The 115343-nt window shown below is 40.7% G+C and carries 108 protein-coding genes, 3 tRNA genes and 1 riboswitch (1 of these 112 running past the window's edge); of the genes, 42 read left to right on the top strand and 69 right to left on the bottom strand.

What is annotated here, in order from left to right; translation table 11 throughout:
- On the bottom strand, positions 1-581 hold the 5' portion of the coding sequence (locus ACFI34_RS13095; RefSeq protein WP_462673816.1) for a trypsin-like serine protease. The gene continues 229 nt to the left of window position 1, outside the view; the window shows 581 of its 810 coding nt (coding positions 1-581); its start codon is at positions 579-581; its stop codon lies off the left edge, out of view.
- Between the two features lie 370 nt (positions 582-951).
- Here ACFI34_RS13095 and ACFI34_RS13090 point away from each other — a divergent pair, with 370 nt between their 5' ends.
- Together ACFI34_RS13090 and ACFI34_RS13085 are read left to right on the top strand one after the other, a co-directional pair.
- Positions 952-2235 carry an aromatic amino acid transport family protein gene (locus tag ACFI34_RS13090; protein WP_462673815.1) on the top strand — a complete coding sequence of 428 codons (1284 nt, stop codon included), beginning with the start codon at positions 952-954 and terminating at the stop codon, positions 2233-2235.
- 127 nt (positions 2236-2362) lie between these two features.
- Positions 2363-3706 (top strand): M24 family metallopeptidase, encoded by a 1344-nt coding sequence (locus tag ACFI34_RS13085; RefSeq protein ID WP_462673814.1) that lies wholly within the window; start codon positions 2363-2365, stop codon positions 3704-3706.
- 95 nt (positions 3707-3801) lie between these two features.
- On the opposite strand, the gene speD is transcribed toward ACFI34_RS13085, so the two are convergent.
- From speD to ACFI34_RS13045, 8 genes are all read right to left on the bottom strand, one after another.
- Positions 3802-4614 carry an adenosylmethionine decarboxylase gene (speD, locus tag ACFI34_RS13080; RefSeq protein WP_006791283.1) on the bottom strand — a complete coding sequence of 271 codons (813 nt, stop codon included), beginning with the start codon at positions 4612-4614 and terminating at the stop codon, positions 3802-3804.
- An 88-nt stretch (positions 4615-4702) separates the two neighbouring features.
- Complete coding sequence (locus tag ACFI34_RS13075; RefSeq protein ID WP_462673813.1) at positions 4703-5116, bottom strand: OsmC family protein; 414 nt, start codon at positions 5114-5116, stop codon at positions 4703-4705.
- A gap of 89 nt (positions 5117-5205) precedes the next feature.
- The gene (locus tag ACFI34_RS13070) at positions 5206-5553 is read right to left on the bottom strand and encodes a DUF3802 family protein (RefSeq protein WP_006791285.1); all 348 of its coding nucleotides are present in this window, start codon (positions 5551-5553) and stop codon (positions 5206-5208) included.
- 125 nt (positions 5554-5678) lie between these two features.
- Positions 5679-7148, bottom strand: coding sequence for a succinylglutamate-semialdehyde dehydrogenase (gene astD / locus ACFI34_RS13065; RefSeq protein ID WP_462673812.1), 1470 nt, complete (start codon positions 7146-7148; stop codon positions 5679-5681).
- Positions 7149-7163: 15 nt separating this feature from the next.
- On the bottom strand, positions 7164-8180 hold the full coding sequence (astA, locus tag ACFI34_RS13060; protein WP_058405972.1) for an arginine N-succinyltransferase: 1017 nt from the start codon (positions 8178-8180) through the stop codon (positions 7164-7166).
- 85 nt (positions 8181-8265) lie between these two features.
- Positions 8266-9471 (bottom strand): aspartate aminotransferase family protein, encoded by a 1206-nt coding sequence (locus ACFI34_RS13055; RefSeq protein ID WP_462673811.1) that lies wholly within the window; start codon positions 9469-9471, stop codon positions 8266-8268.
- Positions 9472-9848: 377 nt separating this feature from the next.
- Positions 9849-11012 (bottom strand): HDOD domain-containing protein, encoded by a 1164-nt coding sequence (locus ACFI34_RS13050; RefSeq protein ID WP_462673810.1) that lies wholly within the window; start codon positions 11010-11012, stop codon positions 9849-9851.
- A gap of 46 nt (positions 11013-11058) precedes the next feature.
- Positions 11059-11640 carry an anthranilate synthase component II gene (locus ACFI34_RS13045; protein ID WP_010557686.1) on the bottom strand — a complete coding sequence of 194 codons (582 nt, stop codon included), beginning with the start codon at positions 11638-11640 and terminating at the stop codon, positions 11059-11061.
- A gap of 243 nt (positions 11641-11883) precedes the next feature.
- On the opposite strand from ACFI34_RS13045, the gene ACFI34_RS13040 reads away from it, so the two are divergent.
- The gene (locus ACFI34_RS13040) at positions 11884-12126 is read left to right on the top strand and encodes a YdcH family protein (RefSeq protein ID WP_462673809.1); all 243 of its coding nucleotides are present in this window, start codon (positions 11884-11886) and stop codon (positions 12124-12126) included.
- Between the two features lie 130 nt (positions 12127-12256).
- Here the strand turns inward: ACFI34_RS13040 and ACFI34_RS13035 are convergent, their stop codons facing one another.
- Positions 12257-13066, bottom strand: a complete 810-nt coding sequence (locus tag ACFI34_RS13035; protein WP_462673808.1) for an SDR family NAD(P)-dependent oxidoreductase — start codon at positions 13064-13066, stop codon at positions 12257-12259.
- Between the two features lie 250 nt (positions 13067-13316).
- On the opposite strand from ACFI34_RS13035, the gene galE reads away from it, so the two are divergent.
- The 7 genes from galE to glpD all read left to right on the top strand — a co-directional run bounded on the left by galE (position 13317) and on the right by glpD (position 22304).
- Positions 13317-14330 (top strand): UDP-glucose 4-epimerase GalE, encoded by a 1014-nt coding sequence (gene galE / locus ACFI34_RS13030; RefSeq protein WP_462673807.1) that lies wholly within the window; start codon positions 13317-13319, stop codon positions 14328-14330.
- 1 nt (position 14331) lies between these two features.
- Entirely contained in the window at positions 14332-15396 is a 1065-nt protein-coding gene (locus ACFI34_RS13025) for a UDP-glucose--hexose-1-phosphate uridylyltransferase (protein WP_462673806.1), read from the top strand.
- Entirely contained in the window at positions 15386-16534 is a 1149-nt protein-coding gene (gene galK, locus ACFI34_RS13020; protein ID WP_462673805.1) for a galactokinase, read from the top strand. Before ACFI34_RS13025 ends, galK begins: the two co-directional genes overlap by 11 nt.
- A 15-nt stretch (positions 16535-16549) precedes the next feature.
- A complete protein-coding gene (locus ACFI34_RS13015) occupies positions 16550-17554 on the top strand; it encodes a Gfo/Idh/MocA family protein (RefSeq protein ID WP_462673804.1) in 1005 nt (334 codons plus the stop codon).
- Positions 17555-17578: 24 nt separating this feature from the next.
- Positions 17579-18907 (top strand): alpha/beta hydrolase family protein, encoded by a 1329-nt coding sequence (locus tag ACFI34_RS13010; protein WP_462673803.1) that lies wholly within the window; start codon positions 17579-17581, stop codon positions 18905-18907.
- 203 nt (positions 18908-19110) lie between these two features.
- On the top strand, positions 19111-20613 hold the full coding sequence (glpK, locus tag ACFI34_RS13005; RefSeq protein ID WP_462673802.1) for a glycerol kinase GlpK: 1503 nt from the start codon (positions 19111-19113) through the stop codon (positions 20611-20613).
- Between the two features lie 203 nt (positions 20614-20816).
- Positions 20817-22304 carry a glycerol-3-phosphate dehydrogenase gene (glpD, locus tag ACFI34_RS13000; protein ID WP_462673801.1) on the top strand — a complete coding sequence of 496 codons (1488 nt, stop codon included), beginning with the start codon at positions 20817-20819 and terminating at the stop codon, positions 22302-22304.
- Between the two features lie 82 nt (positions 22305-22386).
- Here glpD and ACFI34_RS12995 read toward each other — a convergent pair whose 3' ends face one another.
- Positions 22387-23328, bottom strand: a complete 942-nt coding sequence (locus tag ACFI34_RS12995; protein ID WP_462673800.1) for a 2-dehydro-3-deoxygalactonokinase — start codon at positions 23326-23328, stop codon at positions 22387-22389.
- Between the two features lie 3 nt (positions 23329-23331).
- Entirely contained in the window at positions 23332-24090 is a 759-nt protein-coding gene (locus ACFI34_RS12990) for an SDR family NAD(P)-dependent oxidoreductase (protein WP_462673799.1), read from the bottom strand.
- A 196-nt stretch (positions 24091-24286) separates the two neighbouring features.
- Between ACFI34_RS12990 and ACFI34_RS12985 the strand changes: the two genes are divergently transcribed.
- Positions 24287-24988 (top strand): FadR/GntR family transcriptional regulator, encoded by a 702-nt coding sequence (locus ACFI34_RS12985; protein ID WP_462673798.1) that lies wholly within the window; start codon positions 24287-24289, stop codon positions 24986-24988.
- A gap of 60 nt (positions 24989-25048) precedes the next feature.
- Here ACFI34_RS12985 and ACFI34_RS12980 read toward each other — a convergent pair whose 3' ends face one another.
- The 7 genes from ACFI34_RS12980 to ACFI34_RS12950 all read right to left on the bottom strand — a co-directional run bounded on the left by ACFI34_RS12980 (position 25049) and on the right by ACFI34_RS12950 (position 35928).
- On the bottom strand, positions 25049-27181 hold the full coding sequence (locus ACFI34_RS12980) for an alpha-galactosidase (protein WP_462673797.1): 2133 nt from the start codon (positions 27179-27181) through the stop codon (positions 25049-25051).
- 290 nt (positions 27182-27471) lie between these two features.
- A complete protein-coding gene (locus ACFI34_RS12975) occupies positions 27472-28935 on the bottom strand; it encodes an SLC5 family protein (protein ID WP_462673796.1) in 1464 nt (487 codons plus the stop codon).
- A 2-nt stretch (positions 28936-28937) separates the two neighbouring features.
- Entirely contained in the window at positions 28938-29687 is a 750-nt protein-coding gene (locus ACFI34_RS12970; RefSeq protein WP_462673795.1) for a SapC family protein, read from the bottom strand.
- A gap of 22 nt (positions 29688-29709) precedes the next feature.
- Positions 29710-31251 carry a tryptophan halogenase family protein gene (locus ACFI34_RS12965; protein WP_462673794.1) on the bottom strand — a complete coding sequence of 514 codons (1542 nt, stop codon included), beginning with the start codon at positions 31249-31251 and terminating at the stop codon, positions 29710-29712.
- An 81-nt stretch (positions 31252-31332) separates the two neighbouring features.
- Positions 31333-34113 carry a TonB-dependent receptor gene (locus tag ACFI34_RS12960; RefSeq protein ID WP_462673793.1) on the bottom strand — a complete coding sequence of 927 codons (2781 nt, stop codon included), beginning with the start codon at positions 34111-34113 and terminating at the stop codon, positions 31333-31335.
- Positions 34114-34326: 213 nt separating this feature from the next.
- Positions 34327-35292, bottom strand: a complete 966-nt coding sequence (locus ACFI34_RS12955) for an aldose epimerase family protein (protein ID WP_462673835.1) — start codon at positions 35290-35292, stop codon at positions 34327-34329.
- Between the two features lie 246 nt (positions 35293-35538).
- The gene (locus ACFI34_RS12950) at positions 35539-35928 is read right to left on the bottom strand and encodes an acyl-CoA thioesterase (RefSeq protein ID WP_462673792.1); all 390 of its coding nucleotides are present in this window, start codon (positions 35926-35928) and stop codon (positions 35539-35541) included.
- A gap of 33 nt (positions 35929-35961) precedes the next feature.
- Between ACFI34_RS12950 and ACFI34_RS12945 the strand changes: the two genes are divergently transcribed.
- Positions 35962-36666 (top strand): 2OG-Fe(II) oxygenase, encoded by a 705-nt coding sequence (locus tag ACFI34_RS12945; protein ID WP_462673791.1) that lies wholly within the window; start codon positions 35962-35964, stop codon positions 36664-36666.
- A 61-nt stretch (positions 36667-36727) separates the two neighbouring features.
- On the opposite strand, the gene ACFI34_RS12940 is transcribed toward ACFI34_RS12945, so the two are convergent.
- From ACFI34_RS12940 to ACFI34_RS12915, 6 genes are all read right to left on the bottom strand, one after another.
- Positions 36728-37963 (bottom strand): cysteine desulfurase-like protein, encoded by a 1236-nt coding sequence (locus ACFI34_RS12940; protein ID WP_462673790.1) that lies wholly within the window; start codon positions 37961-37963, stop codon positions 36728-36730.
- 9 nt (positions 37964-37972) lie between these two features.
- Complete coding sequence (locus tag ACFI34_RS12935; RefSeq protein WP_462673789.1) at positions 37973-38605, bottom strand: 2OG-Fe dioxygenase family protein; 633 nt, start codon at positions 38603-38605, stop codon at positions 37973-37975.
- A 201-nt stretch (positions 38606-38806) separates the two neighbouring features.
- A complete protein-coding gene (acnB, locus tag ACFI34_RS12930) occupies positions 38807-41404 on the bottom strand; it encodes a bifunctional aconitate hydratase 2/2-methylisocitrate dehydratase (protein WP_462673834.1) in 2598 nt (865 codons plus the stop codon).
- Between the two features lie 292 nt (positions 41405-41696).
- Positions 41697-42752 (bottom strand): OmpA family protein, encoded by a 1056-nt coding sequence (locus tag ACFI34_RS12925; RefSeq protein WP_462673788.1) that lies wholly within the window; start codon positions 42750-42752, stop codon positions 41697-41699.
- A 390-nt stretch (positions 42753-43142) separates the two neighbouring features.
- Positions 43143-44552, bottom strand: coding sequence for a protein adenylyltransferase SelO (locus ACFI34_RS12920; RefSeq protein WP_462673833.1), 1410 nt, complete (start codon positions 44550-44552; stop codon positions 43143-43145).
- Positions 44553-44554: 2 nt separating this feature from the next.
- Positions 44555-45259, bottom strand: a complete 705-nt coding sequence (locus ACFI34_RS12915) for a DNA-3-methyladenine glycosylase I (protein ID WP_462673787.1) — start codon at positions 45257-45259, stop codon at positions 44555-44557.
- A 194-nt stretch (positions 45260-45453) separates the two neighbouring features.
- Positions 45454-45650: riboswitch (Lysine riboswitch) on the top strand.
- Positions 45651-45778: 128 nt separating this feature from the next.
- Here ACFI34_RS12915 and dapA point away from each other — a divergent pair.
- From dapA to ACFI34_RS12890, 5 genes are all read left to right on the top strand, one after another.
- Positions 45779-46663 (top strand): 4-hydroxy-tetrahydrodipicolinate synthase, encoded by an 885-nt coding sequence (gene dapA / locus ACFI34_RS12910; RefSeq protein ID WP_462673786.1) that lies wholly within the window; start codon positions 45779-45781, stop codon positions 46661-46663.
- A 15-nt stretch (positions 46664-46678) separates the two neighbouring features.
- Positions 46679-47419, top strand: a complete 741-nt coding sequence (locus ACFI34_RS12905; RefSeq protein ID WP_006791320.1) for a 2,3,4,5-tetrahydropyridine-2,6-dicarboxylate N-succinyltransferase — start codon at positions 46679-46681, stop codon at positions 47417-47419.
- Entirely contained in the window at positions 47419-48624 is a 1206-nt protein-coding gene (locus ACFI34_RS12900; protein ID WP_462673785.1) for a PLP-dependent decarboxylase, read from the top strand. The genes ACFI34_RS12905 and ACFI34_RS12900 overlap by 1 nt, the downstream gene beginning before the upstream one ends.
- A gap of 5 nt (positions 48625-48629) precedes the next feature.
- A complete protein-coding gene (locus tag ACFI34_RS12895) occupies positions 48630-49751 on the top strand; it encodes a succinylglutamate desuccinylase/aspartoacylase family protein (RefSeq protein ID WP_462673784.1) in 1122 nt (373 codons plus the stop codon).
- A gap of 203 nt (positions 49752-49954) precedes the next feature.
- Positions 49955-50989, top strand: coding sequence for a phospholipase A (locus ACFI34_RS12890; protein WP_462673783.1), 1035 nt, complete (start codon positions 49955-49957; stop codon positions 50987-50989).
- 67 nt (positions 50990-51056) lie between these two features.
- Here ACFI34_RS12890 and ACFI34_RS12885 read toward each other — a convergent pair whose 3' ends face one another.
- On the bottom strand, positions 51057-51950 hold the full coding sequence (locus ACFI34_RS12885) for a bifunctional GNAT family N-acetyltransferase/hotdog fold thioesterase (RefSeq protein WP_462673782.1): 894 nt from the start codon (positions 51948-51950) through the stop codon (positions 51057-51059).
- A gap of 172 nt (positions 51951-52122) precedes the next feature.
- On the opposite strand from ACFI34_RS12885, the gene ACFI34_RS12880 reads away from it, so the two are divergent.
- The gene (locus tag ACFI34_RS12880; protein ID WP_462673781.1) at positions 52123-52836 is read left to right on the top strand and encodes a spermidine synthase; all 714 of its coding nucleotides are present in this window, start codon (positions 52123-52125) and stop codon (positions 52834-52836) included.
- Here ACFI34_RS12880 and dtd read toward each other — a convergent pair.
- Entirely contained in the window at positions 52833-53270 is a 438-nt protein-coding gene (gene dtd / locus ACFI34_RS12875) for a D-aminoacyl-tRNA deacylase (protein ID WP_462673780.1), read from the bottom strand. The two genes, ACFI34_RS12880 and dtd, sit on opposite strands and share 4 nt — an antisense overlap.
- Positions 53271-54173, bottom strand: coding sequence for a virulence factor BrkB family protein (locus ACFI34_RS12870; protein ID WP_462673779.1), 903 nt, complete (start codon positions 54171-54173; stop codon positions 53271-53273).
- Between the two features lie 85 nt (positions 54174-54258).
- Here ACFI34_RS12870 and ACFI34_RS12865 point away from each other — a divergent pair, with 85 nt between their 5' ends.
- The 4 genes from ACFI34_RS12865 to ACFI34_RS12850 all read left to right on the top strand — a co-directional run bounded on the left by ACFI34_RS12865 (position 54259) and on the right by ACFI34_RS12850 (position 57458).
- The gene (locus tag ACFI34_RS12865; RefSeq protein ID WP_006791329.1) at positions 54259-54912 is read left to right on the top strand and encodes a DUF2959 domain-containing protein; all 654 of its coding nucleotides are present in this window, start codon (positions 54259-54261) and stop codon (positions 54910-54912) included.
- 142 nt (positions 54913-55054) lie between these two features.
- The gene (locus tag ACFI34_RS12860) at positions 55055-56143 is read left to right on the top strand and encodes an MBL fold metallo-hydrolase (protein ID WP_462673778.1); all 1089 of its coding nucleotides are present in this window, start codon (positions 55055-55057) and stop codon (positions 56141-56143) included.
- An 88-nt stretch (positions 56144-56231) separates the two neighbouring features.
- Positions 56232-56657, top strand: coding sequence for a BLUF domain-containing protein (locus ACFI34_RS12855; protein ID WP_462673777.1), 426 nt, complete (start codon positions 56232-56234; stop codon positions 56655-56657).
- Positions 56658-56729: 72 nt separating this feature from the next.
- Positions 56730-57458, top strand: a complete 729-nt coding sequence (locus tag ACFI34_RS12850; RefSeq protein ID WP_462673776.1) for a CBM9 family sugar-binding protein — start codon at positions 56730-56732, stop codon at positions 57456-57458.
- Positions 57459-57747: 289 nt separating this feature from the next.
- Here ACFI34_RS12850 and typA read toward each other — a convergent pair whose 3' ends face one another.
- Positions 57748-59571, bottom strand: coding sequence for a translational GTPase TypA (gene typA, locus ACFI34_RS12845; RefSeq protein ID WP_462673775.1), 1824 nt, complete (start codon positions 59569-59571; stop codon positions 57748-57750).
- A 506-nt stretch (positions 59572-60077) separates the two neighbouring features.
- Here typA and glnA point away from each other — a divergent pair.
- The 5 genes from glnA (at position 60078) to ACFI34_RS12820 (ending at position 65159) form a co-directional block, all read left to right on the top strand.
- Positions 60078-61484: a glutamate--ammonia ligase gene (gene glnA / locus ACFI34_RS12840; protein WP_462673774.1), complete on the top strand. Its 1407-nt coding sequence runs from the start codon at positions 60078-60080 to the stop codon at positions 61482-61484.
- Between the two features lie 114 nt (positions 61485-61598).
- Positions 61599-62120 (top strand): DUF4124 domain-containing protein, encoded by a 522-nt coding sequence (locus ACFI34_RS12835; RefSeq protein ID WP_462673773.1) that lies wholly within the window; start codon positions 61599-61601, stop codon positions 62118-62120.
- Positions 62121-62203: 83 nt separating this feature from the next.
- A complete protein-coding gene (glnL, locus tag ACFI34_RS12830; RefSeq protein ID WP_462673772.1) occupies positions 62204-63274 on the top strand; it encodes a nitrogen regulation protein NR(II) in 1071 nt (356 codons plus the stop codon).
- 14 nt (positions 63275-63288) lie between these two features.
- Positions 63289-64674: a nitrogen regulation protein NR(I) gene (gene ntrC / locus ACFI34_RS12825; protein ID WP_033018844.1), complete on the top strand. Its 1386-nt coding sequence runs from the start codon at positions 63289-63291 to the stop codon at positions 64672-64674.
- Between the two features lie 26 nt (positions 64675-64700).
- Positions 64701-65159 (top strand): cyclic nucleotide-binding domain-containing protein, encoded by a 459-nt coding sequence (locus ACFI34_RS12820; protein ID WP_006791339.1) that lies wholly within the window; start codon positions 64701-64703, stop codon positions 65157-65159.
- Between the two features lies 1 nt (position 65160).
- On the opposite strand, the gene ACFI34_RS12815 is transcribed toward ACFI34_RS12820, so the two are convergent.
- On the bottom strand, positions 65161-65826 hold the full coding sequence (locus ACFI34_RS12815) for a hypothetical protein (protein WP_462673771.1): 666 nt from the start codon (positions 65824-65826) through the stop codon (positions 65161-65163).
- Positions 65827-65881: 55 nt separating this feature from the next.
- Positions 65882-66169, bottom strand: coding sequence for a hypothetical protein (locus ACFI34_RS12810; RefSeq protein ID WP_462673770.1), 288 nt, complete (start codon positions 66167-66169; stop codon positions 65882-65884).
- Positions 66170-66396: 227 nt separating this feature from the next.
- On the opposite strand from ACFI34_RS12810, the gene ACFI34_RS12805 reads away from it, so the two are divergent.
- The 4 genes from ACFI34_RS12805 to ACFI34_RS12790 all read left to right on the top strand — a co-directional run bounded on the left by ACFI34_RS12805 (position 66397) and on the right by ACFI34_RS12790 (position 70627).
- Entirely contained in the window at positions 66397-66780 is a 384-nt protein-coding gene (locus tag ACFI34_RS12805) for an RNA-binding S4 domain-containing protein (RefSeq protein ID WP_039038297.1), read from the top strand.
- Positions 66781-66874: 94 nt separating this feature from the next.
- Positions 66875-67303, top strand: coding sequence for a hypothetical protein (locus ACFI34_RS12800; protein ID WP_276754200.1), 429 nt, complete (start codon positions 66875-66877; stop codon positions 67301-67303).
- Between the two features lie 199 nt (positions 67304-67502).
- Positions 67503-70247, top strand: a complete 2745-nt coding sequence (gene acnA / locus ACFI34_RS12795; RefSeq protein ID WP_462673769.1) for an aconitate hydratase AcnA — start codon at positions 67503-67505, stop codon at positions 70245-70247.
- A 134-nt stretch (positions 70248-70381) separates the two neighbouring features.
- Positions 70382-70627, top strand: a complete 246-nt coding sequence (locus ACFI34_RS12790; RefSeq protein WP_462673768.1) for a hypothetical protein — start codon at positions 70382-70384, stop codon at positions 70625-70627.
- A 3-nt stretch (positions 70628-70630) separates the two neighbouring features.
- On the opposite strand, the gene ACFI34_RS12785 is transcribed toward ACFI34_RS12790, so the two are convergent.
- The 4 genes from ACFI34_RS12785 to ACFI34_RS12770 all read right to left on the bottom strand — a co-directional run bounded on the left by ACFI34_RS12785 (position 70631) and on the right by ACFI34_RS12770 (position 75667).
- Positions 70631-71173 (bottom strand): DUF4124 domain-containing protein, encoded by a 543-nt coding sequence (locus ACFI34_RS12785; RefSeq protein WP_462673767.1) that lies wholly within the window; start codon positions 71171-71173, stop codon positions 70631-70633.
- A gap of 138 nt (positions 71174-71311) precedes the next feature.
- Positions 71312-72052: a phosphoadenylyl-sulfate reductase gene (locus ACFI34_RS12780; RefSeq protein ID WP_006791348.1), complete on the bottom strand. Its 741-nt coding sequence runs from the start codon at positions 72050-72052 to the stop codon at positions 71312-71314.
- Positions 72053-72094: 42 nt separating this feature from the next.
- On the bottom strand, positions 72095-73792 hold the full coding sequence (cysI, locus tag ACFI34_RS12775) for an assimilatory sulfite reductase (NADPH) hemoprotein subunit (RefSeq protein ID WP_462673766.1): 1698 nt from the start codon (positions 73790-73792) through the stop codon (positions 72095-72097).
- A 60-nt stretch (positions 73793-73852) separates the two neighbouring features.
- Positions 73853-75667, bottom strand: a complete 1815-nt coding sequence (locus tag ACFI34_RS12770; protein ID WP_305400226.1) for an assimilatory sulfite reductase (NADPH) flavoprotein subunit — start codon at positions 75665-75667, stop codon at positions 73853-73855.
- Positions 75668-75970: 303 nt separating this feature from the next.
- On the opposite strand from ACFI34_RS12770, the gene ACFI34_RS12765 reads away from it, so the two are divergent.
- Positions 75971-77587 (top strand): endonuclease, encoded by a 1617-nt coding sequence (locus ACFI34_RS12765; protein WP_462673765.1) that lies wholly within the window; start codon positions 75971-75973, stop codon positions 77585-77587.
- Between the two features lie 27 nt (positions 77588-77614).
- Here ACFI34_RS12765 and ACFI34_RS12760 read toward each other — a convergent pair whose 3' ends face one another.
- The gene (locus ACFI34_RS12760; protein ID WP_462673764.1) at positions 77615-78079 is read right to left on the bottom strand and encodes a hypothetical protein; all 465 of its coding nucleotides are present in this window, start codon (positions 78077-78079) and stop codon (positions 77615-77617) included.
- A 185-nt stretch (positions 78080-78264) separates the two neighbouring features.
- On the opposite strand from ACFI34_RS12760, the gene ACFI34_RS12755 reads away from it, so the two are divergent.
- Positions 78265-78810: a helix-turn-helix domain-containing protein gene (locus ACFI34_RS12755; RefSeq protein WP_462673763.1), complete on the top strand. Its 546-nt coding sequence runs from the start codon at positions 78265-78267 to the stop codon at positions 78808-78810.
- 5 nt (positions 78811-78815) lie between these two features.
- Here ACFI34_RS12755 and ACFI34_RS12750 read toward each other — a convergent pair whose 3' ends face one another.
- From ACFI34_RS12750 to rpsJ, 12 genes are all read right to left on the bottom strand, one after another.
- On the bottom strand, positions 78816-79577 hold the full coding sequence (locus ACFI34_RS12750; RefSeq protein ID WP_462673762.1) for a hypothetical protein: 762 nt from the start codon (positions 79575-79577) through the stop codon (positions 78816-78818).
- A gap of 172 nt (positions 79578-79749) precedes the next feature.
- Positions 79750-80007, bottom strand: a complete 258-nt coding sequence (gene rpsQ, locus ACFI34_RS12745; protein ID WP_006791355.1) for a 30S ribosomal protein S17 — start codon at positions 80005-80007, stop codon at positions 79750-79752.
- Positions 80007-80198, bottom strand: coding sequence for a 50S ribosomal protein L29 (gene rpmC, locus ACFI34_RS12740; RefSeq protein WP_004588692.1), 192 nt, complete (start codon positions 80196-80198; stop codon positions 80007-80009). The genes rpsQ and rpmC overlap by 1 nt, the downstream gene beginning before the upstream one ends.
- Entirely contained in the window at positions 80198-80611 is a 414-nt protein-coding gene (rplP, locus tag ACFI34_RS12735; protein ID WP_002957890.1) for a 50S ribosomal protein L16, read from the bottom strand. The genes rpmC and rplP overlap by 1 nt, the downstream gene beginning before the upstream one ends.
- 12 nt (positions 80612-80623) lie before the next feature.
- On the bottom strand, positions 80624-81325 hold the full coding sequence (gene rpsC / locus ACFI34_RS12730; protein ID WP_006791356.1) for a 30S ribosomal protein S3: 702 nt from the start codon (positions 81323-81325) through the stop codon (positions 80624-80626).
- A gap of 11 nt (positions 81326-81336) precedes the next feature.
- Positions 81337-81669 carry a 50S ribosomal protein L22 gene (gene rplV / locus ACFI34_RS12725; RefSeq protein ID WP_006791357.1) on the bottom strand — a complete coding sequence of 111 codons (333 nt, stop codon included), beginning with the start codon at positions 81667-81669 and terminating at the stop codon, positions 81337-81339.
- A gap of 13 nt (positions 81670-81682) precedes the next feature.
- Complete coding sequence (rpsS, locus tag ACFI34_RS12720; protein WP_004588689.1) at positions 81683-81961, bottom strand: 30S ribosomal protein S19; 279 nt, start codon at positions 81959-81961, stop codon at positions 81683-81685.
- 15 nt (positions 81962-81976) lie between these two features.
- Complete coding sequence (gene rplB / locus ACFI34_RS12715) at positions 81977-82801, bottom strand: 50S ribosomal protein L2 (RefSeq protein ID WP_006791358.1); 825 nt, start codon at positions 82799-82801, stop codon at positions 81977-81979.
- A 15-nt stretch (positions 82802-82816) separates the two neighbouring features.
- Positions 82817-83119 (bottom strand): 50S ribosomal protein L23, encoded by a 303-nt coding sequence (gene rplW / locus ACFI34_RS12710; RefSeq protein WP_006791359.1) that lies wholly within the window; start codon positions 83117-83119, stop codon positions 82817-82819.
- Positions 83116-83721 (bottom strand): 50S ribosomal protein L4, encoded by a 606-nt coding sequence (gene rplD / locus ACFI34_RS12705; RefSeq protein WP_006791360.1) that lies wholly within the window; start codon positions 83719-83721, stop codon positions 83116-83118. Before rplD ends, rplW begins: the two co-directional genes overlap by 4 nt.
- A gap of 17 nt (positions 83722-83738) precedes the next feature.
- The gene (rplC, locus tag ACFI34_RS12700) at positions 83739-84374 is read right to left on the bottom strand and encodes a 50S ribosomal protein L3 (RefSeq protein WP_006791361.1); all 636 of its coding nucleotides are present in this window, start codon (positions 84372-84374) and stop codon (positions 83739-83741) included.
- Between the two features lie 27 nt (positions 84375-84401).
- Positions 84402-84713, bottom strand: coding sequence for a 30S ribosomal protein S10 (gene rpsJ, locus ACFI34_RS12695; protein WP_002957900.1), 312 nt, complete (start codon positions 84711-84713; stop codon positions 84402-84404).
- Between the two features lie 419 nt (positions 84714-85132).
- Here rpsJ and plsB point away from each other — a divergent pair, with 419 nt between their 5' ends.
- Complete coding sequence (gene plsB, locus ACFI34_RS12690) at positions 85133-87571, top strand: glycerol-3-phosphate 1-O-acyltransferase PlsB (protein ID WP_462673761.1); 2439 nt, start codon at positions 85133-85135, stop codon at positions 87569-87571.
- A gap of 19 nt (positions 87572-87590) precedes the next feature.
- On the opposite strand, the gene tesB is transcribed toward plsB, so the two are convergent.
- The gene (gene tesB, locus ACFI34_RS12685; RefSeq protein ID WP_006791363.1) at positions 87591-88448 is read right to left on the bottom strand and encodes an acyl-CoA thioesterase II; all 858 of its coding nucleotides are present in this window, start codon (positions 88446-88448) and stop codon (positions 87591-87593) included.
- A 77-nt stretch (positions 88449-88525) separates the two neighbouring features.
- Between tesB and ACFI34_RS12680 the strand changes: the two genes are divergently transcribed.
- A complete protein-coding gene (locus ACFI34_RS12680) occupies positions 88526-88987 on the top strand; it encodes an EVE domain-containing protein (RefSeq protein WP_462673760.1) in 462 nt (153 codons plus the stop codon).
- Between the two features lie 16 nt (positions 88988-89003).
- On the opposite strand, the gene ACFI34_RS12675 is transcribed toward ACFI34_RS12680, so the two are convergent.
- On the bottom strand, positions 89004-89207 hold the full coding sequence (locus tag ACFI34_RS12675; RefSeq protein ID WP_006791365.1) for a PLDc N-terminal domain-containing protein: 204 nt from the start codon (positions 89205-89207) through the stop codon (positions 89004-89006).
- Positions 89207-90274: a potassium channel family protein gene (locus ACFI34_RS12670; protein WP_462673759.1), complete on the bottom strand. Its 1068-nt coding sequence runs from the start codon at positions 90272-90274 to the stop codon at positions 89207-89209. Before ACFI34_RS12670 ends, ACFI34_RS12675 begins: the two co-directional genes overlap by 1 nt.
- Before the next feature lie 178 nt (positions 90275-90452).
- Between ACFI34_RS12670 and ACFI34_RS12665 the strand changes: the two genes are divergently transcribed.
- Positions 90453-91763, top strand: coding sequence for a short-chain fatty acid transporter (locus ACFI34_RS12665; protein ID WP_462673758.1), 1311 nt, complete (start codon positions 90453-90455; stop codon positions 91761-91763).
- A gap of 48 nt (positions 91764-91811) precedes the next feature.
- Here the strand turns inward: ACFI34_RS12665 and ACFI34_RS12660 are convergent, their stop codons facing one another.
- The 7 genes from ACFI34_RS12660 to ACFI34_RS12630 form a co-directional block, all read right to left on the bottom strand.
- Positions 91812-93617, bottom strand: coding sequence for a peptidase domain-containing ABC transporter (locus ACFI34_RS12660; RefSeq protein ID WP_462673757.1), 1806 nt, complete (start codon positions 93615-93617; stop codon positions 91812-91814).
- Complete coding sequence (locus ACFI34_RS12655) at positions 93589-93954, bottom strand: cysteine peptidase family C39 domain-containing protein (RefSeq protein ID WP_462673756.1); 366 nt, start codon at positions 93952-93954, stop codon at positions 93589-93591. The genes ACFI34_RS12660 and ACFI34_RS12655 overlap by 29 nt, the downstream gene beginning before the upstream one ends.
- 148 nt (positions 93955-94102) lie before the next feature.
- Entirely contained in the window at positions 94103-94366 is a 264-nt protein-coding gene (locus ACFI34_RS12650; RefSeq protein ID WP_462673755.1) for a hypothetical protein, read from the bottom strand.
- Positions 94367-94436: 70 nt separating this feature from the next.
- Positions 94437-94625 (bottom strand): hypothetical protein, encoded by a 189-nt coding sequence (locus tag ACFI34_RS12645; RefSeq protein WP_462673754.1) that lies wholly within the window; start codon positions 94623-94625, stop codon positions 94437-94439.
- Positions 94626-94828: 203 nt separating this feature from the next.
- The gene (locus ACFI34_RS12640) at positions 94829-96007 is read right to left on the bottom strand and encodes an HlyD family efflux transporter periplasmic adaptor subunit (protein WP_462673753.1); all 1179 of its coding nucleotides are present in this window, start codon (positions 96005-96007) and stop codon (positions 94829-94831) included.
- A 153-nt stretch (positions 96008-96160) separates the two neighbouring features.
- Positions 96161-97177 carry a metalloprotease gene (locus ACFI34_RS12635; RefSeq protein WP_462673752.1) on the bottom strand — a complete coding sequence of 339 codons (1017 nt, stop codon included), beginning with the start codon at positions 97175-97177 and terminating at the stop codon, positions 96161-96163.
- Positions 97178-97293: 116 nt separating this feature from the next.
- The gene (locus tag ACFI34_RS12630) at positions 97294-98370 is read right to left on the bottom strand and encodes a hemolysin family protein (RefSeq protein WP_462673751.1); all 1077 of its coding nucleotides are present in this window, start codon (positions 98368-98370) and stop codon (positions 97294-97296) included.
- Between the two features lie 84 nt (positions 98371-98454).
- Between ACFI34_RS12630 and ACFI34_RS12625 the strand changes: the two genes are divergently transcribed.
- Together ACFI34_RS12625 and ACFI34_RS12620 are read left to right on the top strand one after the other, a co-directional pair.
- On the top strand, positions 98455-100950 hold the full coding sequence (locus ACFI34_RS12625) for an alpha/beta hydrolase family protein (RefSeq protein WP_462673750.1): 2496 nt from the start codon (positions 98455-98457) through the stop codon (positions 100948-100950).
- Positions 100951-101135: 185 nt separating this feature from the next.
- The gene (locus ACFI34_RS12620; protein WP_006791373.1) at positions 101136-101840 is read left to right on the top strand and encodes a response regulator transcription factor; all 705 of its coding nucleotides are present in this window, start codon (positions 101136-101138) and stop codon (positions 101838-101840) included.
- 33 nt (positions 101841-101873) lie between these two features.
- On the opposite strand, the gene ACFI34_RS12615 is transcribed toward ACFI34_RS12620, so the two are convergent.
- From ACFI34_RS12615 to nudE, 7 genes are all read right to left on the bottom strand, one after another.
- Positions 101874-103382, bottom strand: coding sequence for a YifB family Mg chelatase-like AAA ATPase (locus ACFI34_RS12615; RefSeq protein WP_006791374.1), 1509 nt, complete (start codon positions 103380-103382; stop codon positions 101874-101876).
- 34 nt (positions 103383-103416) lie between these two features.
- A complete protein-coding gene (locus ACFI34_RS12610; RefSeq protein ID WP_006791375.1) occupies positions 103417-104031 on the bottom strand; it encodes a trimeric intracellular cation channel family protein in 615 nt (204 codons plus the stop codon).
- Between the two features lie 336 nt (positions 104032-104367).
- A tRNA-Met gene (locus ACFI34_RS12605) sits at positions 104368-104444 on the bottom strand.
- Between the two features lie 63 nt (positions 104445-104507).
- Positions 104508-104584 (bottom strand) — tRNA-Met (locus tag ACFI34_RS12600).
- Between the two features lie 79 nt (positions 104585-104663).
- Positions 104664-104740, bottom strand: a tRNA-Met gene (locus ACFI34_RS12595).
- A gap of 136 nt (positions 104741-104876) precedes the next feature.
- The gene (gene cysQ / locus ACFI34_RS12590) at positions 104877-105680 is read right to left on the bottom strand and encodes a 3'(2'),5'-bisphosphate nucleotidase CysQ (protein ID WP_462673749.1); all 804 of its coding nucleotides are present in this window, start codon (positions 105678-105680) and stop codon (positions 104877-104879) included.
- Complete coding sequence (gene nudE, locus ACFI34_RS12585; RefSeq protein ID WP_462673832.1) at positions 105673-106245, bottom strand: ADP compounds hydrolase NudE; 573 nt, start codon at positions 106243-106245, stop codon at positions 105673-105675. Before nudE ends, cysQ begins: the two co-directional genes overlap by 8 nt.
- Before the next feature lie 62 nt (positions 106246-106307).
- Between nudE and yrfG the strand changes: the two genes are divergently transcribed.
- Positions 106308-106955, top strand: a complete 648-nt coding sequence (yrfG, locus tag ACFI34_RS12580; RefSeq protein WP_462673748.1) for a GMP/IMP nucleotidase — start codon at positions 106308-106310, stop codon at positions 106953-106955.
- On the opposite strand, the gene ACFI34_RS12575 is transcribed toward yrfG, so the two are convergent.
- The 3 genes from ACFI34_RS12575 to ACFI34_RS12565 form a co-directional block, all read right to left on the bottom strand.
- Entirely contained in the window at positions 106952-107575 is a 624-nt protein-coding gene (locus tag ACFI34_RS12575) for a dUTP diphosphatase (RefSeq protein ID WP_462673747.1), read from the bottom strand. The two genes, yrfG and ACFI34_RS12575, sit on opposite strands and share 4 nt — an antisense overlap.
- An 81-nt stretch (positions 107576-107656) precedes the next feature.
- The gene (locus ACFI34_RS12570) at positions 107657-108025 is read right to left on the bottom strand and encodes a YacL family protein (RefSeq protein ID WP_462673831.1); all 369 of its coding nucleotides are present in this window, start codon (positions 108023-108025) and stop codon (positions 107657-107659) included.
- Positions 108026-108141: 116 nt separating this feature from the next.
- Positions 108142-108366, bottom strand: coding sequence for a hypothetical protein (locus ACFI34_RS12565; RefSeq protein ID WP_006791382.1), 225 nt, complete (start codon positions 108364-108366; stop codon positions 108142-108144).
- Between the two features lie 314 nt (positions 108367-108680).
- Between ACFI34_RS12565 and uvrD the strand changes: the two genes are divergently transcribed.
- From uvrD to ACFI34_RS12550, 3 genes are all read left to right on the top strand, one after another.
- Positions 108681-110846, top strand: a complete 2166-nt coding sequence (gene uvrD, locus ACFI34_RS12560; RefSeq protein ID WP_462673746.1) for a DNA helicase II — start codon at positions 108681-108683, stop codon at positions 110844-110846.
- Positions 110824-112896, top strand: a complete 2073-nt coding sequence (locus ACFI34_RS12555; RefSeq protein ID WP_462673745.1) for a tRNA(Met) cytidine acetyltransferase TmcA domain-containing protein — start codon at positions 110824-110826, stop codon at positions 112894-112896. Before uvrD ends, ACFI34_RS12555 begins: the two co-directional genes overlap by 23 nt.
- 100 nt (positions 112897-112996) lie before the next feature.
- Complete coding sequence (locus tag ACFI34_RS12550; protein WP_462673744.1) at positions 112997-113842, top strand: chemotaxis protein; 846 nt, start codon at positions 112997-112999, stop codon at positions 113840-113842.
- Between the two features lie 48 nt (positions 113843-113890).
- Here ACFI34_RS12550 and ACFI34_RS12545 read toward each other — a convergent pair whose 3' ends face one another.
- Entirely contained in the window at positions 113891-114547 is a 657-nt protein-coding gene (locus tag ACFI34_RS12545; RefSeq protein ID WP_462673743.1) for a nitroreductase family protein, read from the bottom strand.
- Between the last annotated feature and the right edge of the window lie 796 nt (positions 114548-115343).

Here is a 115343-nt window from a genome sequence, read left to right as displayed (position 1 = left end):
AGCGCGTTGTGCGGTGAGTCAAATTTGAATGTCAGCCATTTGCCATTTGCGCTTTCTACAACATTTTGAAATTTATTTGGCTGATATAAATATTTAGTATCTAAATTTTCACCTGATAATCCATTTCCCATAGCACCTTTACCGAATACAGTTATGACTTTGCCTTTTTCGTCAGATTTTGAATAAATTGAAATTGGCTTAATGTCTAAAACAGGGCTGGATAGTTTTATTAAAGCAATATCACTGCTTGATTCCAAAACTTGCATAAGCGGCGCTAAGTCGCCACTAAGTATATTGTTGCTAGGTTTTACATATTCCGGATGGATATATACTTTTTCAATTTCATATTGTTTCGAACCGACGTTTAGCTTAGACCCTGCATAGTCGTGAAAGATAGTATGCGCTACTGTGACTACCCATTTTTCAGCAATAAGGACTCCATGGCCTTCCTGTGGCATATCGACAATATATTCTGGTATTTTATCAACACGATAACTGTCTATTGGAACATCATGTCTCATGACCACTGCATAGGAACCGATGCAGTAAAAGGCTAATGCTATAAAAATGAAAAGTTTCATATTACTCCACAGTATAAATTGAGTAGATAACATTTTAACAAAAGAACACTTTCACCACTTTTGTATGAAACATCCTTATTTTATTAGCACCTATTAATAACAAACCGTGTAAGTGTTTGCCAATTATAAATATTATATTTTAGCGAGTTACTTTACCGTGTAGAGAATAGTAAAACGTGTCATTACTACATTTTTAAACACCTTGTGCTGGCTTTGTTTACTTTTACACCGCTGTTTCGTATTCATGACACTTGGGGGCTATTTTAACGCAGTTAATTGCGGCTCTAGGGCGCTAAAAACATGAAAAAGTGGGCCAAAAACTATATCCTTCGGCGCGGTTATTATTATAAATAATGGACGGCACACACACATGACAACACCTTTAGATGCAACGCATTCAAATGCATCAACACACACGCATTCAAGTGAAAATTCAAACACAAAATCTAAATGGAACCTGCACGATACGCAGTGGACCTTAAGCCTTTTTGGTACCGCCGTTGGTGCGGGTATTTTATTTTTACCTATTAACATTGGTATTGGCGGTTTTTGGCCGCTGATTATTATGGCGTGTTTAGCGTTTCCGATGACCTTTTTAGCCCACCGTGGTTTAGCACGCTTTGTATTATCGTCTAAAAATAAGCATGCCGATTTTACCGATGTAGTTGAAGAACACTTTGGCGTTAATGCAGGGCGATTAATCTCATTGTTATACTTTTTATCTATATTCCCTATTTTGCTTATTTACGGTGTGGGCTTAACCAACACGGTAGACAGCTTTATGGTAAACCAGCTGGGCATGGAGTCGCCGCCTCGCGTAGTGCTTTCGGGTGTTTTGGTAGCCGGTATGATAAGCCTAATGATGGGTGGCGAGCGCCTAATGCTGCGCGCGTTTTCTATTTTGGTGTATCCGCTTGTGGGTATTTTGTTTTTTTTATCCTTGTATTTAATCCCTAGCTGGCAAATGCCCGACATGAGCCTACCTGAAGTGGGCAGCTTTGGTAAAACGCTGTGGTTATCTATTCCTATTATTGTGTTTTCGTTTAGCCATGCAGCGGCTATTTCAAGCTTTGTGCATGTACAACGCGAACACTATGACGACCTTGCTACACGCAAATCAGAAGCCATTTTAAAGCGCACAAGCTTACTGTTAATTGTGTTTGTATTGCTGTTTGTATTTTCGTGCGTGTTGTCGCTAACAGGTGAGCAGATGGCACAAGCAAAAGCCGATAACGTCTCGGTTTTATCGTACCTTGCTAACATTACCCATAACTCGTTTATTGCGACGCTTGGGCCTTTAGTTGCTTTTATTGCCATTACGTCGTCGTTTTTAGGTCACTTTTTAGGAGCCCGCGAAAGCTTTACAGGTTTGGTGACTAAGCAAACACAGCTTGGTGCTAAAACGGTAGATAAAATTGGCGTAGTTATTATGTTTTTTGCCATTTGGTTTTGTGCAGTTAAAAACCCAAGCATACTCGATATGATGGATCAGCTGTCGGGCCCTATTATTGCCATGATTTTATTCATTATGCCTATGATTGCAGTTTATAAAGTACCGGCTCTGCATAAGTATCGTAACCGCTTAAGTACTTTGTTTGTGTTAGCGGTAGGTGCGCTTGCGGTATTTGCACTTATTTACAGCATGATTAAATAACCCCCCTATTCATGCTAAAGCCCAGCTAGTTAGCTGGGCTTTTTTGTGTGCTGTTTATCTCAAAATGTTTTTTTATGGCTGCTATTAAGGCATGTTATAAATTAACTAGCCTAAAAATAAAACAATTATGCACCTTACAAAACAACTCCTACTTTGCGTAAGCTTACTTACCACGCTTATTTTAAGCACCTTAGCTAAAGCCGATGGCGTGCCTGCTATTTTATCGATGAAAGAACGCGCAGCGTTTATAGATAATATAACCGAGCTTAGAGTAAACACATTAATGCCCAGCCTAATGAAGCAACACAACATTGATATGTGGCTGCTTATTAGCCGCGAATACAACGAAGATCCCATATTAAAAACAATGCTGCCAGCAACCTGGTTATCGGCAAGGCGTACCACCATTTTGCTATTTGCCTTAAATGAACAAGGCAATGTGGATGCTTACGCTATTGCGCCCTATAAAATAGGTAACGTATTTACAAAAGGCTGGGACAAAAAGGCGCAGCCAAACCAGTGGCAAGCACTGAACGATATTATTGAACGCTACAACCCAGATAACATTGCACTCAATACGTCTACCGATTGGGGTCATGCCGACGGTTTAGTGCTGGGCGATTACAATACCTTAATGGCCAACTTACCTAGCGCTTATAAAAATAAAATAATATCGGCTGAGCCGCTGGCAGTTGCCTGGTTAGAGCAGCGTATTCCCCAAGAAATAGACATGTATAAACACATTGTTGCTATTGCGCACGCTATTATTGCCGAAGGTTTTTCAAGCAAAGTAATAACTGTGGGCAAAACAACCAGCGACGATTTAGTGTGGTGGTTTAGAGAGCGCGTAAAAGAGCTAAAACTGCAAACATGGTTTCACCCAAGTATTGCTATACAACGCGCCGACAGCCAATCGTTCGATCACGAAGACAGCTTTACTAATGGTTACGCCGATAACGTTATTCAAGCAGGTGACTTACTGCATGTCGATTTTGGTATTACGTATTTACGCTTAAATACCGACACCCAACAACATGCCTATGTTTTAAAGCCTGGCGAAACCAATGCGCCCGCTTACCTTGTTGATGCACTTAAAAAAGGCAATAAACTACAAGACATTTTTACCGCTGAATTTAGCGAAGGTAAAACGGGTAATCAGGTATTAAAAGCCGCTCGCGAAAAAGCCATTGCCCAAGGTTTAAAACCCACTATTTATACGCACCCGCTTGGCTATCATGGTCATGCTGCGGGTACCACACTGGGTATGTGGGATTCACAACAGGGTGTACCCGGCGATGGCGACTACCCTCTGCATTTAAATACCGCTTACTCTATTGAGCTTAACAATGCCGTGTTTATAAAACCATGGAATAAAGAAATACGCATAATGCTAGAAGAAGACGCTATTTTTGATAAAACCGGCGTGTTGTACTTAAACGGCCGACAAACCGAGTTGTTACTTGTTAAATAACCTAAACTCTGATGTAAGTGATTTATAGGTATATTTATTAACGCATACAAAAACGGCGCTCAATGAGCGCCGTTTTTATTTAACTAACGTGACTGTTATTCTGTTTCTGGCAGGTTACGACCGTAGAATATTTCTTGCATTTCACGGTTTAGCTTAGAGCGAATTTCTTCTTCTTCATCATCCGATAAATCAGTTGTAGAAAGACCAAACAAGTATGTGTTCAGGTCGGTTTCTTTTAACATCATTTTGGTATGGAACAGGTTTTCTTGATACACGTTTACGTCCATCATTTGGTACGCTTCTTTAGTATCGTCTGTCATGAAGTTTTGAATTGAGTTAATAGCGTGGTCAATGTAGTGCTTAACGCCGTTTACGTCGCGAGTAAAACCACGAACACGGTAGTCAATTGTTACCACATCAGACTCTAAACTATGAATTAAAAAGTTTAATGCTTTAAGCGGCGAAATAATACCACACGTAGATACTTCAATATCAGCACGGAATGTACAAATACCATCATCAGGGTGAGCTTCTGGGTATGTGTGTACACAAATGTGACTTTTATCTAGGTGCGCAACCACTGAATCAGGGAGTGGCCCTGGTGCTTCGTCAGCATCGTAATTTTGCTGCTCTTCTACTGGCTCTTCCGAAACCAAAATTGTCACACTGGCGCCTTGTGGTTCATAATCTTGGCGTGCAACATTTAAAATATTGGCACCAATAATATCAACAACTTCACCTAAAATGTCGGTTAGTCTATCTGCACTGTACTGCTCATCGATATATTCAATATATTCTTTACGTTGTTGCTCGGTTTTTGCGTAGCAAATATCGTAAATACTAAAGCTTAAACTTTTAGTTAAATTGTTAAAGCCATGAAGTTTAAGTTTATCGAAGGGTTTGTTCATAATAAACCAACCTATAAATTAGTGAAATCTGCACCTGCAGAATGAAAAGTTCGCGGATTTTATACGAATTTTCCTTATGGAAAAAGCGTTATTTTACCTGTTCTTGCACAACTTCATGGCTGTGAGTAATTTCTACTGTTTTATCAAGCATTAATGCTACCGAGCAATACTTTTCAGCAGACAAAGAAACAGCGCGTGCAAGGTGCTTTTCTGACACATTTTTGCCTGTAACAACAAAATGTAAATTGATTTTAGTAAATACGCGAGGAGCCGTTTCAGCGCGTTCAGCACTCAATTGTACTTGGACGTCTGAAAAGTCTTGTTTAGCTTTTTTTAAAATACCCACAACGTCAACAGATGAACAACAGCCAACCGACATCAATACCATCTCCATTGGGCTAGGTGCAGCACTGTCGCTACCGGTATCAAATACAACGTTGTGATTAGAATGAGAACGACCTACGAATGTGTCGCCATCAACCCATTTTACATTTGCTTGCATGTTTTTATCTCAAAAATATTTTTGTTGATTGTAAGCAAGTTGGCCGCAGTTGCAAATGAAATGCGATACGCGGCGCTATAAATTGGGGATTAATACTGCTGCGAAACAGCACTGTCGAAGAGGTTTTTAATTAAGCTTGCAAATTCGTCAATAAACTCATGTTGTTCAACCGTAACAGGCTGTGACGTAATACTGCTAAGCACTTCTTGTAAGTCGTAAACAATGCCATCAACCTCACGCACAATTAAGCTGCGTTGCTCTGTGTTAAGGTTTGTGTGCTGTTCACAAATTAGCATGACGTTTTCGGCAATAACATCTTCTATGAGTTCCATTACCGTTGGAGCGCCTGGTTTTATCACACCTGGCTTCTCAAACAATGCTAAATTTTGAGTTAGATACATGATTAAATCATCGTACCCTTGCCTATCTAAAACCATGATATTTACCACCTAATAATATTACTTACGCTGATTTAAGCAGAAAGCGCGGTTGATTGCTAGCTTTGTGATTTAAGCATACAAAAAAAGCAGCCGAAGCTGCTTTTATACCAATTAAGGTGTGCTTAATCTATTTTTAAGCCTGGGCTTAATGTTGCTGGCATGGCTACTTTTTCAAGCTCTACTGAAGCTACAGGGTATGCACAGTAGTCGGCTGCGTAATACGCGCTTGCTCTGTGATTGCCTGATGCGCCAATACCACCAAATGGTGCAGCGCTAGACGCACCCGTAATTGGGCGATTCCAGTTAACAATACCAGCACGAATACGACGTAAAAAGTGGTCGTAATCAGCTTGGCTGTCACTGAGTAAGCCTGCTGATAAACCAAAGCTTGTGTCGTTTGCTTTATCAATTGCGCTGTCAAAGTCGTCAAATCGGAATACTTTTAAAAGTGGGCCAAAATGCTCTTCGTCTGGGAAGTCGCCAATTGCTGAACACTCAATAATACCTGGCGTTACAAAACCAGTATTTGCTGTGTGCTCTAGTTCTACAAGTACCTTACCGCCAAGTTCTACCAGCTCGCTTTGTGCTTTAACCATGCCTGCTGCTGCCGCTGATGAGATCATAGAGCCCATAAATGGCTGATCTTCATCGTCGTAGTTGCCTACTTTAATGGCTTTAGTTGCAGTGATTAGGCGCTCTAATATTGCATCGCCTTTGCTACCCGTTGGTAAAAATAACTTACGAGCACAGGTACAACGCTGACCGCTTGAAATAAACGCTGATTGAACAATGTCATGTACAACGGCTTTAGTGTCTTCAACGTCAGTAATAATAAGCGGGTTATTACCACCCATTTCTAGGGCTAAAATTTTACCCGGTTGGCCTGCAAACTGTTCATGTAAAATATGACCTGTGCGCGAAGAACCGGTAAAGAATAAACCATCAATGCCTTTATGAGCAGCCAGTGCTTTACCTGTTTCAACTTCACCTTGTACAAGGTTAATAACGCCGGCAGGTAAACCCGCTTTTTCCCATAGTCTAAGGGTAAGCTCAGCCACTTTTGGTGTTAGCTCAGACGGTTTAAATACCACGGTGTTACCCGCTAATAACGCTGGCACAATATGGCCGTTTGGTAAGTGACCCGGAAAATTATATGGGCCAAATACTGCTACAACACCGTGCGGCTTATGACGAATCATCGCGCGGCCCAATGGCATTGCATTTTCTACGTCGCCCGTGCGCTCTAAAAATGCTTTTTCAGAAATGGCAATTTTACCAACCATCGCACCCGCTTCAGTGCGCGTTTCCCATAGTGGCTTACCTGTTTCTTGTGCAATGGTGATTGCAAGCTCTTCACTGTTTTCTTTTAATTGTGCTGCGAATGCTTTTACTATTTCTAGGCGCTCAGTAAAGCTTTTGTCTGCCCATGCGTAAAACGCTTCACGCGCAGCGCTAACCGCGGCATCAACTTGCTCTGCAGTGGCTGATGATGCTTGCCAAATAACATCGTTATTTGCTGGGTTTACTGAGTTAAATTCTGTGCCTTGGCCTTGTGACCATTGACCATTAATAAATTGTGCAGGATGAGTCATATACTTTCTCCTAAATTAAACTGGGGTTGCGCTAACAGTATCGCCTGTTTGTAGCTGTAGGGCGTCGGCTACTTGCTGCGATAACACAACGGTTTTAGCGCGTTCGTCGAAACTCATTGGTGTAACGGTCGCTCTAAAATTTTCGAGCTTGTCGTTTGCTAACAACACCATGGTGTCGCCGGTTTGCTCACCAATTTCAACAATAAAGTCGTGTGAGTTACGTACTGTAGCAATATTATCTACTTTTGCTTCAACTGTTGGGCCTGCGTCAAAAATATCAACGTAGCCGTTAAACGTGAAGCCTTCGCTTTTTAATAATTCAATAGCTGGGCGTGTATTGTTGTGAACTTGGCCGATTACCGCTTGTGCATCTTTACTCAATAAATTGACGTAAATTGGGTATTTAGGCATCAGTTCAGCAATAAATACTTTTTGGCCTATACCGGTTAAGTAGTCAGCTGTTGGAAAGTCCATTGAGAAAAAGTGTTCTTCTAACCACTTCCAAAACGGGCTATTGCCGTTTTCATCAGACACACCGCGCATTTCTGCAATAACGGTTTCTGCAAAACGCGCTTGGTGTTGTTTAATAAACATAAAGCGTGCTTTAGACAGTAGTTTGCCATTACAGTTTTTGCGATAGCCGTCTTTCAAAAATAAGGTGCACAGCTCTGTTGCGCCAGTGTAGTCGTTACATAGCGTTAAAATATCAACCGCTTTGTACACGTCTAGTGTGCGCGAAGAGTGAATCACTTTACTTAAATGGTAATGATAAAACGCATCATCTAGGCCTACAGCAGCTTCTATTGCCGAGGTACCTACTACTTCACCTGTTTCGCTATCTTCAAGAACAAACAAGTAGCCTTCGTCACCGGGTTGTGACGTTTGTTTAGCAAATGAGCTTACTGAATGGTCAATCTTCTTTTGTAATAGCTCTTCGTTTAAAGGCAAAGATGTAAAGCCATGGCCCGATTCGTGGGCGATTGTCAGTAATGCTGAATAATCATTTTGCTGGATTGGGCGAAGGATCATCATGAGTCCGCTTGCTCCCTTATAAAAAACGGTAAATAAAATTCGTAGGGCAAACAATGCTTGCCCTCGGTAGATTGGCTAAAACAGCTTATGCGTTTACTACGCTTGCTACTGCTTTTTCAAAACGTGCCATACCTTCACGAATATCCGCTTCTGGAATAACAAGAGACGGTGTAAAACGAACAACGTCAGCACCTGCCACTAATGACATTAGACCTTGTTCAGTACCGGCTACTAAAAACTCTTTAGCGCGGCCTTTATATTGCTCATTCACAACAGCACCAATTAACAAACCTTTACCGCGAATTTCGCTAAATACGTTGTATTTTTCGTTTACCGCTGCAAGTAGTTCGTTAAATAAAGCTGCTTTTTCTTTTACACCAGCAAGTACGTCGGGTGTGTTAACAGTATCAAATGCGGCTTCGGCAACAGCACATGCAAGCGGGTTACCGCCGTAAGTAGAACCATGAGTACCTACTTTTAAATGCTGTGCGATATCTGTTGTAGTCAACATTGCGCCAATTGGGAAACCGCCGCCTAATGCTTTTGCTGAAGTTAAAATATCAGGTACTACATTTAAACCCTGGTATGCGTACAAGTCACCAGTACGGCCAACACCTGTTTGCACTTCATCAAAAATAAGTAGCGCGTTGTGTTTAGTACATAAATCACGAACTTGCTGAGCAAACTCGTCAGTTGGTGAAACAATACCGCCCTCACCTTGCAGTGGTTCCATCATTACGGCACATGTTTGGTCGCTAATTAGCGCTTCAAATGCTGCTATATCATTGTAATCACAATGTACGATGTCACCCGGCTTAGGGCCAAAACCATCTGAGTATGCCGCTTGGCCGCCAACAGTTACGGTAAAGAATGTACGACCATGGAAACCTTTGTTGAATGCGATGATTTGTGATTTTTCTGGGCCAAACTTATCAAGTGCAAAACGACGCGCTAATTTAAGTGCGGCTTCGTTTGCTTCTGCGCCAGAGTTAGCAAAGTAAACCTTTTCACCAAAAGTGGCATCAACCATTTTTTTAGCTAGGCGAAGCGCCGGCTCATTAGTCATAACATTTGATAAATGCCAAATTTTTTCGCCCTGTTCTTTTAATGCACTTACTAAAGCAGGGTGACAGTGGCCAAGACAGTTAACAGCAATACCACCAGCAAAGTCGATAAACTCTTTGCCTTGTTGATCCCATACGCGAGAGCCTTCGCCTCGAACAGGAATTACGCTTGAAGGTGCGTAGTTAGGAACCATTACGTGATCAAATAATTCGCGATTGACTGTCATTTTATTTCCTCTTAATTGTGATCTACACAAAGCATAAATAAGTGTTTGATTAAAAATATTAACCAAGCTTTTAAGTACGTTCAGGTGTCTGTTGGGTACAAAAAATTGCTTTGTGGTTCAATTTTCAGGCGCCCATTATTTCAGAATTAGTGGTAGCTGTCTCGTTAAAAACTTTCATGTAACCCTTGAAAATAAAGGGCTTAAGATATTATTTCATAGATAGTGAATAACTATTTGCATAGCTAAACACACTTATTTTTTATCAACTAACCGCATCAGTAGTGACCTGCAAAGGCTTTTACCACTAAATAACTTTACGGATGAATTTGTGGGAATGAATGAATAGTCGTAAAAAAATTAACAAAAAATTTAATTTTTTAGTCAATTTGAATAGCAAGATTGGTAAAATTGCTTGTTTGAAGGGTTTTTAGTTCCGTTTTAGTGAACTGAAAATACGAAAACCACGCTGCGCTTTCGTCGGGCTCAATTAGTTGGTGCTCTTTTAAAATTAAGTACTGAGAGTAACAACGCGCTTTTAACATGACCTGCGTTAACGGTAAGGCACTTTCACCTTTATTTACGCCATTTTGTAACTGTTCCATCACACCTTTAAATGGCAAATATTTAAAGGCCATTTTGTCGATGACTCGCGCACTAACCTGAATTGACTTATTGCACAGCAGTGTAGTTAAAAATAAAGGGTCGGGCTTTAGCTCTAATAATGCTGTGTGAAGGTCTTTTTGGTTTTCTTGGCGTGCTATTTGTACTTTTCGTTGCCAAACCTGTTCAAAGGTTTTTAAGTACAAACGTACCAGCGTAATACGCCCTACATCTAATAACATACCCAAGGTAAATGCATGTATCTCGTTTACGTCGTTTAGTTCTGCAATTTTTTGCGCGGCAATGGCGTTGGCCATTGCGCTGTCTCTGAGCCTACGTTTTAGTAACGAAAAAGGCTCGGTACTGTGTGGCATCCAATGGCGAACTGCAAATGTGGGAATTACTAACTGTAAGTTATCAAGCCCAATGTAACGAAGAGCAAGTGCAGGGCTGTCTACTTTTACCGCGGTATTTTTTTTACTACGCTGGTTTCGATAATACGGGAGATTAACCAACGTGACCAATTCGCGCCCTAGCCAGCTTAAATCGTTTACTAACGGCTCCAAGCGGCCAACTGAGGCAGACTTTACCGCTAATATATCTAAAATAGTGGCGACACTGTCTTCAATCCCTATTGTGGTTTGAATCACTGCGTCCATATCTTCGAGCTGTTTAAATATAGCTGTTTCAATTACTTTATGAAGCTGTTCGCTGGCTTGTGCACGGTACTTATGATGAGCGGTACTTGTTTGCTTACGCTTTTGTTGCGCTGACACTTCAACCTGCAACAAGGTGCGCTGCTTCATAGGCTCGCCGTAGTCAATATCTAAGGTATGAATAAACCCAATTTGCTGATGCGCAAAACTATGACCCAACAGCAAATCGTGTGCCCGTTGATCAAGTATTTTTGCTGTACGCTGTTGTTGTGCAAGTTCAGTCATAGTGCTCGTTAAATAGTAAGTATTGAATACGTTTAGTATTATTAGACTAGAAGCGAGTTAAAAAGTTATCAAGCAGCGTTAATCCCTGCTCGGTTAAAATAGCTTCCGGGTGAAACTGCACCCCTTCAATTGCTAACTCTTTGTGTTGCATGCCCATTATTTCGTCAAACTCACCTTGCGGTGTTTGTGTCCACGCTGTTATTTCAAGTTCGTTGGGCAACGACTGCGCTTTAACCACCAGCGAGTGGTAACGACAAACCGTTAACGGATTAGCTAATCCTTTAAAAACACCTTTATTGGTGTGTGTTATGGGAGATGTTTTACCATGCATTACTTTTTTAGCGCGCACTACATCCCCGCCTAACGCTTGGGCAATCGTTTGATGTCCCAAGCAAATCCCTAATATAGGAAATTGGCCTTTTAGGTGTTCAACTACACTTAACGATATACCAGCTTCATTCGGTGAGCAAGGACCCGGAGAGATAACTATATGCTCCGGATTAAGTTGTTTAATTTGCGCAATGCTCAACTCGTCATTACGTTTTACTAATACGTCTTGATCCAATCGCTGAAAGTACTGCACTAAGTTATAGGTAAACGAATCGTAGTTATCGATCATTAAAAGCATGTAATTAAGTACTCAATAAAGATAGTTATCGGGAGTATTTAGGCGTGTTGCATTCTAACCCAAGCTGTTATGAGTGTCAGTGATTTGCAACTAGATAAATAGTAATTCCCTCTTTAGCATGACGTAACACTTACTTACCCTATTAAATTTTTGGTGCGAGTGGTTGAATTCACCTTATTTAAACCCAAGCTCATTAAGTGACAGCTTACTTTGTGTAAGCTTATTTTTTACTAAGGAGCGACTATGTTAGGCGAAGAGCATTCATTAACAAACGACTTTCCTGAGCACATAAACACGATAAATACGTTGAACAAAAGTGATGCTGACTTTGCAGAAAAAGCCAAGCAGTACAATAAACTAGATAAAGAAATAAGAATATTAGAATTGGACGGTGCGCCTATTAGCGATGAGCAAATGCACCAACTAAAACACGACCGTTCTGAATTAAAAGATTGGTTGTATCAGCGTTTAATAAGCGCACAATAAATATAAAATTCCAAAAACAAAAAAGAGTTCGCCATTTTAAAGTGGTGAACTCTTTGCTTGTCTTCAATGAAACTTTATACGGTGTATAACTAGGTAATACACTCTATAACCAGCGCTCAAATTGCGTTAGCTATATTGCTAGCTTTAATAACTTTAAATCGAGTGCATCTATTAGCTGTTGATTTTTAGCGTCATTCAATGCATCTGCATGAGGGGCTGAAAAGCACTCAGCGTCATTATCAAAGTAAAGTCCTGTTGAATTACTAAACTCATCGCTTAGTGCAGCGCGGCAAAATATATCGGCACCTAACTTTAAATCGCCGCCATTAAGGCCGTATGCGTCTTTAACCATTTTGCTGCCTAGTAGTGACTTAGGGTTAACCGATACCACCAATGGACCATTACCCTTAAGTTTTAAACCCATATGACGCGACCACATTGTAATTGCCAATTTGCTTTGTGCGTATGCTGCGTTGTCAGACAAAGCGCTTTGCCCAATCAGCGCATCTAAGTTGACTGTTGCTTGCGCCGCTGACGACACATTCACTATTCGCCCTTGTGTATTAAAAAGCGGCAATAATAAAGTTGTTAATAAATAAGGAGCAAATGTGTTTACTGCAAATCGTGCATCAAGACCGTCTACAGTTTCTGGGTTCTCGATTTTAAACACACCTGCATTATTAATAAGTACATCTAGGTGTTTATGATCAGCTGTAATTTGTTTAGCCAAGTTTTGTACCTGCGCCATTTCGCTTAAATCAGCTACGTAGGTTTGTGTAAGCGCGTGCGGGTAGTCGTTATCAAGCAAGGTTTGTACGTTTTTAAGCTTTTGCGCGTTACGCCCATGAAGAAGCACAGTATGGCCTTGCGCTAACAGCATTTTAGCTGTTTCAAACCCAATGCCATCTGTTGCACCTGTTACTAAAATTGTTTTATTCATACCTGTCTCCATGTTGTGTAGAACATAGCCTACACATTCAACGCTTAATGATGGGGTTATAATAGCATTGCCACTTGTGAGTGATAATTAGGCAGTCATTGAATCTGTATATAGAAAATATTAATAAAGCGATTCAAAACGAATGTGTGTTTTTTAGCCATTTATTTGAATTTTGAACAATTCATAACTATTGTTTTTAAACTTCCTTAATAGTAGTATTTATCATATAAATATATTTTCGAGAAAACACATGAAAGTTTTAGTGACTGGCGGCATGGGTTACATAGGTAGCCATACATGTATTGCATTACATGAAGCGGGTATTACACCTATTATTTACGATAATTTGTCTAATGCGAGCCCTCGTGTGCTTGATCAACTCGAAAAAATTACAGGTACACGTTTTGAATTTATTTTAGGTGACATTCAAGACGAGCAGCAGTTTAAACTTGCGCTTAAACACACCCAAGCTGAGGCTGTATTTCACTTTGCAGCATTAAAAGCAGTAGGTGAATCGACCGAGCAACCGCTGCGTTATTATCAAAATAATGTATCGGGGACGCTTAGCATGCTTGAAAATATGCAAGATGAAGGTGTTAATCATATAATTTTCAGCTCATCGGCCACTGTGTATGGTGAACCCGACTACTTACCAATAGACGAAAAACACCCAATTCGCGCGACCAACCCTTATGGTTGGACTAAAGTCATGGTTGAACAAGCCATGCAAGACGTATGTAATGCCAACAGCAACTTTATGGGCATAGCACTGCGTTACTTTAACCCAGTAGGCGCACACCCAAGTGGTTTATTGGGCGAAAGCCCAAATGGCATTCCAAATAATTTAATGCCATTTATTGCTCAAACTGCGGTAGGTAAACGCGAGGTCGTTAATATTTTTGGTGACGACTACGACACCGAAGATGGTACTGGCGTGCGCGATTACATTCACGTTTTAGATTTAGCTAAAGGCCATGTAGCGGCATTTATGCAGCATAAATCAGATACCGCCTTTCATGCATACAACTTAGGCACAGGCCAAGGTTATTCAGTGCTTGATATGATCAACGCATTTAGCGCATCAGCAGGTAAAGCTATTCCGTATAAAAGTGCACCGCGCCGAGCAGGCGATATTGCCTGTAATTACGCCGATGCCACAAAAGCGCAAAACACCCTTAACTGGCACGCAAAACTAACACTGAGCGACATGACCAACGATACATGGCGCTGGCAAACTAATTACCCAAGTGGGTTGGAGAGTTAATATGGCTTTATTAGAAAGTACTCACAGACGTAAAAACCCGCTAACGGGGCGTTGGGTATTAGTATCACCGCATCGGAATAACCGCCCATGGTTAGGCGCAACCGAAGCCGTTAACGAAACGGTTTTGCCAAAGCACGACGAAAGCTGCCCACTTTGCCCAAGCAATACGCGTGCAAATGGCGATAGCAACCCAGATTACAAATACACACATGTTTTTAAAAATGACTTTGGTGCGCTGACGCCTAATGCCAGCGAGCAACCTCAAAGCGTAGAGTCAGACAGCGATTTATTTATTGCTGACGAAGCAAGCGGCGAATGCCGTGTCATTTGTTTTTCGCCAGAACATAACAAAACATTACCAGAGCTTGAGCACGATGCCCTGCATGCCGTAGTAAAAACCTGGAAAGACAACTATACCGAGCTTGCACAGCAATACGAGTGTGTCCAGGTATTTGAAAATAAAGGTGAGATCATGGGGTGCTCGCAGCCCCATCCGCATGGCCAAGTGTGGGCGCATTCGCACCTATCTACCGAAATAGACGCCGAAGATACACAACAACGCGCTTATTTTGATAAACACGGCACTGCTATGCTTGCCGACTATGTAAAAAAAGAACAAGTCGATAAAACCCGTGTCGTATTTGAGAATGAACACTGGCTTGTTGTGGTGCCTTTTTGGGCCGCGTGGCCATTTGAAACCTTACTAGTAACTAAAGACAACATTCAAAACTTTAGTCAGCTTAGTGATGTACAAACCGATTCACTCGCTCAGGCATTAAAAGTATTAACCACTAAATACGACAACGTATTTAACTGCAGCTTCCCTTACTCTATGGGGTGGCATAATGCACCAGCAAATCGTGGCTCTGATGAGCAACACTGGCGCTTACATGCACACTTTTATCCGCCACTACTTCGCTCTGCCACCGTTAAAAAACATATGGTTGGCTACGAAATGTTAGGCGAAAGTCAGCGCGATTTAAGCGCAGAAACAGCCGCGTCTATTTTAAAAGCAGCAAGCACTACACACTATAAAAATACAGCAGGACACACAGATGAAGCTTAATGAATTTCAACACCACTTTTTATCACTGTACGGTGCCCCTGCTCAGGGTATTGCAGCTGCACCAGGACGTGTAAATCTAATCGGTGAGTTTACTGACTACAACGACGGCTTTGTATTTCCGTGCTCATTAGAGTTTCGTACCCAAGTGATGTTTAAAGAGCGCGACGATAATACGATTACCGTGCAGTCACTCAATTACCCAGGCGAGCAAGACCGTTTTAACGTTGACGAACCGATTAGCGAAGGTCAATCGCAATGGGGAAATTACATTCGCGCCGTTGCATTCGTATTAAAACGCGCAGGCCACACCTTACGCGGTGCTGATTTACTTATTGATAGTAACTTACCGCAAGGTAGTGGTTTATCATCATCGGCAGCATTAGAAGTGGCTGTGGGTGGTATGTTTAACCATATTGCACAGCTTGGTTTAAGCGAAGAAAAAATTGCACTACTAGGCCAAGAAGCTGAAAACGACTTTATGCATTGCCAGTGTGGCATTATGGATCAGCTCATTTCGGCAAAAGGCGAAAACGGCCACGCATTACTAATAGATTGCGAAAATTTGGCAACTAAGTCTGTGAAAGTGCCTGATGACTTAAACATTGTTATTGTAAACTCTAACTACCCACGTAAATTAGTAGACAGCGAATACAATCAACGCCGTATTGATTGCGAACAAGCTGCTGAAAAAATGGGAGTTAAAACACTTCGCCAAGCAACTATGGCTAAGCTAGATGCTGTTAAAGCACAACTTAGCAATAACGAATACAAACGTGCGCACCATGTAATTAGCGAAAACGACCGTGTTATCGCCGCAACTACAGCATTGCAAGCCAATGATATGGAGCAACTTCGTGAGTTGATGGCTGCATCGCACCAATCACTTAAACACGACTTTGAAGTAACGGTACCCGCAACAGATGGCTTAGTAGAAATATGTAAAGAAGCGATGGGTGAGCGTGGCGCAGTGCGCATGACCGGTGGTGGTTTTGGGGGAGCAATAGTGTGTTTATGCCGCGATGCAGAAGTACCGCTAATTAAAGCCGCCGTTGAAAAACATTACTTTGAACGCTTTAACTTATACGCAGATATTTATGTGTGCTCAGCGGGTTCAGGGTTACAAATAACGTCTTTTTAAAAAATAGGTATCAATATGGCAAAGGTTAACTGGGGTATTATTGGGTGTGGCAATATTGCTCACACCTTTGCTAAAAGCATTGCGCATTGCGCTGATGCTCAGCTTATTGGCGCAGCCTCAACTAGCAAGCAGCGCGCAAGCGAGTTTGCTACACATTATTCAATTAAAGGCTATGAGAGCTACCAAGCCCTTATGCAATGCCCAAACATTGATGCTATTTACATTGCAAACACTCACGACCAACACTTTCAAAGCATCGCCCAATGCTTGATGCATAATAAGCACGTACTAAGCGAAAAACCCATTACCGTTAATGCACAGCAACTCATTAAATTAAAAGAGCTAGCGCAGCAGCAAAATCGCTTTTTAATGGAAGGAGTGTGGATGCGCTTTTTACCCGCCATTGTAAAATTAGAAGAATTATTGAACGAAGCGGTTATTGGCAAAGTACACAGTGTTAATGCCAACTTTAGCTTAGCGGGTGAATTTGATTCATCACATCGCTTAATGAACCCAAATACAGCCGGTGGTGCATTACTTGATTTAGGGATTTACCCTTTATCTATTGCTGATGTGGTTTTTAATAAAGCCCCAGAAAAAATCAGCTCATTTGTGCATAAAACAGATACAGGCGTGGATGCTCGAAATATTGCCATGCTTGATTATGGTAATGGGCAGTTTGCACAACTTAGTAGTGCACTTGAGCAAAACGGTCCAACCGAAGCCTATATTACAGGTGATCATGGCTTTATACGCATACCTTGGTTTGTAGGTGCGAAAAGTCTTGAGATTCATATTCATGGGCAAGCAACCCAACATTTTGACTACTCATTTAATGATGATGAAAACTTTAAATTTGAAATTGATCATGTCACCGAGTGCATACTAAATAAACAAATACAAAGCTCTATATTACCACTAAGCACTAGCTTACGGGTTATGACGATGATGGATAACCTGAGAGCCCAATGGCAGCTTGAATATAGTGCGACAGTCGAATCTCATAACATAAATTTATAAAAATACACGCAACAAGGATACAAAATGACAACAACACACCGTTTAAAAACGCTTTCAAAAGCAATGTTATTAGCCACGGCCAGTTTAACTACCGGTGCGGTAATTGCCGAATCAAATAAGCCTGAGCAACTTTATCCGCCAATAACCAGCGAAGTGCTCCCTGAATTAGCAGCTAAAGGCACCTATAAAGTAGGTGTAAAAACCCTAGACTTAGTTAATCCAGCGCAGTTTGATCCCACAACGCAAAGCCAAAAAGATCGCCCTTTAAAAGTTGAAGTGTGGTATCCAGCAGATAGTAAAGCAAACAAACCACTAACCAGCTACACAGATATAACACGCTCAGGCAAACAATTTACCTTACAGGCTGATGCACAGCGTGATGTTGATATAAGTAACGCAGATAACTACCCAGTTGTAGTACTTTCGCACGGTTATACCGGCTACCGCACAATTATGTACTACCTTGGCGAGCACTTAGCCTCGCATGGCTACATAGTTGTTGCGCTTGATCATACAGACTCCACAAACGCCCATGTAGATTTTAAAAACGCGCCCTTTGCGGGCTTTTTTAGCACCTTGATTAATCGCTCACGCGATCAGCAATTTGTGATTAATTACTTTAACGAGCAAAGCAACTTTGCAAGCGAGCAAGTGGATCAAACTAGCGCAGGTGTTATTGGCTACTCTATGGGTGGATTTGGTGCGGTTAATACAATTGGTGGTTGTTATGCCTTTAACGAGCAAACTACAGCTATGTTTACGGGAATGACTGACCCTGCTCAAATTAAACAAGTACAGCAACTACTTAATAGCTGTGCAGGCGGGCAATATCAAAACCCGCAAGTAGACCCTCGTATAAAAACAATGGTGGCTATCGCACCTTGGGGTGGACAACATAACTTATTTGACGCTAAAGCAATGAAAAACATTAAAGTGCCTTCACTTTATATTGCAGGTGACTTAGATGATATTTCTGGTTTTGAAGGTATTAAAAACCTTTACAACCAAACTGGCAGCGCCGACAAGTACATGCTTACTTATAAAAATGCCCGCCACAATACTGCACCACACCCAGCCCCTGCTATTGCCCAAAGCAGCAGTGAATTAGACTTAGGTCATTACTACGAGCCATCGTGGTCGTTGCGCACCATTAACGAAATAAATAAGCACTTTGTACTTGCGATGATGGATTGCCACGTAAAAGGCGTAAGCAGCCAGTGTAAATACCTAGATTTACCTCAAAATGGCGATCAAGCCATTGTTGATGGTAAACCGTTACCGCAGTGGTACGGCTTTGATAACCGCTTCTCTTCAGGTATGGATTGGCAACAAAGTAAACCTCACAGTAAGTAATACTTAATTTAAGCGGCTATAAAACTTGATAGCCGCCTTCGCCTTAAAATATTGCCAAATAAAATAGCTTTTATATAAATGAGTTAACTACAAAACGAGAATTTTTGTTTTTTAATCGGTTATTTTAAGAAAAAACCATTGCCATTAACCTTCGTTAAAGGCAATCTAGTCATATATAAGATAAGATAAATAACATAAATATCATGTCAAAATACATACTCTCAATTGATCAAGGAACCACAAGTTCTCGGGCCATCTTGTTTACAAAAGATGCAGACGTTTTTGGGTCAGCACAACAAGAATTTTCACAGCATTTTCCAAAAAATGGTTGGGTAGAACATGACCCTAACGATATTTGGCAAACAGTGCTCAGCACTAGCCGTGAAGTGCTGGCTAAAAAAGATGTAAAGCCTGAAGAAATTATTGCTATTGGTATCACCAACCAACGTGAAACCACGCTGGTATGGAACAAAAAAACCGGTAAACCAATTTATAACGCTATTGTTTGGCAAGACCGCCGCACCAGTGATTATTGCGAAAGTCTAAGTACTGACGAGCTTTGCCAAACTATTAGCGATAAAACAGGCCTACTACTCGACCCATACTTTTCAGCCACTAAAGTACGCTGGATTTTAGACAACGTAGAGGGCGCACGTGCACAAGCCGATGCTGGCGAACTGGCTTTTGGCACCGTTGATACTTATTTATTATGGCACCTAACAGGTGGACAAGAGCACCGTACCGATGCCACTAATGCCTCGCGCACCATGTTATTTAATATTCATACACAGCAATGGGATCAAGAGTTACTCGACTTATTCGACATTCCTAAATCTATGCTGCCACAAGTCATGGATTCAGCAGACGAGTTTGGCTCAACCAGCGACGATATTTTTGGTGCACCAATACGAGTATGTGGTATTGCAGGCGATCAGCAAGCTGCCCTTGTTGGCCATGCGTGTTTTGAACAAGGTATGGCTAAAAGCACCTATGGTACGGGCTGTTTTTTAATGCTGAATACGGGCGAAAAAGCCCTTACATCTGAGAACCGCTTACTGACTACCGTTGCTTATAGATTAAATGGCAAACCCACTTACGCCATTGAGGGCAGTATTTTTATGGCAGGCGCCACTATGCAGTGGATTGTTGAAGGCTTAAAACTGCTGAGTCATGCAGGCGAGAGCGAGTCATTAGTAAAAGATGTACCGCTTGATCATGGTGTATTTTTAGTGCCTTCGTTTACAGGTTTAGGCGCACCATACTGGGACCCGAACGCACGTGGTGCAATTTTAGGCTTAACCCGCGACTCTGGCATTAGCACTATTGTTGCCGCAGCTTTGCAATCGGTAGGTTATCAAACCAAAGATTTACAAAAAGCAATGGAACGTGATGGACTTCGCCCAAGTGTACTACGCGTAGATGGCGGTATGGTTAAAAATAACTGGGTACTGACCTTTTTATCTAACATTTTAGGTGCAACCGTAGAGCGCCCAACAATCACCGAAACCACCTCGTTAGGCGTTGCTTATTTAGCCGGCTTGCAAGCAGGTATTTACGAGTCAACTGAGCAACTCGCTAAAATGTGGACCTGTGACCGTCGTTTTGAGCCAACAATGAGTGCTGATGAACGTAATGATTTATACGCAAAATGGCAGCACTGTGTAGCGCAAGTTCGGCTATCTAGCGACGATTGCCAACAACAGTAATGTATGCAGCCGCTAATGAAATTTAGCGGCTTTTAAAGCAGGCCTAACGCTATTTAAAGGCGCGTTTTACGCAGTTTGATTTTAAAAAGATCAGGCTAAAAAATTTAAAATCAAAAAGCACGGTTAGCTATTGTCAAACACTGACGGTCGCTTTATGATGATATATATCTTATTTATATTACAAATAAAAAGGTTAGCTCACAGTGGAATTAGCAGATAACGAATACGACCTACTCGTCGTCGGTGGTGGTGTAAACGGCACAGGAATAGCAGCTGATGCAGCTGGCAGAGGTTTAAAGGTACTTTTGTGTGAACAATCGGACCTTGCTTGTGCGACATCGTCAAATAGTTCTAAGTTAATCCACGGTGGTTTACGTTACCTTGAGCATTATGAATTTAGATTAGTAAAAGAAGCTTTAGCTGAACGAGAAGTGCTGCTTAAAAACGCCCCTCATATTATGTGGCCACTTACTTTTAGATTACCTCATCAGTCGCATTTACGCCCTGCATGGATGATCCGCATTGGCTTGTTTATGTACGACAACCTAGCCAAGCGCGAAACACTGGCCGGTTCTCGAGGCATTAAATTTGGCGAAAATAGCGTGCTAGAGCCGTCTATTGTAAAAGGTTTTGAATACTCAGATGGATGGGTTGATGACTCTCGTTTAGTTATTTTAAATGCCCTTTCTGCACAAGAAAAAGGCGCTACCATTGCTACACAAACTAAATGCGTAAACGCTAAACGTGAGCAAAATAAATGGCAGATAACGCTTGAACAACAAAACACTAAAAGTAAATACACTGTATCGGCTAAAGGCATTGTTAACGCAGCAGGTCCTTGGGTTGCAAAATTATTTGACGAAGCGCTAATTGAAAAATCACCACAAAATATTCGCCTTGTAAAAGGCAGCCATATTGTAGTGCCTCGCATTCACGACGAGAAAGAAGCCTATATTTTACAAAATAAAGACCAACGAATTGTATTTGTTATTCCATTTGAAGATGACTATTCGTTAGTTGGTACCACCGATGTAGAGCATAACGGCGCAGCACAAGATGTTAAAATCAGTGATGAAGAAATCGATTACTTAATCGATATTACTAACAGCTACTTTAAAAATCACATTAAACGTGAAGACATAGTTCATACTTTTTCGGGTGTACGCCCGCTACTAGATGACGAATCTATTAATGCGCAAGCCGTAACACGTGACTACAAGCTAGAGCTTTCAAGTGAGGGTAAACACACTCCATTATTAAGCGTATTTGGTGGAAAAATTACCACTTACCGTAAACTGGCAGAAGCCGCTGTTGATAAGTTAGAAGACTTTTATCCGCAAATGGGTAAAGCATGGACTAAACACAGTGCATTACCTGGTGGCGACTTTGATAATGTTAAAGCACTAACTCAAGAGCTTAAATCTTTATACAACTGGCTACCAGAAGTGACGTTGAAGCGTTTTGTGCGTACGTATGGTACACGTACAAAAATTATTTTAGGTAACGCCACACAACTCAGTGATTTAGGACATGACTTTGGCCATGGCTTATTTGCTGCTGAAGTTGATTACTTACTAAAACAAGAGTGGGCTGGTAATGCTTACAACATTTTATGGCGCCGCAGTAAACTGGGGTTACGTTTTAACGATGAGCAGATTACAGCTTTAAATAATTATATTGAAACACTTTGATTAATAAGCTGTTTCATTATCACTATTTCCCGTTTTCCCCTTTATGGTTAACAAGCTATAAAGGGGTTTTTATTATTAACTATTAAGCCGACTGGTATAAATAGTTAAATCCACTAAGCGTTGCTGATTTAATATCAAACTCACTGCACTTTACTCCTATTTTTGTAAGCGCCTTGGTAAAACACGTGTTAAGTTGCTTAGTACCAATAACGACAACCTGCGTGTTGCTGAGTAGTTGCCATTCACTTGCATAGCGTGCTGCACGTACATCACTGCCTATTAGTACACCCGATAGGTATGCTTTAGCTTGAACTGGGGTTAGTTCTTTGGACAATTGGCGTGTTCTTACACTAAAAATGCCATGCGCTAAGTTACCGCTATCACTGCCCAATGTTAAATCGCAGCCTTGTTCAAAGGCTTGCCAATCAAATTCACCTTCAGCGCAATCGTCAGGAATTAATACACTTTGATGGCACAGTAAGTCGTATAACTCGCCGGTCATAGCGGTTTTAAAACATATTATTTTACCATTGTTAATTAGCACCCACTTGGTATGTGTGCCCGGCAAACACAGTAAAATTTTACCTGTTTGATACTGCTCATTTTGTTTTAAAAAACCCAGTATTTGTAGTTCTTCACCACGCATTACGTCTATTAGCGCATTTTGCAACGTACATTTTGTACCAGGTAGGGCGTTAATCGTGTGACCTTCGCAATCAAAACTGACAGCAGCATCAAGCAAGCCCTCAGGGTTAATTGGACACTCTAGATAAGGGGTTTCATGCCAACCAATCGTTGATGTAATTTGGCCTGCAATATAAATAGGTAATACACCATGTTGCACTGTCCAAGGTGTAATGGCGTGAATGAGTGTTTGTTGAAAGTCTTGGTTAACTTTTACAACACCAGGGCCATCACATTGATCAATTAAAGTTAATTCATCGCCCTCACCTACTTTACATAAGTAAGCGCGTAAATGGCTTGTGCCCCAGTCAACGGCTATAAACAAAGATGAAGTAGTCAAACTTTAAAGTCTCCCACCGTCAATTTTTATGCCTTGCCCGGTGATCATACTGCTTTCATCGGCGGCTAAAAATAACGCTAAATTAGCCACGTCGTCTGGCGTTACTAATTTTTTTAGCGCCATGGCTTCCATCCATTTGACTTGCTCTTCCTCAGTAAACCAGCTTGCTAATTGACGTTCAGTTGCAACCCAGCCCGGTAGTATGGCATTAACACGAATACCAAACTCGCCATAGTCGCGAGCAAGTGCTTTGGTCATACCTATTAAACCCGCTTTAGCGGTTACATAGCCTGCCATTTGCGGCTGACCCATAATGGCATTAATAGAACTAAAATTAATAATACTGCCAGCACCTTCTTGTTGCATAAACGACATAGCCACTTGAGAAGCAAAAAAAGCAGGATTTAAATTAATTTGTAAACACTGGTCCCAATCTTTAACCGTCACGTCTTCACTGGCTTGACGACGGTCATTTGCCACATTATTTACAAGTACATTTACGCTACCAAGGGCAGCACACGCATCGACCAGTGACTTTTGCAAAGCGTTCGAATCAGTGACATCAACTTGCCTGTACCATAAATTAGCATCGGGTAAATCGTTAATGAGCGCTTGTGCCGCTTCATCATCTATATCAATAAATGCCACTTTGGCCTGCTGTTTAACAAACGACTCAACCATGGCTCTGCCAATGCCTGACGCACCACCAGTGATAAAAATAACCTTGTCAGAAAGGCTGTGATATTGAGCTTGAGTGTTCAAATTAAATTTCCTTGCAGCATGTTTTCAGTTCAACTTAACCCCTTTAAAAACGATTACTTAGAGAAAAAGAGCCAAACCAAGTTGTTATTGCTGTGTTAAAATAATTAACGATTTAAAAGTTTATACCATATCCTTACGTACATTAATATGATATATGATATATAATTAAGCAATAATGAACTCGGAAATTCGTACGATGAAAACTCAACCTCGCCAAAATTTAACTCACCAACTAACCCATGATTTAGGGTTTGCAATAGTGCGGGGCGTGTATCCTGTAAGCGAAGGATTACCATCGGAAGCTGATTTATGCATTAAGTACAATGTAAGCCGCAGTGCAACGCGCGAAGCAGTTAAAATGCTCTCTGCTAAAGGGCTTATCTCATCGCGCCCAAAGCAAGGAATTCGTGTATTACCTGAAAGCAGTTGGAATATGTTTGATACCGACGTGCTTCGTTGGATTTTAAGCAGCAAACCGTCACTATCATTATTAAAAGAATTTACCCAAGTACGTGTTGCACTTGAACCACAAGCAGCCGCGTTAGCCGCAATAAGCGCTACGCCAGAGCAGCTTGCAGAAATTGATAACGCACTTGCGCGCATGGCTGATGCCGATGAAGGGTTAGACGATCCGTTAGAAGCCGACATCGCCTTCCACACCAGTATTTTAGTAGCCAGTAACAACCGCTTTTTTGTACAGCTGACTGAATTTATTAGCACCGCTCTTAGAGTAAGTATTCGTTACACTAATCATATTAAAGGTGTACCGGGTGCAGACGTAAATAAACACGCTGATATTTTAGACACAATTAAATCGGGTAACCCCGAGCGCGCTAAAAAAGCGGTCGAAACAATTTTAGAAGAAGCGCTAGAGCTCATTGAATCTAAACTCGATTGATGATTTAAAAACACCATTAAAAAAGGGAGCTACTTAGCTCCCTTTTTACTTCTTAATATTTTAAGCTTTAGTAAGCTCAAAAATAAGTGATGTTTGCGGGAATGAAATTGGCATTTGTAGGCCAAATTCCATTAACGCTTCACCCGTAAAGGTTTGCCCGTTGACGGCTGCAATAGACGAAGGGCGGTATTCTTCAAACTTAACAGGCCACACTAAATTAAGTGTGTACTGTGCATCTGCATCCAAACCAACAAAACGAAGCTTATTAGGCGCAGTACGCGGTGTTTCGCGTACACTGTTATACGCAAACAACGCTTTTGATTTTTGCTCGTCGATTAAGCCAAAGTTAATAGATAAATCGTCGCTATCTAGGCGGTATAAATCGGCAGCATGGATAAAGTCACGGTGCTCTTTATGCAGCGCAATAGCCGCTTTAAGCGCATTGTATTCGTGATCGGTGAGTTCACGTGGATCCATTTCGATTCCCATGTGGCCAAACATGGATACCGCAGCACGCATTTCAATGCTCACATTACGACCAGTGATATGACAATCACGCGGGCCTACGTGTGCGCCCATAACCGACGATGGGAAGAAGAACGAACAACCACGTTGAATTTCAAGACGGTCAAGCGCATCGTTAGAATCTGACGTCCATACACGGTCTGTGTGTGCAAGCACACCATAATCGACACGTGCACCACCTGAAGAACAGCTTTCTATTTCAAGGCCTGGGTGAGCTGCTTTGATACGATCAATTAAGCGATACAGTGCCAGTGTTTGCTGATGTACCGCAGGCTTACCATCAAAGTTACCCGCATGGTTTATATCGCGGTTCATATCCCATTTAATATACTTAATTGTTGGGTACTCTACCAAAATATCGTTAATGGCTTTGTATAAATATTCAACCACCTCAGTGCGCGTTAAATCAAGCACTAGCTGGTTTCTAAAGCTCAGCTGCTCGTTATTTTCTGAGCCTAAGACCCAATCAGGGTGAGCGCGGTATAAATCGCTATCTGGGTTAACCATTTCTGGTTCAAACCAAATACCAAATTCCATACCTAAGCTGTTTACATGATCAATGACTGGCGATAAACCATCTGGGTAAATTTCGTAATCTACTGTCCAATCACCTAAGCCCGCATAATCACCACGGCGGCCTTTAAACCAACCGTCATCAAGTACAAAGCGCTCAATACCTAAAGGAGCTACTTTGTCGGCTAGCTGTTTAAGTGTGTCTACATCGTGATCAAAGTAAATGCCTTCCCACGTGTTGTAGTGTACTGGGCGTGTTTTTTCGCGCTGTGCTTGGCTAAGTAAATTAGCCTTAACAAACTGATGAAAATTGCGTGAAAGCGCACTAAAACCGTCGCTCGAAAACGAGCCATAAATACGTGGACTTTGATACGTTTGGCCTTTAGCAAGGGTTAGCTCGCCCGGTAATAATAACTCACCCATTTGCACATAACGGCGCCCTTCTGGTAGTAGCTCAGCGCGTAACTTGTTGTTACCACTCCAGCCTAAATGAAAGCCATAACACTCGCCTTGTTGCTCGCCTGCGCCTTCGCTATGAACTAATAAACCAGGGAATACGTCGTGCGATGTTTTACCTTTACGGTTTTCACGTACAAAGCTTCCTAATACTAAATCGACAGATTGACGTTGAAACTCGTTTGACCAACGCCCTTCAAAACTTATAATTTTGTTCACGCTATCCGGTAGCTGAAATGTGGGTGCTGCACAAAAATTAACGCTGAGTGGTGAATCACTTAAATTAGTTAATACCGTATGCGCGCTTAACACATTGGTATTGTTATCAAGTGTAATACTGTGAACGACTTCAATTCCACGTAATGTATCTTCACTTACAAACTCAAGCGTTGATGATGATGGCTGACGAACCTCTTTTAACTTTGGCCCTACAGACCAAGCAATAGAGTCGTTTACAAGCTCAAGGCCAGGTGCACCAGTAAAGCCCTCACCTAAAAGTGGAGAAAGAGAAATAGGCGCTTCTTCAACTGAGGCACATTTTACCTCTTGACGGGTAGCAAGCTGAGCAAGCATCAACTCAGTTGTTTGCTCTGATAGGCGTTTACCAAAATACAGTAAGGCAGGTGTTTTACTTTGGCAGTTGAAAATAACGGTGCTGTTTACACTGTCTAATCGATAAAATGATTTAGTGTTGGCCATGATTTTCCTATCCTCTTATTCATTGTGTGAGTGATTAATATACCGAGATGATGTTAGCGATAGGCGTTAACGCGATCTCTAAAGTGTTCAGGCACAATCTGCTAGATGGCGAACATTAATAATAGTATATATCATATAAATTGAGTTTTAATAGTTTTTCTATCGCAAATACTGAGATAAAACCACTGGATATACCACTTAGGTTTCATTTGATGGTTAACTATAGTGGTAATCACATTGTTTAAAATAAAAAATCGGCCAAAGCTATACTTTGGTCGATTAGTTAACGTTTATTGCTTTACTGTCTCGTCAATTGCTGAAGATTTACCCGCCCATTGCGCGTTCAATCCAAACACAAATTTATTCACAATTAATGCAAATGCTACACACACAAACAACGTTACCGGCATTAAGTGAATGTAGTGAATAGTAGTGTGAAGCGGTGAGCTTTCAAATGTCAGCATGCCATACATAACAACACCTAAAATAACCGCAGCGATACCTGCGCGCGCATCCACATTTTTAAATAATAAGCCCACTACAAAAATTGAGAATATAGGCATACTCAACAAGCCGTTTAACTGTTGTAGTAAGTTAATAATGCTGTCGGCTTGCTGATAAATTGGCACAAGCACCAGCGTCAAACTAGTTAATAATAATGTGACATAACCACTTAGCTTTACAACACTTGGTTCTTTATTAAAATATGCTTCGTGAATATCACACACATATAATGCCGTAGATGAGTTTAGTAAACTGTTATAAGTTGAAAGCACTGCTGCGGCCATTGCTGCGGCAAACACACCTGTTAACCATGCAGGCATTACATCACCAACAATTCGTCCGTATGCGGCATCACCAATATCGCCATACAACTTGTAAGAAATAATACCAGGTAGCACTACAATTGCCGGAACAATCAAAAGGCGAATACCTGCTGCCGCAAATATCCCTTTTTGCGCTTCTTTGACATTGGGTGCTGCCATAGCGCGCTGTGTAATCGTTTGATTAGTTCCCCAGTAAAACATCTGAATAAATATCATACCAGTCAGCAGCGTGGGCCATGGGATAGGCGAATCAGGCCCGCCAATTAAAGTTAAGCGCTCTTGTGGGATACCGCTAAAGTCGTAATCAATGGCGTTAAGCGCTAAGAACACTACAAGTATTGCCATACCTAGCACTAGTAGCCCGTTGTATGTATCTGACACTGCAACTGCACGTAGCCCACCAAAAAAGGCATAAATAGCGCCTACAATGGCAAAAGCGGTTGCTATGTACATTAATGGTATATCAACTTTAAACATAGTTTGCATAAATAGCGCACCGGAATAAATGACCGCAGGCATGTAAATGAGTGCATTTCCTGTAAAAAACAAACTGCCAATAACGGCGCGGATATGCTTGTTGTTATAGCGCTTTTCTAATAATTCAGTCGTTGTTGTACAGTTATATTTGTAATAAACAGGAATAAACACTTTAGCCAATAATATTAGACCTATAATCGCCGCAAGCTCCCACCAAACTAACAAAGCCATTTGGTTCCCATTCATGCCAACTAATTGGTCTGTACTTAAATTAGTAAGCGTAATTGAGCCGGCAACAAATATCCAAGTTAAACCGCCTCCTGCTAAAAAATATTCTTTATTTTGAGTTTGCTCACTACGTCCCTGATCGCGACATTTTAAGTATGTAAATAAACCAATTAGGCTCGTTACAACAGCAAAAACTAACACTTGGATAATACCATCAGACATTTTTACTCTCCTGCATTAGCGCGCATTTGCACACCTAATATCGTATTTTCTGAGCAATGGTTATGTTGTTTAATTAAGCGGTTAACTTGAACTAGCGACGATAACATTGCATGGATAGGTAATAAGTAATTTTGTTTATTAAGCTCAACAATATCAGTGTCTGGCAATTTTCTTAGCGCTTCTTCGTCGATTGTGTAAATACCTTTAACTCGTGTTTTCTTACCATCACTAAAATTAATCACCAACTCTATTTCTTTAAGCAAGTTCAAAGAGAGTAACTTTTGGGTAAACTCATGTGAAACCTGTTCCTGCTGATAGTACTCACTCATTTTATCTTGAACTTGATGCAAAAATTGGCTCGGTTCGCCATTTTGAAATAAAGCTTCGCCCTGTGAATTATTCACATAGTCACTTTGTTCATTTATGTAAATAGTGAGTGTTTTATCTTTTTCTGGATCTGGCCCTAACTCGAACGGGGCTCGTAAAAACGCTGAAGGAACATGAACTGCTAGCCAGTCTTGTTCTGTAAAGAACACATTTTGGCCAGCAACTAAACCAAGTAATCCGACGGCGCGAAATTGCCCTTGAGTAGGCTCTTTCATGTAAACAACGGGAAAACTACTCGCAGCTGCGCCAAACTCATGAACAACTAATGATGCATGGTGCTGATTCTTTGAAAAAGCAAAATTGCTATGTGGTTTTATTTTTATATCCTGATGTTTTGCAGGATCAAGTAGTACATAGTTAGACATGTTTATCTCTCATCAAAGGGCATTACAGTTTTGCAAAACCCAATGAATTTACTTTATTAATAAGATCTCTGTGAGTGGGCAAATTGTATTTCAGCTGATCTATACGCATTTTTGTCATCTGTAGCTGTTTTTTTGCTAACTCACCTTGATTATAAATATGTTCCATTTGACTAAAGTCAGACTTAAACCCAACACCATATAAGATGTACTGATAGCTAGCAGCACTGAACGCTTCTACATTATCAGTAAAGTCATACTCGCTTGGGGAGCTATAACGCCAAATAGACAATAACTCTTGTAAAGAATTAGGAATACTCTGTGTATCGCGATGCTCAAGCCAAAACGGTTCAGTACGCTCACTCAAAGCATAATGCAACTTAAGAAAATCAATTACACCGCGCCACTTTTTCAACATGATCGCATTAAAACGTTTTGCAGTAATAGGCATCAATTCTTTATTTGGAGGCAGTTGATCCGCGATATAATTTGCAGACGCTTCAATTAGCATGAGCGCTGATGCCTCTAGTGGTTCTAAAAAACCTGCAGCTAAGCCAACAGCAACACAATTATTCTTCCAGAAAATTTTTCGATGCCCTGGTTTGAAATTAATTTTTTTCGCTGTTTTTACCTCTTCCAAGCCAATGTAATTCGCAAGTGTTTTGCGAGCTTGTTCTTCTGTACAATGTTTACTCGAATACACATAACCAACACCACGGCGTTCTTGTAAGCCAATATCCCATATCCAACCCGCCTCTTGAGCTGTTGAAATAGTATGACAAGCAATAGGATCATCTTTATTGATATAAGGAACTTGAGTGGCTATGGCCGTATCAGCTAAAAAAACATCATCGCAAGGAACAAATGGAACTTTTAGAGTTTCACCAAGCAACAAACTTCGCATACCTGAGCAGTCTACAAATAGGTCAGCTAGTTGTGCGCCATGTTCTTTGGTCTGCAAACAACTGATATCACCACATGGAGCTTGCTCAATACGCTCAACGGTATCGCTAATGTGCTCAACACCAAGTTCATTAATACAGTGCTTTCGTAATAAAGCGATAAACTTTGCCGCATCTAAATGGTAGCCATAATTAGCTATCACTTCGTACTCTTTATTCGCAATAGTTTTCGGGGCTAAACCCTGTTCACATAAATATTGCTGAAAGCTAACTGCTTCAGAAAATGAGCAAGTAGGTTCAACTACAGACTGCCAGTAAGGTGCTAGATCAACTTTATTAAACCCTTGCGGTTCTGTAAACGGGTGATAATAGACATCATCTTTTGCATTTACCCAGTTAACAAACTTACTAGCTTGTTTGAAAGTAGCTCCGCATTCACGCATAAACTGCGTTTCTGAGATTCCCAACTGAGATAATGTTTTACGCATCGTTGGCCATGTCCCCTCACCAACGCCAACTACTGAAATTTCAGGCGATTCAATTAGGGTAACTTTAATACCTTGGTTGGAGAGATTGCTAGCGTGTTTCTTTGCAAGAATGCCTGCAGTTATCCACCCTGCTGTTCCACCACCCAGGACAATAATTCGATTAATAACACCAGACAAAGCGTTTACCTTTACATTACATGTTAAACTTTAAGAAAAAAGGGGGAAAATCCCCCCTTTTAAACTTACATCATAACCTGACTAGAATGAGCCTCGAATACCTAGTGCATAGCGAGAACCTGAACGAACTTGTTCAGTAAAGTGACTTGCTAAGCTACCGTGTTTAGACGTGTACTCATCAGTAATATTGATACCTTCAAGAATAACTGTAAGGTTGTCATTTATGTCATAGCTGGCGCTAATATCCCACTGTCCATAAGTATCTACATACTCAGGCTCACCAGTATCACCGTTACGAAGAGTTTGTAAAAACGATTCACGGTTATTGTAAGCAATACGTGCTTGGAAACCGTCTTTTTCATAGAAACCAATTAAGTTTTGTGAATCACCTAATCCTTCTAACTGAAAGCCATCTTCACTATCACTATTAACAATAGTTGCATTTGCTTGGAAACCAAAACCATTTTCAAACGTATGAGTCCAAGCCATTTCTAGACCTTCAACTTGTGCAGTAGCACCATTACGTGGACGACTTACTTCAAAATCATAGCTGCCACTTGCTAAAGAGAAAGACTCTGTAGCCGGTGTTACTGTGATAAAGCCTTCAACATCTTTGCTGAAAATACCAAAAGATACGGCGCTTGCATCATCGTAGTACCACTCGTATGACATATCCCAGTTTGTTGATAGGAATGGAGTCAAGTTAGGGTTACCACCGCTCGCTAGTAAAATATCTGGACGGGTTGTGCCTATATTTGTAACTGGACGCATAGCTTCTAATGTCGGACGAGTAATCGTCTCTGAATAAGCAAAACGTAACAACATGTCATCTTCAACTTCAAACTTAGCGTTTAAGCTAGGAAGTAAGTTGGTGTAAGAGTTTTTAAGCGTAATTGGAACAGAAGCTCGTTGGCCGTTTGCATCTTCAATGTAAACTTGGTCAAGGATTGTACCGTCTAATGGATTTTGAGCAATATCAACTAATGTAGCCTGATTGCCCGATGCGGTAGTTGTAGTTTCACTGTAGCGAACACCAACATTTACAGTCCATGGTATATCACCTAAATCACCTTGGAATACAAAGTCAGCATAAGCAGAAAATATTTCTTCTTCTATTTCAAAACTTGTACCTAACTCAACCGGCGTATAGCCATTTAATGCTGCAAACGCTGCAATATTTGCATCTGCATCTTCACCGCGGTTGGCTGACTGACCAGAAATAGCTGCATCAGATTCTAGGTATGATAAATAATCATCTACATTATAACCAAAGAATGAAGATGGAATACCATTAAACCATCCATTTGGTGTAACTAGATATGCTAAGTCATCTGGAACATCTAGACCGTAACCACAGTAGAAACAATTTGGTAAGCTTGGCGATTGGAATACTTTCGCTTCTTTCGTTCTATCTTGTGTATACACACCGTAGCGTAACTGAGTAAACGTTTCGCTATTTGGTGTATAGGTGAAATCTGCACGCATTTCTGTGATTTCATCAGTACGCTCATCACCTCCACGCTCTACGTAGTGTGCGCGAAGTTTACTTGAGTCTGCTTGAGTGAATGGGCCGTTAATTCCATCAGAAGATAAACCCGGTAAATCACCACCACCAGTGAAGTCATATGTATAACCGTTTGCATAACCCATTACGGTGAAAACGCGGCTTTGATCGCCACTTAAATCTTCAGCTTTAGACGTAGAAATATCGATATCTACTTTTAATTGATCTGTTAATTTCCAATCAGCATTAAAGCCAAAAGATTGAATTTTAACATTGCGGTCTAAACCTTGTTGAACAAAGTCAGTTGCACCTGAGCCACCACCATTTGGATCGTCAAACGCATTGTGTGACCAATAAGTTACTGTTTCTGTTGATGGATCTACCTGAAAATCACGGAAGTTACCTGGAGTAAACCAGTTTGCATAGTTACTTACTTGAGACTCAACTTCAAATTTTGAATAAATACCGTCAAACGTTAAAGTTAGATCATCGCTAGCAGCGTATTGAAATACCAGTGTACCACTTGTGCGTGTACGGTCTTCAACGTTTGATGTTAAATCTAAATTACGTGGTACCCATACATTAAATGCTTCTTTACCTGTACCTGCAGCAGCATCAAAGTCATTTGTTTGGATACGATCGACACGGTAAAAACCACGTGTATCAGCTTGGTTAATTTGTGCATCACGCTTTTGTACTGATAAAGAGGCTAAAACACCTAATTTATCTTCCATAAAGGTGTCACTTATGAGACCTGAAAATGCAGGGGTTGTGCTTTCAGATAAGCTGTCGTAAGTTGCTTTTACATTACCCACAGCTTTAAAACCATCCAAATCAAAAGGCTTAGCTGTATTTAAGTTAATGTATGAACCAATACCACCTTCTTGATTGGCAGCATTTGATGTTTTGTAGATATCTGCACCAGAAATGAGCTCTGAAGCAAGCGTGTCGAAGCTAAACTCACGGCCAGCTCTTTCCGACGCCATTTGACGGCCATTGACAGTAACCAAGTTAAACTGAGGGCCAAAACCACGCACTGATATAAGCTGACCTTCACCACCGCTACGGTCAATAGCAACACCCGTAATACGTTGTAGTGACTCTGCTACGTTTTGATCAGGAAATTTACCAAGATCTTCCGCCGAAATACCATCAGAAACGATGAGCGCTTCTTTTTTATCAGAAAAAGAACGCTTAAGGCTACTTATTAAGCCGCGAACTTCAATGACTTCGATATCTTTTTCTGCTGTAGCCCCCTCTGCCTCTTGAGCTGCAACATGGCCGCTTGCCAGTACGCCAGCGATGGCTAAACTGAGTGCGGTTTTCTTGTTGAACGATAACTTATTGTTAATTATCATTTTTTAAAAACTCCTGATTGTGTGTAGTTATTTTGTCGTTGTGTTGGTTGAATAGCTTTAAAATCGCTTCAAATACTATTTATATTATAAATACTTTAAACTGAATAAAAGTGCAACCTTTTCCTTAATTATAGGCATCATTTTATTACTGTTGATTTTCTTTTTATTTTCTTTTTTTTAACATTAAACCCGGTATTTAGGTGTTGAGTTTAATTACGAAAATGCGTAAATAATAACCTGATTGTATTCTTCATCAGGCAATAAGTTAGCTTTAGGATAATTTTCGCGATTGGGCGCATCAGGCCAATTCTGTGCTTCAAGACACAGTGCTTGGCGTGGCTTGAAAGGGTCACTAACAAAATTAGCTGTATATAATTGCATACCCGGCTGAGTGCTTTTGAGTGTTAAATTAATGCCGGTTTGCTGCGACGTTAATGTAGCCATGGTATGAAGGCTGTCGTCGTTTTCAAATACATAACAGTGATCTAAACCATTAGCTGCATCTAATTGGGTGTGACTTTGCGACAATGCATCTTTTACTAATTTTGGCTTAATGAAATCAAAGCAACTATTTGCAACGGGGGCAGGCTCGCCCAATGGGATGCTGTGCTCGTTAATGGGTAAGTAGTGGGTCGCATTTACATGCAGTAAATGATTGGCAATGGTGTCGCTGCCCTCAAGATTAAAATAACAATGGTTGGTAAAGTTAACGAGGGTTTCTTTGTTACAAGTTGCTTTAAACTTAAGTGAGAGTTGCCCATTTTCTGCAGTGATGGTTTGCCATACTTTTAATCGGCCCGGAAACCCCTGCTCGCCATCCTCTGAGCAATAATAAAGTTCAACTTCACTATCAGTTTGCTGAATCACTTGCCACTGCACTTTATTAAAGCCCTTCACACCACCATGCAGACTATTTGGACCATTATTTTTATCGAGTTGGTAATCTGTTCCGGCTAAAGTAAAACGCCCTTCAGCAATGCGGTTTGCATACCGGCCCACTGTTGCACCTAAATAAAACGGGTTTTGAAGATAATAGTGCGGATCGTCGACGCTGAGCGTCATTTCTTGGTTTTTAAATTTAATGCTTTTGATTATTGCGCCAAATGGCAATATTTCGGCAGTTAGGTTCTTAGAGTCACTAAGCCGTATAACCTGCATTGGCTCATCAATGGTTGTCATCGTCACGCACATTCCTCAAAAGTTACCTAGAAAACTATATTAGTAAGATAAGGCAGTCATATATATTATAAATAGTATATAACTCATATTGGTAACTCAATTAAAAAACGTTAAATTTTTTAATAAAATTTACAATTGCGTTATTTATTTAACGTTAATACTGACTACCTTTTTAATTATTGGCACTCAGTTATTTATAATGAGCTAAGTTGAAATGTGCGTAACACCGCAGTATCGGTTTGTAAATTAAGCCATATGCTGCTCAAGTGCTGCTTTTTCTTCAGTGCTCAAAGCTTGCTTAACTTTTTCAGCAAAGTTATACCTGACCATAACAACCTTTCCAATTGCGCAGCATTTATCATGCTGAAATGCCTCTTGCTTAAGTACAAAAGAGCTATTGCCAATGTGTTCTACAGAGGTTTTAATCGTGATCTCGTGGCCATAAAATAACTCTCCCACAAACGACACTTCTATTTTGGCAATAATTAGTTTCCAGTCATGTGGGTTTAAGTCTGGCGTAAAAAATTTAAAAATAGGTACGCGTGCGGCTTCAAACCACACGGGGAGTACGGTATTGTTGATGTGTCCGAGTGCATCTGTTTCGCTAAAGCGCGGAATCACTTTTTCAGTAAACATATTAATCCAAAAATAATTATACAAAGGTAAACCATGACGGACTTTATTCGCGTTTATGAAAACGCATTGAGCGATGATTTTTGCGATAACTTTATTAATACGTTCACGCAAAGCCCGCATGTAAAACAAGGGGTTACTTCAGGCGGTGTTGATTTAAAGAAAAAAGACAGCCACGACCTGCACCTAAATAGTCACCCCGAATATACAGAGCAATTAAAACACATACAACAAACGACTGCACAGCATGTTTTTAACTATATTGAAGAACATATTTTTATGATGATTGGCGCATTTGGCTTAAAGGTTTATCATCCAAAAACGGGGGAAGTAGTAGATTTAACTCAAGAAAATTTTGATGAAGTGGGTAAACCACAGCTCCCTGTCCTTGTGCAGCAAATATTTAGATTAGGTAATATCCAAGCGCAGAAATACGAGGTAAATAAAGGGGGTTATCCTTACTGGCACAGCGAAGTGTATCCTCAGTTACAACACAATGAAGCCCTGCATCGTGTACTTTTATTTATGTTTTACTTAAACGATGTCGAGAAAGGTGGAGAAACGGAGTTTTATTATCAAAACCGTAAAATAGCCCCTAAAAAAGGCACCATGGTGATAGCGCCTGGCTACTTTACGCATACACATAGGGGTAATAAGCCAGTATCAAACGATAAGTATATTTTAACCTCGTGGGTGCTATTTAACCGTGCAGAGCAAATATATGGTGCACCTAAAAGCTAAACCAATAAATAAGCCATAAGTAACACTTATGGCTTATTTATATATTTAGTAGACGACTTCTTTATCCAAGTAGCTCGTCAAACATATCAAACAGCTTATCAAGCTCCTCGACTGTGTTGTAATGCATACAACCAATACGTACTACACCGCCTGTATCAAGCACGTTTAATTGCTTACACAAACCTTGCGCGTAAAAATGTCCATCCCACACACATATATGCTGTTTGCCTAAAAACTCTGAAACGGCGCGTGGCTCTATACCTTCAAACGCTAAAGCAAACGTAGGGGTACGTTCGTTTAATCGATCAAAGTCATCAATACCGTACAACTTTATACGAGGGTAATTAACTAAGCGCGTTAAGAAGTGTTCACTGAGCGCCATCTCGTGCTGTTTAGTTTTAGCAAACGCAGCTGTTAGCTTTTCACGGCGTGTATGGCCATCATCAAGCTCGCTTATTGCAGCAATGTAATCAACAGCAGCAACAAAGCCTGCCATTGCTTCAAAGCTTTGGGTACCTGTTTCCCAGCGTCCCGGCGCTACATCTTTAGCGGGCTCTACTTTATAAGGGATAAATCCCTCTAAGTGCTCTTTTTTACCGTACACCATGCCTAAATGTGGGCCAAAAAACTTATACGCTGAGCAGGCTAAAAAGTCGCAATCAAGGGCTTGCACATCAATAAGCTCGTGCGGCGCATAATGTACCGCATCAACATACACAAGAGCGCCCACAGCATGAGCTAGCTCTATAATACGTTTAATATCGTTAATTGAGCCTGTAGTATTTGAGGCATAGGTAACAGCCACCAACTTAGTCTTGCTGTTTAATAAGCTTTCAAACTGCGTCATATCTAGGCTGCAATCGGCCTCATTAATCAAGGCAGTATTAACCTTAACGCCTTTATCTTCTGCTGCTTGCTGCCATGATGACACGTTTGAAAAGTGATCGGCGTTAGTCACAATGATCTCATCACCGGCTTGCCAATCGCGCGAAATAGCTCGGCTAAAACTAAAGGTAAGGCTTGTCATGTTAGGCCCAAACACAATATTTTGAGCACTTGGCGCATTAAGTAAATCTGCTGCAGCTTGGCGTGCATTTGCCATTAGCTCAACAGTTTTATCGCTTGAAAAAAACGCACCACCTAGGTTTGAATTGTAGTGTCCTAAATAAGCAGACATTGCATTAAGCACTGACTGCGGCACTTGAGAGCCACCAGGGCCGTCTAAAAATATCGGCGATTTACCATCAACGCTTTGCATTAATGCCGGAAACTGCTCACGTAATTGCGCTATATTCATGCTTATCCCTTAAGACGTAAGTACAAAACAATCCAGATAACCTGGTTTGCTGACATCAACTTTGTTCATTGGTGTGGCGTTATGCCACACTTGACGGTCGTTTATAAGCGCAAACATGCCGTCTTTAATTTCCATTTTAAAACATGGCTCAGCTTGTTTGTTTTCGTATACAAGTAACTCGCCACCTTCTAAGTTTTCGTGCGAAACACCGCATATACATACATGATCAAAACCGTCTTGATGCACGCCTTCTGGCGCTGCTGGCGTATCGCTATCAATGGCTAACATTCTAAATTGATGTATTTCAATATCGCGATCTTCATCAATACCGGTAATCTGGCAAAACTCACTGACAATACTTTTCATGCCATCTGATTCAAGTAGGCTTTGCTCTAAATTTTCGTAAGTACGTTCAACGTTACCTTGAAACGTATTAATCGAATCGTCTTGAACAAATGCTTTGGCAGCTTGCAATTTTAGCTCACCATTTTGAAATTTAATTACTGAATAACGACGCTTACGAAATTCGCCATCTGCATAGGGATTTGCAGGTAGGTTATCAAAAGAAGGCTTAACCAAATCAATATTTGCTTGGTTAATAAAACAAAGTTGCAGTAAATTCTGGTTGTTTAATGCAGTCATGAAATCTCGCCTAAAATAATGAGAATGTTAAAAGAGATTTTAATGCATGTAGCGAGGAATTATTGCTTTATTATCCAACTTAAATGTGAAAAATACTTAATTTTAATTCAGTATAAGGCTATTAAAGCATGAATAATCTAAATTATATTTAAACAATAAAAAACCCGCCGAAGCGGGTTTTTTTTATTCAAACTCTATAAATTAAACAGCTTGCTGAATAATTACGTTGTCTGCTTTTTTAGTGTACTGAGGCATACGATGGAAGTTCAAGTAACGGTAAGTATCTGCTGCCGTTGCATTGATTTTCGCTGCATATTCTTGGTACTCAGCCGGAGTAGGTAATTTACCTAAAATTGCCGCCACTGCAGCAAGCTCTGCTGATGCTAAGAATACGTTTGCGCCCGTACCTAAACGGTTAGGGAAGTTACGTGTTGAGGTAGAAACAACCGTTGCTTTATCTGCAACGCGTGCTTGGTTACCCATACACAGTGAACACCCTGGCGTTTCAATACGTGCACCAACACGACCAAAGATACCGTAGTAACCTTCATCTGTAAGTTGGTCTTTATCCATCTTCGTTGGTGGAGCAACCCAAAGCTGTGTTGGAATACGACCAGTGAAGCCATCTAGTAATTTACCTGCGGCACGGAAGTGACCAATATTAGTCATACAAGAACCGATAAATACTTCATCGATTTTCTCGCCTGTAACGTCAGATAGTAAACGCGCATCATCTGGGTCATTCGGAGCACAAAGTACCGGCTCTTTAATATCAGCTAGGTCTATTTCAAGTACGTGCTTGTATTCTGCATCCGCGTCAGCTTCCATAAGCTCTGGGTTAGCCAACCAATCTTGCATTGCAGTGATACGACGTTCGATTGTACGAACATCGCCGTAACCCTCAGAAATCATCCACTTAAGCATAACAATGTTAGACTCAAGGTATTCGCTGATAGACTCTTTAGAAAGCTTAACAGTACAACCTGCAGCTGAACGTTCTGCTGATGCATCTGATAGTTCAAATGCTTGCTCAACAGTTAAGTGCTCAACGCCTTCAATTTCTAGTACGCGACCAGAGAATTCGTTGATTTTACCTTTTTTCTCAACCGTTAATAGCCCTTCTTTGATACCGTAGTAAGGAATTGCATGTACAAGGTCACGTAACGTGATACCTGGCTGCATTTCACCTTTAAAGCGAACCAAAATAGACTCAGGCATATCAAGTGGCATAACACCGGTTGCTGCTGCGAATGCTACTGCACCTGAACCCGCTGGGAACGAAATACCTAGTGGGAAACGCGTATGTGAATCACCACCAGTACCTACTGTATCTGGTAATAACATACGGTTTAACCATGAGTGAATTACACCATCACCAGGACGAAGTGAAACGCCGCCACGGTTCATGATGAAATCAGGAAGCGTGTGGTGCGTGTTTACATCAATTGGTTTAGGGTAAGCAGAGGTATGACAGAATGACTGCATTGTTAAATCTGCAGAGAAGCCTAAACATGCTAAGTCTTTAAGCTCATCACGTGTCATAGGACCAGTAGTATCTTGCGAACCTACAGTAGTCATTTTAGGCTCACAGTATTGGCCTGGGCGAATACCGGCTACGTTACATGCTTTACCAACCATTTTTTGCGCTAGTGTAAAGCCTTTGTCTGACTCTTCAGTCACTGCTGGTACTTTAAATACATCAGTAGCACCTAAACCTAAAGATGTACGTGCTTTATCTGTTAAACCACGACCAATGATAAGTGGAATACGACCACCAGTACGAACTTCATCAAGGATTACGTCTGATTTAAGTTCAAAAGTAGAGATAACGTCATCAGTACCGTGGCGCTTAACAACACCTTCGTATGGGTAGATGTCGATTTGGTCACCCATGTTGAACTCGTCAACATTTAACTCGATTGGTAATGCGCCAGAATCTTCCATTGTGTTAAAGAAGATAGGTGCAATTTTGTTACCTAAACATACACCACCAACACGTTTGTTTGGTACAAATGGGATATCATCACCCATAAACCAAAGCACAGAGTTAGTAGCAGACTTACGAGAAGAACCAGTACCTACAACGTCACCTACGTAAGCAAGTGGTAAACCTTTCGTTTTTAATTCTTCAAGCTGAACGATAGGACCTACTTCACCTGCTTTATCTGGGTTTATGCCATCACGCTCATTTTTAAGCATTGCTAAAGCATGAAGTGGGATATCAGGGCGTGACCATGCATCTGGTGCTGGTGATAAGTCATCGGTGTTTGTTTCACCCGTTACTTTAAACACAGTAACAGAGATTTTTTCAGCGACTGCTGGCTTATTTGTAAACCATTCAGCCGCAGCCCAAGATTCGATAATTTGCTTAGCAAACGCATTACCCGCTTTAGCTTTTTCTTCTACGTCGTAGAAAGCATCAAACATAAGTAATGTGTTTGAAAGGCCTTTTACTACGATTGGCGCTAATGATTCGTCATCAAGTAGGTCAATCATTGGCGCGATGTTGTATCCGCCTAGCATTGTTCCTAATAATTCAGCTGCTTTTTCTTTAGAAATAAGAGAAGTAGTCACTTCACCTTTAGCAACAGCGGCTAGGAAGCCTGCTTTGATGTAAGCAGCATCATCAACACCTGGTGGTACACGATTGATTAACAGATCTAAAATAAATTCTTCTTCACCTGCCGGTGGGTTTTTTATTAATTCAATAAGATCAGCAGTTTGCTGAGCATCTAATGGCGCTGGTACGATACCTAACGCGGCACGTTCTTCTACGTGTTTACGATATTCTTGTAGCACAATATTGCCCTCTTGGTGACGTGAAAGTATTCGGTAGCGCTTCATGCGCACTTGTTACCCAATACTTATAGTATTCTAACGCGTAATTATAAAGCTTTTATAGATAGATGAAAATCCATCCAGTTACACAACTGATTATACCGACTATAAACACGATGAATAGTAGTTGCGGGAAATTCTATTTTCATGAATACTTGTTAAGTAATAATCATTACTATTTAGGTAGGCAATCATAAATAGCAGCCATAAAAAAACCCAGCATAAGCTGGGTTTCTATCATCAAAGAAATCTATTAACGTAAAACTTTTACCGTTTTGATTGTTTTGATGTGTGCCTCAACACGGCGGTTTTCTGCGTGTGCAGCGGCTGTGTTAGCTTCATTTTTAAGGCGCTCTTCACCTAAACCTACCGTAGTAATACGGTCAGATGCAATACCGTCAGCTATCAATTGCTTAGCTACCGAATCAGCACGCTTTTTAGATAGCATTTTGTTGTAAGTCGCTTTACCTACTGATGAAGTGTGACCTTCTAAAAGCACTGTTGTATCTGGGTAATCTTTTAAGAAAGATGCAACTTGATCGATGTCGTCTAAGTAACGCTGTGATACAGCAGCTTTGTCGTTAGGGAACGTTACTAATAAGCTTACAGTTACTTCTTTATCTTCATATAAAGTACAACCAGTACCATCAACAGCATCTGTCATTGGTGTATTAGGACACTTGTCATCAGCATCTAAAATATTATCATTGTCGCTGTCTACTGGCTCAACCATAACTTCAACAACCTCTGGCGCAGGCTGCACTGGCTCAGCAGGCATAGTGTTTTGTCCAAAGAAGTAGTTTATACCTAATTTAGCACCAACATCTGTGTAACCTTTATCAATACCTTGGTATACAGCAGTTTCAACGTTAGCGAATAAGTTGTCAGTAATGAAATGTCTGTAACCAACACCTGCATTTAAGAACGTGTTGTCATCAACAACGTCCATTGATTTAATACCAACTAAACCGTAAAAAGGACCGCCATCTAGATGGTAAAGCGCATCAATACCAAAACGGCTACCGTCAATATTGTTACGGTTACCAGCAGCTTTGTCGAATGCATTGAAATCAAGATCTGCATACTCTAAGCGAGCACTCCAAAAATCACTGAAACGGTAACCCGCTTCAAGACCAAAACCAGTCGACTCATTTACGTCTAGACCAGCCTGTGCGCTCATGTTTTCCCAAGACGCATCGTAGTAGTCGCCAAATGCGCCAATATAGAAACCTTCTTGCTTGTCAGCAGCAAATGAAGATACGCTAGTTGCAGCTAACGCAATTGCAATAGTTAGTGATTTTAATTTCATTGTTTTCTTCCCATTTTAACAACTAATAAATTGTGGCTAATTAAGTACTAGCTCACTAAGTTTTATACAGACTAACTCAACTTTTGTTAATCAATACTTAACGAAAAATAAAGTTTATAATTTTTTTCAATGCGATATAACGATATCCAACATGTCAGTTTAGGTGAAATTTAAAACTTTACCTAGCTAGAAACCAACTAGTTGATTTTATAAATCGATATTCTGCAGAAGACACAAAGACAACTTAATTAATTGTTCTTGCTCACAATGAAACTAACTTATCTTTATAGCTTAGATAGTAACACCGGAATTTGCTTTGCTCAATCAATGAACATCTCTGTGTTAAAATATCGTTATTTATAATCATTAACTTATCTATTTTTACAACACTTAAGTACCACAAAAAGTTTTATAGTCGGTATCATTTGACGGCATCTCTTGAAATTCTGCCATATCATCGCTGAACAAGTACGGATTATTAGCTACTTTTACAAAACGCTTCATCAGTTTACTTGAACCAAACTCATTATATTCAGCTAATATTGTTTCAATTATATGATTTCGCGGAATTACACGTGGGTTGGCTGCTCGCATGGTTTTGTAGCTATCGTTGCTTGTGCGGCTTTGCCACTTATTCGCCCACTCAATTAATTCTTTAGGAATGGTTGCGTTGCCATTCACAAACTCCGTCAATGTATCAAAAGTATTAGTGTAATCAAGATGATGTGCTTGCAATAATGTTAGTAGCTCAGAAACAAGCTCTTTGTCGTCCTCTTTTGCACCAGCCAGGCCTAATTTTTTGCTCCACATTGCTGTAAATTGAGTATTAAATTGTTCTGAAAAACGATGTATGACGGGAGTCAGTAATGACACTGCTTTTTCTTCATCATCGCTAATTAATGGGATAAGGCTTTCAGCTAAACGAGCACAATTCCAACTCGCCATATTTGGCTGGTTACCAAAAGCGTAGCGGCCCTGTTTGTCAATAGAGCTAAATACGGTGTCAAAGTCAAAATTATCCATCATCGCACACGGGCCATAGTCTATGGTTTCACCGCTGACTAGCGTGTTGTCGGTGTTCATAACACCATGGATAAATCCTACGCGCATCCAATTAATTATTAAGCTTACCTGGTTATTAGTTACTGATGCTAAAAACGCTAGATACCGTTCTGGGCCTTCACTCTTTATTTCAGGGTAATGACGTTCAATAGCTAAATCCGCTAGTTTTTTTAAACCTTCAATATCACCTTGTGTTGCCAAATATTGAAACGAGCCAACGCGAATATGGCTACTCGCTAAGCGGGTAACAATTGCGCCTGGTTGCGGCGGATTACGATAAACAGCTTCGCCGGTGCCAACCACAGCCAAACAGCGAGTAGTGGGAATACCTAATGCGTGCATAGCTTCACTCATTACATATTCACGAATAGCAGGGCCTAGTGCGCATTTTCCATCGCCACCTCTAGAATACGGGGTAGCGCCTGAACCTTTTAATTGAATATCCCATAGCTGATTTTTATCGTCATTTATAGCGCCAAGCAAATGCGCGCGCCCATCACCCAAGCGCGGCGAAAAGTGTCCAAACTGATGCCCAGAATAGCCAAGCGCTACAGCATTTACCGGTTGTGGCTCGTTACCAGCAAAAGTACTGGCGCGCAGCGCAGGCTCAACATCTATATTAAACTGCTGTGCTAACGCTTCGTTCCACAAAAGTAATTGCGCAGCAGCAACGCTTGAGGGTTGATCCTTTATCGCGAAGTTATCTGCTATGTCTGTGTATCTTGACACTAGTCTCATCATTAATCCTCTGCTTGTTGGCTTATACCTACGCGATTGTCACCCACACCGTAGGCCACAATTAAACTTAGCTCTTGCATGCTTAAACCACTTTGCTTTTGCATTTCATTAAAAAATGCCTGCGCAGCAGCCAGCGATTTTTTAGTTTGCAGCCCGCCATCAATTATTTTATGCGCTCTTAGGTAACTTTCTACATCGCGCGAAAGTAAAAATGTATCTTTACCAAGCGCTCTTAAAGCATAAGGGCCTGTATTGCCGCCCAACCGAGCACCGTGTTTTTTTAAATGCGCCCATAATCCAGTAATATTATCTGTTGGCCACTGGGCAATAAACTTACTAAAGCTGCCATGTTCCTGTGCTATTTCGTGGATCATGTAAGCATTTTCAGGAATCGTTTTCACTTTTTTATAATTACGAATAATGCGTTCATCCGTTGCTTTTTGCTCTAGCATATCGGGCGGCATCATTAATAATTTATCAACGCTGAACTCCCAAAAAACCTCTCTAAAGCCCGGCCATTTGCTGTTTATTACTGACCAATAAAAGCCACTTTGAAAAATTTTTCGGGTAAATTCTTCAAGCCAATCGTCGTCACTTAACGTGCTTAACGCTTTTTTAGATAAGGGTTTTGCGAGTAATAACTTAAGCATTTTTTCAGAGCCTTTTCGCTCTACCGCCCGCTTATAAATATCGCTAAATTTTTCCATACTTATTAAATACCTCATCACTGCTTATAGAGTTAGTTTACGAGAAAAGCAGCCAATACGTAACCACCCACATTTCCGATGAACTAATCTGTATCCTGCAGCTTGACACCTAGACGGCTAAAATGTTTTAATCGCCGCAATTACCCTATTTAAATTGTATTTTGTTAAACCCTTTTCGGTTAAACAAAATACAAAGGGCTAGAAGAGGTGCGTTATTCAGGTAGCGTATGTTAGGAGCGCAAACTCCAGTGAGCATACGTGAGGGGAATACCGCCGAGAGGTAAACGCTTTTGCGAAGCAATTACTTCGGGCGACTAGGTTGAATCCTAGCGACTGTCACCAATAGCTGTTTTAAAACAGCTTATTAGTTTGGTGGAGAGCTTCTGGTCTTAAATGATAAGGCCGTGCGCCCTATTATTTTAAGCCCATTCGCTCTTCGAATACTGTTCGAACGACGTTAATGCGGCTCACATCATACAGCCTACTTAATATCTCGAACACCTTATAGGTTCGTAAGAGATGATCAATAATTTCAATTTAGACGATTACGCACTGTGGACAGCGCTTGTTACGCCGTTTGATCAACAAGGTAATGTTGACTACGACACGCTCACAACACTTGTTAGCGAACAGGAAGCAGCACACAACGGTATTTTACTGCTCGGTAGTACTGGTGAAGGCTTAGCCCTTACGCTTAAAGAGCAAAAAGCGATTGTTGAGCATGTGTGCCAATTAAAACCCATTGTACCGCTTATGGTTGCTGTTGGTGGTAGTAATTTGGCCCAACAAAAAGAATGGGTTAGCTACTGTAACCAATTACCTATTCACAGCTACTTACTCGGCTCACCTCTTTATGCAAAACCAGGGGCTGTAGGTCAAACACATTGGTACGAAAGCTTATTAAACGAAAGCGCGCATCCGTGTATGTTGTACAACGTACCAGGGCGCAGCGGTGTAAGCATTCCTATCGAAACCATTGAAAACTTAAAAGCGCACCCAAAACTATGGGCTTTAAAAGAAGCCAGTGGCAACATCACCCAATTTGAAGCATACCGACAAGCCGCGCCTAATTTAGCGCTATACAGTGGCGACGATGCACTTATGCCCTACTTTGCCCAAGCAGGTGCAAAAGGCTTAGTTTCAGTTGCGGCCAATGCATGGCCTTTGCAAACACACGAATTTGTAAAGCGCAGCCTAAGCGGTCAACACCCCAATTTATTTGCTCAGTGGACTCGCGCTATTAATAGCCTATTTGCTGTAGCAAACCCTATTCCCGTTAAAGTGCTAATGCACCTACAAGGCCGCTTAAGTAGCCCGTTGCTGCGCCCGCCTTTAACGCATCTTGAGTTAACGCAAACCGATTGCATTACCACTGCAAACGACACCATTTTATCTTGGCATTAAATACAGGTTTTTATAATGAGCTGGTTAGAACTACTAAATAATTTAGAATCGGGCGCAGTACGCGCAGCATCACAAAACGAAAGCGGCCAATGGGAAGCTAACGTAGAAGTAAAACAAGGCATTTTAGAAGCCTTTAAAAATGGCACTAACACTGAGTTTGCAGGTGGTTTTGTAGATAAACACAACCTTGCACCGCAAGAGTTTAGTACTGACGATGGCGTGCGTATGGTACCAGGTGGTTCAAGCGTTCGCCGTGGTGCCTACGTGGCTAAAGGCACTATTATTATGCCACCAGCGTACGTAAACATTGGCGCATACATCGACGAAGGCACTATGGTTGATAGCCACGCGTTAGTGGGTTCGTGTGCGCAAGTAGGTAAAAATGTACATTTGAGCGCAGCCGTTCAACTTGGTGGTGTACTTGAGCCAATTGGGGCAAGCCCAGTTGTGGTTGAAGACGATGCATTTATTGGCGCAGGTTGTGTCATTGTTGAAGGCGTAGTGGTTAAAAAAGGCGCAGTACTTGCACCGGGCGTACGTTTATCTGCAACCATTCCTGTATACGATTGCGTTAATGAGCGTCAGCTAGATAAAGGCGAACCAATCCCAGAATACGCAATTGTAATACCTGGCTCTCGCCCGGCGTCTAACGAATGGGCTCGTGAGCAAGGCTTAAGCATGTCGTGTGCACTCATTGTTAAATACCGCGACGAACAAAGCGATGCATCATTATTGCTAGAAGAGGTTTTACGATAATGAGCTTTTTGAGCACGCCAATCAAAACCGCTGTTAATACGCTTACACAGCAACTTGATATCCCTTTTTTTGTTTACGACTTAGATAAACTAAACGCACACCTTGCGCGTTTAGTTGCGCAAACCGATGTAAAACTTTGGTATGCAGTAAAAGCGAACCCGCTTTCTAAGATTATTCAAAGCTTAGATAGCGCAGGCTTTAACTTTGACGTAGCAAGTAAAGGTGAACTTGAACAAGTACTTGCGCAAGGTATTAGTTCACAGCGCGTGCTCAACACAGGGCCTGCAAAGAGCCCTAAACAAATTAAACACTTTATTGAGCGCGGCGTACGTATTTTTGTTGCCGAAAGCCTCAATCAAGTGCGTTGGTTAAACCAACAAGCGCAGCTGCAAAATACGCAGCTGCAAGTTTTATTACGTGTGCAACTGCGTTGGCCTGAAGGTGAAAAAAACCCACTAGGCGGCGACAGCCTAACTCCGTTTGGGCTTGGCTGCGATGAATGGCAAGCGCTCAATACTAGCGATTACCCAGCACTTAATTTTGATGGCCTACATATTTTTCAGTGGGGCAACATGCTTAGCACGCAAAAGCTAAGCGAACTGTGGTCGCAAATGATTGCACCGCTTACCACCTTGGCTAATAACTTAAATATAAACCTTAAAATTTTAGATTTAGGCGGCGGTTTAGGTATTCCTTATACACAAAACGAGACAATACTTGAATGGGATGGCCTTATAGCCGCGCTTGCTAAAATTAAAAAAGAGGCGGGTGTAGACGAGCTTTGGATGGAGCTTGGCCGCTACGCTGTAGGCGAATGCGGTCATTATGCTAACCCCGTAGTAGAGTGCAAACAAAACTACGGCCAACAGCAAGTTATTTTAACCGGTGGTATTAACCACTTATTGCGCCCTGCTGTTACAAGCCAAGATTTTCCTGCGGCGTTATTACGCGAATCAACGGCGCCAGAACAAGCAATGAGCCTATATGGCCCATTATGTACTGCCCTTGATTGCTTAGGCGAGCACACCCTACCAAGCGATTTAAACGAGCAAGACTGGCTGGTGTTTAGCCAATGTGGCGCCTATGGTTTTACCGAAAGCATGCCCTACTTTTTATGCCATGAACTAGCTGCAGAATATGTGTTACAAAATGGCGACCTCACCTGTGTGCGCCAAGCAGAAGATGCCAGTCACTACTTAAGGTAATAAACATGAGCATAACAACACCAATCAGCCAAGAAAACATTGTAGTAGGGGAAGTAGCAAACGGCTTACCGCTCACTATTCCTGTGTATCGCTTAAAAGGCGACGGCACAGGTCCAAGCGTGTATATTCAAGCCAACATGCATGGCGCCGAGGTACAAGGTAACGCGGTTATTTTTCAGCTGCTAGAGCAATTAAAACAGCTCAATCTAAAAGGCGACATTACCTTAGTACCTTACGCTAACCCTATTGGCTGCAATCAAAAATCAGGGGAATTTACCCTTGGCCGATTCGACCCAATTACTGGCACTAATTGGAACCGTATGTATCACTACAATAGTGATTTAGTGACCCAGTTTGCCAAAGACCATAGCCAGTACGACGATGCAGCTTTAAAAAGTAATTTTAAAACAGCCCTGATTGATGAAATAGACACCAAACTTACCGGCCCAGCTTATTTACTTAATACGGGTAAACGCATTGCGCTTAATTTGCAAAAGCTTGCGCACCAAGCCGACATAGTACTCGATTTACACACAGGGCCTATTTCAAGTAAGCATTTATATTGCCCAACGTATGCAACCGACAGCGCACGTTATTTTAACATTGAACATGTACTGCTCATCCCAAGCGACTTTGATGGTGCAATGGATGAAGCCAGCTTTTGCCCATGGTGGCACTTAAGTAATGCACTTAGCGCGCAAGGGCGATCATTCAACGTGCAGGTAGAAGCCTTTACAGTAGAGCTAGGTAGCCAAGAAAAAATAGATTTAAAAGAAGCACTCAACGATGCAAAGAGCATATTATGCTACCTAAATCATAAGAACGTATTAGTAGATGCACCGCATAAACCAGCTAATATAACTCGCTATGCGTGTAACCTAGATGACTACTTTGCCTATTACGCCCCTATTGGCGGCATGGTTGAATATGTAGCACCACTTGGTGGTCATATTAAAGCAGGCGAGCCCATCGCACATATTTTACGTATGGAACGCTACCTAAGTGAACAACCATTACAAACGCTGACTCTTGATTGCGATGCTATCGCTATTTTGCACTTTGCCTCAGCAAGCGTTAATCAAGGCACTGAGTTGTATAAATTTTTTACAAACGTATTTGAGCTATAGCTCACCCTTCTCATTGCGTGAGAGTACATTAATCTCCTAAGTTAATGTACATTAGATAAAGCGGCTTTGGCCGCTTTTCTTTTGATCTGTTAGTACCGCCTTTAACGTAATGTGAACAGTTCAGTAAAAGTTCACTGTACCTAATGTAAAAAGCGTTATAATAAAATAAATCACAACCTACCCAATACTCACAAGGAATTACAATGAGCTGGCGCCACTGGATCACCCTTTCAGCTTTACTAAGTACAGCAGCATTTGCGCAAGAAGAAGTACAAAAAAACGAACAAGACAGCAGTATAGAACTCGTCAAGCAATGTATTTTGAATGAAGTAATTGGGGGCGATGGCAAGCAAACACTCGATGAGCTTCGTAAAAAATGTTCTGCACTGGAAGAAAACAAACAACTGACCGCACTCGATAAACGCCAAGCACGTGAAGAGGTTGGTAAAAAAAATCGTAATGTAATCACACCCCACAAACGAAATTACATATTGCCATTATCATACGTATCGCATCCTAACGATCGTCCTTTTGACCGTTTTGATGAGCTCACCGATGAACAAGATGGTGATACGCTCGATAACTTAGAAGCTAAATATCAGCTTTCAATCAAGGTTCCCTTGTTTGACGAATTCTCTGACGAAGACCAAGCCTTGTTTTTTGGCTTTACCCTGCAATCGTATTGGCAAATTTATAACTCGGAAATTTCATCGCCATTTCGTGAAACTAACTACGAGCCAGAAATTTTTTGGATGAATTACCTAGATCCAGAAAACGTACTTTGGGGCGATGAAATGGCTATTGTGTTAGGTCTTTCACACCAGTCAAATGGTCGAAGCCAACCAAACTCGCGCTCATGGAACCGTATTTACGCCGAGTTCATTTGGGAAAACCGAGGCTTTGTTTTTAGTTTTAAACCTTGGTATCGCATAGCTGAAGACGAAAAAGAAGATCTGCTAGACGCAAAGGGTGACGATAATCCCGATATTTACAAATACATGGGGTATTTTGAATTTAGTGGTGCGTATCGTTATCACGATCATGAATTTAGCTTTATGACTCGCAACAATTTAAATTCAGACAATCGCGGTGCACTTCAGCTTGATTGGTCATTTCCTTTGTGGGGCCGCGTTCGTGGCTACGCGCAATACTTTAACGGCTACGGTGAAAGCCTAATAGATTACAACGCCGATGTTGAACGTATAGGTGTGGGTATATTATTAACCGATTTGTTATAAAATCAGCGCATAAAAAAGCCAAGCATAATTATTAAGTGCTTGGCTTTTTTAGTGAAAGCATAGCCCGTTATTTTTTAACGGCAAACACACCTTCAAACTCAGCAACTATGTTGTCACCATCATAAATGGTTACCGGCACCACATAACTTGTTTTACCATCAGTTTCTAAATCACTTAACTTGCCTTTACACGCTTGTAAATCGACACAACCGCGCGGATCTGTATTCAGTGGCTTTAAGTACTTAATATTGGCATCAGCCAGTACAATATTACCTTCAAGCCCCGTCTCTTTCAGTGCTAAATACGTTGCTCCCCAACCAGTCAGCGTTGCTAAACTATAAATAGAACCTGCAAACATGGTGTTATGTAAGTTTAAATTAGCGTCTAAATCAGCGCTGGTTGTAAATTGCCAATCAGTGTAGCTTTCTACTTTAATGCCCATTGCATCACTAATAGGAATTGATTCGCGCCAAATGTTTTGTAGTACTTGGGTCCAATTTGGATGGCGGAACCAACCCGGCTCACTCGGCTTTTGCTTAACCATTTTAAAATGCTGAACATCACCGTACGCTAAGTGCGCTTTTTCTTTTAATTCGTAGCCGTGGCGTTTATAAAATTCAAGTGCACGTTCGCGTGCAAATAATACCAGTTCATCGGCATTTTGTGTCCATGCTATTTTTTCTAAATCGTGTAACAAACGACTACCGATATGCTGATTTCGATTACCTTCAGCCACCGCCATATAACGAACCTGGGCTTGCTCATGGTTATTAAAATGTAATCGAGCCACCCCTAATACTTCACCCTCTTTATTTTTTATAAACCGGTGTTCAGCGTCCTGCTCTAAATCATCTTGTTCAGAACCCCTTGGCTCGCCCCAAGGAGCACGTAATACTTCCCAACGTAATTGATAATAAGCTTGCCAATCTTCGCTACTTTGTGGGGTACTTACTTGAAACATACTTACTCCTGTTGTTGTAAAAGCCGCATGTAAAAATTTAAAAAGGCCTCAACCTGTTGATGGCAAATACCATACTCCATCTTAAAAAAACTGCAAATACGACTTTGGTGAGACTTTATAAATGCGTAAAAAATTAATGACAGATCCCATTGCGCTTTAACCAAGCTGGTTTATGCTAAAGATCATGACCACATATATTGATGCCTCAACAGGCCTAATTAACAGTCCTTTTATTGAAAACAGCCAAAATGAAGGAACTCTACTTTATTGGCAAAACGTAAATGGCGAGCACATTCAAGTGCGCGAGCATGGTAATTTGCGGTGGCTGCTAATTAATAATACGTTGCAATCCATTATCGATGTCAAAAACCCTGAAGCTCTGTTGTTTCCTCACTTACGATATTTGGCTAAACAATGGCAAACACTTTCACCACCTAATAACGTGCTTGAACTTGGGCTAGGTGGTGGGGCTATTCGCAACTATTTACTTAACAAATACCCCCAAGTAAATATAACGTCAGTTGAAAAAAACGCAGAAATATTGGCGTGTTATTCACTGTTTTTTGCAATCAAAAGTGATGAGAATTTACTTTGCGCTGACGCGCAGCAGGTGTTAAATACTGCCCGAAATATTGATTGGATTATTTTAGATTTGTTTAGCCATATAGATGCACCTCGTTTTTTATTTGAACGCGCATTTTATGAAAAAATCTACTCAGCGCTGAACAACAACGGGACACTCTTTATTAATTTTTTATCGCAACACAGCTCACAGTTAAAGCAACTTCAGCAACAATTACGCAATGTATTTGGCTGTGATATTCACCCTCAAAAAATTAAGGGGTACGTTAACCATATTGTTGTGATTCGCAAGCAAGCACCTTAAACAGATAAGTTAAACGTAACCGGCCCATCATTACATAAGCTCACTTGCATATCGGCACCGAACTCCCCAGTTGCTACTTTAATTCCTAACGCTTTGGCTTGGCCAACAAAATACTCATACAACTCATTAGCTTGGCTTGGGGTTGCCGCTGATGAAAAGCTCGGACGCATTCCTTTTTTGGTATCAGCCGCTAATGTAAATTGCGAAACCACTAGTAACTCTCCGCCTATATCTTTTAGGCTTAAGTTCATTTTATTGTTTTCGTCGGTAAAAATTCGGTAATTACTGACTTTATGTAAAAGCTTATCGGCAGCGTGTTTATCGTCTGTTTTTTCAACACCTAACAAAAGTAAAATACCTTGCTCTACTTGCCCAATTACCTGGTTGTTAACTTCTACCTTTGCGTGTTTTACGCGCTGTATTAGCCCTTGCATTTAACTTATATCCTTTGATTTAGGTTCTTCTTCCAGTTCTATTTCTGGGGTATCCTCAATATCATTTGGGCTAATACACGCCGTAAATTCGGCGCCCAAAAGTACAACTACCCACGCTAAATACACCCACACAAATAAAATAGGAATTGTTGCTACCGCACCGTAAATAACCTCATATGAAGGAAAGTGGCTAATATAAAGTGCAAACCCTTTTTTTGTTAGCTCAAATAAAAGTGCAGCAAACAATGCCCCTGGCACAGCGGCTCTAAACGATACTCGTGTATTTGGCACTAGGGTATAAAGCATGATGAAGCCCACCATCGAAATTCCATAGGGAAGTAATTTTAATAAAAATCCACTAAACCCTGGAATACCTTGATCAGCAAACGATACTAACGACACAATGTATGAAGTTACACCAATACTTGCGCCCAGTAATACAGGGCCTAAACTCAATACCATCCAATACACTGCAAATGAAATCATCATTGGGCGCTTTTTCTTAATACGCCAAATGCGATTAAGTGTTGCATCTACATTACGTATTAAAAGTAATGCAACAGCGGCTAAAAAACCTATGCCCACTGCAGTCATTTGATTGGCATTGCCTGCAAAGGAGCTAATATGCTCTCTGATCACATCCGTAGAGGTCGGTACAAAGTTAGTAAACAAAAAGCTTTCTATTTCCATACGAGTCGATTCAAACCCCGGGAACGCTGAAAATATTGCAACCCCTACAGCGATAAGCGGTATTAATGAAAGCAGAGTTACGTAAGCAAGGTAACCAGCATTGACTGTAATTTGATCGTCTATACAACGATTAACATATTGCATCCACCAACCGGGTTGCTGGCGCATAAAGGACTTAACTTGCTGTTTGTAATGGGAGAGCTTATCATTCATACAATTGTCTTGTGCTTATCGAGTTTTGATTATCATAACAATCAGCACCGGAATTTACAGCACTTACACGTAAATAGGGAATCAAATGAAAAAACAAACACTGTTAAGCGCATCAATACTTGCCCTAACGTTAGCATTATCTGGGTGTCAATCAGCTTACTATTCTGCAATGGAAAAAGTAGGTGTTCACAAACGTGACATTCTTATTGACCGCGTAGAAGAAACCAAAGAGTCACAAGAAGAATCTCAAGAAGAGTTTCAGTCAGCGCTTGAGCGTTTAACTACACTAATTAATTTTGATGGCGGTGAGCTCCAAGATGCTTACAATCAACTAAATGACGATTACGAATCAAGCCTTAAAGCCGCAGACGACGTTACTACCAATATCAATAAAGTAGAGGATGTTGCTGAAGCCTTGTTTGACGAGTGGAGCGATGAATTAGAACAGTACAAAAGCGCTTCGTTAAAACGCGAAAGCAGTAAAAAACTTAATGCCACTAAGCGCCAATTTGATCAGCTTCTTCGTTCTATGCGCAGTGCTGAAAGTAAAATGGAACCAGTACTATCATCACTAAAAGATAACGTTTTGTACTTAAAGCATAATTTAAATGCACAGGCAGTTGCTGCTATAAAAGGTGAATTTACTAACCTTAAACGCGACATTCAGATACTGATGAACGACATGAACAAGTCAATCGCCGATTCAAATAAGTTTATTGAGCAAATGAACAAAGCCTAATAATGCTACTTATTATAGTTCGCCTAAAAGCCTGTTACCCTAACAGGCTTTTTTATAATTATTTTTTGTTACGATTAACACATTGTTTAATAAATAGCTTTTGATAAGCTTTAATTTCTTTTAAACAATAACAACAGTCGAAATGAAATTTCATACTCTGTGCTTACTTATTACTTCAAGCTTTTTAGCCGCCTGCAGCGCAAACAATGTAAATATAATTGCTGGGCAAGACAGCATAACGCCAATTCATGAATCAGGTGAGCGTAAAGATCGCTATCACAATCTCTATACGGGCGAAAAAAACTATCCAGTTACGTGTGAAACCGACTGCTACCCAAAGCACCCCAACGTAATATGCGAAACCACGGCTGAAAATTGCACATATAACGCTGAGCAATTAAACCCGCACCTAAACCTTGGCTTTAATATACGCTGGTTAGGACATGCTGGCTTTATGATCCGAACACCCAGCGGCCAACATGTTGTATTTGACCCCGTAAAAGAGCAGTTTGATTCCCCGGTTGATTTAGCATTTAAGCTTGCCTCTGGGTTTTATAGACAACCTGGCGATTGGCTTACCCAAAGCGAACTAAAAAACCTAGACGCCGTTATGTATTCGCACATTCATTACGATCATTTTAATAAATCAGACATAGAAGAAATAGGTAATCAACCTCGCTACTTAGCGCCATTGGGCATGGCAGATAACTTTCCAAACGCAGGACTTAATATTAGCGAAATGGCGTGGTATGCAAAAACTAAAATTGATGATTTAACCATTCATGCACTACCAGCGCATCACTTTAGTAGCCGTGTATTAGTGCCCTTTATTTACGAAGACAACGATAAAGACTTATGGAATGGCTGGCTACTTGAACAAAATGGCAGTACCTTATTTTTTGCAGGCGACACCGGCTACTCCAAACACTTTAGAGATATTCAGCAAAAGTATGGCGATATTGATGTGTGCTTAATGCCCATTGCATCGTACTACAGCGAAGATAACCCTAAATGGTATCGTTATGTTCATACTACACCAGAAGATGCTCTTACAGCCGCACACGAGCTTAACTGCAAGGTAATGATACCTTGGGGGTACGGTAACTCATCATGGAAAATGGGCGATCGGACAAGTCATTCAGCCTTACTGCGTTTATTACACATGCATAAAACAATGAAATCACCCGTGCCGCTTTATATTTTAAATGAAGGTGAAAGTATTAAATTTTAAATTGCCCACCAGCTGAAATACATCAACATAATTCGTAATAACCCTCTAGCTGAACTATCTTTAATTAACTAAGCAATGTGGGGTTATTATGTTTCTAGTACGACTCATTTACGCAAGCAAAATTTCAGACGGCTTTGGCCCAAAAGATATAGAAAGTATTTTACAAAGCGCTCGTACCTATAATGTAAAAACACATGTTACCGGCATGCTTTGCTTTAGTAACGAATACTTTTTACAGTGCCTCGAAGGCTCCAGAACCGCAGTAAATAATACCTATCAACAAATATTAAACGACAAACGTCACCACAATGTAATTATGCTTAACTATACCCAAATTCCAGAAAGAGAATTTGAAAAGTGGTCTATGGGTTATGTTCCACAATCTAGAGTAACCCAATCACTGAATCTGAAATTTTCAGGCTCTGTTGATTTTAATCCATTTAAAATGTCTGGCGAAAGTGCCCACTTATTAATGCTAGCTTTAAAGGACAGCATTACATGTACTATTAGTTAAAATTCACATGTATTATTGTTTTTATTGTTAATTTAAGCCAAGCTAAGCCAACTTTAATCAATGGAACAATTAATGAAAAAAGTACTGTTAGCCACGAGCTTAGTGATCAGCAGCCAAATAATGGCTGCTGACGTTAAATATACGTCAACCCCTATTAATATTGATGGCGTATCTGAAAGCGCATGGGATAAGGCAGCTTGGCACGATATGCCACATTTAATGGATGGTACATTGCCTTCATCAGACGCCGACTTTAAAGGCCGATATCGCTTATTATGGGATGAAAAATTCTTATACCTACAAGCCGATATTGTAGATGATGTTTTAATAGATACACACCCAGACCCAACCTATAAATATTGGGATGACGATGCCCTTGAAATATTTATAGATAGCGATGCATCGGGCGGGATTCACCAATTTAACCATACCGCTTTAGCGTACCATATTGGCCTTGATAACCAAGCTGCCGATTACGGCCCTGATAAAAAAGCGCACTTGTATACCGACCACTTAGTTAGCAAATGGAAACGCAATACCACTGCCCCCTATAACATTACTTGGGAAGTTGCGATAAAACTCTACCCGAATGATTATCAACAAGGCGCAAAAAATACACCGCTTAAATTAACAGAAAAACAAGTTATTGGTTTTATGCTCGCCTATTGCGATAACGATGGCAGTGAAACACGCGAGCACTTTATGGGGTCACACGAAGTACAGCCAGTTAACGGTGACAGAAACCGAGGATTTATAGACGCAGATGTATTTGGCAAAATCACCTTACTACCAAAAAAGTGATGTAAGCTAGCGTGTGGTTGGGTTGGGCGCAGCGAAACAAAACGAAAAAACCAACCAACAAAATAGAGGCTTTGAACTATCAGTTGTTTTAGCGCTTGCTCTTTTACTTCTCATTAACTTTTCTTTATGCAAATATTTTTTAAGCATATTTTTCACAAAGAGGACAAGAGGCGCTTCGCTTTTAGAGCTCAGTATTGATAACTGAAAGCTTCTCTTGCTTTAAAAGCAAAAAAGCCGCTGTATTTTGCAATACAGCGGCTTTTAAAAATCATTATTCTAAATTAATAGATTATGATTTAGGAGCGCGACCCGCACGTTTACGCTCATTTTCAGTTAAATGACGTTTACGAATACGAATGTTCTCAGGTGTAACTTCTACTAACTCATCATCAGCAATAAACTCAAGCGCTTGCTCAAGTGAATAGTTCAGATGTGGTGTCAATGTTTGTGCTTCATCTGTACCAGATGCACGAACGTTAGTAAGTTGCTTACCTTTAAGCGCGTTAACTGTAAGGTCGTTATCGCGGCTATGAATACCGATAACCATACCTTCATAAACTTCAACACCGTGACCGATGAATAAACGGCCGCGCTCTTGTAAGTTAAATAATGCGTTGGTAAGTGCTTTACCTGTTGCGTTTGCAATCATTACGCCGTTCTTACGAACACCTAGCTCGCCACCTTTGTGCGGACCGTAGTGATCGAACGTATGGTAAAGTAAACCAGAACCCGAAGTAAGTGTCATGAACTCAGTTTGGAAACCGATTAAGCCACGGCTTGGGATCATAAAGTCCATACGCATACGGCCTTTACCATCTGGTGCCATGTCAGTAAGTTCACCCTTACGAAGACCAATTTGCTCCATGATAGAACCTTGGTGCTCTTCTTCACAGTCAATCGTTAGTGTTTCATACGGTTCTTCTAACACACCATCAACAGTACGTAAGATTACTTCTGGACGAGATACAGCTAGCTCGTAACCTTCACGACGCATGTTCTCGATTAAGATACCAAGGTGTAATTCACCACGACCCGATACGCGGAAGCTATCTGGATTATCTGTATCTGCAACACGAAGTGCAACGTTGTGTACTAATTCTTTGTCTAAACGCTCACGAATATTACGTGATGTTACAAACTTACCTTCTTTACCACAGAACGGAGAGTTGTTTACAGAGAACGTCATTGTTACTGTTGGCTCATCAACACTTAGTGGTGGTAATGCTTCAACGTTGTTAGGACAACAAATAGTATCTGAAATCTTAAGCTCGCCTAAACCTGTTACAGTAACGATGTTACCAGCATAAGCTTTATCAGTGTCGATACGCTCAAGGCCTAGGTAGCTTTGTACTGAACCAATCTTACCGTTACGAGTCGTGCCGTCAGCGCTGATAACTGTAACTTGTTGATTAGTCGCAACAGAACCACGTTTAATACGACCAATACCGATTACACCTTTATATGAGTTGTAATCAAGCTGAGAGATTTGCATTTGGAAGTCACCTTCAGGATCTGCATCCGGTGGTGATACTTCATCAACGATCATCTTGAACATAGGTTCCATGTTGTCTGATGGCTCGTCTAAATCTAATGTTGCCCAGCCGTTGATAGCTGATGCGTAAATTACTTTAAAGTCTAACTGTTCATCAGTTGCACCAAGGTTATCGAATAAATCAAAGATTTGATCCATAACCCAATCTGGGCGTGCACCTGGCTTATCAATTTTATTGATAACTACGATTGGCTTTAAGCCTTGCGCGAATGCCTTTTGCGTTACGAAACGCGTTTGTGGCATTGGACCTTCTTGAGCATCAACAAGTAATAATACTGAGTCAGCCATCGAAAGTACGCGTTCAACTTCACCACCGAAATCGGCGTGTCCCGGGGTATCTACGATATTGATGTGGTAGTCATTCCAAGAGATAGCTGTGTTTTTAGCTAAAATGGTAATACCACGTTCTTTCTCAATGTCGTTTGAGTCCATCACGCGCTCTTCGTTACCGCCGCGTGTTTCTAATGTACCTGATTGCTCAAGTAGTTTGTCAACCAGAGTTGTTTTACCGTGGTCAACGTGCGCGATAATCGCTATATTTCTTAACTGTTCGATGCTCATATATTTACTCAGAGAAATTAAATTCTCAATGATCCTGCAAGATCTACGCACTCATCTGCGTTTTCACGAGATGTCCAAGCATAGGATTTAAAAGGGCGCATATTATCCCTCATTAATGACATGGATGAAAGTTTATCCAATACAATTTTCAAAACTTTCTCAATACTTTTACTAAGTATCTGTTTTATATATGACAATTATATGAAATAAATTGTCATTATTTTTTCAAAAATGCAGTTTACACTATTTAGACGATATTTTTGGCACTCTTTTACATTTAGGTTATGCTAATTTCGAGCGATTAAATTAACAACAAATTGTAGTGCACATAGTCTGCACCAAAGTGGAATTTAACCGCACCATATTGGTGCTATTTTATGCCCCACATTGTAGCAACTAAGTTTTTTTAACCTATAAACATAGAGTTATAAAAATGGCACAAAATCAGCTTAATAAATCCCAAAGCAATTATGCAGCAATAATAAAACCCAATAGTTGGAGGACACATGTCACAATCGGTTTTAGATTTTATTAAAGAAAATGACGTTAAGTTCATTGATTTACGCTTTACTGATACAAAGGGTAAAGAGCAACATGTATCTATTCCTCATCACCAAGTTGATGAAGATTTTTTCGAAGACGGTAAAATGTTCGACGGTTCTTCAATTGCTGGTTGGAAAGGCATAAACGAATCAGACATGGTATTAATGCCTGTTGCTGAATCAGTAAAACTTGACCCATTCACTGAAGAAACAACATTAATCGTACGTTGTGACGTTGTAGAGCCTTCTACACTTCAAGGTTACGAGCGTGACCCACGTTCAGTTGCAAAACGCGCTGAAGAGTACATGAAGTCTACAGGTATCGCTGATACTGTATTATTTGGCCCAGAGCCAGAGTTCTTCCTTTTTGACGATGTTAAATACAAATCAGACATGTCTGGTTCAATGTACAAAGTTGACGCTGTAGAAGCGGCATGGAACTCAGATAAAGATTACGAAGGCGGTAACACTGGCCACCGTCCAGGTGTTAAAGGCGGTTACTTCCCTTGTTCACCTGTTGATTCTTCACAAGATTGGCGTTCAGCTACCTGTTTAGTACTTGAAGAACTAGGTCAAGTAGTAGAGGCACATCACCACGAAGTAGCAACAGCTGGCCAAAATGAAATTGCAACTCGCTTTAACACTATGGTTTTAAAAGCAGATGAAATCCAAGAAATGAAATATGTTATTCATAACATGGCTCATTTATATGGAAAAACAGCTACATTCATGCCTAAGCCAATTGTTGGCGATAACGGTTCTGGTATGCACTGTCACCAGTCTTTAGCTAAAGACGGTGTTAACTTATTTGCTGGTGATAAATACGGCGGTCTGTCTGAAGAAGCGCTTTACTACATTGGCGGTATTATCAAGCATGCTAAAGCTATTAACGCATTTGCTAACGCATCAACTAACTCGTACAAACGTTTAGTACCAGGCTTTGAAGCGCCAGTAATGCTTGCATACTCTGCACGTAACCGTTCTGCTTCAATCCGTATTCCAGTGGTACCATCTGCGAAAGGTCGTCGTATCGAAGTACGCTTCCCAGATCCAACAGCTAACCCATACCTTGCTTTCTCAGCAATGCTTATGGCTGGTCTTGACGGTATCAAAAACAAGATTCACCCTGGTGATGCAATGGATAAAGACTTATACGACTTACCAGCAGAAGAAGCAGCAGAAATTCCACAAGTTGCATCTTCACTTGGTGAAGCATTAGATGCATTAAGTGCTGACCGTGAGTTCTTAACTCAAGGTGGTGTTTTCACTGATGACCTAATCGATGCTTACATTGCACTTAAAGGTCAAGAAGTTGAAAAACTTAACATGACAACTCACCCAGTTGAGTTCGAAATGTACTACAGCTGTTAATTTGACACTGTAAAAGAATGTGTGTTCTCAAGCCCGCTTTGCGGGCTTTTTTAATGGTAAATTAAATTAAACTCCACTAAAGTTAAGCAATCATAAAAATTGCAGGGTAGCAGTGTGAATAGTAAGATTTTATTGCTAATAATTATTTTAGGATTAAGTAATTATGGTTATGCGGGCGAAAAAAGAATTTACGCTTGGAAAGATCAAAATGGCGTTTTAGTGTTTTCAGATACACCGCGTAAAGGTGCTACAGAGGTAAAACTCTCTAGCCAAAGTTTAACTATGACCGCTAAAGATATAGCGACTCTCAGCAGCCAATCCCATACTAAAAAAACAGGGTTTGGTATCGCCATTATGTCACCTGAGCACAATCAAACCATTCATGAAAATACCGGCACAATATATGTCACCAGCCGCGTAATGCCGAGCTTCAAAGCAGGATATACCATTCAATTGCTTGTTAATGGAGAAGCAAACGGCCCTGCAATAAATAACTCAGTATTTGCAATTGCTGATGTTGAAGCCGGTGAACATATGCTTCAACTAAGACTGTTTAACGAGAAAAACCAAATTATCGCTGTGAGCGAGCCACGTATATTTAATATGCGCAGAAAAGGCAAAATCCATAGCAATTAAAGCAAAACTTAATACTTAGGCGCAGCAGCTCATTTAAGATAAAACCTGGCCTGTAAACACCTGCGCACTAAAATGGTGCAAATATGATTAATAACAAAAATTTTAGCCCAGAATTGCTTGATGCCATATGGCAAAATCAAACAACGGCAGTTATGCTTCTCGATAAAAATTTTACCGTTTTTTATGCCAATACCAGTACCAGTGAGTTACTGGGGCTTGCCACTAAACGCTTACTCGAACAGCCCTTTGATACCCTTTTTAATTACCATTCAATTGACTTAAAACGCATCGCACAGTTTTCATTAATTGATGGCGTTGATTGCCAACAACACAGAGCTGACGTAGTCTTTAGCGATTCTCGCCATGCCAAAATGAGTGTTAATTCCAGGCGAATTAACTTTAAAGGTACTGCGTATATTTTATTAGAATGTCGTCAAACAGACGATGAAATAAAGCACGATCAAGCTTCAAATCAAATGCATCAATACCAAGCAGCACGTAACTTAATAAGAGGCTTGGCACACGAAATTAAAAATCCTTTAGGTGGAATTCGCGGAGCGGCGCAATTATTGCAATATGAGGTTGATCAGCAAGAAAGAAATCAATGCGCTGAGCTCATCATTGAGCAAGCAGACAGATTACGTGAACTAGTAGATAGACTTTTAGGGCCTAATCAACTGCCACAAAAATCTTACGTTAATATACACCAAGCGTTAGAGTCGGTAGTGAAGTTAAGCACACTCGATAATTGTTCAAATATCGAATTGAAAAAAGATTACGATCCTAGTATCCCAGATGTGTTTATTGATCAGAGTAAAATACAACAAGTGGTTTTAAATATTGTTCGTAATGCTCAGCAGGCGCTTACTGAGGGTGGTGAGATAAAAATAAAAACGCGTATTAATCATCAACACCGTCGTCCAGGTAAGGCACCTAGAAAAGCCTTGTTGATCCAAATATCTGATAACGGACCAGGCATAGATCACAGCATACGTGAAACCTTGTTCTACCCTATGATCACCAACAAAGAAGGTGGCTCAGGGCTTGGACTCTCGATTGCACAGACGCTCATTGATCAGCACGATGGCTATATTGAATGTGATAGCTGGCCTGGACATACTGAATTTAATATCTATCTGCCCTTTGCAGATTAATGTTTGGAGTTGCCATGAAAACAGTTTGGCTTGTAGATGATGATGCATCAATTCGTTTTGTACTTGAAAAAGCACTTGAACGCTCTGGTTTTAATGTAGAAAGCTTTGCCAACGCGCAAGATGTACTTAATGCATTGAAGTTTAGTCAACCTACTGTTTTAGTATCGGATGTGAAAATGCCCGGTATGGATGGCATGGCCCTACTTGAACTCATCGCAGAACAAAACCCTGGCTTGCCAGTAATAATAATGACTGCGCACTCAGACCTAGATTCGGCAGTGAACGCCTTTCAAAAAGGGGCATTTGAGTACTTAGCTAAACCATTCGATTTAAATGAAGCCGTGGCACTTGTTGAAAGCGCATTTAGAGCAAATTCCACAAAAAAAACAAAACGTAAGCAAGCGCCTCCTAAAAGTGCTCACATTATTGGTGAAGCACCCGCTATGCAAGAGGTCTTTAGAGCAATAGGTAAACTTTCAGCATCTAGCATGAGTGTATTGATTAATGGTGAGTCGGGCACGGGTAAAGAACTCGTCGCAAGTGCACTGCACAACCACAGTCCCCGTAAAGAAAACCAATTTATTGCCCTTAATATGGCTGCTATACCTAAAGAATTAGTTGAGTCTGAGCTGTTTGGCCATGAAAAAGGCGCGTTCACCGGTGCCGATACCGTGCGAAAAGGTCGATTTGAACAAGCCAATGGCGGCACTTTATTTTTAGATGAAATTGGCGATATGCCTTTAGATGTGCAAACACGCTTACTTCGCGTACTTGCCGACGGGGAATTTTACCGTGTTGGTGGTCATCAAAGTATAAAAGTTGATGTACGTATTATTGCCGCAACACATCAAAACTTAGAAGACTTAGTTAAACAAGGTAAGTTTAGGGACGATTTATTTCATCGCTTAAATGTAGTACGCCTTCGTTTACCTGCTTTACGTGAACGCACCGAAGATATAGAACGCTTAGCACAACACTTTTTACATAAAAGCGCTAAAGATCTGCAAGTAGAAAGTAAAGTATTGAGCCCTAAAGCCACCGAGCAACTTCGTTTATTTAACTGGCCAGGCAATGTTCGCCAACTTGAAAACACTTGTCGTTGGTTAACGGTTATGGCACCTGGCGAGCTTGTTACAGAGCAAGATTTGCCCCCTGAAATTATTGAAGTAACACCAATACAAGAAGAAGGTGATTGGCTGGATGCTTTTCAGCAATGGCTTAATAATGAACTAAAACAAGGTAAAGAAAATATTTGGCCAGACATACAGGCACAATTAGAAACACGCTTAATTAAAACAGCACTTGCTAATTGTTCGGGCCACAAACAAGATGCCGCCATAAAAATAGGCTGGGGTCGCAATACATTGACCCGAAAATTAAAAGAGCGCAATATTAGCTAACAATGTGCATTAAATTTTGATATCGCATGAAATTAATCGAACACATTCCATTGTTCAAACAAATGGAAATAATTAACAGGCTACATTTTTTTAAGGAATTTACGCTTAACGAGCGTCAAATTTTATTAGAATCATATGGCCTATTGTATTTAGTTGGCCAGCACCAATTTTTGTTTAAACAGTTCGATAACGATAAACGATTGTATATTGTACTTAGCGGCGCACTTTTAGTATTTAAGCATAATCACTTACTAGAATTAGGCACTATAGAGCCTGGTGAATTTATAGGTGAAGGCGCATTTATAAATAACAGAGAGCGTAGTACAAGTGCTCGCGCTAAAACCGACACCATTGTCCTTGCCATCACTCCCGAAGCTCTCACTCAGTTACCCAATGTCATTAGAGAAAAAATTAAAGACCGTATTATTGAAGGTATGAGTGAACGAATAACTAAGCTCAGTGACTATATAGAAAACCACGGTTAGTTCAATCCATATAAATAACCTGTAATGAGCAATCAAGCCAGCTTGGGTTGTTAACATGGGCTGTAAATGTGTAAGTATCGGATGGCTTGGCGCCAAAGGGCGTATTTACAAGCGGCTGTGAGTGGCTATATGTTTGCGAATAATTTTTGTAATAAATGACAACGTAACCATATAAAAACTCCCAACCTAACCTCACAATAGCGCCACTGGGTAAGGTAAAATCAGCATGCTTTTTGGTAAAGGAAACGATTAAATCATTGTACTTATCTTCGCTGCATTGGGTTGTTCTTAGCCGAGACGGCATAGTAAAAGCGCCTTCTCCATCAGCATTTTTTAAATAAAAGCCTATATTGCCATCACCATAAAAATGGTTTGAGCGACTTGTATAATTAACTTGTGGCGCGTACCCTAACTCTTGCATTATAGCTGCAAGTTGCTCCGTCTCTTTGGGGTAAATTTTATCGCTTGAGAGTAGTAATGTGGCCTCACCAAAATCTGATGGGATTGCTAGTTCTACATATTCATAAGGAAGGTTCTGTGCTTTTAGCGCAGCATCGAGCTGGTTGCGCTGTTCAGATTGCAAATTTTCACTAAAAACATAAACGGTGGGTTGCTGGCATGCGGCTAACATACATGCCAGTACACAAATTAAAAATCCTTTTTTCATAGTCACCTCAATTGATTACAAATGTAGTCTATTAAAGGTAATAACTTATAGCAACCTAATTTATTTGGTTATTCAACCAAGCATCTACACTTTTACGCGTATAAAGCACCTCTTTAAATAAGCGGTGACGTTCAAATTCCAAAACGCTTTTTTTGTTAGTGTTGCCACTGAGTAACTGGCTGTGTGTATCGTTAAATTTTGAAATAACCGAAAACCCGCGTTCAGGTTTTTGGTCGTGCTCTTTTATTGATTTACTAAGGTGTTCCCTAACGTCATCGGCAGTTAACATGTCTGAATGATTTAAGCCCATTAGCTCTTTTCTCATTGCTAATCTTACGCCCATTTTTTACTCCATGATTCTATGTATTCTAAATTCGACACAGCTATAGCAATTAGTAAGCCACTTACAAACATGACTCGCCGGAGCTTAACTAATAAATACTTCAGTTTTTTAAAGTGAGTCATTTTTTAAAAAATATCTAATACGTAAATTTGAGTGATTTGGTTTGGTGCATAATTGGCTCTATGCCTTTATACTACAGCCTATGCAAGCCTCCACCGAGAGTAACAATGAACGAAGAATACATAGAAATCGAACTAGAAGAAGAGCCGATAGAGCTCTGTAAATTATTAAAAGTACTTAATTTAGTTGAAGGTGGGGGCCAAGCTAAGAACCTAATCGCTGAAGGCTATGTGGGTGTTAACCATGAAATTTGTACAATAAAGCGGAAAAAATTATACAGTGGTGATGTACTGGAATTTGATGGCGAGCTTTTTCAACTATCCCTGAGTGAAGATGCAACCCCAGCGCAAAGACCAAGTGAACAAACACCGGTTGAACCCAAACAAAACATTTCACCGCCAGAAAGCCAACCAGCAAAAAGTAAACGTAAGCGCACTAAAAAGCCAAAGGTCGATGAAAAAACAGGGCGTCGTCCTATTTCATTTGGGTAAGCTTACGAATCGCATTATAAAAAAGCCAACTTGTATAGTTGGCTTTTTTACTCTTTAATAACCTTGTTAATAATAATAAAAAACAAGGTTACACATGTCATCTCACACACCTAAAAACTGGTTTAAACCTGTCGCTTGGGCTGCTCTTATATGGAATTTATTGGGCGTTATAGCATTCATTATGCACATAATGACAAGCCCAGATATGATCAGTAAACTACCATTAGATCAACAAGCTGCATATTCAAACACCCCACTATGGGCCACCATTGCTTTCGCCGTTGCCGTTTTTGGTGGTGCTTTAGGCTGCATTTTTTTACTTGCTAAGAAATCGCTTGCAACACCTACTTTTGCTTTATCGCTCGGCGCAATAATTATACAGCAATACTACAACTTTTTTATAATTGATAGCATTGCCTTGCTAGGAATAAGCTCGGTTGTAATGCCACTTATGGTGGTTTTTATTGCCTTAGCGCTTATTTATTTAAGTATAAAAGGGAAACAACAAGGCTGGCTAAACTAACTGAATAGGCCAGCTGAACAAGGTTTTTTTAGTTGTCATAGATGGTTTATTGAAATCATAATTTAATACCTTTCTTCCTATTATAGCTGCTCATAAGAGCAGCTATTTAAGACTCGTTTATCATGGTATGCACTTTGCAATAACCTAATTACAGAGGTTACTTTTTAAAAAATTTAATTAGTTAAGAAGGGGCAAAATAATGAAAAATAGTTTCGATACCCAACATGAGCTCACAATTAATGGTGAGCAATATAATATCCATTCTCTAAAAGGACTTGGCGATAAAGCAAAACGACTCCCCTTCTCCTTAAAAGTCTTACTCGAAAATCTACTGCGAAATGAAGATGGCGAAAATATTAAAGAGCAAGACATTAATGCGCTATTAAATTGGGACCCAAAAGCAAAACCATCATCTGAAGTTGCATTTACCCCTGCACGGGTAGTAATGCAAGATTTTACTGGCGTACCTGCCATTGTCGATTTAGCTGCAATGCGAGATGCAATGGAAAAATTAGGGGGGGATCCTGCAAAAATTAATCCGCTTTCGCCTGCTGAGTTAGTGATAGACCATTCAGTTCAAGTAGACGGCTATGGTAATGACGGTGCCTTCGATTTAAACGCCAAACTTGAATACGACCGCAACAAAGAACGATACGAATTTTTACGCTGGGGCCAAACGGCATTTGATAACTTAAAAGTGGTACCACCCGCAACCGGCATTGTTCACCAAGTTAATTTAGAATTCCTTGCTCGCGTTATTTTTAACGAAGATAGCAATGGTAAAAAGTTCGCCTACCCCGATACACTGGTTGGTACTGACTCGCACACCACCATGATTAATGGCTTAGGCGTACTTGGCTGGGGTGTAGGCGGCATTGAGGCTGAAGCTGCAATGCTTGGCCAGCCTATTAGCTTACTGATTCCACAGGTAGTTGGCATGAAGCTTAATGGCCGATTACCAGAAGGCACAACTGCAACTGATTTAGTGCTTACAGTAACTGAAATTTTGCGTAACCACGGCGTGGTGGGTAAGTTTGTAGAATTCTATGGCGATGGCCTTGCAGATCTCCCCCTTGCCGATAGAGCAACCATTGCTAACATGGCACCTGAATATGGTGCTACATGTGGTATTTTTCCAATTGATGACGAAACGATTAATTATTTACGCCTTACCAACCGTGATGAAGACCAACTAAAGCTTATTGAAGATTATGCAAAACACCAAGGCTTGTGGCGTAACGATGGCGACGAAGCTCGCTACACCGACACACTGGAACTAAAGCTCGATGATGTTGTACCAAGCCTTGCAGGCCCAAAACGCCCACAAGATAGAATAGCGCTTAACAAAGCCGGCGAGGAAATCTCTCAGCACCTAAAAGGTTTTCAAGAAGAGCGTATCGCACATCGCGATAAAAGTGATGACGAGCAATCGCGTATCGAAAGCGAAGGCCCAACAACCAACCCTGATGAACCTGTAAACGAAGCACAATTTATGGGAGCGGCAAAAGTTAACTACAAAGGCCAAGAGTTTGAACTTAACGACGGTGCATGCGTTATTGCAGCTATAACAAGCTGTACTAACACGTCTAATCCAAGTGTTATTTTAGCCGCAGGCCTTGTGGCTAAAAAGGCAAAACAACTAGGTATTAACGTTAAACCTTGGGTTAAAACATCACTCGCACCTGGCTCAAAAGTAGTTACCGACTACTTAGAGAAAGCGGGGTTAATGGACGACTTAGAAAGCCTAGGTTTTAATTTAGTAGGTTACGGTTGTACTACGTGTATAGGCAACTCAGGACCGCTGGCTGATGAAATCTCACAAGCTATTCAAAAACACAAGCTGGTAGTCAGCTCTATCTTATCAGGTAATCGTAATTTTGAAGGGCGTATACACCAAGATGTTAAAATGAACTTTTTAGCTTCTCCTCCCTTAGTTGTTGCCTACGCAATTGCAGGTAGAACAGACATAGATGTTTATAACGAACCCCTTGCACAAGATAAAAACGGTAACGATATTTACCTTAAAAACATTTGGCCAAGCGTAAAAGAGGTTGGCGATTTAGTAAAAGAGACGGTTACCAAAGAAATGTTTGCCAAAAGCTACGCCAATGTTTATGAAGGTGATAGCCGCTGGCAACAAATTCAAATACCTGACGGTAAATTATATGATTGGAACGACGCATCTACCTATATTAAAAAAGCACCATTTTTTGATGGCATGACCGTAGAGCCACCGGGTATTCCTACTATTGAAGGAGCGCGCTGCTTAGCCAAGCTAGGAGACTCAGTAACAACCGATCACATCTCTCCTGCTGGCGCGATTAAAGCGGATGCACCTGCTGGTCTTTACCTACAAGAACACAATGTAGAGAAAGCACAGTTTAATTCTTACGGCTCTCGTAGGGGTAACCATGAAGTAATGATGCGTGGCACCTTTGCTAACGTGCGACTAAAAAACTTGTTAGCACCGGGCACAGAAGGCGGTGTAACACGCACGCAACCAGACAATAGCTTAGAAAGTATCTACGATGCAGCTATGGCATATCAAAAAAATGATACACCGCTTATTATTTTAGCCGGAAAAGAATATGGTACTGGCTCGTCACGCGATTGGGCTGCAAAAGGTTCGTTATTGCTAGGTGTGAAAGCTGTTTTTGCACAAAGCTATGAACGTATTCACCGCTCTAACTTAATTGGGATGGGTGTACTGCCATTACAATTTAAAGAGGGTGAAAGCTATGAGTCGCATGGTTTAACTGGCCAAGAAGAGTTTGATATTCAAGGCCTGTACGATAAAACCGACGAGGTTACACTGATAGCAACCGATGCCGATGGCAAACAAACAAGCGTAAAAGCCGATGTACGTATTGATACACCTAAAGAGTGGGATTACTACAAGCATGGCGGTATTTTACAGTATGTACTGCGTAATATGCTTAACTAAGCTGCGTAGTGAATGATTCAAAGGCCTTATGGTTACAACCATGAGGCCTTTTTTATAACCGCCTTATTATTGCGCTGCATCAATATACAAAATACATAGCCTATTACACTGGCACCATAACCAGTGGAGGCATTATGTCGCATATAACTATTATTAGAGTACTTAAAACATCTATTGTACTTGGCTTATGCCTTATAGTTACAGGCCATACACTTATCATATCTAATGGGTTTAATGAGCAATTTGGTATTAACGGCATTATTGCATCCGCAGCTTGCATCGCTGTGGGTATACTATTGTCACTACCCACCAAAATATATTTAACCATTTTACTAATGGAAGCTGAAAAACGTTATACCCGCTCTCATACTCATGAATAGCGCTTAAAGTACACTTAAATTATTAATTTCTTTGTTACGTTTTTCTAATTTTTTTTCGATGTTTTCTGCATCATCAAACAGCTTTTTAATCGATTCAGGATTTAATATTGAAGGAGTTTGCGTATTAGCTGACATCTCATTAGTACTAGACTCTAAGTTTAAAATAGAGGTATCTTCTGCACCAATCACGGTTATATCCTCAGGGTTGAGGGTTAACTCTATGCTTTTACCATGAGGGTTAGGGCTATCGGAATAATGCCATTGGCCTGTTTCATCTTGCCACTTATAAATAGTACTTGAAGACGTAATCGTTGAGCTATCGCTTGAAATACTACTCGTCACTTTATCGCCAGCCTCGTGAATGCCTTTTACAGCTTGATTTAGCGTATTGGTTGATAACGCAACCATTTGCTCTTTAATTTGCTGGGTTTCTTTGCTGATAGTTGAACCTGAAAGCCAAGTTTGGCCGTCTGGCTTTTTTAAATAAAATAATGATATGACAGCAATTACCATCACTGATATTGCTAAATAGGTAAAGTATTTCATAGCGTTCCTGCTTTGTTTGTTCCTTTAATATAATATTAGTGAATAAAGCACTCACTGGCAATTTTATTATCTAAATTTAGATAATAAAAAACGCAGCCTAAGCTGCGTTTAATTGCGGTTAAATAAAGCGTTAAGGTACTAAATACCATCACCATCCATGTGAAGACCGCATTCACGGTTTAAACCAAAAAAGCGGGTTTCTTCTTCAGTCATGCCCGGCTCTAGTTTGCGCGTAGTGTGTACATCGCCCATAGATACGTACCCTTGCTCCCATAATGGGTGGTAAGGTAAGTCGTGCTTAGTTAGGTATTGATATACATCGCGGTTTGACCATTCAATAATCGGGTACACTTTTACCGTGCCACGGCTTATTTCTACAAACTGCTTATCTGCACGGGTAGAAGATTGATCGCGACGTAAACCACTAAACCAGGTACCCGCTTCAATTTCTTTTAACGCACGGGTCATTGGCTCAACTTTATTAAGCTGGTTATATTGCTTAATACCGTCTTCACCTTGCTCCCATAATTTTCCAAACTTAGCTTCTTGCCATGCTGGGCTCAGCTGCGCCTTGTACACTTTTAAATTAAGTGACAAACGCTCGCTCATTTGCTCAATAAACTGGTACGTCTCAGGGAACAAATAACCGGTATCTGTTAATACAACAGGAATATCTGGGCGTTGGGTTGTCATTAAATGTAACATCACCGCAGCTTGGATCCCAAAGCTTGACGATAGAAACGCGGTATCGGGTAAATTCTCAAGCGCCCACGCAACACGTTGCTCTGCGCTCATATTTGCTAATACACCATTAGCATCAGCTAACATAGCCGCTTGGCTTTGTTTATCTAGCTGTAATATATTTTTAAATTCACTCATGGAAAATTCCAAGCCTCACCAGCGCCAAGCGCTGGTATCTAATTATGCGTGAAAATCGGTTACTGATACTTTTACTTCAGCAACAATGCCTTTGCGAATTACAAAGTCACCAAAACATTCACCGTCGTTTCGCTCACTTGCCCACTGGCCAATTAGCTTATCAAACGCCTCTAGGTAAACATCTTCACCTACGTTTTCAAGGTACAGTTTAGGAATGCGTGTACCTTCTAAATTACCGCCTAAGTAAACGTTGTATTTACCAGGCCCTTTACCTACCAGCCCTGCTTCTGCAAGCATTGCGCGGCCACAACCATTTGGACAACCCACAACGCGCATAATAATGCTATCGTCTGGTATCCCGTGTTTAGCGAGTAAAGCTTCAGTTTTTTCAATTAAGCTTGGTAAGTAACGCTCAGCTTCGGCCATTGCAAGCGGGCATGTAGGTAATGCCACACACGCCATTGAGTTTTTACGTTGCTCTGTGTCACCGTCGTCAATCAAACCATGGTTACGAGCAATTTCTTCAATCACTGCTTTTTGATCTGCAGGTACACCGGCAATAATTAAATTTTGGTTTGCCGTCATGCGCATATCACCTTGGTGCACTTCTGCAATTTTACGACACCCTGTTTTAAGTGGCTTACCTGGGTAGTCTAAAATACGGCCACTTTGAATAAATAGCGTTAAATGGTGCTTACCATCAATGCCTTCTACCCAACCGATACGATCGCCACGGTGAGTAAACTCATAAGGGCGGCTTGGTGCAAAGCTTACACCGGCACGTTTTTCTACTTCTGCTTTAAATACGTCAGACCCAACACGATCTAGTGTGTATTTAGTTTTTGCATTTTTACGGTTAGAACGGTTACCCCAATCGCGCTGCACTGATACAACGTGCTCAGCAATTTTTAAGGTATCTTCTAGGGCAATAAAACCAAAGTCGTCAGCTTTACGCGGATACGTAGCCGTATCACCGTGGGTCATAGCAAGGCCACCACCTACAAGTACGTTAAAGCCAACAAGCTTGCCGTCTTCAGCAATAGCAACAAAATTCAAGTCATTCGCATGAACGTCTACTTCATTATTAGGCGGAATAGTGACGGTTGTTTTAAACTTACGTGGTAAATAGTTAGACCCTAAAATAGGTTCTTCTGTGGTTTCTGCTTTTTCGCCGTTTAACCAAATTTCAGCGTATGCCTTCGTTTTTGGAAGTAAATGCTCAGAAATTTTTGCAGCCCACTCATACGCTTCTTGGTGTAGCTCAGACTCAACAGGGTTAGTCGTACATAGTACGTTACGGTTTACATCACCTGCGGTGGCAATAGAATCAATGCCCACGCTATTAAGCATTTGGTGCATGCCTTTAATATTTGGCTTTAATACACCATGAAATTGAAACGTTTGACGTGTTGTTAAACGAATACTGCCGTAGCTTGTTTTTTCATCGGCAAACTTATCGATTGCTAACCACTGCTCTGGCTTAATGATACCGCCAGGCATACGCGCACGTAGCATTACGTTATGCAGCGGTTCTAATTTTTGCTTTGCACGCTCTGGGCGTATATCGCGATCATCTTGCTGGTACATACCGTGAAAACGAATTAACTGGAAGTTATCAGCAGTGAAACCACCGGTTATCTCATCTTTTAAGTCTTGCTCTATAGTGCCTCGTAAAAAGTTACTTTCTCTTTTCAAACGCTCGTTATCAGAAAGCTTTACGTTTTTATCTTGTTCGCTCATTTTAAATCCTAAATTTGTTACAGTGACGGCTGTTAGCTGTTAATAAAATAAGAAACGTGATTAATACACGTCTTTCTGATAGCGGTTTGCGCTACGCAGGTCTTTTAAATATTGCTCTGCGTCTTCATCGTTTTTGCCGGTATTTTCTTTAATGATATCAACCAATGCTTGATGTACATCTTTTGCCATGCGGTTTGCATCACCACACACATAAAAGTGAGCGCCAGCTTCTAACCACTCAAAAATATCTTTTGAGTTTTTGCGAAGCTTATCTTGTACATAGATTTTTTCGGCTTGGTCACGGCTAAATGCCACATCGACTTTGCTCAATAAGCCCGATTTTAAATACCCCTGAATTTCTACTTGGTATAAAAAGTCTTGAGTAAAGTGTGGGTTACCAAAAAACAACCAGTTTTTACCTTGTGCTTCACGCGAGTCACGCTCTTGTAAAAATGCACGGAATGGCGCAATACCAGTACCCGGACCCACCATGATAATAGGTGTTTCATCGTTAGCCGGTAAACGGAAGTTGTCATTATGTTCGCTAAATACTTTTACTTTGCAGCCCTCTTCAGCACGACGCGCTAAATAACCAGAACAACCACCTAAGTGCTCGCTGTCAAAAGTATCAAACTCAACGAGTCCTACTGTTAAATGCACTTCGTCTTCAACTTCGCTTTGGCTAGACGCTATAGAATATAAACGAGCCTGAAGCTTACGTAAGCAATCAACTAATGTTTGTGCATCCAATTTTGCTGGATTTTGACGAATAACATCAAATATTTGGCGTGGCTCAATGTAAGCACGCATTGCAGCTTTATCTTCAACTAGCTTAAGTAGCTCAGGCGTGCCTGTTGCTGTTGCGTATTTTTCAACAAAACCCGGATATGACTGCGTTAGCTCTAATTTTTCGATAAGCGCATCGCGCACGCTCAATTCTTCATTCGCAACTTTAACGCGACTAGAACCATCAATTTGGGTAAGTTCTAGCACTTCATCAACTAACGCCTCATCATTTAAAAAATATACACCCAGTGAGTCACCCGGTGTGTAAGTGATATCAGAGCCTTCGAGCGAAATTTCTACATGGCGTACATCTTTTGTTGAATCACGCCCGGTAATTTTTTGAACTGCTAATAATTCGGCTTCAAATGGATTTTGCTTTGTGTACTGGCTAGCTGCAGGCGTTGGTGCACCAAAAGGCATAACCGCGGCTTGTCCACCTGCGTTACCCTGTTGCGCTTTTAAATCTGGTTCAAATGCATCCAGTGCGCCTTGAATCCATGTTGCAGCTTCTTCTTCGTAGTCAACATCTAAATCAGCGCGTTGGTAAACTGACTCAGCGCCTAACTTATTTAAACGCTCTTCAAAATCTTTTGCTGTTTGGCAGAAAAACTCATAGCTAGAATCGCCTAGACCAATGACAGCTATTTTAACACCGTCGAGTTTAGGGGCCTTTTTAGTGGCTAAAAATGCGTGCAACGTTTCGCCATCTTCAGGCGGTTCACCTTCACCGTAAGTCGATACAACAACGGTTAAAAACTTTTCTTTTTTCAGGGCCGTTGGTTTGTAATCAGACATACTCACTAATTTGGCTGATAAACCACGCGATTCAGCTTGCTCTTTCATTTGGGTTGCAACACCTTTTGCATTACCCGTTTGTGAGCCATATAAAATAGTTAATACTGCTGCATCGCCCGTTACTGATGTGCCAGCCGTAGGCATACCAAGTGCTGAAGCATTTGCATTAGCTGCTAAGTAACCACTTACCCACGCTTGTTGTATTGGATTAAGCTCAGCCACTAAACCTTGCAGCTTTTGAACTTGCTCTTGCGATAGCGGGCTTGCCGCAGCATTTAGTTGACCTAACAACATGAATCGATTCCCCATAACCCTGAAAATTAAGCACAACACACACCGTGTATTGTTAAAAATGAGTTTTTCCTCAGCCGATATAAGTTTGCTGAGGTTTTCTTACTGTGCAGGATAACGGGCTATCGACTTATCAAAAAAGAATAGAATCTGCTTTGATATTCCATTTAGTTATTAATTTTAAAAAACACCTAAAAAAACAGATTAAAGAGCGATTATTGCTTTTTATTAAATTTTAAATTAACAATTTTGTAACCTAAACAAAGTAATGTATATTATTCACTCATTATAAAAATAGGAACAATCATGTCACACGGGACATATAAAAATAAACTATTCGGAACAGCCTTATTACTTGGCACACTTCCGGTAATGGCAAATGTAGAAAATGGCAGTTTTGAGCAATGGTCAGGCAATACACCTGACGCGTGGAGCACAATAGATAGCGGTATTAGCCTATCGCGCTCAACAAATATTGTTAAAACAGGTAATAGTGCAGCAGCAGTTAATGTAACCACAGGCTCTCAGGCTAACACCGATTTATTACAACAAATAACGGTAGAAGCAGGAAAAACCTATGCGTTTTCAACTGATGTTTACCACACAGAAGGAAAAGTTAAAGCCCGTTTATTCGTAGATGGTTACCAAGGTTACTCCAATAATACGCAAACTAATCAATGGCAAACAATTAGCCATAGCTATACAGCAAGTAGCAATAAAACCATTAATGTTGGCCTACGCTTTTATGATGTCAGTGGCTTTGATGGCAGTGAACTTGTTTATGTAGATAACTTTTTACCTACAAGTAACGACAGTAGCTCTGGGAGTTGCTCGGGCAATAGCCTCTCTTTTAGTTTGACGACAGATAATTATGGTAGCGAAACAAGCTGGGCTATTAATAATAACCAAGGTAATACAGTTGCAAGCGGTAGTGGCTATGCGTCTAATACACAATATAACGAAGCACTGTGTTTAGCTGATGGCGCCTATACCTTTACTATTAACGACAGCTACGGTGATGGTATCTGTTGTCGTTTTGGTAGTGGTAATTATGCACTCACTAGTGGTGGTTCAACCCTGGCAAGTGGCGCAAGCTTCAGCAACGCTGAAAGTACTTCATTTTCGCTTGGCGGTGGCTCTGGTGGTACCCCCACAACACCAACAGGTTATTATGTTACAACACAAGGCCTAACCGGTTACGCATTAAAAACTGAGCTTTATAACATCATTAATAATCATAGTTCGCAGGGGTACTCTGCAATATGGAACTTTTATGATTCATCGGCTCGCGATACATACTTTGAAAACGATAATAGTATTTTAGATATGTACAGTGAAAAGCCAAATGGCAACGATAGCTACACATACACAGCCGTTAGCGATCAATGTGGCAATTACAGTGGCGAAGGTGGTTGTTACAACCGCGAGCATTCGTTCCCTAAAAGTTGGTTTGGCGGTACTAATGAGCCTATGAACTCAGATGTTCATCATATTTATGCAACCGATGGCTATGTAAACTCTAAACGCAGCAACTTTCCGTTTGGTGAAGTGGCAAGTGCCACGTTTACATCAACTAATGGCAGTAAGTTAGGTTCTGCAAGTAGTGCCATTAATTACACGGGCACAGTGTTTGAACCCATTGATGAGTTTAAAGGTGACTTTGCCCGTGCCTATTTTTACATGGCTACACGCTATGAAAATGTGATTGGGACGTGGCAAAATAATACCACTGCAAGTAATGCAGTACTTAACGGCTCTAGTAACCAAGTATTTGAAAATTGGGTCGTGGCTATGTTGTTAAAATGGCATAACAACGACCCCGTTAGCCAAATGGAATTAGACCGCAATCAAGCAGCGTTTGAATTTCAGGGAAATCGTAACCCGTATATCGACCACCCTGAATTTGTAGAGATGATTTGGTAGAAAATATAGCCTCAGCCAAGGCTGGGGCTATTTAAAACTCGCCTGACCAAGTGCAATAGACTGATAACGCTTTCCCGTTAATTTAATCACCCATACGCTGTCTGTAAATGTGCGGCTAAAATATACAGTTTGCCCATTGGGAATATTAGGCATGAAAGACGTAATAGACTGCCAATCGCTATCTACTTTTTCTTTGAGCTTCATGCTCGCATTATAAAAACTTCCTTGTTCATTTGTTTTTACCTCAAGTGCTGTTAGCTGTTCACCGTCGCCTATTTCTATTAATGCACTTTTATTTAAGTTAGCTAATAACTGTGGTTGGTGGATAGGTTGTAAATTTTTTAATGTTTCATCTATTTTGCTATCTATGGTTATTTTACTCTCTAGCTTGTAAATAGTGGCTTTAATCGCAAATACTGGCTCTGCAATACACGCTGAGGATAAAAACCCAAAAGTAATCCCAATTACCGCTTTATAAAAGTACATTTTCATTCGTTATACTCCTTTATTATTTAGTCTGCCTAGCATAACCAATTTATCACCTATTAAAACTTAACTTATTAATATTCATAATATTCTTTTAATTCATAGTAATGAATATTGCTTATTGGGCTATTTAAACACACCATTTTTAGCGATAATAAATAAATGAGCATTAAACAAGGTAAGGAAGCAACTTGTCGCTAGGAATTGAGTTAAAGCAATTAAGAGCAAATAAAAAATGGACGCAAGCATTTGCTGCACGCGAGATTGGTATTCAACAATCTTACTTATCTAAGCTTGAAAATGGACAATTTATTCCGTCCGCTGAGGTAATTGAAAAGCTCGAACTTTGCTATGGCAAAACGTGTTTAGATAAGTATTTACCATCAAAAACATTACAAAGCACACAGATTAAAAAAAGGCTGTTTGTAAGTTTAGTTATCCTTATTACTGGTCTCGTAATGTGGCTATGCGCAACCTATGAAATTTTCTACCCAGAGACTTACTTTACTTATCAGGCCAAATTAGGCGACTTTGTAGCGTTCAACGTCAGTCAGCACTACCAAGGCGAGCGATTTATTGAAGGTGATGTTATTTACCAAATTTTAGGTGAGAGACAAGTTAGCCGGATTGAAAACCGCTTTTTAATTGTAGGCTCCACGCTTTGTATTTTGCTATCCGTTGTCGTTGCCGCTTTTTCTAAAAAGCATTTATTAATTAAGCCTCTTAATAAAGTTTAAACACACTACTTAATAGGCTTTTTAGCGTTCCACTTATCCATTATTTTATTATATAAAATACGATCGTTATCTTTGCATGGCCTTGGCGATCCCGTTGGTAAGCCTACTTTACCCATAACACCATTAAAATCAATCTTGTAGCACATACCTTTATACATTTCCATCCGCTGACTACCATCTGCGCTTTGCCACAATACCGCTGATTTTAAATCACTAGAATGCTCAATTGGAACCGTTATGTGTTGGTGATTTTTGCTCTTCGGCGAAGTTGCTATCTGCGGGAAATCAAAGGATACAATAGGATTACTGGAAATTGAAAACGGAGTTATTGGTGCGTACGGATCAATTTTTTTAAATGCCTGCTGCTGAGCTTTTGAATTAACCTTATTTTTTATAGGCTCAATCGCGGCTTTATTTACATTATGCTTTTTTCTATCAGTACTTATGGCAATGCTTTTACTTGTCTTAGTGGCATTCTCTGGTAAATTTAATTTTAATTGCTGAGCGTTCTCAAAGTCACGCCCTTTAAGCGGCTTAGGTGTTAACTCACTTGTATCAAGCTCTGTATCATTTTCAGGGAATGAAGCATTCGGCTGTTTACTTTTTGTATTACTGGGTAATGCTGTAAGGTCCACCATTACATACGCTTTTATCACTTTACCTGCGTATGGTTGTGCTATCTCAATCGTGTGCCTCGAAACCAAATAAATAACAACAACATGCAAACCAATTGATATACCCCACGCCTTATAGTTACCTTTCAACACATCAACTCCCTGTGAACAGTTTACTTTATGAGTATAACTGGGCAGGTTTAGTTCATTTAAAAAGGTGTATTGTCGGTCTAAAAATTATCAATAAGGTGCTTTACTACAGTACTAAATACAAAAAGCCCCAGCTAATGCCGGGGCTTTTTTACAAAACTAACTTAATTAAAAATTAAGCTTGTTTTGGACTAGAAACAACGTCTACTAAAGTCCAAGATTTATTCTTAGAAATTGGTGCACATTCACGGATAGTAACTACGTCACCCGCTTTTGCTGTGTTGTTTTCGTCATGTACGTGTAGCTTAGTTGTACGTTTAATGAATTTCCCATAGATTGGGTGCTTCACGTAACGTGCGATTGCGATAGTGAAAGATTTTTCCATCTTGTCGCTAACTACACGGCCTTGAAGAGTACGAATTTTATCGCTCATTATTGACCTGCCTTCTGGTTAATAATTGTTTTTACACGCGCGATATCGCGACGTACTGTTCTTAGCGTGTGTGTCTGAGCTAACTGACCAGTGCTTGCTTGCATGCGCAGGTTAAACTGCTCACGAAGAAGTCCTAGAAGTTCAGCATTAAGCTCTTCTACGCTTTTGTCTTTTAGTTCGCTTGCTTTCATCACATTACCGTCCGAGTTACGAAAGTTGTTTTGAATGGCAGTTTACGAGCTGCAAGGTCGAATGCTTCACGAGCAAGCTCTTCAGAAACACCTTCCATTTCGTAAAGTACTTTACCAGGCTGAATTTCAGCAACCCAATATTCAACAGAACCTTTACCTTTACCCATACGAACTTCAAGAGGTTTTTCTGTAATCGGTTTGTCAGGGAAGACACGGATCCAGATTTTACCTTGACGTTTCACGTGACGCGTCATAGCACGACGAGCTGCTTCGATTTGACGAGCAGTCATGCGGCCACGGCCAGTAGCTTTCAATCCGAAAGTACCGAAGCTTACTTTGTTACCGTTTTGCGCTAAACCGCGGTTGCGGCCTTTGTGCATTTTACGGAATTTTGTACGTTTTGGCTGTAACATTACTCGCTACCTCTACTTAGCACTTTTCTTGGCTTTCTTTGGTGCGCGTTTAGCTGGCTTCTCTTGCTCTTGTACTAGTGGTAAACCACCAATAACTTCGCCTTTGAAGATCCAAACTTTAACACCAATGATACCATAAGTGGTTAAGGCTTCAGAAGTTGCGTAGTCGATATCAGCACGAAGAGTATGTAGAGGTACACGACCTTCACGATACCATTCTGAACGTGCGATTTCTGCGCCGCCAAGACGACCGCTAACTTCAACTTTAATCCCTTTTGAACCGATGCGCATTGCATTTTGTACCGAACGCTTCATAGCGCGACGGAACATAACACGACGCTCTAGTTGAGAGGCAATGCCGTCTGCTACTAGTTGTGCATCAAGTTCTGGCTTACGTACTTCAGAGATATTAATCTGAGCAGGTACACCAGCGATTTTAGTTACTGCTTGACGTAATTTTTCTACGTCTTCGCCTTTTTTACCGATAACAACACCCGGACGAGCCGTGTGGATTGTTACGCGGATTGATTTTGCTGGACGCTCAATAACGATTTTAGACACAGAAGCTGTTTTTAATTCCTTTGTAAGGAATGCACGAACTTTGTGATCGCCAAAAAGCTGATCAGAGAAATCTTTAGAACTCGCGTACCAGGTAGAAACCCAAGGTTTAGATATACCTAGGCGAATACCAGTAGGATGAACTTTTTGTCCCATTACTTATACTCCTAGCTATCTGAAACCATAACAGTGATATGGCTTGTACGCTTAAGGATGCGGTCTGCGCGTCCTTTAGCACGAGGCATAATACGTTTCATTGTAGGACCATCGTCCACAAAGATCGTAGTTACACGAAGCTCATCAATGTCAGCACCTTCGTTATGCTCTGCGTTAGCAATAGCAGACTCAAGTACTTTCTTAACTAATACAGCCGCTTTTTTCGGGCTGTACGCCAGGATTTCTAGTGCGCGATCGACAGGTAACCCGCGGATCTGATCTGCAACTAGACGTGCTTTTTGCGCCGAACCAGAGGCGAATTTATGTTTAGCTAATGCTTGCATTTATCTTCCCCTCTTAACGTTTCTTCGCTTTCTTATCCGCAGCATGGCCACGGTAAGTGCGAGTTGGTGCAAATTCACCTAGTTTGTGACCGATCATTTCGTCAGAAACGAAAACTGGTACGTGCTGGCGACCATTATGGACAGCAATGGTCAATCCGATCATGTTAGGTATGATCATTGAACGACGGCTCCAAGTTTTAATTGGCTTTTTCTCACCGCTTTCCAAAGCTTTCTCTACCTTCTTCAGCAAGTGTAGGTCTATAAAAGGACCCTTCTTGAGAGAGCGTGGCATGGCTATTCCTCAATATTACTTAGTACGACGACGTACTATAAATTTATCCGTACGCTTGTTCTTACGCGTCTTCGCACCCTTAGTCGGCTTACCCCATGGAGACACAGGATGACGACCACCAGAAGTACGACCTTCACCACCACCGTGTGGGTGATCAACCGGGTTCATGGCAACACCACGAACTGTCGGACGAATACCACGCCAGCGGTTTGCACCTGCTTTACCAAGTGAACGAAGCATATGCTCAGCATTGCCAACTTCACCAAGTGTAGCACGACAATCAGCTTCAACTTTACGTACTTCGCCTGAACGAAGACGTAATGTTACATACTGACCATCACGTGCAAGAATTTGAACGTAAGCACCAGCAGAACGTGCGATTTGTGCACCTTTACCTGGTTTTAATTCTACGTTGTGAACAGTCGAACCTACAGGCATATTACGCATTGGTAGTGCATTACCAGCTTTGATTGGTGCATCAACACCAGACTGGATTGCATCACCAGCTTTTAAGCCTTTAGGTGCGATAATGTAACGACGCTCACCGTCTGCATATAATACAAGAGCGATGTTTGCGCTACGATTTGGATCGTATTCTAAACGTTCAACAGTAGCTGGAATGCCATCTTTAGTACGTTTAAAATCGATTAAACGGTAATGATGTTTATGACCACCACCGATATGACGAACCGTAATACGACCATTGTTATTACGACCACCTGATTTAGAGTTTTTCTCTAAAAGTGGTGCGTATGGCTTACCCTTATGTAAATCAGAGTTAACCACTTTAACTAGGTGACGACGACCCGCAGAAGTAGGCTTACACTTTTGAAGTGCCATAATTCTATCCCCTTATTACTCGGCGCCGCCGACAAAGTCTAGCTCGCTGCCTTCTTTAAGAGTAACGTAAGCTTTCTTCCAGTCGCTACGACGACCGAAACGCATGCCAGTACGTTTTGTTTTACCCTTAACGTTAAGTGTGCGAACACCCGTTACTTCTACTTCAAAAAGCTTCTCAACTGCTGCTTTAATTTCAGCTTTAGTTGCGTCATTTACTACTTTGAAAACAATCGTGTTGTTTTCTTCAGCAGCAATTGTGCTTTTTTCAGAGATGTGTGGAGCAAGGATCACTTTTAAAAGACGTTCTTCACGGATCATGCTAGCGCCTCCTCAAGTTGCTTAACAGCAGCGGCTGTAATAAGTACCTTGTCGAAAGCAATTAAGCTTACAGGATCGATACCAGCTACATCACGCGTGTCAACCTTATAAAGGTTACGTGCTGATAAGAAAAGATTTTCATCTACTTCTTCAGTCACGATAAGTACATCTTTAAGCTCAAGCTCTTTTAGCTTAGCTACTAGATCTTTAGTTTTTGGTGCTTCAAGACCAAAACTTTCAACAACGATTAAACGCTCTTGACGAACTAGTTCAGATAGGATGCTTTTGATCGCACCACGGTACATTTTACGGTTTACTTTTTGGCTGTGGTCTTGTGGTTTAGCTGCGAAGCTAACGCCACCTGAACGCCAAATTGGACTACGGATTGTACCAGCACGTGCACGGCCAGTACCTTTTTGAGCCCATGGTTTTTTACCACCACCGCTTACTTCAGAACGTGTCTTCTGAGCACGAGTACCTTGACGAGCACCTGCTGCGTAAGCAACAACTACTTGGTGTACTAATGCTTCGTTAAACTCACGTCCAAAAGTAGCTTCAGAAACTTCAAGAGCGCCAGAAGCGTCTTTGATTGCTAATTCCATCACTAAATCTCCAGGACTTATGCTTTAACAGCTGGTTTAACGATAACGTCACCGCCGATAGATCCAGGTACTGCACCTTTCACTAAAAGCAAGTTACGCTCAGCGTCAACGCGAACTAGTTCTAAGTTTTGAGTCGTTACACGCTCAGCACCCATATGACCGGCCATTTTCTTACCTTTAAACACCTTACCAGGTGATTGGTTTTGACCGATTGAACCAGGAGCACGGTGAGATAGAGAGTTACCATGTGTAGCGTCTTGCATGCTGAAATTCCAGCGCTTAACACCACCTTGGAAACCTTTACCTTTAGAAGTACCGGTTACGTCAACCTTGTTGATTTCGTTGAATAACTCAACAGTAAGCTCTGCGCCTACTTCAAAATCGCCTTCACCACCGTTAAGGCGGAATTCCCACAGACCGCGACCCGCTTCAACGCCAGCTTTAGCGAAGTGACCCGCTGAAGCTTTGTTTACACGACTTGCTTTTTTAGTGCCTGCGGTTACTTGAAGCGCGTTATAACCGTCTGTTGCGTCAGATTTGATCTGAGCAATGCGGTTAGGTGTCGCTTCAATAACTGTCACAGGGATAGATACACCATCTTCAGTGAAGATTCGTGTCATACCCACTTTACGACCGACTAGACCTAATGCCATTTTCCTAAAACCTCTCTAATCTTCCGATTAACCCAGGCTGATTTGAACATCAACACCAGCAGCAAGATCTAAACGCATAAGCGCGTCAACAGTCTTATCAGTTGGTTCTACGATGTCTATCAGACGTTTATGGGTGCGGATTTCGTACTGATCACGCGCATCTTTGTTTACGTGCGGTGAAGTAAGTACAGTAAAACGTTCAAAGCGTGTAGGTAGTGGGATTGGACCACGTACTTGTGCGCCAGTGCGTTTCGCAGTTTCCACGATTTCTGCCGTTGATTGGTCAATCAAACGGTGGTCAAAAGCTTTTAGGCGAATACGAATGCGTTGATTTGACATTCTTAACCTCAATATAAAGAGCATTTAAAAGAGCATAAAAAAACGACCGAAACAATCTTAATTATTAAGATGTCGGCTGTTTGATTATATCTACGTTGAGTTCCAAATCGGAACTCCTGTTTATTAGCTTGAAATCCAAGCTTAATTTATCCTTCCAAGTTCCCGGGGGAATTTTGAAAGCCTGCGTATTATAGAGGTATTGGTGATAAATGCAACAACTAATTCAAAACAAAGTATCAATGATTAATTCGTCTAAATAAGTGCCGGCTTATATTATGTGACTATACTGGAACTAAATTTTTCAATGCGGGTCAATAGCTACATTAACTAATCTCATTTCGTAAAGAAGCGATTTTTTAGATAATATGGTATCCTATCACGCTAATTTTGCTTTTTAACACCCTCAATATGGTGAGTCGATGCGTATTTTTAATTATTGTTTAAACGTTTTATCTGCTGGATTTAGTCGCTTATTTGTTAAAAGCAAAGTCCTTCCAGAAAACCCTATTAAACAGTACGATTTAAATCCTGATTACCCTACATTTTATATAGTGCGTTTAAATTCTCGTTTTGATCTTGCGGCGCTGGCTCATGCTTGTAAAAAACACGGCTTACCTAGTCCTACTGAAGAGCAAATATTAGGTGATGAACATTTAGAGCGATTTATTGGTATTAAAAATCCACCACCTTTATTTGGCGATACAGCAAAACCAACCAATGCACTGGCACAAGGCAAACAAATAATTGACCACCTAGTAAATAGTGGCCAAAAAAATGTACAAGTGATACCTGCAACTATTTTATGGGGGCGCGATCCGGGTAAAGAAAAACCAGGATTACGTACTTTAATAACGCATTCGGTTACACCAAGCTGGTTTAGAAAATTTTTTGTTGTGTTGTTTTCTGGTCGCGATAACTTTATTCGCTTTAGCCAACCACTCGACTTATCACTTATTGTAAATGAAAAAGCGGATGTAAATGAGCTACCACAAAAATTACTACGTGTTGCCCGGGTTCACTTTAAGCGTCAAAAACTGGCAGCCACTGGCCCTAAAATGCCATCGCGCGAGCAATTGTTTAACTCTCTTCTTGCTTCGCCAACAATAAAAAAAGCCATTCAGGATGAAGCAAAAGCTAAAAATATTAGCCAAACCGAGGCACGTCAAAATGCGCTTAAGCTACTTGATGAAATAGCCGCAAACTATTCTGAAGCAATGATACGCGTTGCTGATCGCTTTTTAACATGGCTTTGGAATAAGCTATACAACGGCATACACATAAAACACACAGAGCAATTGCATGAACTAACTAATAAAGGCCATGAAATTATTTACATGCCTTGTCATCGTAGCCATATGGACTACTTGCTTCTTACTTACTCTATTTACCATTTAGGTTTGGTGCCACCGCATATAGCCGCAGGTGTTAACCTTAACTTTTTTCCTGCCGGTGGCATATTTCGCCGCTCGGGTGCGTTTTTTATTCGCCGCTCGTTTGCAGGCAATAAACTGTACTCAGCTATTTTTAAAGAATATTTGAGTCAGTTATTTATTAAAGGTTACTCAGTTAAGTTTTACACCGAGGGCGGGCGTAGCCGTACAGGGCGTTTGTTACCGCCCAAAACAGGTATGCTTGCAATGACCTTTCAAGCCATGCTACGCGGTATCGATCGACCAGTATCAATAGTCCCTGTGTATATTGGCTACGAACATGTCATGGAAATAAATACGTACCTTAAAGAGCTTGCTGGAAAAGATAAGAAAGGCGAGTCGGTATTTGGTATTTTTAAAGCGATAAAAAACCTTAAAAACTACGGACGTGGTTACCTAAATTTTGGCGATCCTATTTCGGTTAACCAATATTTAAATGATAACCAACCCGACTGGCGCGACGCGGTTCACCCAACTGACGTACAAAAACCTCAGTGGTTAGGCCCACAAGTTGCAGCCTTAGCAGACCAAGTTATGGTTAAAATTAATAATGCAGCTGCATTAAATGCTGTTAACTTATTAGCAATGGTATTGCTAGTAAACGACAAGCACGCTTTAAGTAAACCAAAGCTATTAGCTCAGCTCGATTTTTACTTACGCCTGCAGCGTGATGCAAGTTATAGCGATAAAGTAACCGCGCCTGACGAAACACCGGAGCAACTCCTTACACATGCCTTAAAACTTAACAAATTTGATGTGATAAGTGATGAGTTTGGCGAAATTATTGCCATTAGCGATAAAGAAAAAACACTCTTTAATTATTACCGTAACAATATTTTGCATCTATTTGCGGTACCTAGCTTGTTGGCATTACACTTATTTAAGCAGCACACAACAACAATTAAGCAGTGTGAACAATTAGTACATTCGTTTTATCCGCTATTTGCCAAAGAGTGGTATTTACAGCCCCTTGATGAAAACTACATTACGCGTATCTTGGCCAATTTTGCTGATCAAAACTTAATTGAATTTGATGGCGACAATATACACATTACTAATACCAACGACTGCTTAGCAAAATTAGAAATGCTAGGGCGAGCATTGAGTTTTACCCTGCAACGCTACGCCATTGTGATTGGTTTTATACAAACGAGTAATGGCATTGAAAAGGCTGAGCTTGAGCGAGAAAGCCAAGTATTAGCAGATCGCTTAGGCACGTTACACGGCATTAAAACACCGGAGTTTTTTGATAAAAAAGTACTGGTTGGTTTTATCGACAACTTACGTGGTGAAGGGCTTGTTACAGAAGGCGATAATGGCTTGGTGGGCAGTACGCAATTGTGCGAAACCTACTCACAACTTAAAACATTGCTACCTGCCCGTATATGGCAATCGATTAGCGACATTGTTCAAGATCAGTGTAACTAGCCGCTATACATAGATAGGGTTAGCGCTGACGCATAACCCCTTCTTGAATTGTTGAGGCAACCAAGTTGCCTTGGCGATCAAAAAATTGCCCTCTTACCAGCCCTCTGCCTGAGCTCGCACTCGGGCTGTCTATGGTGTATAAAATCCAGTCGTCTAATCTAAACGAGCGATGAAACCACATTGCATGGTCAATTGTTGCGACCTGCATATTTGGCTGCATAAACGACACGCCATGCGGCTGTAATGCAGTTGGTAAAAACTCAAAGTCAGACGCATAAGCCAATAGGTAATTATGAATACGCTGATCATCGGGCATGTCACCATTCGCTCTAAACCAAATATGTTTAACTGGTTCAATCGCTTCTGGTTTAAAGGGGTTATGAAATGTCACAGGGCGCATTTCAATAGGCATTTCGCGAATAAATTTATTACGAATCACCTCGGGTATATGCTCAGCATTTTCTTGATAAAACTCAAGCGACGAACGTAGCTCTTCCGGTTGCGGTACATCTGGCATCGTTGCCTGATGCGAAAGTCCGTCTTCAACCGCCTGAAAAGATGCAGTCATATAAAAAATAGGCTTACCGTATTGAATTGCACTTACACGACGGGTACTAAAGCTTTTGCCATCGCGAATAGTTTCAACATCGTAAACGATAGGTTTAGCAGCGTCCCCTGGGCGTAAAAAGTAAGAATGTAAAGAGTGAACAATACGTCCAGCCGGTAGGGTTTCCTTTGCTGCTGATAGCGCTTGCCCCATAACCTGACCACCAAAAACAGCTCTAAAACCCAAATCTTGGCTTTGCCCTCGATATAACCCTTGCTCTATTTCTTCAAGTGTTAATAACGATAATAAATCATCTAAAACTTGGCTCATTATATGTTCCTCAATTCCCTAATAACTTAATGATACTATAGACTACAACTATGTAAATCTTTGTTAGGAATACAACTATGGCTTACTGGCTGTTTAAAACCGAACCCGATGCTTTTTCAATTGACGACCTAAAACACGCACCTAATCAAACAACATTATGGGAAGGTGTACGAAATTACCAAGCCCGAAACTTTTTGCGTGATGATGTTAAAGAAGGCGATTTAGTGATGATTTATCACTCAAGCTGTAAAAACGTAGGCGTCGCGGGTATAGCAAAGGTAACAAGTTCAGCCTATCCAGACCCTACTCAATTTGACCTAAATAGCGATTATTATGACCCTAAAGCCACCAGCGATACCCCGCGCTGGGTAGTCGTTGACGTAACCTACCACCAACATTTGAATAAACTGGTTAGCTTAAAATCTATAAAAGCAAACAACAGTATTACAGAGTTGGCACTAAAAAAAGCAGGAAGATTATCAGTTATGCCCGTAACAGAGCATGATTGGAATGAAATTATGAATATGGCTAAAGAGTAAAGTTGTAACGTCGTACTTATTTTTTTACTGCTTTTTTCTTTTTGTGCCCGTGTTTGGGCACAATCGCAAAATACATAATGAGCCCTAACCACGAAAAAAAGATGATACCAATGAGCCAACCGTTTTTTTCGTGGCCTTGCGTACGCTTACTGTTTAGTACAATGACAACAGGTAAAATGTACGCACTTAAAATAACAATTAAAAATATAACTTCATTCATTATTTTTCCAAGCTTGACCAATCAACTTCGCCGCTCAATACACGCTCAACAGAAATATAATGGAGAATATCTCCTTCACTCACTTTATAATCCAAAGGTGGATTTAAGTCCATATTTTGAGCACTCAAGTTATGTGCAACACCCAACAAAATAGCGTCATGCTGCCTTTTAAAATGGTGAAACAAGGTGCCAAAATCCATTTCCTTACAGCCACTGGGTACTTTTAAGCTAAACTGTGTATCACCATGTAATGTAGAAAGCAGCTCTTCTTGTACTCGACTAGAGCCGGGATCTTGCATTGAACGAACTAATATTTCAGCCGACTTAGCACTGCTACATTCTATATTTTGACAATGCTCCAGTAGCATATCGACCTTGGTTTCATCTAAAAAGTGAGCACTAATATGACACTCATCTTTTACTAAGCGACTAATACGCAGCGCAGTAGTAAATGTTTGGTCATCGTCTTGCCCATCAATAATTACTTTATCGGCATGCCTTATTGCTACACGCTCTAACTCTACTAAATCAGTAAAGCTAGAAAGACGCGCAAAATCAACCTGCTCATTTGCTAAAAACGGATGATCCATCTGCTCTGTTACCGCGAGTAAAATACGACGTTCAGTACGCTTTGTATCCGCCAAAATGTAATCAATCATTTTTTTAGTTCTGGTATCGTGCCAACCAAAAATAATGATGTGGTTATTACTGTGAGCAAAATCTTTATCACCAGTCATAGCGTGCCTAATTAAGTAAGTAACAGTTTGCCCTGCTTTTCCAAGCAAAACACCAAATAAAGCTAAACCAAACGGAATTTGTATTAAAGCAACCACCCATCGACCAAGCTCTGTTGTCGGGCTAAAATCACCATATCCTACTGTTGACGTTGTCACTGTGTAATAGTAAAAAAAAGTGGTTATAGAGGTTAACGCCTGTTCGTTGGCAGCATACAGTAGCAACCAGGTTACGAGCATATGAGTTAAAATTGCAAAGGTCACTGCTTGCCAGCTCAATTGATCAATATGAGCGCGAACAAGTAACGCTAACCTTTTAAATATCACCGGCATAATACAAAATCTTTGTTATTAATTTATCTATAAACAGTACGTTACTGTATGCCTTAGTTTTAATCAACGTTTAAGGTATAGACAGTGTAAAACTCCCCCCTGTAATACTAATTGTGATTTGCACATAAGCACATTTCGTGATTAATTAATCTACAAACAAACACTAAACTGTATTTTTATGCTTAATAGAATAGCCACCCCATTTACAAAACTGGTTGAGCGTTACCTACCCGACCCATTTATATTTGTAATTTTGCTTACACTTATTACATTTGCCGCTGCCAGTATATTTACCCCTTCCAGCAGTATTAATGTACTGCACGCGTGGGGCAATGGGTTTTGGAACCTATTGAGCTTTGCTATGCAAATGCTGCTTGTACTTATTACAGGCTACATGCTGGCAAGTACACCTCTCATTAGCAAAATATTAGAAAAACTAGCAACCTTAGCCAACACCGCGCCTAAAGCAATTATATTAGTTACTTTTATCTCACTTTTAGCGAGCTGGCTAAACTGGGGGTTTGGCCTTGTTATTGGTGCATTGTTTGCCAAAGCTATTGCAAAACATACCCGTGTAGATTATCGATTATTAGTAGCTAGTGCCTATACTGGCTTTGTTGTATGGCATGGCGGCCTTGCAGGTTCAATTCCGCTAACTATTGCAACACCAGGACACTTTTCACAGGCAAGTATTGGTATTGTGAGTACAGATCAAACCTTATTTGCAGGTTTTAATATTGCCATTTTGATTGGTTTATTTATTATCGTCCCATTAGTAAACCGCTACATGTTACCCAATGACAACGACAGCGTTTATATCGATCCAACCCTATTAAACACCCGCACACCTGCAGCAAGTAAAATAACGCGTCCTTCACAACATTTAGAACAAAGCAAACTGCTAGGTATGGGCATTGGCTTAATGGGGCTTGCCTACTTAAGCTATTACTTTTTTATCTTTGGTGGTGGCTTAAACCTCAATAGTGTAATTGCCCTGTTTTTATTTTTAGCTATTACGCTACATCAAACTCCTCACAATGTGCTTAATAGCTTACAACAAGCAATTCCAAGTGGTGCGGGTATTGTAATTCAGTTCCCTTTTTATGCCGGTATTATGGCGGTCATGGTCGATACAGGGTTAGCACAGCAGATATCGCAAGGCTTTATTGCCATTGCGGATGCCGATAGCTTGCCATTTTATAGTTTTATTAGTGCAGGACTCGTTAATATGTTTGTGCCCTCAGGTGGCGGACAATGGGCGGTACAAGCACCTATTGTTATCCCTGCAGCACAAGAACTTGGCGCCGATATATCCCGTGTTGCTATGGCTGTGGCATGGGGAGATGCGTGGACCAATTTAATTCAACCTTTTTGGGCACTGCCCGTATTGGCTATAGCGGGCCTAAAGGCAAGAGATATTATGGGCTTTTGCGTGGTACAACTGATTATTACTGGGGTGTTTATTGCGTTGGTATTGAGCTTTTACTAACTGTAAACATAATAAAAAGGCATGCAATATACGCACACCTTCATCGCTTTAAGCACTCTCACTTTGCTGGTCTAAATCCACTAATTCACCTGCATTTAAGTGATAGACTTTGCCAGCCATATTAATAGTTTCTTGACGATGAGCAATCATAATCCGTGTGATGGGTAAGTGCTGAATTTGCTCACTTATTTTCGCCTCGTTATCTTTATCTAAATGGCTAGTTGCTTCATCCATAAATAGCACACACGGCGATTGATACAATGCGCGAGCAAGGAGTAAACGCTGTACCTGCCCGCCCGATAAGTTTGACCCCATATCACCCACTAATGAGTTATAACCCATTGTCATTTTGGTAATATCATCATGAATAGCGGCATGGTGGGCACACTGCTCTATTTTTAAGTAGTTGGGCTGAGGGTCAAAAAAGCTGATGTTATCGGCGATTGAGCCAGCTAATAAAGTGTCATCCTGCATCACCGCGGCTATTTGCTTACGGTAATTTTTAAGGCCAAGCTGGGTAATATCTTTACTATCAAGCAACACTTTGCCTGAGGTAGGTTGTAGCAACCCGAGCATAATTTTCATCAAGGTAGTTTTACCTGCACCAGAAGGCCCGGTAATCGCAATAGAGTCGCCCGCATTCAAGATTAAGTTAACGTTATTTAGAATAGGCGCTTGCTCTTCACTGTAACTAAAGCAGATATTTTCAAGGGTAAGTTGCCCTTTAACTTTACCTTCGTCATCACCGGTATAGGCCATTTCACCGTCACGATTGGCTTCTTGTTTCGTAAGGGCTATATCGGCAATACGGTCAAGGTGTAAGCGCATCATTTTAAATTGAATTATTTGTTCTATTAAATTAGCAAAGCGGCTAGTCAGTTGATTTTTATAGGCAATAAACGCCAGTACCATACCTACCGACAGGCTATTGCTCATTACCAATAGTGCCGCAAAGTAAATTACTAATACATTTTCAAGGCCAAATAACAGTTTATTAAATGAATCAAAACTTATGTTTAATCGCCCTAAGCGAATTTCACTATTTATTACCTCAGCATAGCGGTTTTGCCAAATGCCTTGGCGCTGCGATTCATTACCAAACAATTTTATAGTTTGCATACCGCGAATATTTTCTAAAAAGTTCGATTGCTCTTTGGCAGAGTTTTGGATCATTTCTTCAGTGGCTTGGTGCAGTGGCCTGTAAAGCGCCAAACGCACTAAGGTATATAGTACAATTGCACCGACAACGACCGCAGTGAGTTTCAGCGAATAAATTAGCATCATAATGAGGACGGTAATAGCCATCACACCATCGACCAGCGTTTCGACAAACCCTGTAGTTATGCGCTCGCGTATTTGGGCCAAGGAGCCAAAGCGCGACACAATATCGCCAACATGGCGAGACTCAAAATAGTTCATTGGCAGGCGTAATAAATGCCTGAGTAAGTTCACCCCCATTTGCATATTGAGCAAACTCGAAAGCCGTAAAATTAACCAGCTTCGCACCGCATTAGTCACCACCGAAATAATCGCAATCAGCGCAAAACCCATAGCCAGTACCGTTAATAACGATTCATCAAAACTGATTAAAACTTCATCCACCACCCACTGCATATAATAAGGGGTCATCAGAGCAAATAATTGCAATACCAGTGACAACGCTATCAGTTTTAGTAGACCTACTTTTAAGCCCTTCATCGAGCTCCAAAGTTGGGTAAACTTCATTCGTGCTTGCTCTTGCTTGGCTTCAAACTTACTGGTTGGAGTCAGCTCTAAACAAATACCGGTAAAGTGCTTACTAAACTCTTCCGCGCTTAAACTACGCTTACCCACAGCCGTGGTCGTTAACAGCAAACTTAGCCGCTGCTCCTTTGCCAGAAACTTTGCTCAGCACTACAAAGTGGTTCATATCCCAGTGTAAAATACAGGGGGTTTGTAATTTATGCACTTCATCAATAGGGCATTGTAGCGCACGACTGGCGAGCCCCAAGTTATCACCCAGCTCAGTCAGCTGCTGTAAGTTCATGCCTTTTAAATTAGCCGAAAATCGCTTACGCATGGCTGGCATATCCAGCCTATGACCGTGATAGCTTGCCACCATAGCCATAGAAGCTAGGCCGCATTCAGCTATTTCGGATTGAAGAATGAGTGGTACTATTCTTAGTACCGAGAAGCTTACAAGTTCACTCATCTATTTTATCTTAAAACATTATAGAAAAGTAATATGCTTATCAAGTTGTAAATTGTGGAGTTCATCTACCATTAGTGGTGACTTCTTATCAAAGAGTAAAATCGTTCTCATAATTTAAACCTAACTCACTTTGGTCTAAACATTTCCCTTACTTTCGCTTACGTACTCTTGCTGCTTTTATATCAAAAGCTTGTTGTCTAACATCTATGTCGCAGCCTAAAGTTAATATTGTAATTGTAGATGTTAACTTACTTAGAAATTTATCACTGGGCTTAGTCCTTACTTCTTTTAAACGTAGTTCAATCAAATTTAATATTTCAATAGCTCTTTCGGGATACTTCTCATCATCGATATTTGCAAAAGCATCCAACAATTCGTCATTTGTATATTTTAAATAGTCTGATTTGAGCATATTCACCTCTAATTTAAACCAAGTGAGTATAAGAGGGATTTCCCCCTTATACTTATTCAGGTTTACAATCTCACTTATCGCCCATTTCGGGAAGTGATGGCTTAAAACTACCATACACTGAATCCAAAGTATCATTCAAACTATCCAAGCCACGTTGAAGACTTGGGCCCATCGCTATAGCTCCCTCCGCAATGAGTCCTGCTAAAAAATAAAACCCACCATTCGCTTCTTGAATTTCTTTTACGTTTAATTCATGCATTTTGTTATACTCCATAAATCCGATGCTTTTTGTTAAGTCATCGGGTTATTAATATGCTCGACCTTTATAATTAGGTGAGCGGTTAATAGGCTGGCTTTAGCTGCTCGCTAAAGTTAACTAAAGCTGGCCGTCTTTTCGGTTGTTTGCATTTAGCAAACCACCAAAACTTTCAAATTTTTTCTTTGTTTCGTAAATCGCTACAGTTAACTCACACGCCCTTTTAGGCTGTACAATGGTTCAAGCAACCATTCAATCAATGTGCGTTGTTCTAACATAATATCTGCCTCAAACAGCATGCCGCTTTTCAGATTAAACGCTTTACCATAAGCCTGCATTTGCTGTTGGCTGAGTGTTGCTCGCAAGCGGTAAACTGGCTCTTGTAGTGCAATGGGTAAACGTATTTCGTCTGGGGTAATCAGTGCCTTATCAATACGGCTAATTTTGCTGTTAATAAAACCAAAGCATTGATAAGGGAAGGCATCAAAGCGCAATCGCGTATCGTTACTAAGCGCAATAAACCCTGCTGAGCGTGTTGGTAGCAGAAACTCTGCTACTAGCTCTGAGCCTTTAGGAATAATATGCAGCAGCTGTTTAGCTTGGGTGAGTGTTTCGCCTTCAACCACTTGAATACCAGTAACTGTACCGCTGTTACTAGCAGTAATGGTATATTGATAGTTACTTTTAATTTGTGTCAGCTGGTTTTTAATACCCGCTTGCTGGCGTTTAATACTATTTATGCGCAGCGTGTATTGTTGTGGTACGTTGGCAATATTAAAGCTTAGTTGGCTTAACTGGTTGTCTTGCTGCATCAGCAAGCGCGCTAGGTTTTGTTTTTCTTGCTTAGCATCTAACAGGGCTTGCTGTTGTTGCTCACGCTCTATGTTTGATAAAATGCCATTTTTATTAAGCTGGTTAAGGTTACTTTGTTGGCGGTTAAGTAGCGCTAGTTTTTCATCAGTCAGTTTAAGTTGGCTTTGTAATGCCGCTTGCTCATTGGTAAGTGCACGTTTTTGTGCCTGCAAGTTAAGTGACTCTTGCTTTTGTAGGGTGTGGTTTTGTGTGATTTCGTCATTAAGCAGTTGTATTTGCATACTTAGCTGTTCAATTAGCTGGGTACTTAAGGCTATGCCTTGGCTGTTATTTTGCTGCTCAATCATACCACCTTGATTAGCAAAGCTTTGGATAACCCCTTTATTAGGCATTAAAAAGCCACGCACGGTTTCTTTACGAGAGTATTCTGCGGTAAACAAGAAGGTAATAACTGCGATAGCCACACAAGCCAAAATAAACACAGTTAATTTTATTGATAAAGGTTGGGCGAGGGTAATAGCCCCCGTCAAACGCTCACTTTGCTGAGCGACAGCTTCCTTTCTAAATAACATCCCTGAACAATCCCTGAACAAATATTATACCGGTAAGCTACATATTAAGTTACAGAAAAGCAACAATAAACATACAAAAATCTTTAAAAACAGTAAAAACCGAACAAAAAAAACAGCATGGCCAGCAAAATTTGAGCTGCCGTACTGTTTTTTTTAGCTCGATAAAATTGTCATCGGCAAACTGAGTATTGGATTGTCAGAATCTGCAAAATGCATCATCACTGCTACATGCCCTGCAACTACCAGTGCATACATAACCGCTGAAAAGCCTTGTCCGTATTTATCTAGTGGTATTAAATGCGAGTAATGTCGTCCGCGCCATTCAAATATAATTTCCAATGCGCCAACAAATAAAAAGAACACCAGTAGCATTAAGCCAAATGTATAACTAACCCATAAGCCAAATAACACACCCAGCAAGCATACACTTAGTCCAATCCATGAGCGCATAGAAAAGCTGATACTCTTTAAAACATGCCCACCATCTAGCGGTAAAATAGGCAGTAAGTTAAATAAGTTAAGCAATGCACTGAGTACCGCAACACCAGCAAATATTTCCATCTCCGTGGCGTAATATAAAACAACACCCAACATAGAGGTTATTAAGCCAAAAGCAGGTCCCATGAGCGATATCACCACATCTTGCCAGCGGGTTGTTATTTTATCGTCACTGACAGCTAACCCTCCTACAAATGGGATTAAGTAAATACCTTTGGTTTTTATACCAAAGTACTTCATTGCTCTTACGTGCCCATACTCATGCACTACTAAACACGCAATAAGCATAAGCGCAAATTCAATGCTAAATAGCCAGGCATACCCAGCAACAGATGCACCTGCCAGCGCAGCCTTTACTACTTTTGCGCTTTTAAATAGTTTAAAGCCTAACGCAGCAAAACCTAAAAAACCTCTTTTAGGTTCACCATTAACTGGGGCTGGTAAAGCGAGCTGGGTAGCAAATTGCTCATCTACAAATAACGAAATACTTTGCTCGGCAGTTGTGCTGGTATCTATGCCTATTAATTTATCTTTAAAGTTAAATTGATAGTAATGTTCTCGAGGAGTATCGAACGCAATAGCTTGCTGGTTATGAAATACTTGCACTATTTGCTGCCCAGAAACCATTAATGAAAATGGCTGTTCAGCCAAGGTGAGGTCTATTCTTATCATAATTAAAGCCATTTAAAATAATCGCGCTAGTATACCGTTTGGCTAAAAAAACACGAGGGCAGACGTTAACTATTGTATTTAAGTAACTAACAATAGCTAACGTTGCGAGTGAAAGGTTACTTTTCTTCTTCAGGATATTCGTCTTCTTCACTTACAATATGCGCACTGCTGGCCAAACGCTTACGCCAGCGTTGCTTTGCCACTGCACGCATATTGGTTGACTGATCGCGTTCGTCGACTATTTCTAAGCCCATTAGTGATTCAATCATATCCTCAAGCGTTACTATGCCGCGCACTTCTCCGTATTCATCCACGACTAAACATATGTGCGTACGCTGAGTTAGTAGCGTTTGCAATAATGACGATACATTTTGAGATGTGGGTACTGTATAAATTGGTTTGATCAGCTTACTGATTTTATAATCGGTGCCTAAACGATGATACGCCAACATAATATCGTTTTTATGCACAAAACCGACAATGTCGTCGGCATCTTTATCGAATATTAATACGCGGGAAAACGATGACGAGCCGTGCTCATTTAAATATTGGTTTACTGTTAAGTCTTTATGTACTTTAAAAATAACTGTGCGTGGCGTCATTAAATCAGACAATTTTGCATGCCTAAAATGTAAAAGATTACGAATAATTTCAGACTCATCTTCGTGCAAAGCGCCCGATTCAGTGCCAATATCGGCCATGGCTTCTATTTCTTGGCGAATATAGTAAGCTTCGTCGTGCTTTGGCCCCATTAGGTTTGTTAACTTTTGCGCACACCATACAAAGGGCTTTAGCGAAATCACCAAAAACCGTAAAGAGTAGGTAACACTTGGCGTTAAGGCTCGCCAATAATTAGCACCCAGAGTTTTTGGAATAATTTCAGAAAGGATTAATACCAGTAAGGTCATAATTGCTGAGGCAATCCCCACTGCGGCATCAGAAAAAACCACAGCCGCTTGCGCCCCTACACCCGCCGCACCCGCTGTATGCGCGATGGTGTTTAAAGTCAAAATAGCTGCCAGTGGCTGATCTATATTATTTTTTAGTTTTTCAAGTTGCTTAGCAAGCACAGGTTGCTCTTTTCTAAGTGATGCAACATAGCTTGGCGAAATGCTTAACAGCACCGCTTCCATCACAGAGCACAAAAACGAAATAACAATGGCCACAACCATATAAACAATCAGTAAAGTCACTTTTTCTCCTTTATATTGGATATGTGAGCATGGTAACAATACATGCTATATTTGACCAAATACCCAATAATAACAGGCACAATAATGAAATTTAATGCACCTTGGTTTTACCGCAACAAGCAATTTAAACGAGCCTTAGGTTTATTAGCCTTTAGCAGTTTAAGCTTTGCAGCAATTGCTGAACCATTGGACAAATCAAAAATTCAATTTATCGGCCCTATTGCCGAAGATATGCAATTAAAACCTTTTCAAACGCCGCATGGCTCAGCCATTATCAACAACCTTTTGCCACAATTACAAGCAAACTCAGACAGTTTTTCTATTTTCGGTAAAAAACAAAGCTGGCAGCCATTCAATAAAGTAAGCGCACTTACCCTTGGCGGACTGCAAGCACTAAAATTTAATATTGAAACAGAGCGTTTTACACAAGGCACCTTAACATTAAAAGGGATTGAAAAGGGGCAATTATTTATTAATGGCGAACCCCAAAAAGGGGATAAAAACAGTTATAAGCTTGCATTAACTAACTCCACCCACAGCGTTATTATTTTGGCGCAACAAGTCGCAAACTGGAGTGATGTGATTATTGATTTCACCCCTAAGAGTGACACTGATAAAATTACGCTAAATACATCATACACAAAGCGCTTATCAGCAAAGCAACTGTTTGATGCGCCAACCATGAGTAATATATCTTTAGCGCCTAACGCAGAGCAATACATAACCACTAAGCGCACTTACGACGATAAAACTCAAAATCAAGCCAACTTGGTTACCGAGTTAAAAAATACCGACAACTCAACTGTATATCGATTTGAAGATGGGCAACCAAGCAACATTATTTGGAGCCCAGATAATCAGTACTTAGTGTATTTATTAAAGGGTGAGCTTAAACAACTTAATCGAAAAAGTTTAGCCATTAAAACACTGGCAAACGACTTAGCCGGCGCCAGTGGCTTCACCTTTTTTAACGACACCAGCCTAGTATTTAGCTGGTCAAAATCACCAGAGAGTAGCAACAACTTAACCAAGCATTATAAAGGCCTTCAAGATCGTTGGTCATACGCGCGCACCACCAGCCAACTTTATATGCTTGATACTAAAAGTGGCTTAACAAAAGCACTTAGCCAAGGCCCGCTTTCTCATAGCTTTGAAGATTTAAATAGTACGCGTGGAAAAGTATTAATGAGCCGTTCGGTTATGGCCATGCAAGCGTCTACTCACCCTGAGACAGAGCTCGTTGAGCTAGATATAAAATCAAACAAGCTTTTGTCACTTGGTAAATTTAAAACATTTAACCAAGCAAAATACGCAAACAAAGACGTGTATGTTGTTGCAGGTCCCGACTTTAAAAATGGTGCTGGCAGAGCGTTGCCAAAGTCAATGCTTGCTAATAACTACGACGGACAGCTTTACCTGTTAACTAACAACGGAAAAAATGTCACTGCGCTCAGTAAACAATTCGACCCATCGATTAGTCAGCTAAGCGTGTTAGAAAACGGCGATGCGGTACTTAAAGTGACCGAAAAAGATACCCAGCCATTGTATCTATTCGACCTCAGTAAGCAGCGCTTTAAAAAGTTAAATACCAATGTGGATATTGTAGAAAAATTTAGCGTTTCACATGGGCGCAATTCACAAGTGTTAATCACCGGCACAAGTGCTTTAGCACCGCAACAGCTCAAACGCCTTAATATTAGTAAAAACAAAACCGATCTTATTTGGGATTCAAAACCAATTGCTTATGCCAATACAACAATACCCACCCTTGAAGAGTTTAACTTTACTAATAAAAGTGGCGTTGAAATAACCGGGCGTGTTTATGTGCCAAGTAACCTAGATAAAACTAAAAAGTACCCTGCACTTGTTTATTATTACGGTGGTACATCACCTGTTACCCGTGGTTTTACTGGCCGTTACCCATTTAACTTATGGGCCGAAAACGGTTATGTGGTTTATGTATTACAACCTACCGGCGCAACAGGTTTTGGACAAAAGTTCTCAGCACAACACGTCAATGCATGGGGTGATTACACCGCCGACGATATTATCGAAGGAACACAGGCTTTTTTAAAACAATACGACTACGTAGATAACACTAAGGTCGGTAATTTAGGTGCCTCTTATGGTGGCTTTATGACTATGCTATTGGCAACAAAAACCGATTTATTTAGCGCTTCTATTTCCCATGCCGGTATTTCAAACTTAACCTCTTATTGGGGCGAAGGGTGGTGGGGCTACTTATACTCTGGTGAAGCATCTAAAAGCAGCTTCCCATGGAATAACGCCAATCTGTATAGCCAACATAGCCCGGTATTTCATGCAGACAAAGTAACTACACCATTACTGCTTATTCATGGTGACAGTGATACTAACGTACCCGTAGGCGAAAGCTTAACAATGTACACCGCACTTAAACTACTAAATAAAGACGTGGAGCTTATTGAGTATAAAGGCGCCGATCATCAAATTTTTGCGCGCGATAAGCGCTTTAACTGGTGGAATACTATGCTGGCATACTTTGATAAAAAACTAAAAGACGAACCACAATGGTGGGATTCAATGTACGAAAATAAGTAATTTAAACCGGAATTTTATATCTTTATGAAAAGCGCCCTTGAATATGGGGCGCTTTTTTTGATTTTTTTATAATTATTTTAATATTTTTGAAATATTAAGTTACTTAAAACTAGCATGTAACCCCTTCTCAGTATTTACCTAATGGTGCTACCATACAAAGCTACAAGCATTTAAAATAAAGTACTATGGCTATTAATGTTTTATTGGTTGAAGACGATGAAATACTCGTTAAACGCATTCAAAATCACTTTGCAGAGACCGAATTTACAATAGAAGTAGACTCAACTGGCGCTGATGCATTGAGCATCGTTAGGCAGCGAGTTAACCTGCGTGATGCATTTACCCTCGCTATTATTGATATTGTACTGCCTAAAATAGACGGCCTTCAGCTCGCTAAAGAACTTAATACACTAACAGATATTGGTGTTATTGTGCTTTCTAGTCGTGATTCACAAGCAGATCGAATAGCAGGCCTTGCACAAGGTGCTGACGACTATATTTGTAAGCCTGTTGATTTGCTTGAGCTTGAACTGCGCATGCGCGCTTTATATAAGCGCGTTGCCGTTAATATGGATAGCGACGAAAGCGAAGAGTTTATTGAATACGCCGACTTTAAATTACATCCCGATAATCGCACCCTTATTACCTCCTCGGGTGTTGAATCACGTTTAACTGAAGCAGAGCACAAAGTACTTATTTGCTTAATAAGTAATGCAGGTAAAGCCACTTCACGTGAAAAAATATCTGAAGAAATAGGACAGCCCGATTGGAGCCCTAACGATCGTACAGTCGATGTTCTTATTGGTCGATTACGTAAAAAACTAAACGATGAAAAAGATCAAAAGCGTATTGTCACTGTGCGTGGTAAAGGTTATATGCTCTCTTTATAGCCGCTAGTAAAAACAGTTTAGCCTCAATTTAAGCTACTTAGTAAGTTGAGCAATTAAACGTTCAAAGGCTCTGTAATTTAATGCCTCTTTTAAATCGTCTAGGCTAATTTTTTCATTCCCTTTTAAATCGCTAATCGTACGCGCTACTTTAATGACCCTATGATAAGAGCGCGGCGATAAAGACAGCTTTTCACTAGCTTTAGCTAAAAACTGCAGCTCTGCTGGGGCAAGCTCACAGTGGATGCTCATTTCTTTATTATTAAGCCGCGCATTCACCTTACCTTGGCGTTTTAACTGTATGTAATAAGCTGCTTCTACCCGCGCACGCACCTGTGCACTGGTTTCTTCTTGTTTAGTGCTTTGCAGTTCTACGCTTGTTAACCGTGGTAGTTCTATTTGCAAATCAATACGGTCAACAAATGGGCCTGATACACGAGATAAGTAACGTATAACTTGATCGGGTGTTGCTCGTTTATCGGTGTGGCTTCCCGTAGGACTTGGGTTTAACGCTGTAATGAGCTGAAACTGCGCAGGGAACTCCATTTGCCGCGCCGCACGCGAAATAGTTACCGTACCGGTTTCCATTGGCTCACGAAGGGAGTCGAGCACTTTGCGCTCAAACTCTGGTAGCTCATCTAAAAATAATACCCCATTGTGTGCCAGCGAAATTTCACCCGGCTTAGGATTTGATGAACCCCCTACTAATGCAACCGCCGAGCAGGTATGATGAGGATTACGAAAAGGGCGCTGCCGCCAGTTTGTTAAATCGATTGAATGACCAATAATTGAATAAAGTGCGGCAGTTGAAAGTGCCTCGTCATCAGACATAGCCGGCATTATTGTGGCCATTCGCTGAGCAAGCATTGATTTACCGGTTCCCGGTGGACCTAAAAACAGCAAGTTGTGCCCGCCTGCAGCGGCTATTTCTAATACACGTTTAGCGCCGGGTTGACCTTTTACGTCGCTCAAATCGAGTAAAAAGTCAGGTGCCTGCGTACAGTCTGGATACTCTATATTTAACGGCAACGGCTGCTGGTTTAGTAAATCACCCCATACTTCTTGAATCGAACTTACCGCTTTACGTTTTACGCCATTTACAAGGCTTGCCAGGCTATCATTAGCTATGGGTAAAAAACAGCAGCGGTTTTGTTCTTTAGCTGCAAGTACAGAGGGCAAAATAGCATTTACTCCACGTACCTCACCGTTGAGTGCAAGCTCACCGTAAAACTCATATTTATGAATATCAGGGCACACTATTTGCCCTGATGCCACCAAAATGCCTACGGCAATCGCCAAATCAAACCGGCCACCGTCTTTGGGTAAGTCGGCGGGCGCTAAATTAACAGTAATGCGTTGATCAGGAAAACCAAATTGAGAGTTTTCCAGCGCGCTGCGCACTCTGTCTTTTGACTCTTTAACAGAGGCCTCAGGAAGGCCTACAATGTGGAATGCGGGTAAACCAGTTCCTAAGTGAACCTCTACAATAACTTCAGGGGCATTAATACCTACCTGAGCACGAGAATATATACGAGCTAATGACATTCCTTATCCTAACCAATCCTATGATTAAGTAAGTTTAGTCAGGATATTTAAAAACGTGTAATGTGATTTTCCATTTTATTGCTGAAAAACGTAAGAATAATGTCATCAACATTGCCAATACCATCGCCAGCTCAGTCACAAATGAAAAATACACACTAAGTGTATAAACAATACCACCCGCAATACAGGTAATGGCATAGAGCTCTCCTTTTAACAACATAGGGATTTCGCGGGCGAGCACATCACGTATTAAGCCTCCAAAACAAGCCGTTATGACTCCCATTATGATTGCTGTCATTTCTGGCATGCCTGCAAGTAGTGCTTTTTGAGTACCCATTACAGCAAAAAAAGCCAAGCCGAATGCATCCGCTATTTGAAGTGTGTAATACGGAATTGATTTTTGCTTATTAATAAGCCGAGACGTAATAAGCACTGCGGCTAAAATAGCGAAAAAATAACTCTGGTCATGCAACCAAAATACCGGCACATCTAAAATAACATCACGCACCGTTCCTCCACCAATAGCGGTCACTGTTGCTAATACTACAACCCCAAAACCATCCATTTTTTTCTCGTAGGCCACTAATGTGCCTGAAATAGCAAACACAGCAATGCCGATTAAATCAAACCAGTGGTAAAGTTCTGTCATGTAAAAGTGCGCTTAAAAATATTTCAGCCGTTTTAACATACCCAGCACGGGGTGTTAAGTAATAAAAAACTTAAAATGATTAGTATAAGTAAATGGGGTAAATGTAATCACAGCTTTGTTATTAGGTATCACTGAATTTCAGGCATAAAAAAACACGCTTTTAGCGTGTTGCTTTATATAGTGCTTTTATTTCAGTGGTTGCGGGAGCCGGATTTTAATAGATGGCCTTTGCTGGCTAATGAAGAGCTGAGACCGACGAGCTACTCATTTCACTGAATTTCAGGCATAAAAAAACACGCTTTAGGCGTGTTGCTTTAATAGTGCTTTTTATTTCAGTGGTTGCGGGAGCCGGATTTGAACCGACGACCTTCGGGTTATGAGCCCGACGAGCTACCAGGCTGCTCCATCCCGCGCCTGAAATATGCATACTTATTTAACGTTGCTTACATTACAACGTGGCGTCCAATTTAAAAAATTGGTTGCGGGAGCCGGATTTGAACCGACGACCTTCGGGTTATGAGCCCGACGAGCTACCAGGCTGCTCCATCCCGCGCCTGTATATTTAAAGTCTATCGACTACTTAATTTTATCTCTTAAGTTAGAGTTTACAGTAACCAAGTTTTATAAAAAATTGGTTGCGGGAGCCGGATTTGAACCGACGACCTTCGGGTTATGAGCCCGACGAGCTACCAGGCTGCTCCATCCCGCGCCTGTAATTTCTTTAAAACATTTTCGTAATATTTACGAGCCTGCCTTGAAGAGAGCGCTACTATATAGGAATAAACTTAGAATGCAAGGTTTTAACTACCTAAAACTGTTCAAGTGAACAAAAAGCAATCAAAACTCTATTCTATACTCGCTCTTTGGTGAGGAGTAATCATTTTTTGAAACTCCCAATCAGGGTGGCCCATTACAATAAAGTCTGGGTTTTCAGTGCTCTCACGTTGGTTATAGGTTAAAGGGTTAAACTCTGCATCAGTAATGCAGCCGCCCGCTTCTTCTACAATAACTTGTGAAGCCCCTGTATCCCACTCACCCGTTGGGCCTATTCTTAAAAAGCAGTCCGCTTTACCCTCAGCAACAATACATGCTTTTAACGAGCACGAACCAACTGCAATAGTTGTAAATTGGCTATTTAAGTATTGACTCACCGACTCAATTTTCTGACGGCGACTTACCGCTAGTGTTAAACTTTCAGGCGGAGCTACGTATATTCGTGTGTCGCTCTTTTCTTCACGCTTAAAAGCACCATTTTTAGCACTCGCAAAATACGTAATACCTTTTGACGGCCAATGAATTACACCCAACACAGGGTGGTTATTTTCAATAAGCGCAATATTTACCGCAAAATCACCACTTTCTAAAATAAATTCACCTGTGCCATCCATGGGATCAAGTAACCAATAACGCTGCCAATCTTGCCTATCGGCTAATGCAGGAATAGGTGTTTCTTCCGACATAATAGGAATATCGGGCGCAAGTGCCTTTAAGCCTGCAACAAGCACATCATTTGCAGCTAAATCGGCTTTAGTTACTGGTGTGTGGTCTGACTTTTCTTGTTGGCCAATATCATCTTTTTTGTATATAGCCATAATGGCATCGCCTGCACGTTCGGCTAATTCAATACAAGGTTCTAATAAATTATTCATCGGCAGCTCCAGATGCTAAGTACTTATCTAATAATAGCAAAGCGGCAACACTTCGTGCTTCGGTAAAATCAACTTGCTCTAATAATGACTGCCATTGCGTTAATGGCCACTTAACAACAACTAAAGGCTCAGGCTCATCGCCAAGGAGCGTTTGCGGATATAATTGCTTAGCAAATAAAATGTGCATAGTGGCATTAAAATAACTGGGTGCCATGGTCACTGTTTTTAATGGTTTAAAAAAGTCTGCGCCAAAACCTACTTCTTCTTTAAGTTCTCTATTAGCAGCTTGCTCTGGCGTTTCGCCTGGGTCGATAAGTCCTTTAGGAAAACCTAGCTGGTAGTCATTGGTGCCCGCGCAATACTCACGCACTAGCAGCATTTCGTTATCGGCCGTTATAGGCACAATCATTACAGCGCCCCTGCCACCACCTCGAATACGTTCATACTGACGCTCTTCGTCATTCGAAAATTTAAGCTCTAAAGATTCCACAGTAAATAGGCGACTTTTAGCGACAACATTATTACTTAGGATTTGAGGAGGTGTTGGATGCTTTTTCTGTGTCATTGGCGTTAATTTGCTATCATGGCAGTTGTGCTTAATCATAAACTTTTCACAGGGAAAAGCCCATGCTAAATTGGTCAAAAATCGATACCGTTTTACTTGATATGGACGGAACACTTCTCGATTTACATTATGACAGCCATTTTTGGTTAACTGTTCTTCCACAACAACATGCCTTAGCCAAAAATATAAGCTTAAGCGAAGCAAAAAAAGATATTTTTAAACGCTACCAAGCTGTAAGTGGCCAAATTGAGTGGTACTGCTTAGATTATTGGGAAGATCAGCTTCAATTACCAATTATGGATTTAAAACGAGAAACACAGCACCTTATAAAAGTTCGTGACGACGTGCCCTATTTTTTAACGGAGCTAAAAAAAGCAGGAAAAGAGCTTATATTGCTTACCAACGCACATCCAGAAAACGTCATGATGAAATTTGAACACACCGCAATCGATAATTATTTAGATGGTGTTGTGTCGACGCATGAATATGGCGTCAGCAAAGAGCAGCAAAGTTTATGGCACCAAGTACAAAACGATTTAGGGTTTAACAAAACACGCACTTTGTTTGTTGACGACAGCGTAGCTGTATTAAATGCCGCAAAAGAATACGGCATTGGACACTTACTTGCGGTTGCCAACCCCGACAGCCAGCAACCACACAACGAAATAGCCGATTACTTAAATGTAACCGACTACCGTACTATTATTTAGCTTTTTGGGTAACGTGCCTCAAGGCCTTGGTAAACTAACTTTGCAAAGTCTGCATGTTCGGTATCAAGGCTTTTGACCACTTCAACCAAGTGTTCGTTATCTTCTTGGCCGTTCCATACTTTAATGTAGCTACCATCTTGATAACCATGGTCTTGGCGGAAAAAATTTAAGGTGTTTTTACCGACGTAACCACGGTATAAATCGTCAATATCCATGCCCATTTGTGCCATACAACCGGCAAATGCTGCTGCATTAAACGCTTTATCTGCAACTGCAGATGCCGCAAGTATTTCTAACGTTTGTTTAAAGTCATCAGCTTGCTGTACTTGGCTCAACTCACTTTCTAATTGCTTTGCTAAATCTTGATAGCTTGTTTTACCGTCAATACGTAGCGACAAACCAAAGTGAAAAATATCAACTAATTCTAAAATAACTTGCTCGGTATCGGGTGTTTGTTTTTTCCACCACTTCCAGCCATGGTGATCTAGCATTTCGGCACACTCAACCCAAATAGCGCGATACCATTCAAACCCTTGTGTAAACCATTGCTCATGCACTTTTGTATTCATGGCGTTTTGCATTTCTAGCATGACTACTAGCTTATTTAAATTGGCAGACATATCAATTCCTGTCGTTTTTAGTTGTTTTAATAATACAGAGAAAGCGCTGTTTTTGCATTTGCTATGTCTGTTTTAATTATTTTATCGATTACTGGTAAACTCACACCACGACTCGATTAAGTCAATAAAGTCTTCAAAACCACAACCACTGCTTAAGTCGTTTTCTTCAAGCATTAAATCGTCATCTTGGTAGGCAATTAAGTCTTCGCTGTCTTGGTGCAGTGCATGCGCTTCAAATAAGGCTTCATCTTTAGATAAAATTAAATCTATTTCTTGGCCTTTTAAAGTCACAGGCTCAAAACTCGTTTTTACCGACGCAATAAGTGCTTGCACCATAGCCACTTTGTCTTTGCCAATTTCTTCGTTTAACCAACGGCCAATGATTGCATGCTCGCTGCTTATTTTAATGCGCAGCCCACTAATAGGGTCGCGAATAAATTGATATTCCATAGGGTTTGCCTGTAACTCTTTAATTGCGTAATTATATACGTAAACGCCCGCAAACCACAGGACATATAAAGCAAAATAGCGCCACATGGGCGCCATTTTATTCAGCTCTAAAGCTGTTAACTTCGCGATCTATAACGCGCGGCGTCAATAATTGACCATAAGTAAATAATAGGCACTAATACAAAACCAACGAGTACATATATAAGTGCATAACTTATGACAATGGCTAGTGCAAAAAATATAGCAGCTAAAATACGCCCTTGTACTAGTTGCCCTAAACCAGGAAAAAATATATTACACAACGCAGCAATTACATTACCGCCAGACCCTTGATCAGCCATACTCACCTCTGTAGTTAATTAATTTTAAATTTTAGTTATCTACTTACTATCACACTTTATGCCAATTTATTAAAGCTTAAAAATCAGTTAGTTAAATTACGACTCACTAATTGCTTTGGTATTTTTTACTAAATATAGGTCAATTTGATTATTTTTATTATTAATTTTAGTTACTTATCCATACCAAAAAAACTATCCTGCCAATTGGTTTTAGAGGCAATTTTTATAATAGCTGTTCATAAAAACAGTATTTTATTTAGCCTAACAAAAACACCTGTTATACTGCCCTCAATATTGATTAAAAAGGCGTAACGATGGACGTTTCAGAATTACTCGACGGCTTAAATGACAAACAACGCGATGCCGTTGCAGCCCCATTACAAAACATGCTGGTATTGGCAGGTGCTGGGTCTGGTAAAACACGAGTGTTGGTTCATCGTATTGCGTGGCTTATGCAGGTTGAGCAAGCCTCTGCTTATAGTATTTTTGCGGTAACCTTTACCAATAAAGCAGCGAAAGAAATGCGCACACGTGTTGAAGAAACCTTAAAAGCACCCGTCGGTGGCATGTGGATTGGTACTTTCCATGGTTTATCACATCGAATTTTACGCGCTCATCACCGTGAAGCTAACTTACCAGAAGCCTTTCAAATATTAGACTCTGATGACCAACTTCGTATGATTAAGCGCTTATTAAAATCAATGAATATTGATGATAAAAAGTGGCCAGCTAAACAGTTTGGCTGGTACATCAGCGCTAAAAAAGACGAGGCACTTCGTCCTAAAGATATTCAAGCGTATGACATAAACGAGCAAATGATGTTGCGTGTATATGCCGCCTATCAGGAAGCCTGTGACAGGGCTGGTTTGGTCGATTTTGCTGAAATACTGCTACGCAGCTATGAAGTATTAAAAAATAACCCGACGTTACTTCGCCACTACCAACAGCGCTTTGCGCACATGCTAGTAGACGAGTTCCAAGATACCAATACCATTCAATACGCATGGTTAAAGCTGCTTGCTGGTGATACACAAAGCATTATGATTGTAGGCGACGATGACCAAAGTATTTACGGTTGGCGCGGCGCTAAAATAGAAAACATTAAACGCTTTTTAACTGATTTTGATGCCGAAACCATTCGTCTTGAGCAAAACTACCGCTCAACCGCAACCATTCTAAAAGCATCTAATGCGCTAATTAAAAATAACTCAGAGCGCATGGGGAAAAGCTTATGGACCGACGGTAACGACGGCGAACCTATTTCTATTTATGCCGCATTTAACGAATTAGACGAAGCCCGCTTTGTAAGTAGCAAATTACGCAGCTGGCTAAATGCCGGAAATGCATTGCAAGACGCTGCTATTTTGTACCGTAGTAACGCGCAATCTCGTGTACTTGAAGAAGCGATGCTACAAGAAGGCTTAAAATACCGTATTTACGGTGGTATGCGATTCTTCGAGCGTCAAGAAATTAAAGATGCGCTATCGTACTTACGCTTAGTAGGTAATCGCCAAGACGACGCCGCATTTGAGCGTGTAATTAATACTCCTGCTCGCGGTATTGGCGATAAAACATTAAGTCATATACGTGATTGTGCTCGTGCTGAGTCACTTCCGCTTTGGTACGCAGCTAAAGCTATTGTTGAACAACAGCACTTATCAGGCCGAGCAGCTGGCGCTGTAACAAAGTTTGTAGAGCTTGTTGAGCACATTGAAGACAAAATTAGCGATCTCACTTTACAAGAACAAGCTAAATACACAATTCAAACCTCTGGCCTTATGGCTATGTATCAAGCTGAAAAAGGCGAAAAAGGCCGAGCTCGTGTAGAAAACTTAGAAGAGCTTATAAGTGCCTGCGATCAGTACGAACTCCCTGAAGAAGAAGAGTTTAGCTCACCCCTGCAAGGCTTTTTAGCCTATACCTCGCTTGAATCTGGCGAAGGACAAGCCGACGAACACGAAGACGCGGTACAAATGATGACGCTTCACTCAGCTAAAGGCTTAGAATTCCCGCTTGTATTTATGGTGGGCGTAGAAGAAGGCATGTTTCCATCGCAGCAAAGTAATGAAGAGTCTGGCCGCCTCGAAGAAGAACGTCGCCTTTGTTACGTCGGCATGACTCGTGCTATGGATAAGTTATACATTAGCCACGCCGAAAGCCGCCGCCTTTATGGACAAGAGAAATACCATAGTCCTTCACGTTTTTTACGCGAAATTCCTGAAGACTGCGTTGAAGAAATTCGTATCAAAACGCAAGTTTCGCGACCACCGGCAGCAGGTCGCTTTAGTGCATCAGTAAGCCATGCCGCCTTTGAAAACAGCGGCTTTAACTTAGGTCAACGTGTACTGCATGCCAAGTTTGGTATTGGCACGGTACTTAACTATGAAGGTAGCGGCGCTCAATCGCGCGTACAGGTAAACTTTGATGACTTAGGCAGCAAATGGTTAGTAACGGCTTATGCACGATTACAAGCTGTATAAAGCTTACATAAACACGTTAGAAAAAACACTGGTTGGCGCTTATCATCGCCAACTTGTGCTTATTACTGGCAGTACCGCTTGGTGCTACAAGCTGTTAGGTGAATTACTTCAAACTGAAAACACACTCGTCGTTTCTAAAAATACCACATTAAATAACGCGCAGTGGCCTAATCGTACTCATCAGATTTTAGGGCAAGAATATTCACACGCCGTATACGATGGCTTTAGTGGCTTACACCCTGATATATTGGCAGCCATTGCAGGTACAGTAAAAGCAGGCGGTATTTTATATTTACTGCTACCAGAATTAAGCGAGCTTTCAACTTGGCCAGATCCTGCGCTAAGCACAGTGCAGTCTTACGGGTACAAAGTAAACTATAGTTTTTTTAATGAACGCATTGCCCGCGTTATACAATCGTTACCCGCTTTTCATTTCAGTGAATTACATGGCTGTACACGTAATATCATCAGCGAAAGCTCTACCAATAAAATAGATTTTGAACCGCAACAGCATTGTGTAGAAAATATAATTAGAGTGGCTCATGGTCGCGCTAATCGCCCTTTACTTATTAATGCCGATAGAGGCCGTGGTAAATCTGCAGCGCTTGGACTTGCTGCTGCAAAACTTATAGATAAAAAAATACTAATTTGCAGCACACAATTTAAAGCCACTCATAGTAGCTTTAAACACTTAAGCAATGAGTTAAACATCCCCTTCGATAGTAAAAGTAAGCAGCTTGCCAATTTACAGTACATTGCTCCAGACTCATTATTAAGCTCGTTGCCAGAGTGTGATTTATTACTTGTTGACGAGGCAGCTGCAATACCTGTTCCCTTGTTGTTCAAAATGCTTAAGCATTATCCGCGTATTGTATTTGCAAGCACTTTAGTAGGCTATGAGGGCAATGGTAGGGGTTATACAATTAGGTTTAGTCAGTATGTTAAAGCAAAGTACAAAGCCGCTAATATTGTCACACTTGATGCACCGTTAAGGTTTGCAAAAGCAGACCCGTTAGAGCGCTATATACGCACTTTACTCGCACTCGAAGCACAGTACGAAGAAATACAAAGCAATGGCTTAAATAAGCTAGTCCACAGTGAAATTACTCAACAACAACTCACAAACAACGAGCCGTTACTTGAGCAGGTTATTGCATTACTTTCCTTAGCACATTATCAAAGTAGCGTTAATGATTTACGCCAGCTACTTGATGCGCCTGCGCAACGATTATTCATAACCCAGATAAATAACCAATTAGTAGGAGTGTGTTTAATCTCAATAGAGGGCGGATTACCCCTCGAGCTAACTGAGCAAGTACTAAAAGGTGAACGCCGCCCTCAAGGGCATTTAATGGCACAGACTCTCTCGCAGCTAAGCAATGATCCCCAGTGCCTTACCCAATTCTCTGCCCGCGTAGTAAGAATTGCTGTTGCTCCTAACCTTCACAGTCTAGGGCTAGGTAAAGCGCTACTGAGTTACTGCGAATCAAAAGTAAGTAATGAGTGTTATTGGTTTGGAGCTAGTTTTGGCGCTACGGCTGAGCTATTAAAATTTTGGCAAAGCCAAGGATTTAGTACCATAAAGCTTGGCTATCAAAAAGATAAAAGCACTGGCGAGCACTCAGCACTCGTTGTGAAGTATTTAAACAACAATACAAGTACGCTGAAACAATTAAAAGCTGATTTTCAAAACGATATATTTTATGCCTTACTCACACACTTTAAGCACCTTGACTGGCAGCTTGTAAGTGTACTTATTGCCCCGTTTAAAAATAAACCTATAAGTACAGATACGCAAAAACGTATAGCACGACAACTTAATAGTCATTTTTCTCGATTTAGTATTTCGGCCACTATTTGGCAAGTTATCACTGAGACGCCCTCAATCATTAATTACTTAACACAAAGCGATAAGCAATTATTAATTAAGTTAATTTTGCAAAATGAAAGCGATGCAAACGTCATTGAGCAATTAAATATACAAGGCAAAAAAGAGCTTGAAACATGCTTTAAACAAGCAGTGTTAAAACTAGCTAAAGCCATCAAATAACCCACCCCCTTAATACAATGATTAATTACCACAGTTACTTAAGCTATTTGGTAGATTTGTTCTATTCTTAATACATTAATGGGTAAATTAAGATAAAGGCATGGAATTAATAAACTTTAAAGTGGGCTGCAAAACCATTTCTCTGAAAATACTTGATATCTTATTAACCGAGCGCTTTGATAATAATCTCACAACACTACCAAACAACAACAAAAGCTTTATTGGTGTTAAAGATTATATGGATATCCCTACTCCAGTTTTCGATTTAGGAATTATTTTAAATAATATATCAACGGAGCAAAGCAACAAACATATTTTAAAACAGCTAAGATCATGGCAAGACAAACAAACTAGCTGGTTCAATACACTAGAAAGGAACCTCTTAACTCAATCAGAAACATTAACTATTAATGAAACGGAGCTTCAAGACTTTATTATTTTTTACCAAGAGTTCAACACCGACAATCCTGATTTAAAGCTTACTATGTCTCGCTTTAATGAACCTTTCGAATTATTACTCACACAAGCTAAGCAAACAGTCACAGCTCACAAGCAAGGTGAACATAAGCAGGTAAACAACTTACTTAGCAAAATAAAAAGTAGCAGTATTGCCCAGCTAGAAAGACTGTATGAATCTGCAAAAGAGCAAATTACTTTAGATTACAAACCAATAATTGTATTCACAACGAAAGACGGTATAAACCCTCATGTGGGGCTACTCGTCGATAAAGTGGAAGACAGCCTAGATTATAAAAAAGAAGACATCAAACCATTAGATAAGCTAACTGATATAGGCTTTGATATAGACCCACAAACTAAAGGTATGATGCGAGGCCTAATAAAAATGGCCGAAAACCATAGTGTGCTTATCGATCCTAGTGTCATATTTAAACCAGCTACGCTGCAAGAAGAAACCGAAAAAACAGAAGCGTATGGCTTATTTTAGACACAAAAAAGCCGAGATAGCCTCGGCTTTTTAATAAAGTTTTTTATGCTATACGGTTGTTATAATATCTTCTACCGCTAAACGCGCCTTTGGCAAACCATGGTTCCAGTCTTCGTCGGTATTAGGGTAACCCATTGCTAGTGCAACTTCACAAATATGACCGTCAAGTTCAGCATTAAACTTCTCACTAATTAGCTCTGGGTCAACGCCTTCCATTGGAGTCGACGCTATGTTCAATCGCGCTAATGTATGCAGCACATTACCAAGTGCTAAGTAAACCTGCGCCTTAGTCCAACTACCGTTGTAACCATTTTCATCTGTGTTCATTTCAGCGAACGCGTAAGCCCCCATGAAGTTATCACGCATATCTGCTGGTAAATGGCCAGAGCTGACTTCCACATCAACACGCTTTGAAAACTTTTCTTTCGTAAAGTTAGGATCATAAGCAAGTAATAATGTATGCGATGCCTCTTTAGCATGATGCTGATTAAACTGATGTTTATTTGCAAAAGTGTCGTGCAAGCGTTGTTTACCCTCTTCACTCTCAACAAGAATAAACTTCCAAGGTTGAGAATTTATTGAAGAAGCAGACAGACGAATTGCTTCTTTAATTACTTCCAGATCTTCTGCAGAAATACGTTTTGATGAATCATATTGCTTTGCAGTGTATCTATTATGTAAGTCTTTAATGATTTGGTGAGACATGCTTTTCTCCGTCTTAATGTAAGTATGTAAATACAAGATGGAGCTAGTTTAATTGCTTAATGAGCATTTGATAATTAGCAATAAAGTTAAAAGACTTTATAAATAAAATTGATAATAGATAAACCATATCTCTCGACTAATTGATCTAACTTAAACGAATAACACTGTTCACAAAGAGGCGCTTCGCTTAGGAGACGCAGCGCTTTAGAGAAGAAAGTGCTAAATATTACTTTCCTGCAAACGTAAAAAAGCCCGACTCTTTCGAATCGGGCTTGCTTGTATTTGAAGTCGGTGCGATACGCAGTAGAATGTCGTGGAGCCCACAGCAGTGGAGAGCCACAGTGCAATGCTGAACTCTCATCGCTCAATGTATTGGATAGCTAGAATAATGTTCACAAAGAGGCGCTTCGCTTAGGAGACGCTGCGCTTTAGAGAAGGGAATGCTGAATATTACTTTTTTATAGACGTAAAAAAGCCCGACTATCGCTAGTCGGGCTTTCTACAATTTGAAGCCTGGTAATGTCGTGGTGCCAACAGCGGTGGAGAGTCACATAGCAAATGGGATACTATCATTGGTCGGGGCTCGCCTTCGAGCTGTTTTGTTTGATGTATAGGAATACGAATGCCGTGAAGTACAGGATGTACGAGAGCGGCCACTATTGAGTTCGGCATGGGGTCTTGGCTATTTTTATTAAACCCCAGACAGAAAAAAACCCGTCACATTGCTGTAACGGGTTTCTACAATTTGAAGCCTGGTAATGTCCTACTTTCACATAGCAAATGCTACACTATCATC

Source organism: Pseudoalteromonas sp. PSi26, assembly GCF_054960575.1.
The sequence above is the reverse complement of the archived record's forward strand: the minus strand, read 5'-3'. Positions and strand labels throughout refer to the sequence as shown.

Bases quoted from the DNA above. Each gene is read 5' to 3' on its own strand.
- ACFI34_RS12545 (WP_462673743.1), bottom strand. From the start codon at position 114,547: ATGTCTCACCAAATCATTAAAGACTTACATAATAGATACACTGCAAAG.
- ACFI34_RS12985 (WP_462673798.1), top strand. From the start codon at position 24,287: ATGAAAACTCAACCTCGCCAAAATTTAACTCACCAACTAACCCATGAT.
- ACFI34_RS12815 (WP_462673771.1), bottom strand. From the start codon at position 65,826: ATGAAAAAAGGATTTTTAATTTGTGTACTGGCATGTATGTTAGCCGCA.
- rplB (WP_006791358.1), bottom strand. From the start codon at position 82,801: ATGGCACTTCAAAAGTGTAAGCCTACTTCTGCGGGTCGTCGTCACCTA.
- ACFI34_RS12620 (WP_006791373.1), top strand. From the start codon at position 101,136: ATGGCTATTAATGTTTTATTGGTTGAAGACGATGAAATACTCGTTAAA.
- ACFI34_RS12785 (WP_462673767.1), bottom strand. From the start codon at position 71,173: ATGAAATACTTTACCTATTTAGCAATATCAGTGATGGTAATTGCTGTC.
- galK (WP_462673805.1), top strand. From the start codon at position 15,386: ATGAAGCTTAATGAATTTCAACACCACTTTTTATCACTGTACGGTGCC.
- ACFI34_RS12670 (WP_462673759.1), bottom strand. From the start codon at position 90,274: ATGCCGGTGATATTTAAAAGGTTAGCGTTACTTGTTCGCGCTCATATT.
- ACFI34_RS12860 (WP_462673778.1), top strand. From the start codon at position 55,055: ATGAAATTTCATACTCTGTGCTTACTTATTACTTCAAGCTTTTTAGCC.
- ACFI34_RS12640 (WP_462673753.1), bottom strand. From the start codon at position 96,007: ATGTTATTTAGAAAGGAAGCTGTCGCTCAGCAAAGTGAGCGTTTGACG.
- ACFI34_RS12980 (WP_462673797.1), bottom strand. From the start codon at position 27,181: ATGGCCAACACTAAATCATTTTATCGATTAGACAGTGTAAACAGCACC.
- ACFI34_RS12950 (WP_462673792.1), bottom strand. From the start codon at position 35,928: ATGTTTACTGAAAAAGTGATTCCGCGCTTTAGCGAAACAGATGCACTC.
- rplV (WP_006791357.1), bottom strand. From the start codon at position 81,669: ATGCAAGCATTAGCTAAACATAAATTCGCCTCTGGTTCGGCGCAAAAA.
- glnL (WP_462673772.1), top strand. From the start codon at position 62,204: ATGATTAATAACAAAAATTTTAGCCCAGAATTGCTTGATGCCATATGG.
- ACFI34_RS12800 (WP_276754200.1), top strand. From the start codon at position 66,875: ATGTCATCTCACACACCTAAAAACTGGTTTAAACCTGTCGCTTGGGCT.
- ACFI34_RS12790 (WP_462673768.1), top strand. From the start codon at position 70,382: ATGTCGCATATAACTATTATTAGAGTACTTAAAACATCTATTGTACTT.
- ACFI34_RS12925 (WP_462673788.1), bottom strand. From the start codon at position 42,752: ATGAAATTAAAATCACTAACTATTGCAATTGCGTTAGCTGCAACTAGC.
- rplC (WP_006791361.1), bottom strand. From the start codon at position 84,374: ATGGCATTAGGTCTAGTCGGTCGTAAAGTGGGTATGACACGAATCTTC.
- ACFI34_RS12570 (WP_462673831.1), bottom strand. From the start codon at position 108,025: ATGGAATATCAATTTATTCGCGACCCTATTAGTGGGCTGCGCATTAAA.
- ACFI34_RS12765 (WP_462673765.1), top strand. From the start codon at position 75,971: ATGTCACACGGGACATATAAAAATAAACTATTCGGAACAGCCTTATTA.
- ACFI34_RS12610 (WP_006791375.1), bottom strand. From the start codon at position 104,031: ATGACAGAACTTTACCACTGGTTTGATTTAATCGGCATTGCTGTGTTT.
- ACFI34_RS12770 (WP_305400226.1), bottom strand. From the start codon at position 75,667: ATGTTGTTAGGTCAACTAAATGCTGCGGCAAGCCCGCTATCGCAAGAG.
- ACFI34_RS13025 (WP_462673806.1), top strand. From the start codon at position 14,332: ATGGCTTTATTAGAAAGTACTCACAGACGTAAAAACCCGCTAACGGGG.
- ACFI34_RS12665 (WP_462673758.1), top strand. From the start codon at position 90,453: ATGCTTAATAGAATAGCCACCCCATTTACAAAACTGGTTGAGCGTTAC.
- ACFI34_RS12625 (WP_462673750.1), top strand. From the start codon at position 98,455: ATGAAATTTAATGCACCTTGGTTTTACCGCAACAAGCAATTTAAACGA.
- ACFI34_RS12820 (WP_006791339.1), top strand. From the start codon at position 64,701: ATGAAATTAATCGAACACATTCCATTGTTCAAACAAATGGAAATAATT.
- ACFI34_RS13035 (WP_462673808.1), bottom strand. From the start codon at position 13,066: ATGAATAAAACAATTTTAGTAACAGGTGCAACAGATGGCATTGGGTTT.
- ACFI34_RS13050 (WP_462673810.1), bottom strand. From the start codon at position 11,012: ATGACTGAACTTGCACAACAACAGCGTACAGCAAAAATACTTGATCAA.
- ACFI34_RS12895 (WP_462673784.1), top strand. From the start codon at position 48,630: ATGAGCATAACAACACCAATCAGCCAAGAAAACATTGTAGTAGGGGAA.
- ACFI34_RS12850 (WP_462673776.1), top strand. From the start codon at position 56,730: ATGAAAAAAGTACTGTTAGCCACGAGCTTAGTGATCAGCAGCCAAATA.
- ACFI34_RS12805 (WP_039038297.1), top strand. From the start codon at position 66,397: ATGAACGAAGAATACATAGAAATCGAACTAGAAGAAGAGCCGATAGAG.
- typA (WP_462673775.1), bottom strand. From the start codon at position 59,571: ATGAGCATCGAACAGTTAAGAAATATAGCGATTATCGCGCACGTTGAC.
- rpsJ (WP_002957900.1), bottom strand. From the start codon at position 84,713: ATGTCAAATCAACGCATTCGTATTCGCCTAAAAGCTTTTGACCACCGT.
- rplP (WP_002957890.1), bottom strand. From the start codon at position 80,611: ATGTTACAGCCAAAACGTACAAAATTCCGTAAAATGCACAAAGGCCGC.
- ACFI34_RS12855 (WP_462673777.1), top strand. From the start codon at position 56,232: ATGTTTCTAGTACGACTCATTTACGCAAGCAAAATTTCAGACGGCTTT.
- uvrD (WP_462673746.1), top strand. From the start codon at position 108,681: ATGGACGTTTCAGAATTACTCGACGGCTTAAATGACAAACAACGCGAT.
- speD (WP_006791283.1), bottom strand. From the start codon at position 4,614: ATGAACAAACCCTTCGATAAACTTAAACTTCATGGCTTTAACAATTTA.
- dapA (WP_462673786.1), top strand. From the start codon at position 45,779: ATGATCAATAATTTCAATTTAGACGATTACGCACTGTGGACAGCGCTT.
- tesB (WP_006791363.1), bottom strand. From the start codon at position 88,448: ATGAGCCAAGTTTTAGATGATTTATTATCGTTATTAACACTTGAAGAA.
- galE (WP_462673807.1), top strand. From the start codon at position 13,317: ATGAAAGTTTTAGTGACTGGCGGCATGGGTTACATAGGTAGCCATACA.
- ACFI34_RS12675 (WP_006791365.1), bottom strand. From the start codon at position 89,207: ATGAATGAAGTTATATTTTTAATTGTTATTTTAAGTGCGTACATTTTA.
- ACFI34_RS12940 (WP_462673790.1), bottom strand. From the start codon at position 37,963: ATGAATATAGCGCAATTACGTGAGCAGTTTCCGGCATTAATGCAAAGC.
- ACFI34_RS13040 (WP_462673809.1), top strand. From the start codon at position 11,884: ATGTTAGGCGAAGAGCATTCATTAACAAACGACTTTCCTGAGCACATA.
- ACFI34_RS13015 (WP_462673804.1), top strand. From the start codon at position 16,550: ATGGCAAAGGTTAACTGGGGTATTATTGGGTGTGGCAATATTGCTCAC.
- ACFI34_RS12880 (WP_462673781.1), top strand. From the start codon at position 52,123: ATGCTAAAGATCATGACCACATATATTGATGCCTCAACAGGCCTAATT.
- ACFI34_RS12905 (WP_006791320.1), top strand. From the start codon at position 46,679: ATGAGCTGGTTAGAACTACTAAATAATTTAGAATCGGGCGCAGTACGC.
- glpK (WP_462673802.1), top strand. From the start codon at position 19,111: ATGTCAAAATACATACTCTCAATTGATCAAGGAACCACAAGTTCTCGG.
- cysI (WP_462673766.1), bottom strand. From the start codon at position 73,792: ATGAGCGAACAAGATAAAAACGTAAAGCTTTCTGATAACGAGCGTTTG.
- ACFI34_RS12650 (WP_462673755.1), bottom strand. From the start codon at position 94,366: ATGCTCAAATCAGACTATTTAAAATATACAAATGACGAATTGTTGGAT.
- ACFI34_RS12555 (WP_462673745.1), top strand. From the start codon at position 110,824: ATGCACGATTACAAGCTGTATAAAGCTTACATAAACACGTTAGAAAAA.
- ACFI34_RS12565 (WP_006791382.1), bottom strand. From the start codon at position 108,366: ATGGCTGATCAAGGGTCTGGCGGTAATGTAATTGCTGCGTTGTGTAAT.
- glnA (WP_462673774.1), top strand. From the start codon at position 60,078: ATGTCACAATCGGTTTTAGATTTTATTAAAGAAAATGACGTTAAGTTC.
- ACFI34_RS12975 (WP_462673796.1), bottom strand. From the start codon at position 28,935: ATGTCTGATGGTATTATCCAAGTGTTAGTTTTTGCTGTTGTAACGAGC.
- ACFI34_RS12635 (WP_462673752.1), bottom strand. From the start codon at position 97,177: ATGATAAGAATAGACCTCACCTTGGCTGAACAGCCATTTTCATTAATG.
- ACFI34_RS13070 (WP_006791285.1), bottom strand. From the start codon at position 5,553: ATGGTTTTAGATAGGCAAGGGTACGATGATTTAATCATGTATCTAACT.
- ACFI34_RS12645 (WP_462673754.1), bottom strand. From the start codon at position 94,625: ATGCATGAATTAAACGTAAAAGAAATTCAAGAAGCGAATGGTGGGTTT.
- ACFI34_RS13010 (WP_462673803.1), top strand. From the start codon at position 17,579: ATGACAACAACACACCGTTTAAAAACGCTTTCAAAAGCAATGTTATTA.
- ACFI34_RS12885 (WP_462673782.1), bottom strand. From the start codon at position 51,950: ATGTTTCAAGTAAGTACCCCACAAAGTAGCGAAGATTGGCAAGCTTAT.
- ACFI34_RS13075 (WP_462673813.1), bottom strand. From the start codon at position 5,116: ATGCAAGCAAATGTAAAATGGGTTGATGGCGACACATTCGTAGGTCGT.
- ACFI34_RS12865 (WP_006791329.1), top strand. From the start codon at position 54,259: ATGAAAAAACAAACACTGTTAAGCGCATCAATACTTGCCCTAACGTTA.
- ACFI34_RS12760 (WP_462673764.1), bottom strand. From the start codon at position 78,079: ATGAAAATGTACTTTTATAAAGCGGTAATTGGGATTACTTTTGGGTTT.
- ACFI34_RS12960 (WP_462673793.1), bottom strand. From the start codon at position 34,113: ATGATAATTAACAATAAGTTATCGTTCAACAAGAAAACCGCACTCAGT.
- rplD (WP_006791360.1), bottom strand. From the start codon at position 83,721: ATGGAATTAGCAATCAAAGACGCTTCTGGCGCTCTTGAAGTTTCTGAA.
- ACFI34_RS12920 (WP_462673833.1), bottom strand. From the start codon at position 44,552: ATGAGACTAGTGTCAAGATACACAGACATAGCAGATAACTTCGCGATA.
- ACFI34_RS12915 (WP_462673787.1), bottom strand. From the start codon at position 45,259: ATGGAAAAATTTAGCGATATTTATAAGCGGGCGGTAGAGCGAAAAGGC.
- astD (WP_462673812.1), bottom strand. From the start codon at position 7,148: ATGACTCATCCTGCACAATTTATTAATGGTCAATGGTCACAAGGCCAA.
- rpsQ (WP_006791355.1), bottom strand. From the start codon at position 80,007: ATGAGCGATAAAATTCGTACTCTTCAAGGCCGTGTAGTTAGCGACAAG.
- dtd (WP_462673780.1), bottom strand. From the start codon at position 53,270: ATGCAAGGGCTAATACAGCGCGTAAAACACGCAAAGGTAGAAGTTAAC.
- ACFI34_RS13055 (WP_462673811.1), bottom strand. From the start codon at position 9,471: ATGACAGTCAATCGCGAATTATTTGATCACGTAATGGTTCCTAACTAC.
- ACFI34_RS13090 (WP_462673815.1), top strand. From the start codon at position 952: ATGACAACACCTTTAGATGCAACGCATTCAAATGCATCAACACACACG.
- ACFI34_RS12935 (WP_462673789.1), bottom strand. From the start codon at position 38,605: ATGACTGCATTAAACAACCAGAATTTACTGCAACTTTGTTTTATTAAC.
- ACFI34_RS12890 (WP_462673783.1), top strand. From the start codon at position 49,955: ATGAGCTGGCGCCACTGGATCACCCTTTCAGCTTTACTAAGTACAGCA.
- ACFI34_RS12550 (WP_462673744.1), top strand. From the start codon at position 112,997: ATGGAATTAATAAACTTTAAAGTGGGCTGCAAAACCATTTCTCTGAAA.
- ACFI34_RS13045 (WP_010557686.1), bottom strand. From the start codon at position 11,640: ATGCTTTTAATGATCGATAACTACGATTCGTTTACCTATAACTTAGTG.
- astA (WP_058405972.1), bottom strand. From the start codon at position 8,180: ATGATGATCCTTCGCCCAATCCAGCAAAATGATTATTCAGCATTACTG.
- rpmC (WP_004588692.1), bottom strand. From the start codon at position 80,198: ATGAAAGCAAGCGAACTAAAAGACAAAAGCGTAGAAGAGCTTAATGCT.
- rpsS (WP_004588689.1), bottom strand. From the start codon at position 81,961: ATGCCACGCTCTCTCAAGAAGGGTCCTTTTATAGACCTACACTTGCTG.
- ACFI34_RS12575 (WP_462673747.1), bottom strand. From the start codon at position 107,575: ATGTCTGCCAATTTAAATAAGCTAGTAGTCATGCTAGAAATGCAAAAC.
- ACFI34_RS12870 (WP_462673779.1), bottom strand. From the start codon at position 54,173: ATGAATGATAAGCTCTCCCATTACAAACAGCAAGTTAAGTCCTTTATG.
- ACFI34_RS12680 (WP_462673760.1), top strand. From the start codon at position 88,526: ATGGCTTACTGGCTGTTTAAAACCGAACCCGATGCTTTTTCAATTGAC.
- cysQ (WP_462673749.1), bottom strand. From the start codon at position 105,680: ATGAATAATTTATTAGAACCTTGTATTGAATTAGCCGAACGTGCAGGC.
- ACFI34_RS12970 (WP_462673795.1), bottom strand. From the start codon at position 29,687: ATGTCTAACTATGTACTACTTGATCCTGCAAAACATCAGGATATAAAA.
- plsB (WP_462673761.1), top strand. From the start codon at position 85,133: ATGCGTATTTTTAATTATTGTTTAAACGTTTTATCTGCTGGATTTAGT.
- ACFI34_RS12810 (WP_462673770.1), bottom strand. From the start codon at position 66,169: ATGGGCGTAAGATTAGCAATGAGAAAAGAGCTAATGGGCTTAAATCAT.
- yrfG (WP_462673748.1), top strand. From the start codon at position 106,308: ATGCTAAATTGGTCAAAAATCGATACCGTTTTACTTGATATGGACGGA.
- ACFI34_RS12945 (WP_462673791.1), top strand. From the start codon at position 35,962: ATGACGGACTTTATTCGCGTTTATGAAAACGCATTGAGCGATGATTTT.
- ACFI34_RS12615 (WP_006791374.1), bottom strand. From the start codon at position 103,382: ATGTCATTAGCTCGTATATATTCTCGTGCTCAGGTAGGTATTAATGCC.
- nudE (WP_462673832.1), bottom strand. From the start codon at position 106,245: ATGACACAGAAAAAGCATCCAACACCTCCTCAAATCCTAAGTAATAAT.
- ACFI34_RS12955 (WP_462673835.1), bottom strand. From the start codon at position 35,292: ATGACAACCATTGATGAGCCAATGCAGGTTATACGGCTTAGTGACTCT.
- rpsC (WP_006791356.1), bottom strand. From the start codon at position 81,325: ATGGGACAAAAAGTTCATCCTACTGGTATTCGCCTAGGTATATCTAAA.
- acnA (WP_462673769.1), top strand. From the start codon at position 67,503: ATGAAAAATAGTTTCGATACCCAACATGAGCTCACAATTAATGGTGAG.
- ACFI34_RS13085 (WP_462673814.1), top strand. From the start codon at position 2,363: ATGCACCTTACAAAACAACTCCTACTTTGCGTAAGCTTACTTACCACG.
- ACFI34_RS12900 (WP_462673785.1), top strand. From the start codon at position 47,419: ATGAGCTTTTTGAGCACGCCAATCAAAACCGCTGTTAATACGCTTACA.
- ACFI34_RS12780 (WP_006791348.1), bottom strand. From the start codon at position 72,052: ATGAGTGAATTTAAAAATATATTACAGCTAGATAAACAAAGCCAAGCG.
- ntrC (WP_033018844.1), top strand. From the start codon at position 63,289: ATGAAAACAGTTTGGCTTGTAGATGATGATGCATCAATTCGTTTTGTA.
- rplW (WP_006791359.1), bottom strand. From the start codon at position 83,119: ATGATCCGTGAAGAACGTCTTTTAAAAGTGATCCTTGCTCCACACATC.
- ACFI34_RS12655 (WP_462673756.1), bottom strand. From the start codon at position 93,954: ATGAGTGAACTTGTAAGCTTCTCGGTACTAAGAATAGTACCACTCATT.